Raw genomic sequence first — 115343 nt, 5'->3', positions numbered from 1 at the left:
GATGTATAAGACTCATATGTTCGATAAGCGCCCTTCAGGATCTTATGCTACTAAAGAACATTCCGATGTAGCCCGTAAGATAGCAGAAGAGGGGATTATTTTGCTAAAGAACAAGGGTAACATTTTGCCGCTGGATAAAATGACTGTTAAAACAATAGCAGTTATAGGTGCTAATGGAAATCGTGATAATGCAATGGGTGGTGGAAGTTCTCAAGTTAGAACCAAGTATGAAATTACTCCTTTAAAAGGACTTCAGAACCTGTGTGGCAATAGTATTGGGATAACTTTTGAACAGGGCTACACGATTGCCAGGAATGCGCAGGCGGATCCCAAGCTTATTCAACAGGCAGTTGAAGCAGCTAAGAAGGCTGATGTTGCTATTGTTGTTGGTGGCTGGACTCACGGTTACGATTATAGTACCTGGAGTGATAATGCCTACGATACTGAAGGTTTTGATAAACCCAATATGAATATGCCCTTTGGTCAGGATGAATTGATTCGAGCGGTTATAAAAGCAAATCCGAATACGATTGTTGTGCTTTATGGAGGTGGTCCTATTGATATAGATACATGGGTCAATGAGGCAAAAGGAATCCTTCAGGTGGGATATCCTGGAATGGAAGGAGGAACGGCATTAGCAGAAATTCTTTTCGGTGTTGTTAATCCATCGGGCAAACTAACAGTGACTTTTCCAAAACATCTGGATGATTCTCCTGCTCATAAGTTAGGCGAATATCCTGGTGATAGCATAAATGTTCATTATAATGAAGATATATTTGTTGGATACCGCTATTTCGACACCTATAAGTTACAACCTCAGTTCGCTTTCGGTCATGGACTGTCTTATACCACATTTAAATACAGCAAACCTGTTGTGGTGACTTCAACTGGTTCTGCCCTTGTAAAACTATCGGTTCAGAATACAGGAACCAGGCAAGGGGCGGAAGTCGTTCAATTGTATGTCCGGGATCTAAAGTCTTCTTTGAAACGACCAATAAAAGAGTTGAAGGCATTTAAAAAAGTCTTTCTAAACGCAGGAGAGTCTAAAGAAATTGAGTTCAGTTTAGATAAAAGTGCATTTAGTTATTATGATGACAAGCAAAATCAATGGGTTTTAGAACCTGGGAAATTTGACATCCTTATAGGTAGTTCTTCATCAGATTTAAAGACAAAAAATAGGGTAAAGTTGTAAAATGTTTTAATAATGCATAAAAATTTATTTTCCTGCTATTATTTAGAGAAATATTCCTACTTTGAGGCGCAGAATTCATGAGTGTTTACAAGACACTTGCTGTGTAGTAAAATTTGTTTAAATTATTGGGAATTAGCATGAAAGGCAAGGTTAACCTCCCCTTATTTTAAGTAAAGAAGTATTGTAAATTATTAATAACAGACATATAAACCAAATGAATACGCTTGACACGAAGGATTACATTGTTTTTCTTATCTATTTTGTGATAGTAGCAGGTTATGGATTGTGGATCTATTACCGAAAGAAAGCTGCTACCATGGGCTCAAAGGATTACTTTCTTGCGGAAGGATCTTTAACCTGGTGGGCCATCGGGGCCTCTTTAATTGCATCCAACATCTCCGCAGAGCAGTTTGTGGGAATGAGTGGTTCAGGATTTCAAATTGGATTGGCTATTTCGGCCTACGAATGGATGGCCGCACTTACATTGATCATTGTAGCGGTTTTCTTTATTCCGGTGTATTTAAAAAACAAGATTTTTACCATGCCCCAGTTCCTGCACCAGCGATATAATGGCACAGTGGCAATGGTTATGGCTATCTTTTGGTTGTTATTGTATGTAGTGGTTAACTTAACATCTATCCTGTATTTGGGTGCGATCGCAGTTAGTGCTATTTCCGGAATCAGCCTGACGTTTTGTATGTACTTCCTCGCATTCTTTGCCATTATTATCACCCTTGGAGGAATGAAAGTAATTGGTTATACGGATGTTATTCAAGTGTTTTTTCTGATTCTTGGAGGTTTGGCTACTACTTACCTGGCATTAAACCTTGTTGCTGAGCATTATGGTGATTCAGGAGTGATAAGCGGTTTTAGCCATATGATGGAAAAAGCGCCAGAACACTTCCAGATGATTCTTCATAAGGATAATGGTAACTTCTTAGATCTTCCCGGTTTAACTGTTCTATTAGGTGGTTTATGGATTGTGAATTTAAATTACTGGGGATGTAATCAATACATCGTTCAGCGTGCTTTAGGTGCTGATTTAAAGACAGCCCGTAACGGTATTTTATTCGCAGCATTCCTTAAACTGTTAATGCCGGTTATCGTGGTTCTTCCAGGTATTGCAGCTTACATTCTTTATAAAGAAGGTTCAGGGAATTTTTCTAATGACATGTTGATGAATGGAGAATTAAATCAGGACAGGGCCTATCCCGTAATGTTAAATCTTCTTCCGGCAGGCCTAAAAGGTCTATCATTTGCGGCATTAACTGCTGCAGTCGTAGCCTCATTAGCTGGTAAAGCAAATAGTATAGCAACGATCTTTACTTTAGATATTTACAAAAAAGTGTTTAATGTTGAAGCAAGTGAGAGAAGGCTTGTTAATGTAGGGAAGCTAACTGTAGTCATATCAATGATATTAGGTGTAATCATTGCCCCGCATTTGGGTATTGATAAAAAAGGAGGGTTTCAGTATATTCAGGAATATACAGGATTTGTGTCTCCGGGTATATTTGCTATGTTTATTTTAGGTTTCTTCTGGAAAAAGGCTACTTCAAATGCTGCACTATTTGCAACAGTGGGTGGTTTCTTATTCTCATTGGTATTTAAATTCTTACCTGAATGGACAGATTTAAGCTTCCTTATCCCTTACGGATTTGCAGCTAAGAGTGCAGTATCCGGTTTGGTTGAAATACCTTTCCTTGATCGAATGGGTTTTGTATTCGTAATCTGTTTTGTTGGAATGTTTCTTATCAGTACTTATGAAAGTAGAAACGGTACTAAAGCTGTATCACTTGAAGTAGACACTAGTATGTTTAAACCACATCCAGGATTTATTGCAGGGTCAGTGTTAGTGATTGGTATACTTGTAGCGCTTTACACGGTTTTCTGGTAGTAAAAAAGCTCAATATAATAACAAAAAAGGCCTTTCCAAATTTAGTGGGAAAGGCCTTTTTTGTTATTATATTGAAATCATTCATTTATTCTTTATATTTAATGATTTCCAGGCTTAACTATTAAAGTTTAACCATTGCTTTAATTACTCCTTTTTTAGGATCTAACCAAGATTGGAACTGCTCTTTAACCTGATCAAAGGATACCCGATGCGTGATATAGGTAGCAGGATTAACCTGACCACTTTTCATCGATTTAATAACATGCTCAAAGTCCTCACGTGTTGCATTTCTACTGCTCATTAAGGTTCCTTCGCGTTTATGAAATTCAGGGTGACTTACTGCAACTTCTCCTTTTTGCAATCCAACCAATACATAGCGTGCTCCATGGGCCATATAGCTAAATCCGTTGTTAATTGCGCGTTGGCTTCCTGTTGCATCAATTACAACTGTAGGAAAATCGCCATTTGTTATTTCTTTTAACCTTGCTTCAACGTCATCATCAATTGGATTGATAATATATTCAACCTTTAGCTTATTCTGACAGAAGGCAAGCCGTCCATCATTGATATCCATGGCTATTACTTTCCCTCCAGCAATTCTGGCAAATTCCATTATTCCTAATCCAATTGGACCTGCTCCAATAACTAAAACAAATTCACCAGGTGTAACACCTGCCCGTCTTACTCCGTGAGCTCCTATAGAAAGAGGCTCAACTAAAGCTAGCTCATCAAAACTAAGTCCATTGCCATGAATTAATGAATAGGAAGGTACTGAAAGATATTCAGCCATTCCACCATCTATATGTACACCGCAAACTTTAATACTTGCACAGCAGTTTGGCTTACCTGAACGGCAGGCAACGCATTCGCCACAATTAAAATAAGGGATGAATGTAACGCTCTCTCCTTTTGTAAAACCAGTTGCATTGTCGCCTTCAATGAATTCGGCAGCAAGTTCATGTCCTAATATTCTTGGATATTCAAAAAAGGGTTGTGATCCCTCAAAAGCATGAAGGTCTGTTCCACATATTCCTATCCTTTTAATTTTAAGAATGGAATAATCTTTTTGAGGTGTTGGGTATTGGCCCTCCTGGTATTCAAAGTTACCAGGAGTAGTACAAACTAATGTTTTCATGTAATAATAATATGCGACAAAGCTAATTGTAAAAATTAAACTATGGCATAAAATGTAGAGGCATTTAAACCCCAGAACAGCGATTGCTCTTCTTCAGTATATTTGGCAGTGTAGTTTTGAACTAATTTCAAAACAGCATCATATCCTCCAGCAGTATTACATACTGGCCAATCTGAGCCAAACATGAGCCTTTTAATTCCAAAGGCTCCAAATATTAGGTCAAGGTAGGGCAAGAAATCATCTTCTTTCCAATTTTTCCAATCCGCTTCATTAACCATTCCTGACACCTTACAGTAGACATTAGGATTTTTAGCGAGAATATGGATATCTTTTGCCCAATCGCCCAATACATGATTTTTAATTGAAGGCTTTGCTATATGATCCAATACGAATTTTTGTTCAGGGAATGTACTGCAAAGTTCCGAAGCATATATCAGCTGGTCTTGAAAAATCAGAAGGTCGTAGGTATAATTGAATTTATTTAATAGACCGATTCCCCGTTTAAAATCAGGGTTAAGCATGAGTGCTCTATCTTTTTCCCCTTGAAGCACATGTCTGAATCCCTTTACTATAGAATACTGACTATAAAACTGAAGTGTTTCCTCAATGTTATCAGCCTGAAGATCTACCCAGCCTACCACACCTTTAATAAAAGGGTTCATCGTAGCTAATTCGATTAGAAAAGCGTTGTCAGCTTCCGATTGGTCAGACTGCACTGCGATGCAGCCATCAATAGCATGCTTGTCTAACAAAGGTTTTAAATCGTCAGGAAGAAAGTCTCCTTTTATAAGGTTCATTTCCTCAGTAATCCATCCATACCTAATTGGATCAAAACGCCAGAAATGCTGATGAGAATCTAGTTTAAACATGTTATTTTATTTCTGCAGAAATTTTATGCCCTTTTAAACCGTAAAAAAGAATGACTAGAAAGCTGACAAGTGGTACAATATAAGCCAACTGAATGCTTCCTGAAAAGACAGAAATAAATCCCATTACGGTTGGAATAATTGCGCCGCCTATAATAGCCATGACAAGAAATGAGGATGCAATTTTAGTCTCTTCACCTAAGCCCTTAATTCCAAGGGCAAAAATGGTAGGAAACATAATAGACATGAAAAATGGAACAGCCATTAAAGCATAAAGGGCAACGTTACCATCAAATGTAACCGCGATAATAACTAACACGATGCTTATTGATGCATAAATGCTCAATAAACTGGCTGGTTTAATATAGCGCATTAAGAAGGTTCCAATGAAACGACCAAGCATAAACCCAACCATTGCTATGGATCCTAAATAAAATGCAGCATCTTTCTCATTCATGTCAGCAACATAGCGGGCGTATCGAATAAAAAAACTGGTAATACCAACCTGTCCACCTACATAAAATAGTTGAGCTACTACAGCCCAGGACAGATGTGGATGTCTTAATACTTTTGCTGAAAAACTTGATGGAGCACCGTGCAGTTCGCTATCATCGGCCTTTACTTCTGGCAATTTCACGGCAAGAAATAGCAAAATCAATAGAAAAACAGCTACAGCAATAACAATGTAGGGCATTTTAACCGTATCTGCTTCTGATTGCAAGTATTGATTCAATTGTATAGCCGTCATGGATTTAAGCTCTTCAGGACTATGTTCTATACCTGATAAGATAAACTGTCCGCCAATAATTGGTGCTAAAAACGCTCCTACACCATTAAACGATTGTGCTAAGTTAAGGCGTTGTTCTGAGGTGTCTTTATCTCCTAAAACAGCTATATAAGGATTAGCGACTGTTTCAAGGAATGTTGCACCACTAGCAATGATGAAAAAAGCGAGAAGAAAATAAGTATAATCTCTGGAAGCTGCTGCCGGAATGACCAGCAAAGCACCCAAGGCATAAAGTACAAGTCCTAATATGATTCCCTTTTTATAACCGAACTTGTGCATAAACAATCCAGCAGGTATGGCAATTGCAAAATAAGCCACAGCTACTGCTATGTCGATATAAGATGATTGAATGTCATCAAGTTGAAGTGCTTTTCTTAAGTGTGGTATTAGTATTGGATTTATGTTATGAAGTAATGCCCATAAAAAAAATAATGAGGTCACAAGCATTATTGGTAAAAGGTATCGGTTTTTCTTAGACATTTATGATTTATTAAGAGAGATAATAATGGCGTCAAATGTATGCAATAAACTCTCTAATACTCTTCAACTGGCGAATCATTGTGCTGATCGTCTCTTTTCTTGTTCTTTTGCTGATTATCCGTATTACCAAACCGGTAACTGAATGTTAAAGTACTCATCCTCCCTTGCATCCTCCTCCTGAATTCTCTGTTAAATTGGGCTGTTTCTGTTATCATGCCCCATCTTCTTGAGTTAAATACATCTCTCATGTTAAATGAAAGACTCCCTTTTTTCTTCAACACATCAAGTTTTAGCGCAGCATCAGTTCCAAACATTTCCCTTCCTCTTCCTTGTGCTGTTACTCTTCTAGCCATGTATTCCATATTTATCTGCGCAGAAAGGTTAGTTACGATTTGAGCATTCACGATTAGTTTTCCTGTCCAGTTGTATCCGCTGTTTCCATCCAGACCGTATTCTTCACTACCCGAAAAATGGTTATAAAATAAGTTGGCATTGCCGGTAAGATCAAACCCTTTAAATAAAGTGGCTTTCGAAATAAGCTCTAATCCTGATGCCTGGTTACGGGTCAGGTTTGTAAACTGTGTTAAGGTGGTGGTGCTGTCTAGTCTTTGCTGAATTCCTTCTACAACATCATTAACTTGCCTGAAATACAGAGATGAAGTGAAAGTAATAGCTTTCCAGTACTTCATATGACTTAATTCAAAAGAATGGATGTCTTCAGGTTTTAAATTAGGATTACCTACCCTGATATTGTTAGGGTCAGAAATGTCCCTGAACGGATTAACCTGCCAACCCCTTGGACGATTTACGCGGCGGGTATAACTCAATTGAAGTTGATTATCATTCTTTAGTTTCTGTGTAAGGAAAACGCTGGGATACACTCTGAAATAATCTAATTTGCCTTCTGTTTTTAATGGAGCCAGAGTAATCGGATCAAGACTAGAATATATGGTGTTTAAATTCGCTTGTTCTGCCCTTAATCCAAATTGAAAGCCAAACTTATCGGTAATCTGATTTTGATAATTTATATAAACAGCATGAACCTGATCTTCCAGATCAAAGTCATTCGTTAAATAATTATCCCGCACATAAGTTTGACTCACTCTGTTATATAGATCCGATACCTGCGACTCATCACTATTTGCTATACTTCCACGATAACCGGTTTCGAATTTTTGTTTAGCATTAACAGGTATGGTGTAATCCAGTTGGATATTATAATTATCACGGTTTTGGCTGTTCATAGCCTTCCTGCGGTCAAGCGTATCCTTTAAAGCGCCACCAACAGTGTAAAAATCCTGATTGAAGTATTGATTCTCATCTTCCTTGTTACTTCCGTATGAAAAATTTGCAGATAATTCTTCGCCCGTACGTTTAAATTTTCTAATGAGATCGAAATTAAGGTCGTAACCCTTATTATCTTCCTTTTCTGTAGATTTTCTTAAGCTAGTACCATTCAGTTCAGTTGAATAATTCTGGTATAAATAATTTATATCTTCCGTATCGTCACCTGATCTGATATTGATATTGCCAGAAACGCCAATCGTAGTTTTGCTGTTTAAATAATATTCAAGCCCTACTTTCGCATTATTACCTTCATTATGTCTTTTGGAAACAGTAGAATTGTTCAGGATGCTGTTGTTGTCCAGGAAATTTGTATTACTAAACCCGCTACCTTTTCTATTCGAATAGCGATAGCTGTAGTTACCATATAAATTTACCTTTCCATCCCGGTAACTTAAATTTGTATTTGCATTGTAATTATCCAATGTTCCTGCTGATAAAGAAACCCCTCCATTGAATCCTATTCGCTGATTCTTTTTAAGTACAATATTAATAATTCCAGTCTGTCCTTCAGGATCATATTTAGAGGAAGGGTTAGTAATCAGTTCAATGGTTTCAATCGAGCTAGCCGGCAAAGATTGCAAGAGGGATGCCATATCGCCACCCCCAATTGCTGATGGGCGTCCATCAATTAAAATCCGAACATTGCTGCTCCCACGCAAGTTTACGTTGCCATCAATGTCCACAGAAAGCGTAGGTACATTTGCCAGAATATCAGTTGCAGATCCTCCCGCACTTACTAAATTTTGTTCTACATTGAACACTTTTCGGTCTACACCAAGCTGTATAGTGCTTTTTTGTGCCTGAACAACTACTTCCTTAAGCACGTTTGACTTGCCCTGTACAAGTTTTATTGTACCTGCATCCAGAGTTGAGGATTGATTAGAAATAATGAATCCAGTTCTTGAAAAGGGTTGGTATCCGATATAAGAGATTTTTAATGTGTAGGACCCTACGGGAAGATTTTTAAATGAAAATGTACCATTTAATGTACTTTGTGCGGTTTTAGTTGTTTTTCCAGTTACTGTGTCTACAACAGCTATTGAAGCAAATTCAACAGGTTTATTAGTTGATCCATCTGTTATTTTCCCATTAATGATCCCCGGATTTCCAGTTTGAGCAAAAAGGGAGTTGATAAAGGATAATAGAAAAATTAAAATACTAAATGATTTCATAATAATTACCTGGTTCCAATTCTTAACAGAATTGGCAAAGGAAGGTGATTATTTTAGTAATAGTTTATAGTAACTATTTTATTACTCGATGCTCACTGTTAAGCCTTGTTGTTGAAGGATTTTACGGTAAACTTCCACTTCTGTAAAGGAACCTTCAAGAATAGCGCACTTACCCTTAGTATGTACAGTCTGCGCAATCCTTTCAGCCTGATTTTCTGAATAATCCAGATATTTAACCAGGCAATAAATTACATGTTCAAAAGTATTGACTTCGTCATTCCATAAGATGAGCTTATTACTTATTTTCAAACTAGATAAAACTTCTTCAAGAGAAAATGTCTCAGTTTCAGTTTCTGTTCCTGCAAAATGAATTTTCATAGAAGACAAATTTAAATAATTTACCCTGTTTTGGGAAATACAATATGTTTAAATAGATGGGAATACTAAACCCTACTTCACAATGAACCTGTAAATTTGGCGTAGTAGACCACCATTGGTATCCATTCCCTCTACCGTAACTTTATATTCTCCAGGATCATCAGCAGTAAAATAATTGATCGTTGCCTTTCCTAATGAATCAGTAATGATATTTGGAACCCATAAAATAGTGGATCTTAAATCAGGAATTGTAGTATTGATTTTAGGATTTGCATAATTTGGTGAGTAAAATTGGCGCCCAATAGAATATCCTTGCGGATTATAGGTAATGATACCAGGAGCAAAACTACGGTATGAATAATTCGAATCTCCTCGTTTGGTATTAATCACTAATACTCCACCGCCACCACGCGTGCCATAAATAGCGGTATTGCCAATTGTTCTCAGTACCTCAATCGATTCTATATCTTGCGGGTTTAACGAAGTAAGAAAATCCGGCTCTACGTACATTCCATCTAGAATGAGCTGCATAGGTGTTCCCATGCTCCTTGTTGAATAAGCGATTCCTCCTTGAATAATTACACCAGCGACTAATCCCTGGAGACATTGGTCTAGCGAAACGCAATTTTGTAAGTGGTCAGCGAGAATAACTGCATCCGCATTTCCTGCGCCATTTAGATTACTTGAATTCTTTACACGCGCTTTTTTTTCCGATACAATCACCTCGTCAAGTAAAATTTTCCTCCGGAGCAAACCTCTTTTTCGCAATTCATCAGACTCAGCGCGACGAACTTTTAGATAAGAAAGTAGGGTTGCATTTATATTGATTTCCACATCGGGACTATTTTTGCTTTTTGTGACCAATTGACCAGGAACGCGATCTATCTCAATATCTACATTCTTTTTGTTTTTTGAGGTTCTAGCCTGAACAACAAAACGGGTGCTGTCATTAAACTGCAGGTTATCAAAATTAAATCTTCCGTCTGCTCCGGTAACGGTGTCCAATATTATACCACTCCCATTTGAGGCAAGGATCAATACTTTACTACCTTCCACAGGCTTTTTGCCATAATTTGTAACTGTCCCACTAATGGATATGCTTTTCTCCGGTTTAAATGTAATCGGCGGAAAGGTTCCATTCATTGTGTTTTGCCACGTAAATCGGCTCCAGCCCTGAGTCATCATCAGGATATCCAGCTCCTGATCTTTTGTGTCAGTTAAATCTGTAAAATAATAATTGGGTTTTTCAATGTAACCTTTCAAATCAGACGACAACAATAAATTAGATAGGATGGTAGTCTCATCTTCTTCTTTCGATGGAACCTTTGTTTCATTAACTACTGCCACAGAAAATACACCCTGAACAGGTTTGTCCAAAGTGTCTTTCACAGAGATAGACATATTTACTTTTTCCCTTTGCGTATAACTTGTCTTATTATTTACGATATCCATTTTTAGTGCAGGTGCATGTCTTACAAACAGCAGGCGCTCAGCAACAGGTACATAAGCAGCGGAGAATACAGTTAATCGCACAATTCCAGTAGGAAACCTATTTTTAGGAATACTGGCTGCGATAGTCGATTTATTCAAAGTGTTTCTGCCTACAAACAGGACCTCTTCATTCGCCTGAGCAATAAGGGTAACTGATCCGGAACCGATAAGATCAGGACTTGAGGATATCCGGATATTTATTTCTTCTTCGTCAGAATTGTTTACAATTAAGGAATATCCGGATGAAATTGCAGCAGGGAGTACAAAACTTTTTTGTGAACCGTCCTCAAAAGTAACCTTGGCCGTATATGTTTTTCCCGCATTCGGAGTAAAAAGAAATGCTCCCATACCTGCATGCGGCGATTTGAAATTTGTTATAACTTTATTTTCATTATCCGTTATCGTGCCCGAAAGTGGCCGGCTCAATCCATCAGATCCAACGGCCTTAAATGCCACTCGCCCCCGAATGCCATTTATGAGCTGCCCCCCCTCAGGGAAAAACTGAACATCAACCTGTGCATTAGTTGATTTAATGACGAATGTTTTTATCTTAAAGCGGTTATTTGCCAGTTCAAGCGTAGTCGTAATTTTACCCGCTTTCAGAAGGAAGGGTTGCTTGTTGCTGAACTTGACAACTAATTTACCTTCACGGTCTGTTGTCCCCTTGCCTCGCGCCACGTTGCGGTTATCCAGCTCCACCATATATCTTACTTCTTTCCCAGAGATAGCTTGTCCCTGGTTATCCGTATAGACAATATTTGCGCTGACCTCTTCATTGGTTCCCACAGTAGAATAGGTATAGCTAACCGTGCTGAATACCTGATTGGTGTAGGAGCTTCCAACCCGTATTATTTTATCAAAATAATACTCTTCTCCAAAATTACGCATCCAGTTCGTATAGGCTCTTAACCTGTAGTTGCCCTCTGGCAATGAATCTAATAAGGTGAACTCTCCTAAGGCCAATCCGGACACAACCGGTAAACGAAGTGCTTTTTCTAATGAATCTTTTTCATTTATGAGATCAACATAGAGGATTTGACTAAGTGCTGATAATCTGTTCTGTCTGGCATTAACAATATAAGCCTTAAACCAGATGGTATCCCCGGCCACATAATACGGTTTGTCGGTATGAATATGTACCTTCTCCTGGGGATGATCATTTAAGATTTTATCAATTTTTGCAATGATTTTATTCAGCGGATCATCATCAGTTTTAATGCTAAAACTATAAGCAGAGCAAATAAAAACAGCAAGGATAAGGAAGTGAAAACGTCTCATTAGTACAAGTTCATAAGGGAATACTAATTTACTAATAAAAAGCGCCTTATAAGTGAAACATTGAAAATTAAAATGTATTTTTCCACATCATACTCTCAACCGGACGGGTGGTTTTACGACTATATTTAGCGTCTCCTTTCGAGTTATACAGGGTCTCAATTTCTCCCTCCACTACAAAATAAATCAACTGGCCAATAGGCATCCCCGGGTATATTTTTACGGGTTGTGTAACCGATATTTCTAGAGTCCAGGTATTGCAAAAGCCAACGTCTCCCTTTCCTGCGGTAGCATGAATATCTATCCCAAGTCGCCCTGTACTCGATTTCCCTTCTAAAAAAGGAACATGCTGATGCGTCTCCGTATATTCTAATGTAACTCCAAGATATAATGTATCTGTTTGCAGAATAAAGCCATCTCTGGGAATTTCAAAATGAGTGATCTCATTATGCTCACGTGCATCAAGGACCCGATTATTGTAGGTAGCTAAATACTTGCCTAAATGAACATCATATGAATTTGTACCTAAACAATCTCTTTCAAAGGGCTCAATAATGATGGTTCCCTTTTCTATTTCTTCTAAAATTCGCTTATCGGATAGGATCATAATGCTGAATACTTTGGGCCGAAATTAGGTATAATTTAGAATTTACAGTAATTTTAATACTTGTCATATCATTATTGAGGCTGATTATCTTAATATTGTATTGTTTTCAACAAACGCAAATAGAATCAAATAATGGGGTTAGCTTATCAAAAGGAAATTGATGCCAAAACATGTTTTGCAGTATGGAAAATCGAAGAAACAGCAGAAGATTTATTCTCCAGACTACAGCTGAATGATACAGAGCGTACCTATTTGGAAGGTTTGAACAATGGAAAAAGAAATCTCCATTGGTTAAGCACAAGGGTATTATTACGCCAAATGCTGAATACAGACGAATATATTGACTGTCGGGTAGACGAACATGGAAAACCTTACCTGGCTAATTTGCCTCATCATATATCGTTCAGCCATTCTTTTGATTATGCCGCAGTTATGATTAGTAAGGATAAACCGGTAGGCATAGACATTGAACTCGTTAAAAGTAAAATTATACGAGTGGCAAATAAATTCATGTCCCCCACTGAACTTGAATTTATTGATCCAAACCACACCATCCCTCATTTATACATTTGCTGGTGCGCTAAGGAAGCTGTATATAAATTGAATGGGCAGGGAAACGTATCTTTCAAAGATCATATTCACATCAAACCTTTTCAATATGCGACTAAAGGTAGTTTTATAACGACCTTGGAGGTGGAAGAAGAAAAGCAATTAGAGGTCTGCTTTGAGGCATTTGATGACTATATGATCGGTTATGCCGCCGGATATAAGCTCTAGGCAAAACCAATTTAATAAATAAAAAAAATCAGCAGATAGGAGGTCATGCCCGTTCTCGTAAAAAAGAAGACAAGTACCCCCAAATGAATAGTCGCTTCATTTGATCAACAAATAAATTATTCTAATGAAAAATCAGAATGTAAACTTTCAGGACTGGGGGTTAATAGATTATCAGGAAGCATGGGATAGACAGGAAAATCTCTTTTCAGCTATTGTTGCTTCCAAACTAGCAAATCGCGATAATAATACTACATTTCCGACATCAAATTATCTTGTTTTTGTGGAACACCCACATGTCTATACCTTAGGAAAGAGCGGCAAACAAGAAAATCTACTTCTTGATGATCAGGGCCTTATTGACAAACAAGCCTCCTATTATAAGATCAACAGGGGAGGAGACATTACCTATCATGGCCCGGGACAACTTGTAGGGTACCCCATTCTTGACCTGGATAATTTCTTTACGGATATCCATCTTTATCTCCGGACGCTCGAAGAAGCCGTGATTTTAACCCTTGCTGAGTATAATATAAAAGGAGGCCGGTACCCTGGATATACAGGTGTTTGGATTGATCCTGACAATGAAAAAGCCAGAAAGATCTGTGCCATGGGTGTCAGGTGCAGCAGGTGGGTAACCATGCATGGATTTGCATTTAATGTTAATACGGATTTAAATTATTTCAAAAATATAGTTCCCTGTGGTATTGACGACAAAGATGTTACCTCTATTGCCCGCGAATTGGGACATGCCGTACCTGTCGAAGAAGTAAAGCATATCCTGAAAGAGAAAATAGCCGATGTATTCCATATGCACCTTATTTAAAATTAATATTCTTTCTGTTAGATGTTTAAAAGTTAAATTTGAGCCAAACTAAATTAAATCATATTATTAGAAATGAAGATCCAACTAAAAACCCCATGGCTCTATGCAGCCTGTTTATTGAGCCTAGGTGCCTGCACAAATTCAGGAACAAAACAAACAACAACAGGTAAGTCTGATAGCCTGGAGGTAGCAATCCCCGCAAAAGAATCATTCGAAAAAACTATGGATGGAAAAAAAACCGATCTTTTTATTTTAAAGAATAAGAACAATGTACAGGCCGCAATTACAAATTACGGTGGCCGTCTGGTTAGTTTAATAATGCCGGATAAAAACGGAAAGATGTTAGATGTCGTAAACGGCTTTGACAATGTAGACGATTACACCAAAGGAGGAGATACCTATTTTGGAGCAACGATTGGCCGCTATGGAAACCGTATCGCTAAGGGCAAGTTTACCTTAGATGCTAAGGAGTATACACTAGCAACTAATAATAGCCCTAATCATCTTCATGGTGGACCTGGTGGCTTCTCAAGAGTAATCTGGGATGCTAAGCCAATCGGCGAAAACCAACTGGAATTAAATTATGTATCTAAAGACGGCGAAGAAGGTTATCCAGGTAACCTAACTGTAAAAGTAACTTATACACTTACAGATGATAACGAAATCAAAATTGATTATCTAGCTACAACTGACAAAAAAACTGTATTAAATTTAACCAACCATTCGTTCTTTAATTTAAACGGTATAGGTAGCGGATCAATCAACGAGCACCTTTTACAAATCAATGCCGATTCATATACACCGGTTGATTCTACACTAATCCCTACGGGTAAGATAGAAAAGGTGGCAGGAACTCCTTTCGATTTCACAAAACCAACTGCTATCGGATCTAGAATAGATGACGATAATGTTCAGCTGAAGTACGGTAAAGGTTATGATCACAACTTTGTTCATGCCATGAAGAAATCAGCAGGCCTCGATGTAATTGCTACAGCAGTGGGTGATAAATCAGGTATTGTCATGGAAGTGCTTACCAATGAGCCAGGTGTACAATTCTATGGTGGTAATTTCCTTGATGGTTCGCATTCCCTTAAACAAGGCTTCAAGGATAATTTCAGAACCGCATTTTGTCTGGAAACACAACATTTCCCTGATTCTCCAAATCAAACTGCATTTCCTTCTACTGTATTGAGTCCTGGTGATACCTACAAGACCACAACAGTATATAAGTTTTCTGTTAAGTAATTAGTCATATAAAAATAAAGCCCTGTAGCAATTTGCTACAGGGCTTTATTTTTATATATGGAATTGTGGACTACATCATTCCGCCCATACCGCCACCCATAGGAGGCATACCACCGCCACCCTTTTCATCTTCTGGGTCATCAGCAAGTACAACTTCTGTAGTTAACAGCATCGCAGCAATAGAAGCAGCGTTCTCTAATGCAACACGACCTACCTTAGTAGGATCAATTACACCAGCACCAATTAAGTTTTCGTAAACGTCAGTACGTGCGTTATATCCGAAATCTGCAGTTCCTTCTTTTACTCTCTGAACTACGATAGAACCTTCGATACCTGCATTCTCGCAGATTTGACGAAGAGGCTCTTCAATAGCACGGCGAATTATCTGGATACCTGTATTTTCATCTTCATTAGCACCTTTAAGATTAGCTAAAGCTTCAACTGCACGAATGAATGCAACACCACCACCGGCAACGATACCTTCTTCAACAGCTGCACGAGTTGCATGCAATGCATCATCAACACGGTCTTTCTTTTCTTTCATTTCAATTTCAGAAGCAGCACCTACATAAAGAACAGCAACACCGCCAGATAATTTAGCCAGACGTTCCTGTAATTTTTCGCGATCGTAATCTGAAGTAGTGCTTTCAATCTGAGATTTAATCTGACTAACACGCGCTTTAATATCGTCACTGTTTCCAGCTCCGTTAATGATAGTCGTATTGTCTTTGTCGATCAAAATCTTTTCTGCCTGTCCTAAGTAAGTAAGGTCAGCATTTTCAAGCTTGTACCCTCTTTCTTCAGAAATAACGATACCTCCTGTTAAAACAGCGATATCTTCAAGCATTGCTTTACGACGATCTCCAAATCCTGGAGCCTTCACTGCAGCAACCTTTAAAGAACCACGAATCTTATTCACTACCAATGTAGCTAGAGCTTCGCCGTCTAAATCTTCAGCAATGATTAATAAAGGTTTGCCAGTCTGAACTTGTTTTTCAAGAACAGGAAGCAATTCTTTCATGCTGCTGATTTTCTTATCGTAGATCAGGATGTAAGGGTTTTCTAATTCCACTTCCATTTTGTCTGTATTAGTAACAAAATAGGGAGAAAGATAACCACGGTCAAATTGCATACCTTCAACTGTCTTCACTTCAGTTTCAGTACCCTTTGCTTCTTCAACAGTGATAACGCCGTCTTTTCCTACCTTAGCCATAGCTTCAGCAATTAAAGAGCCGATGATCTCATCATTATTTGCAGAGATAGACGCAACTTGTTTGATTTTGTTGTTGTCTTCACCAACAGTCTGTGATTGTTCCTTTAAGTTAGCAACAACAGCAGCAACCGCTTTGTCGATACCACGTTTAAGGTCCATTGGGTTAGCACCTGCAGCTACGTTTTTAATACCCGCACTAACAATAGCCTGAGCTAAAACAGTAGCAGTTGTAGTTCCGTCACCTGCAATGTCTGCAGTTTTAGAAGCCACTTCCTTAACCATTTGAGCACCCATATTTTCAAGAGGATCTTTTAAATCAATCTCTTTGGCTACAGTAACACCATCTTTAGTGATTACTGGTGAGCCGAATTTTTTATCAATAATTACGTTCCGTCCCTTAGGGCCTAATGTAACTTTTACTGCATTCGCTAACGTATCAACACCTCTTTTGAGGGCGTCGCGTGCTTCAACATTGTATTTAACCTGTTTTGCCATTTTTAATTGAAATTTTTAAAATTTAATTAGATGATTATATTATGGCGTAAATGTCTGATTCACGCATGATCAAATACTCTTTACCTTCATGGGTAATTTCTGTACCGGCGTATTTGCCATATAAAACTTCATCTCCAACTTTAACGGTCAAAGGTTCGTCTACTTTACCATCACCAACTGCAACTACAGTACCTCTCTGCGGTTTTTCTTTAGCTGTATCCGGAATATAAATACCAGATGCTGTTTTTTCTTCAGCAGGAGCAGCCTCAACTACTACTCTATCTGCGATTGGTTTAATATTTAGTGCCATTTTTATGAATATTAGTTTTGCTTACAAAGAGACAGTTTCTATGCCAAAGAACTAAACGGTGTCATGCTGTCAGTGATTGTCAGGGCTTCAAATAATAAGGAACAATTTCTTAGAAACAAAAAAGCCGCCTGGATTACAGGCGGCTTTATCTGCGAAAATATTTTTTATTTTGATGTGTCTGATTTTAAACCAGGAAGTGCTGCCGGCGCTAAAGGTGCAGTTACAGGAGCATTAGTTCCTTTATTAATCTGGTTTTGAATCTCCTGAGCCGCCTTGCTTTGATTTGCGCCCTTAGGGATAATCACATTCGTGAATAATACCAACACCATTAAGGTAATAGTAAGTATCCATGTTCCTTTTTCCAAAAAATCACCTGTTTTCTGAACACCCATAATGTTATTGGATCCCGAAAAACCTGATGTTAAGCCTCCGCCTTTTGGTTCCTGAATTAAAATAATCAATCCTAGAAGAAAGCAAATAATGATGGAAATAATAATAATAACGTAAAACATGATATTTGTGATTAGCTAAATTTTCTTTTCCAAATGCTGAATTTGGCTTGCAAAGTAAAGACTTTTATCCGGATATTTCAAACTTAATTTCTTGTAGGTCTCAATTGCTTTATCAAAAAGCATCTGATCAACGTAAATCTGCGCTAATGTCTCCGAAACAAGGTCAAGCTTGTCCTCCGAACTCTTTCTGGCTTTGTTTTCAGTATCCACCTTAGCCATCGAAGGTGGGTTAATCTGAGGCTCTTCTTTAATGAAGTTCTCAATAATCTTCGTTTCCTTTTTACGCAGCTCAAACTCTACAGTTGGAGGCAATGCTACAGCTTGAATGGTGTTCAGTTCAGGCTGAATATGGAAAATGTTTTCAATGATCTGCTGATTTAATTGTGGTGACTTTGCCGGTATCTGATTGGTCTTAACTGCCGGCTTGGGTGCATAAGGCTGAAAATCGCGTTCATATTCTTTCCTGGTCTTATGTAGCCACCATAAAAAAGTATTGGGCATCGTATCGTCGTCATATCGCGATACTTCTTCTGTTTCCTTTTTTTCTTCTGGTTGCAGTGGGTCCAGTCGGGATTGATTAAACCTGAAATAATCGGATGAAGCTACACTTTGAAGAGCTAGCGTATCATCACTCTTCGTTTTGGTTGTTTCTGTTTCTACTGTAAGTGTTTCTGAATCAGGAACAACTGTTTCAATCGATTCCGTTAATTCCAGATCCGTTAAGACTGCTGGTTCTTCCTGGCCGAGCTGTTCTTCTTCCACTGCCAGGGACTCTGATTCCGGAGTGACTGTCTCAATCAGCGATTCTTCGGGCTCAGGTAAAGCAGGTTCGACTTCTTCTGAAACCATTACTTCAGTAACTATGGTTTCTTCAATACCCTCCGAAAGATCAATGTCAGTCTGGAAATATTGAGGCTCATTGATAAAACGATGTAAGATATCCCGCTTGGGCGCATATACAGAAGCCCTTTTCAAATAACTGTCATACGTATCCTTACTCTCCGTCCGCAAGGCAGAAGCATTAGCAAAATGCAGCGGCTGACAGTACGGAAACTTTAAAACAAGGTATTTCAATGCCGCTTTATCCGCATCTGTCCAATTATCGGAGGGAGATAGAAATTTAATAAATTCCCTGTTGCCTGATGCCTGAAGTTTTCTCACATTAATATTTTAAAAATTTATACCCTTCTTACCAGTTCGCAAAAGCCCTGTTGAAAATATCCTCTGTCAACATTGCATTAATTAATAAGATCTGCGCTTGTTCCTGTGACTGCACATTACTTCCTTTTACTTCGGTAAAGCGCGTAAAGGATTGTTCAAAGCTGAGCTCTGTATCAAGTGCATTCGTAAATTTAACACTTATCGTGATGGATATCCGGGTGGCCTCCGCGATCTCACTACCGGTCACGGCAACCGGTTTTATACTATAATCCGTAATCCTGCCTTCAAAGTTGCCGTCTGCGTTGTCGCGTTCTATACTTAAGCTCGATTGATTACGTATCCGTGCTTTTAAAGCTTCTGTAAACTGCTGACTCAGGTTTGGAATAACCAGAGGCGCATTGTTTTCAAAAAACTGCACCGATACTGTTTTCATGGCCGCAGGTATAGATGCCCCGGTAAAGCTGTAAATTCCGCAAGATTGGGTCAGCAATACGAAAGGAATAAGAATCCAGAAAACTTTTTTTGAAATGACGTTCATTGCGTTACTTAACTCAGGTTTAACTCTTTTATTTTGCGGTAAAGGGTCCTTTCAGAAATCCCTAGCTCATGCGCTGCAAGTTTACGTTTTCCTTTGTGTTTCTTCAAGGCTTTTTTAATCAGATCAGATTCTTTGTCGATCAGTGAAAGGGATTCTTCCACCTCTTCCGAATGAGGGACATAGTTGTACTCTGATTTTTTATCGTTTTCTATATTATGCAGCATAAGCGGGACAGCAGGCGCCATGGTTGGAAACTCTGTATCCTGATATAACTGCTTAACAATCTGATGGTTTTCTGCCATAGAACCTGAGTTGCCACCATTCTGAATAATTTCAGCTACCAGTTTCTTCAACTCCACCATATCCCGCTTCATATCAAAGAGCACTTTGTATAAAATATCCCTTTCGGAAAAATCATCCTTTGTGTCTCTTTTGATGCGCATAGGTAAATTATTTCCCGATTCCTGAGGAATATACTGCAAGATACTCTGTCCGTTCAGATTGCGATCCTTCTCGAGGACAGCAATTTGTTCAGCCACATTCTTAAGCTGGCGTACATTTCCAGGCCAGCTGTAGTTGGTCAGAATATGCTGAGCATCTCCGTCAAGTTGTACAGAGGGACTTCTATACTTATGCGTAAAGTCAGCAATGAATTTACGAAATAACAAATAAATATCTTCCTTACGTTCTCTTAGAGGAGGTATTTTCAAAGGAACAGTGCTTAATCTGTAATAAAGATCTTCCCTGAACTTTCCGTTTCTAACGGCATCGTAAACATCCATATTCGTAGCCGCGACCACACGGACGTCTGTTTTTTGCACTTTAGATGATCCCACGCGCAAATATTCGCCCGATTCCAGAATTCGTAGTAGTCTGGCCTGTGTTCCTAAAGGAAGTTCAGCAACCTCATCAAGGAAAATGGTGCCGCCGTTTACTACTTCAAAATAACCCTTACGCGCTTCATGCGCTCCGGTAAAAGATCCTTTTTCATGGCCGAAGAGTTCCGAATCAATCGTCCCTTCCGGTATCGCCCCACAATTTACGGCAATAAAGGGACCGTGTTTACGCGCACTCATTTGATGAATAATATGCGAGAAAACCTCCTTTCCACTTCCACTTTCACCAGTAATCAACACAGAAATATCTGTAGGGGCTACCTGTGAGGCAATGTCAATAGCCCGGTTGAGCAGCGGGGAACTCCCTATAATACCATACCGGTTTTTTATGTCCTGAGTATCCATTTAGTCTAAAGTAATTAAATAATTCTGCCGATTAAAGTAGCCGGAGTACATCGTTCAATCAACACATCCACATATTCACCGGGTTGATAACGCGCATCAACAGGGAATACAACGGTGGCGTTTTTGTCATTTCTTCCAGAGTAATCGAGCTTCGATTTTTTAGAGAAGTTCTCTATCAAAATGCGTTGGGTTTGTCCAAGTTGTTCCAGTAAACGCTCATGCGAGTGTTTTTGCTGCAAACTAATCACCTCATTAAACCTACGCTTTTTAACCTCTTCCGTTATATCATCTGTAAACCGTTTTGCCGCTAAAGTTCCGGGACGCTCAGAGTACATAAACATATAGGCAAAATCATATTTTACATACTCCATCATACTCAGTGTTTCCGCATGTTCTTCTTCCGTTTCCGTACAGAATCCAATGATGACGTCTGTTGATATGGCGCAATCCGGCATAATCCTCCGAATACTTTGTACCCGTTCCATGTACCATTCCCGATCATACGTACGGTTCATAATATCAAGTACCCTTGAACTGCCCGATTGAACAGGCAGATGGATGTACTTGCAAATATTATCATACTTCGCCATGGTGTATAAAACCTCATCCGTTATATCCTTTGGATGAGAAGTAGAAAAGCGAACCCTTAAATCCGGTCCTATATTAGCTACCAGCTCCAAAAGACTGGCAAAATTTACTCGTTCCAGTTTATCTTCTGATTCCCATTTATACGAATCCACATTCTGGCCCAGTAACGTAACCTCTTTATAGCCATGAGCATATAAATCTATCGCTTCATTTACAATAGAATGTGCATCACGACTCCGCTCCCTGCCTCTGGTAAAGGGAACCACACAGAAGGAACACATATTGTCGCAGCCTCTCATGATCGAGATGAAGGCTGTAATTCCATTGGAATTTAAGCGCACCGGACTAATATCCGCATACGTTTCTTCCCTGGAAAGCAACACATTTACTGCTCTGTTGCCATCATCAACCTGATCGATCAGACCCGGCAGATCACGATAGGCATCAGGACCAATCACCAAATCAACCAGTTTCTCCTCTTCCAGGAATTTAGATTTTAGTCGTTCAGCCATACAGCCTAAAACCCCTACCATCATTCCCGGCTTTTTGTTTTTTACAGCACCGAACTCTTTCAGCCTGTTTCTTACTCTTACCTCTGCATTCTCCCTAATGGAGCATGTATTTATGAAAATTACATCTGCTTCTTTATAGTCAGAGGTTGTTTCAAATCCCATATTAGTCATAATGGAAGCAACGATCTCACTATCTGAAAAATTCATTGCACAACCGTAACTTTCAATATACAGTTTCCTGCCATTGTTTTTCTCCGTGTTAGCCTCCAGAATCAGCGCTTCACCTTGTCTAGACTCATCATGATCTTTAACGCTTGTCTCCAGATTATACATATTTTATTAAATAAGACTGCAAATGTAGTAACTATTTATTCTAATTATGACATTGTGACAGGCCTTAATTGATAGTTTCGAATAATTTTAGCGGCAAATGAAACAAGCTGACATACCTATGGTTTATCTATAACTTATGGCCTCTTTTATTAGATTCTTTCTTAATTTTTGGAAGTGGATACTGATCATCATTTTGGTGCTATTCCTCATTTTAGGAGGCATTGCCTGGTATTTAAGCAACAAATGGAAGCCTCTTTTAGATGCCCAGATTAAACAACTTGTCCTTGATTCATCCGACAGTCTGTACAGGGTGGAATACTCCGGATTGAAAATCAATCTTTTAACCGGAAACGCTTCTTTGAAAAACTTAAAGTTAATCCCAGACACTGCCAGGTATAAAGAACTGGAACGTCTAAAGAGAGCACCCGATAATCTATATAACCTTCAAGTGGAGAGTTTTGATTTGGTCAGGTTTCATCCCAGCAGGTTATATGATAGCAAAAAGCTGAATATCAATAGCATTATTATTGATCAGCCTAAGATGATTATCACCAATAAGAGACAGCCTTATAATAAAGTGGCGGATACAGTCAAGAAGAAGACCCTTTATCAAATGATCTCAAAAGCACTTAAAGAAGTGCGCGTTGACGAAATACAATTAAAGGAAATTGATTTTACATTTATCAATAACAGTAATAAAAAAAGTAAAACAACAGCTATAAAGAACCTTAATCTGAATGTGAACGATCTGTTGATCGATTCCCTATCCGAAAATGATAAAAATAGATTCTACCACACTAAAAACGTGGATATCGAATTGAAAGATTACAAAATAGCAACACCTGATAGTTTATACTTTTTAAAGTTTAAGACCTTAAAGTTTTCAACTTTGCAAAGAAAGTTGGTCTTAAATGGTGCACAAATGCAGCCCAGATATACGATACCTGTTTTCTATAGAAGAGTAGGTAAGTCTAAAGACAGGTTCGATATTAGCTTTAATCAAATCGTCGTGACTAATATAGATCTGGATCAACTCAATAGGGAACAGCGGTTTTATGCAGGAAGACTGATTCTTGCTGATGGAAAGGTTTCCATCTATAATACGAATGCTTTTCCGAAACGGCCATCTAACAAGACTGGTAAGTTCCCACATCAGCAGTTGCAAAAACTGGCGCTTGACTTAAAGATCGACACCCTGCAATTAAGGCGGATTAATATATCATATAATGAATACAACCGGGTTACCAGAAGAACAGGAGTCGTTAACTTTGCAAATACACGCGGTAGCATCTACAATGTAACCAACGATGCAAAAGCACTGGCCAAAAATAAATTTATGAGGGCCAGGCTTTCCACCTTGTTCATGAGTAAAGCGAATCTATATGTCACTTTTGATTTTAACCTAACCGACAAAGCAGGAGCATTTAGTTCAACCGGAACTCTAGGGGCAATGAACGGCACAAGCCTGAATCGAATTACAGATCCACTAGCTATGGTTCATATCAGATCGCTAAACATTCGTAAAATGCAGTTTAATATGACGGCAAATCAAAATGCGGCCCGAGGCAGTGTAAGGTTCTACTACACTAATCTGAATATTGAACTTATGAAAAAAGATGCCGAAACAGGTGAGGTTAAAAAACAAGGTCTCGTGTCGGGCATAGCCAATAGATTTGTCCTGAATGAATCTAATCCAGTTAAGAAAGACAATAAGTTTACTGTCGGAAGTATATACTTTAAAAGACCCGCAAGTTTTGCTTTTTTTAAATTCTATGTAAAAAGTTTATTGGAAGGAGTGAAAGGCAGTGTAGGAATCAGTAAAGAAAGAGAGCAGAATATTAAAAAGATCAGTAGAAGGGTATCCGGAATTATCAATGATGTTAAATTCAGTATTGAGGCACTCAAGGAAAGACGTAAAGAAAATAAAATAGAACGCCAGGAGAAGCGCAAATTAAAAAGGGCTGAGAAAGAATTAGAAAAAGCAAAAGATCAGGAGAAAAAAGAGCCAGATGTAGCCCCAAAAGATAGTTTGCAGTCAGGCACTCAATAATGCCTGTCCGCAAACCAAATTCATTTATACTGTATAGTTCCAATCAAACTCATCAGCCTTATGGCCATATCTGATCTCATTAAGTGTCTTTAATGCTTTATTAGAAAAATCAGCAGGACTCTGTTCCGGCAAGGTATATTTTTCTCCGTTTAGTGAAATGGATGCAATAGGCGTAATCGTAGCAGCAGTACCCACACCAAACGCTTCAGTCATTTTACCTTCTTTCAAAGTTTCAATCACTTCCTTTACGGATACGCGGCGTTCTTCAACCGGCATACCCCAATGACGGGCCAGTGTCAGGATCGTATCTCTGGTGATTCCTTCCAGTATGGTATCTCTGGTTGAAGGCGTAACCACTACACCATCTATCACAAAAATAACATTAGCTGCACCCAATTCTTCAATGTACGCATGATCCTTTCCATCGGTCCAGATCAACTGATCGTAACCTTCTTTCAATGCTTCCTGTGCAGGCAACAAAGATCCTGCATAATTACCCGCAGCTTTTGCAAATCCGAAACCGCCTTCACTTGAACGTGAATATTTAGTTTCTATTTTAACATTCAAAGGCTTAGAAAAGTAAGACCCTACAGGACCTGTCAGCACAATAAATTTATATGTTTTAGATGGAGAAACACCCAGATAAGGATCTGTAGAAAACATAAAAGGACGTATGTATAACGAGTCCCCGGGAGTTTCAGGAATCCATGCCTTATCCAGATCAACTAATGCAGCAATACTTTGAACAAAAATATCTCTTGGCAATTCCGGTGAACAAAGTCGTGCAGCCGATTTGTTAAAACGATCTGCGTTTTTATAAGGGCGGAATAAAGCGACAGTTCCATCATCATATTTATAAGCCTTCAGGCCTTCAAAGAAAGCTTGGCCATAATGTAGAACAGACATGGCAGGACTGAAAGACATTTCACCATAAGGAACGATTTGAAAATTCTTCCATTCACCACCCTCATAGTCGGCAACAAACATGTGATCAGAAAATGTTTTTCCAAAAGACAGGTTTGAGAAATCTACTTCATCTATTCTGGAAGTAGCTGTTTTGGTAATTTTTATATCTAGCGTATCAATCACGACAAGTATTAATTTAATGTTACTATATACAAACTTACTGGTTTTTAAATAGTATTCATAGTTAAAATAAGGCAAAAAAGGGTCTTTTTGACCCTAATATAGGTAATTTCCTATAAAATCAGCATATTTTAGTACAGGATCCTGAACTTGATGGTATGTTCAATTTCCTTTAATTCCGTCAGCACATGTTTATCATACCGAATGCTTACGTCCGTAATCGCATAGCCAATCTGTGCATTGGTCATCAAAAACTGACTCGAGATATTGATATTATGATTGGCGTATACCTGGTTAATCTGAGCCATAATTCCAGGTAAATTCTTATGAATATGAATTAACCGGTGTGCGTTGCCCACTTTAGGAAGTTGCAGACTAGGGAAATTAGAGCTTAAATAAGTATCCCCTTTATTAATAAAATCAGACATTCTTTTAGGAATAAACTTCGCATTCCTTGGATTCATTTTATGATCATCAAAAATAACGATGCCCATTTCTGTAGCAATGTCATGCGACAATTTATGCCTGCTGTTACCCAGATAACCAATAGTTTTCAACTTTACAGCCTCCAATAAATTCGCATCACTTACTTTCTCCCCATCGGCAAGCAGCAACATGCCTACATCCCCGATATATTTTTCTTCAAAAGTTTCTTTATGACGAATAGAAAATCCATCCTTCTTCAACGCCAGAATAGCTTCTTCAGGAACCGCGCCTACAATAAGACACAAGATCCGGTTTTTAGGGTAAGATATCGCCTGGGGAAGTTTGTTCACATATAAAAACTCATCAAAGCTAGGCGTAATATGATCTGCTTTTTCAAGGATACTCTGCCTGGAGATGTTCTCCGTAAAAGCATAAAACTTTTGAATCAAACCTGATTCTTTAAGCTGCAGGTCTGAATGTCCATCCCCGATCCCGAAAATATTACCTTCCAATTGTAATTGCTTCAGGAGAATCACTTTGCCACCTTCCTGTGAGAGTGGATTATCCTGATCATATCCCGTGATGTTGCCCTTTTCGTCATAAGTGAACGTATTAGCATAAATATTCTCTTTCTTGATATGAAAAGGGAGTACAACAGGGGTGATAAATTCTTTAAAGCCTCCGGAAACAATTAGTATTTCATCAGCATGTTTTCTAAAGAATGCCCGGTTACGGGAGAAAGAAGCCGACACTTTTTTCTTTAAAACACTAACCAGCTTCTTCAAGTGCTCTTCATTTGCATGGAGCAACTGAACACGGGCAGTCAGACTTTCTCTAAATGATAATCGTCCTTCCATCGCAGCATTAGTCAAATCTGCTATCTTTTTATAGATTTCTTCCCGGTCGGGGTGATGACTTAAAGAGATCCGGACCAGTTCATCTAATGCCTCTACCTGAGTAAAGGTGCTGTCAAAGTCAATAATGTAAAAAGTTTTCATCTGTATATGATCAAGCATGGAGAGCTGAGTCAAGGGGTACTGATATGATCAGTAATCTCATCAATGGACACAGCAATGGGTTTTAAATATAAATCAGGAAAGAACTGATGGAGTTTGTTAGCCGAATACAAAGCGTTCTGAAAAGCACTCTTAACAGTATCCCTTGTTAAATCCTGTTTCTTCCCTGTAAAGAGTGCCGCTAATGTAGCAAGCCATAAACCGGCAGAGAGTTGAAATTTACTAATTTCTTTTTTAGGAACAGGTATATTTAAACGTCTAGCGGTTTCCGCAAATAAGTTCTTATAGCTCCAGTTCGCTGAATTAATAATAAATCGTTCCGAAGTAACGGTGCTTTCCATGAGGGTAATCATCACTTTAGCCACATCTTCCACATCAACCAAACCGAGCGTTCCCGGCGTATAATAGCTAATTCCTTTGCTGACTAAGTCGAATAACTTGCCACTCCCTTCTTTTTCTGCGTTTTTACCAATAATCACGGATGGATTAACAATAACGGCGTTTAGTCCTTCTGCAATTCCCCTCCACACTTCCATTTCGCCTTCATATTTTGAAATAGAATAACCGTGCTGCGTACCGTTGAACTCCCATATATCTTTTTCAGTAACCGCGCTATTAGTTTTCGAATCGCCTAATGCCGCTACCGAACTGACATGAACCAGCTTAGTAACCTGATGCAATAAACACAAGTCAACAATATATGCTGTTCCTTCCATGTTTACCCGCAGCATATTTTTTTTATCACGACTGTGAAAAGAAATAAGGCCACAACAATGGTACACATGAGTGATCCCTTCAAAAGCCTTTTCTAAAGCAAAGTAATCCAGAATGTCGGCGTTGAACCATTCAATATCAGGAAGATTTTGTAGGATAGGAGGGATGGAAGAATGACTGCGCTTCAATGCTCTTACACGAAGACCTTGCCCATGCAACTGTTTAATTAATTCTGAACCTAGAAAACCTGTTGCGCCAGTAACTAATATCATCCTGCAAAAAATTAAATTTGCTCTCAAAAGTAACTGAATTAAATGGATATTTGGAGCGAATATGTCTTTAGTTGATTTTTTCGTTCCTGTAGACGACCGTAAATTCGGAACCGAAGCAGGATTTTTTACTAGTCAGATTGGTGGACAGGTACATGTTTTCACCAAAAACTTTCCTGATATTGAGGAAGGCCAGGTAGATATCGCCTTTTTTGGGGTAATGGACGACCGCCATTCAATTAACAATCAAGGCTGTGCTATTGGGCCTGATTATGTTCGCCAAAAGCTATACGAACTATATGCCGGTAGTTTTAAAACCCGCATTGTTGACCTTGGGAATATCAAGGCCGGGCATACTGTGACTGATACCTACGTCGCTGTAAAAACTGTTGTCACTAGTCTGATTAAAAAAAATGTAGTGCCGGTTATCATTGGTGGAGGACAAGACATCACCTATGCACAATATATGGCCTATGAAGAGTTAGAGCAAAAAGTCGACCTCGTTGTGATCGATAATAAATTTGATCTCGATGAACTCAGTGACGATCCATCTTTAGAAGCAAATTCAAATTCTTACCTTAACAAGATCTTTTTACATCAGCCCAACTACCTGTTTAATTACAGCAATATAGGCTATCAGACCTATTTTGTCAATCAGGATAGTCTCCGTGTCATGGAAAAACTGCTTTTTGACGTAAACAGATTGGGTGATTTTCGCAATAAGATGTCAGTTGCAGAACCCATTATCCGTAATGCAAGTCTCCTGAGTTTTGATATTTCAGCCATACGCGCATCCGATGCACACGCCAATGGTAACGCCAGTCCAAACGGATTTTACGGTGAAGAAGCCTGTCAGTTATGCCGCTATGCCGGAATGAGTGACAAGCTGAGCTCCATTGGTTTTTACGAATTCAATCCCGCTTATGATACCCATGGTCAAAGCGCCATGCTCCTTGCTCAAATGATCTGGTATTTTATTGAAGGTTTTTACCAGCGCAAACGCGATTTCCCATTACAACCGAAATCGCAATACCTCATCTATCGCTCCACTTTAAAAGATAATTCACATGAGCTCGTCTTTGTGAAAAGTAAAAAGTCAGACCGCTGGTGGATGCAGGTCCCTTATCCTAACGGACACGCAGGGAATGAACGCTATCATTTAGTGCCTTGCCAATATGAAGATTACCAGGAGGCTGTGTCAGGACAAATGCCAGACCTTTGGTGGAGAACGTACCAGAAGTTGATATAGGAATATGGGTGCTAATAGGTAAATACAATAAATAGTGAAGCCTATTAATGTTAAATAATAAATAGATAATCGGTTTAATTTCGATTATCTATTTAAATAATTACATTTGATTATGGATATTAATCAAATGGTTAGGCAATATTCTTCACAACCAATACCCCATCAATTATTGATGTCCTTTCTCAAAGACTATAAACGTCCGAATGATAAAATCCGAGCATTAAAATCTGAAGGCGTTATAGAGTCAATAAAAAAGGGATTGTATGTTGCAGGGTCAAAAGTTAGTTCTTCAAAGCCTGAAAATGGACTTCTTGCAAATCATATATATGGGCCGAGCTACGTTTCAATGGACACAGCTTTGGCGTATTACGGGTTAATTCCCGAACGTGTTTATGAAACGACATCGATGACCACAAAATCTTCGAAAGAATTTAAGACACCTATAGGCATCTTTACCTATACCCATCTTCCATTACCTTATTACGCGTTTGGATTAAAAAGAATAGAACTTTCTAGTGATCAGTATGCCATTTTCGCTTCACCTGAAAAGGCATTGTGTGATAAAATAGTAAGCACATCAGGGATATTATTACGAAGTGTAGCCCAGGCTTCAGCATATTTATTAGAAAACCTGCGGATGGATGAATCATCTCTGAAAGATATGAATATCGAAATGATCAATACTTGGCTAGTGGATGCTCCTAAAAAGGAAAGCCTGATTATGGTTGTAAAAATGATTAAAAACTTATGATTAAAGAATGGCTGGATGAATATAAACCTACCAACCAGCAAGATGCTAAGGATGGGTTAAGAGAGATTATGCAGGCAATTGCGCTAGCCGGGTTATCTCGTACAAGCTTTTTTGAAAAGGCTTCTTTTTATGGCGGGACAGCATTACGGATGTTTTATGGCCTTGATCGCATGTCTGAAGACCTTGACTTTACCTTGGTATCCACAGATTCAGATTTTTCATTAAATCAATATCAGGATTCGATCATTAATGAATTTAACTCATTGGGCATGCAGGTGAGTATAAGGGAGAAGCACAAAACAAATAAAACCAACCTAGATTCGGCATTCCTTAAATCTGAAACCATTTGGAAAGAATTAATATTGGAAAATATCATTCTACAAGGTGGCTTTAACCAGGTTGCCAACATCACTATAAAGATTGAAGTAGACCGAGAGCCTCCACTAGGGTTTGATACAGAGGAAATGCTGTTATTAAAACCTTTTTCATTTTATGTTAAATGCCTCACGCTACCCAATCTTTTCGCTGGTAAAATGCACGCGTTGTTGTTTAGAAAGTGGGGAACGAATGTTAAAGGCCGCGACTGGTATGACATGGAATGGTATATCCGAAAAGGTATTTCGCTAAACCTAAAGCATTTTGTAATTAGAGCAAAAGATAGCGGTGACTGGGATAAAAATGATATTTCAGAAGCGGAATTTAGGCAACTACTTAAAGAAAAAATTGACAGTGTAAAATTTGAATATGTGATAAACGATATAAGACGTTTTATCAAAGATCAGGAGGTCCTGGATATTTGGTCTCCACAATATTTTCATGACCTGGTAGGTAAACTTAAAGTATATGTATAAGCCCAGTAAATCAATACAAGCTGAAGTGGCAACCTTGCAACGGTTACCCAAAGATTAGGATTGTGTTGAGCTTTATAATCAAGCATCATTTGCAAGTTAGCCGGAAATACAGCTATAAGCAAAAGGATGATACACCATGCTGCATAAGGTCTTGACTTTACCGGAATCAGTAATAGTGCAAACAAAATCTCGAAGATCCCGCTGATGAGCCGGCATAATATCCATATAACCTTGCGGATGGACTATGAAACCCTGTTCAAAAATCATAGCTTTCTCTGGTGTACAACTTTCTCAATTTTCTCGGGAAATTTGCCATCTGCCCATGTGAAATAATTCCTGCGTAAACGGCTCACTTCAGAAAGTCTTTCAGCAGCACTTTTACTCAACCAAAATAAAACATCAAGGCTATCTTCGTCCTCCATTTTTACCTGGTTAACAACCATTGCCATCTTTCTTTCGTGTTTCATTTCCATATTTAAAGATGTAAAATTGAATACATAACAAAAATAGTTAAAAACGCAGCATATTTTCATGATCGAAAATTCCAGTATTGCAAATACTAGTAGCACTTAGCAGTAGCAAAAATTAGTCCTACTTACATTCTTAACTGTTCTCATATATTAACATTACCAAAGTGTAATGATTAGTACCAATATTAATTATGATACGGCTTCAGCTACCGCATAAATAGGGAAAACCTGAATCTTTGCATATGAGGAATAATTCTCAAGCGAAAAACGAACTCCTTTTAGGGATTTCTTTTCTTTCATAAATACGAACAAACTTTGCATCGAACCTTTCTTTCCTGACTTTACTTCGATGGGTACAATATTGTCTTTTTGCTGGATAACATAGTCAACTTCCGCATTGCTGCTCTTGGCCTCTCTATGCCAGAAGTACAAGTTTTCTTGCCGGTAACAGGAAGAAGACTTTAATAGCTCTAATCCCACATATTGTTCTGCAATGGCGCCTTTATTAATTGTATCAAAATCATCCTCGAATAATATATCAGTTATCTGTAAACCCCGTAACCGCTGGAAGATGCCGGTATCCAGCAACAGCATTTTGCGTTTCTTGGGATTAGCTTCTGCACCTAACGGTAGACCGTTGGCAGCCGTGTGAGTTACTGGGATGATCAATCCTGACATCACTAACAAATCTACAGCTTCCTTAATCTGCTTATGATTAGCCTCTGTAGCTGCCTTTGTGTATATAAATTTGCCCCCAGACTGCCCAACTACTGAATCGAATACTTCAGAAATGCGTAAAAAGGGAACTTGCTTTTTATATTTGGCAAAATCTGCTTTTAACGATGTAATAAGGTCGTCTAAAACCTGCCCGCACCGGTTAATGTCTTGATGCTCAACATAGGAGGCCACTACTTCAGGCATACCACCTAGTATTAAAAAACGCTTGACATGATTAAGTAATTTCTGATGTATAGGTTCTGTCAGCGGTTTTTCGAACGTCGCCTTTTTTTTAGCAGCTAATAGTTGCAGTTCACCGGTTCCGGTAAGATATTCGTCAAATGATAGTGGATATACAAAAAGAGACCTGATTCTGCCTACTCCAAAAGATGGAATTTCTGCAAGAGCAAACTCAAGTAATGAACCTGCTGCTATTACATGAAGCTCCTGGTATTTTTCGTAAAAGAACCGTAAAGAAGAGATAGCTGGGATACAAGCCTGTATTTCATCAAAGAACAACAATGTTTTTCCTGGTATGATAGGGATATTATATAATATGGACAGGTTTTCGCATAGCTCTTTGGGATTTAAATCGCCCTCAAATAAACGATGAACCCGCCGTTGCTCTTCAAAGTTAACTTCAAGATAGAAGTCAAACTGTTTTGCTAATTCCCTGATGGCGGTTGATTTACCTACCTGTCTGGCTCCACGAATTAACAAGGGCTTACCCTCTTTTTCATTTCGCCATAAGACGAGTTCCTGATCAATTTTCCGAGGTAAATACATTTTTACAAGGCAATAAGTGTGTTTTATTTATATTTTTACAAGGCAATAATAGTGTATATTTTACATTTTTACAAGGTAATAATATAATTGTACCCTGTAAATATCCTTCATCCTTTCAAAAAGGTCCATATACTAACAGCAGCAAATTTTTTAATATCATTCTAAAAGGCATACCTTTTAAGCGACGGCAACTCCAACAGGCGTTTTAGTATATGTATAAGCCCAGTAGATCAATACAAGTTGAAGCGGCAACCTTGCGACAGCCACCCATAAATACGGATTATTCTGAGCTTTATAATTCAGCATCATTTGCACATTGGCCGGAAATACAGCCAAAAGCAACAGAATGATACACCATGCTGCATAAGGTCTTGACTTTATAGGAATTAGCAGTAATGCAAACAAAATCTCGCAGATTCCACTGATGATCACGAATTGAAAATGCCAACCCAGCCAAGCCGGCATAATATCCATGTATCCCTCCGGAAGAATAAGGTGGATTACACCTGCGAATACGTATAGGACTACCATTAGGTAAAGAAAAAATGTCTTCATATGTTATTAATAATACTAGTTCGAAGGTCGGCAATATGTCTCGTTACTCGTAGCTTTTCTTTTGCTCAGCCTCCATTTTTATTCTTTTATTGATGTCAACTTTTGCGCCTTTTAGCACATAAATCGAAATAGTATCTTCTCTTGCATACTTGTTGATCCTTTTTGCAGACAAATACACTTCTTGAAACAAAGGAATTTCAGTCTTTCTTTCGCTGTCTTCATCATCAGACTCTTTAACCAGAATTACATCACTGATTTTTTGATCATATTTTAACCAACTAACATAGTCTGCCTCAAAAGAATGCGCCTGTATTTCCTTATTTTTCTTGTAATAATTAATTGCACCTGCCTGCCCGTAGTTGTCGCATAGTATCAGGGTATGATCTAATTTGGGCAAGCCCTCACAAATTGAATCAACTTTTTCCGCTAATTCTTTCCAACCCAGCATATCAGCGTAATCCTGAGGTATTAAATGTTGCTTCCCATCCTCCCAGCGAAGCATTCCTAAATCCGAATACGTCTTTGCATGTTGGACAATATATTTAGGACTTTTACTGGGAAATGCGAAATTGTACATTGGGATAAATAATAAAATAGGAATGGCAATTAGAATAGGTTGTAGATATCTTGCCCAGCCGAACTTCAATTTATCTGCAACGTATACAGAACCAAAAGCTATATAAATAGGATATACGCCGATAGAATAGTAGTCTTTGGCTTTAAAATACATGAAAACCAGAATAGTAAAAATAATAGACCAGAAGAATGACCGATACGGTTTGAATGGCTTGTGAAATAGCAAAGCAACCACTCCGGAAATGATGACCACAAAAGCACCGACAAAGAAAAGAAATTGAGATTTCAAGAATTCCAACCGGTCTACATTTACCAATTGAGTTTGTGCCAACACTTTCATGTGATCTATGACAGGAACATTGTTATTGTACTGCCATATCAGGTTGGGGGCGATTAAAACTAACACCAATAAAATTGACAAATAGAATCTTTTTACAAGGAAGACTTTCTTCTGTTGTATCCGTCCTATGAACTACATATTTGATTCCAGTGATAATTTCACGAAGTTTTGCGGGTAAATGCATTTGTTGCAGGCTGGTGTTAATCTTGTTTATATCCGGGATATTCTAGGCCATGTGTCCGTCCAGACAACAGAGATCTATGCCAGGGCTGATTCGCGTGCAAAAAGAGAAGCTCTTGAAAAGGCTTACATTGCCGTTGTGCCTAAAAAAGCACCTATTTGGATGTCAAATGACAACCTACTGGATTGGCTTAAGCGCTTTTGAACCTGTTTATTATGTAAAGTTATGTGATGAAAAATCATTGCTGTCTTGAAATACAAGCAAGAACTCGTCACATACTTTACATAACCCTCAGCTATGCATAACCCAATTTATGTAAAGCTTTACATAAATTGGGTTATGCATAGCTGAGGGTTATGTAAAGTATGTGACGAGTTCTTGCTTGTATTTCAAGACAGCAATGATTTTTCATCACATAACTTTACATAATAAACAGGTTCAAAAGCGCTTAAGCCAATCCAGTAGGTTGTCATTTGACATCCAAATAGGTGCTTTTTTAGGCACAACGGCAATGTAAGCCTTTTCAAGAGCTTCTCTTTTTGCACGCGAATCAGCCCTGGCATAGATCTCTGTTGTCTGGACGGACACATGGCCTAGAATATCCCGGATATAAACAAGATTAACACCAGCCTGCAACAAATGCATCGCTTTTGAATGTCTCAGTACATGGCAGCTGATCTTGTCTGGCAAATGGATATTGCTGTTTCTCTTGGCCATATCTGCATATTTCAGCAAGATATAATTCACTCCAGCACGGGTAAGTTTATCACCACGGCTGTTAAAGAACAATGCATGCTCTCTGTTGTAAGTCTGTACAAGTTCGTGTTCCCTGAGATAGGGCGTTAACAACTTCACTTGTTCCTCAAGCATTGGGACGATTCGGGTCTTATTACCTTTACCAGTGATTCGAATGGTACTCAGCTTATCGATCCTCAGACTAGAAGGCCTCAGGTCTATGACCTCCTGTACCCGTGCACCTGTGTCATACATCAGGGAAAGCAAAGCCAGGTCGCGTCTGCCTTTGACGGTGCGTATATCTGGCTGTTTTAAAAGTACCTTTATTGCATCGACCGATAGATAGTTCATAGGAACATTGGCCTTTCTTTTCATCGGTATGTTCAGTATCTTCTGACATTCATACAAGTGCTCCGGATGTTGATATTGAATGTAGTTAAAAAAGGCATGTATAGCAGCTAGTCTTGCATTCCGTGTCGCGTTGCTGTTCTTGCGTTCTGCTTGCAGCCAATCCAGGAAGCCAACAACAGTTGCCTGAGATATGGTTTGCAATGTAAGCCGTGATACTTTAACGTGTTGCGTTCTTTGCTTTTAAACTATGCATAAACTTTCCCCTGAATGCTTTGCTTAGGGACTTTACCGGAAACAGGTATTTGCCATCACTCTTAGCCATTTTCCATTTCCCCCGTTCTGTTAACCCTCCCCCGGGAACGATGCAGTGCAGGTGCGGGTGCAGGGAAAGGGTTTGCCCCCAGGTATGCAGGATGGCAATCATCCCGGTGGCTGCGCCCAGGTGCTTAGGATCCATACCGAACTTTTTCAGGGTTTGCCAGGCTGCCTCAAAGAGGGTGTCATAGAGTTCTTTCGGTTGATGGATAGCAAGGGGGTTCAGCAGATCGGGCAGGGTAAATACTACATGGAAATACGGTACCGGCAGAAGTTCATTTTCTCTGGCGGCAATCCATTCTTCCCGTTTAATACCCTGACATTTGGGGCAATGGCGGTTGCGGCAGGAGTTGTAGCTGATGCGGGTAATTCCGCAGGATGTGCAGGCATCGATATGCTCGCCCAGGTCTGCTGTCCGGCATTTTTTTATGGCCGATAAGGTGCGCAGTTGCCAGGAGTTGATACCTGGATATTTTTCCACCGCAGGCCACTGCGCTTTAAGCACATCAGCCACTTCAAACGCAGGCTGCATTTACAGTTTACCGTATAAGGTATCCAGCGGAGAAAAAGGTTTCCTTCTGCCGGACCTGGGCTACATGCAGATACACCATCGTGGTATCGATGCATCCATGCCCAGCAAATCTTTAATGGACATAATATCCAGACCCTCTTCCAGCAAATGCGTGGCGAAGGTATGACGAAGGGTATGTACCGTCATTTCTTTGGTAATGCCCGCTGCTTTCTTTGCTTCTTTTACCGCCCATTGCACTCCGCGCTGAGAATACCGGTTGTCAAAATCACCTCCGGCACGGCCATCGGGCTGACCGTTAAAGAGCCATTCTTCCGGGTTTTCTGCGCCGATGTAAGATTGTAGTCCCCGGATCAGGATGGGGCTTAGCGGAACGTACCTGTCTTTTTTGCCTTTTCCTTTCTGCACATGAAGCATCCGGCGGTCAAAGTCCAGATCGGCCAGCCTGACATTACGGGCCTCGAAACAGCGCAGGCCGCAACCATAGAGCAGACAGGGTCAGGATACGGTGCTTGAGGAGTTTAGGTGCTTTAAGCAGCCGCTTCATTTCCTCCCGGGAGAGTACAACGGGGAGCTTTTTCTCGTGTTTGATGCTGGGCAGTTCGATGTGTTTATCCTTAAGGCCCAGCATCCGGAAAGCAAAGCGGAGGCCGTAAACGGTGAACTTAAAATACGAATCAGACAGCGTTGGGTGCTGCTGCTGCACCATGTACAGGTAGTCATTAATCTGATCGGTATCCAGATCGGTGGGCAAACAGCCGAAATGAAGGGCCATTTTAGCCAGATGGGTGCTGTAGCCAGTTAACGTACTCCGGCTTTTGCCGGTGATGGAAACTTTTTGCTGCATCCGGGCATACAAGTCGGAAAATCCTGCTACATTCGTACAAGCAGAGCTGATTAAGGTTGGAGTATCTTTTTTTTCATAACTATAAACTTAATCTAGTTCTGTTAATTTTAGGCTAAGGCGGTAGAAAAACTACCGAAGGTTTAGTGCAACATCGGTTTGGCGTTATGGCGGCTGGCGGAACTCATTCAACAGTTGTGCTACTATTAAACTTTTGTGCTAAATTTGGGCTGACGGTTTTCAAATGCCACCACAAACGCCAAGCCGTGAACCCGTACTCGGTCATTGTAACGAATGAAAGTGTAAACTTTAAACAGTCGAGCAATAATTTAGGACCATAATATTAATTTTTACAACTTTGAAAAAGAGAAACACTGAAATACGTAGTATGCTCAACTAAAAATATTAATGGAATGATAAGAAACTATTATTACTTGATTGTAGGCATTCTTTCAATTCTTTTCTCCTTTACACATGCGTGGAATGGACAAACTAATTTTCTGCCTATTACTAATGTATCTGACTTTGACCTGACTACTCAAACGACCATATTCTATATTTGGCATATTCTGACGGCTGAAAATTTAATTTTTGGTATCGCATTTCTTGTGATGTCAATTTATAAAGATTTATCAAAAGTAAGATTTACTGCTTGGATGATTGCTTTTATAATGATTGCCCGTTGGGTAGTAATCTTTGGTAGTACATTATATAAAAATAAAAATGGCGTTGCAGATACTTTAAATGACTCACTAGCAATAATTATTTTCGTTGGCTTAATACTTTTAGGAACAAGAAAAAACTTTAAAAATTAAGGTGGAGAATGGCGAATCAAAAAGAATTAAATTATGATACATTAACACGACTAGTAAAAAACAACATTGCTAATCGAGTAGACGGCCTCACTGCTTGTAAGCAATGAGGTGCGCCTCTCACACCACCGTACGTACGGGGCTCGTATACGACGATTCGATATTGCCATAAATCTATAAATTCTTAATGATATCGCTTTGTGTACGATCTATCAACGTACTGTATAGATGGGGTACAAAGAAAGGGAACAAATCTGTCACGACTTCGCTGTAGAAAATTACAACCTTTTTGCATTAATTATTGCAATGTAATGCTTTAGGATTGACAGTAAGCTGCTCCGTGAATCAAATACTTCTGTACTAAAACAGTGTTAGCATCAGAATACAAGTATTCTTTTTATTCCGGGATGCCAATTACTATTCATAATGGTCTTGGCAATGTCTCCCTGACTTCGACTGTACCAAATTGCTCCATGTGTGGACATTGCTTTGCCAATTGAACAGCACTTTCATAGTTTTCAGCTTTTATTATAATTACACTTACAAGTTTAAGATTGTTAAATAATACATTCCCTTTGCTAACAATCCTTTCACTTTCGGAGATCAAATATCCTTCATTTGGAAACACATAACTTGAAACGAAGATTTGATTTTCCTTCCATCTTCGGGTTACGAGGTTCCAAGCATCATTGATTTTTAGGGCATCTGTCCTGCCATAATTTGCGGGCACTCTATTTATTAAAATGTATTCGTTCATTCCAAAATATTTAATAGGCTACTTCAATAATAGATTTATATGATTTAGGGTCGTTCACGGTTTTCAGCATATACGCTGCAAGGTCTGCACGTGATATTGTCGGGATTTTGCGCAACGGTTGTTTGGTAACTTCTCTATACTTCCCTGTTTTTTTGCCATTTGTAAGCTTAGGCGCTCTTACAACCGTGTAATTTAGTTTAGAACTTTTCAATTTACTTTCCATCAGCTTCATATCTTTATAAACAGGTTTGTAGATACGTTGTAAAACATTTTTCAAAAGAAAGGTCATTATAAAGGAACTTTTGGGTGGAATATCTATTGCTCCGGATGAGATACAAATAATTCGCTTCGCTTTTGTTTTTTCCATTGCGGTTATAATATTCTCCATACTTTCCGAGTATAATGTGGTTGGCTGCACTTTGGGAATTCCCAGACAGGATATTACTGCATCGGCATCAATAAATTGATCTTCAAATGTGTCTGGCTGAAGCACATCGCCCTTAATAATTTTCAAGTTTGGGTTTGAAATATTGAAAGTTTCCGGTTGCCTAACAACCACTTTAACTTGATGCCCAGCTCGTAGGGCTTGTTCTACGACTTGTCTGCCGGTACCACCAGTTGCCCCAAATACAATTATCTTATCCATATTATTTTGTTTTATATCTGTACAAAGGTATTTTTGTACTTACCAATATACAAGTACACACCCCAAAGTAGGTATCCAAATGACCGAGATAAAAAAAACTTCAACGATTCAGTTTAACAAACAAACCGTTTTTAAATTATGTCCGATTACATATGTAATGGAAAAGATCGGCAGTTACTGGAAACCAATTATCTTGTTTCACTTATTATCAGGCAGTAGGCGGTATGGTGAGTTGAAAAAAGCAATGCCGCATATCACCGAAAAAATGTTAATTCAGCATTTGAAACAATTAGAAGCTGATGGATTAGTCTTACGAAAAGCTTTGCCCATAATTCCACCGAACGTTACTTATAGCTTGACGAAGTCAGGTGAGGGTTTACGGACGGTTCTTTACGAAATGGCGAATTGGGCAATTCAGAATGATCAAAAAGAAGATGAACCACTTTTTAAAAATTTGAAAGATTTTCCAAAGTTGAAGTAACCTTTATCGAACTATGGTCTAATTAGAGGCGGCAGAAGAAGTCCAGGCTTCACTGTCGAAATTACTAGCTCTTTACATGAAGATTGAAGTGCCTATAAATATTGATTTTACCCCTTAAAATTTAGGAGAACCTTACCGAAATGTTTTCCTGCTTCAAATAGCTTAGCGCTTCAAAAAGTTGATCGATATCAAAAGTCTTTTCAACTATGGGTTTTATATTATTGACTTCAATAACCTTGTTCATAGTTTTAAATGACGATGTTTAGGTATTTGCGTAGTAGATGCAATGAAGTTCCGTCAGCCGAATTTAATAAAGTTTCATCGTCACAAAAGTAGGCCTTAATGTGAAGCCGCTATTGCGCCAATACCTTGTGCGTAGTGCAACTTTTTTCAGCGTTCCTTGTTTTTCTGTGGTTTTTTCCCCATTCTCCAAGTTGTTTCAGAATAGGACTAAGTTCTTGTCCGCTTTTTGTCAATTCATACTCAACTCTCGGCGGAACTTCCGCATAAACGGTTCGCTTCACTAAATCGCCTTCTTCCATTTTTCTTAGTTGAAGTGTCAGCATTCTTTCCGTGATGGTAGGAATACGTTTTTTCAGTTCACCAAACCTTAGTTTACCTGTTGTTAAATGGCAACAAATTACAAGTGTCCATTGTCCCGCAATAAGACTAGCCGCAAAAATTTGGTCGCATTCATTGAGAAAAATCTTGTTCTCAAAATTAGTTGATGTTTCTTTTATTTTACTCATTACTTACATCTATGATAGTACCATACATTTGGTTGTAAAGCTACAAAATAATAAGTTACCCTCTACATTTGCTGCATCATTTAAAAAAGAATAACAGATGAAGGCATTAGTATTTGTAATCCACCCAAATTTAGGGGACAGGTCAATAGTCAATAAGCATTGGTTTGACGAATTGAAAAAGTATCCTGAAAAATTTACCGTCCATAACCTCTATGAACTCTACCCTGATGGAAACATTGATGTAGAAGCAGAACAGAAACTCGTTGAGGCACACGAAAAAATTGTATTCCAATTTCCTGTGTATTGGCTAAGTAGTCCGCCTTTATTTAAAAAATGGCTTGATGAAGTTTTGTCTTATGGTTGGGCTTATGGCGCAGGTAGCTATAAATTGGAAGGCAAAAAGATTGCTTTGGCATTAACAACTTCGGCAGATGAAAAAACATACTCTGAAGAAGGAGCATTTAAATACACTCTAAAGGAATTTACCCGCACTTTTGAAATTACTTTTGAATGGATAAAAGCGGATTACCGGCCTTATTTTGCATTTTTTGGTGCTCCGCATACAGCTGACGAAGCCAATTTGAAAAAAATTGAGCAAAGTGCTAAAGACTATGTTTCGTATGTCGAAACTTTGTAGAACCTATTGATAAACGTACAGAATATGAAAATTATTAAAGATTTACCTTGTTATTTTCTTTCCATAATATTTTTAGTTTTTGGGTTAAACGGCTTTTTAAATTTTATTCCATTACCACCACCTGTTGGAGATAGTGCTACTTTTCTTGGTGTTTTGTTTTCTACAGGTTACTTAAAAGTTGTTAAAACGATAGAAATTATTTGTGCCATATTCCTTCTCATTCCCAAAACCAGGGCATTGGGTCTTGTATTACTTATGCCGATAGTGGTCAATATATTATTGTTTGAATTAATCGTGGCGAAGGCTCCGGGCTTAAGTGTTTTCTTATTTATTTTGACAGGGATAGGTTTATATCTTAACCGTGATAAGTATACTTCAATGTTGCCAAAATTCAATTAGGAAGTATTTTTAAGAATTTATCGAAGAGCCAAAATGTTAATTCATTTGGCTCTTTCTTTTTAAAATTGCGACAATTACTAAAAATATGGATGTTTTCATACTTTTGAGGGTCGCTCTATAATGACCGTTACAGAGTGAATATATTCCGTACCAAGTATATTTCTCTTATTAAGGAACTTTTTATTAAGTGTAGCATATAGATATTGTTATCTTTTTTTGAGACAAAAGGCGATAGATTCTTCCAAAACTTCGAGCAGAAGGACGGCTACGGGCATTTACATCTTATTATTGCTTAGTAAGATATCAGAATTGAAGTAAATTAAAGAAAGGGAGAAAAAGTACCACGACTTCGCTGTAGAAAAATTGCCTGCCCTTAATAAACGACCGTTCAAATAAACATAACATGGCTCTAGTTTGCGAAAGATAAAGTTTGGCATATCTGCGTTGGCGCGTTTCAGAACTAATTCGTTTGAGTCATTAACAACAACGGTAATGCGAAAAGGATTGTTCCAATTATAAAGATTAATGTCAAAATATGTACGAACTTATTTTTCCTTTTTAAAAATATAAATTGCTCAATTGTCCTTCCTAGCCAAAATAGAGAAATACCTGCCAAAAATGCTTTTCCAAGATTACAGGTCAATAATTCTTGAGGATAGATAAAACCAATAACAGCAACAAATAAGAAAAGATAAATTATCCTGGTATTTAGTATTTGCACAATTGCTTTGTTTGCAAAGCTTAACTTTTATAACTCTGTTCTCCAATGGAATAACCTCCAAAATAAAATATGGAAGATTGCAAAACCAGTCGAATACAGGCCACATAGAAATATTATTGTCTTCATTTAGTATTGGGGTAAATTAAAGAAAAGTACAAAAATTACCACGACTTCGCTGTAGGATTTTTTCTTGGGAGTCTCCTTGAATATTCAATTGTCTGTCATAATTATTTTCCTACCGTATTTAAATATCACTCACCATATCAGAATAACGGTTGTTAAAAAGTAATTATGCTGTTTTTATAACAGTATTTAATCGTGAAACGATTGAATATTTACAAATAAAAAGCTATAGTTGTAAATGAAACAATATTTCTTAATGTCACTTTTGCCTATTGTTTTTATGTTCCATGATTTTGAAGAAATAATCTTTTTTAAGCCATGGCTCAGAGAGAATAGCGTTTTGCTCAAAACTAGATTCCCAAAGCTATCTGAACGTATTTTGCCTCATTTAGAAAAGCTTTCAACTGCGGCATTTAGCCTAGCTGTAGCTGAGGAGTTTATTCTTCTTTCTTTTATAACCTATGTTTCGATTTGGGCGCAAAGTTATTTTTTATGGTTTGCTGCATTTATGGCATTTTCAATTCATTTAATAGTGCACCTTATACAATGGATTATTCTAAGGAAATATATACCTTCTATTGTTACTTCTATATTTAGTCTGCCGTATTGCGTTTATACTTTTGATGCTTTTATTTCTATGAACGTAATGAATTCCTTTGACCTTGTTATATGGACATTGATCGGATTAGTGATAATGGTATTAAATTTAGTTCTTGCCCATAAATTAGCCTTGCGTTTTGAGAAGTGGAAGACTACAACGACTTAAAGAGAATGCCAGACTAAAAAACGAACGTACCACAGCAGTTTTAAAAAATAAGGGCTCAAAAGTTTAACGTTTTGGTTTGAGTCAGAAAAGGGATCAAGGGCTTAAATTAATATCAGAAACAGGTATTAGATAAAAAATAGTACTATTTGGAATTGTAATCCCAAAAACGATGGAATCTTTTATCTTAAATGAATAAAACCGATACATCATAGCCATTGTAACCGGTGATTATATCAAATTCATAGGTATTTGCAACTTTTAAAGTACACCTGATGATGGAATTCTTAAAAGAAGAAAATAGCCAGGTTTTCCCATTTGTTATACAATGACTTTATTGCCTCATGATATGTTTTGTCTCATTTGTTTTCTATGGCTATGCTTATATGCGTATCGTGTCTTTCTTTAGCCAAGAAACCCTCAGCTAATTGCTAGGTTTGTCTTGGTTATCATATAAAAATTTTACAATTTCAAATCACTGAGTGTCTCCTTAATGTAGCCAGAAGGAAGCCTGATGCTTCGTATTGGTGAAGGAAGTTGATGGTATTCTGCTTACTTCGTGCGCGCAGGATACGGGGGAGCTCAGGTTACTATTTATATAGCTTTTTATTGATTTGGTCTCCCAATGTGTTACTAACTTATTTGCAATGCCTTTATTAAAAGGCAGAAAAAAAATAATCTACGATCAAGTATAGTCAAATCCAACAAATTTTTAGAGTTTTAAATAATTCATACGTTATTGTGTTTAGATTAAGCACAATATTAGGGATATATAAAAGCACAATTGTGGAACTTAAAATGTATTGAGGCACTTCTAGTTAATTGTGCGATTATAATTTAAAAGGTAGCTCAATGTGGATAAATTCCTTAATAACCAACCTTTATTAACCATTCGTGTAGAGATAAAATTAAACACAGCAGATACTTGTATTATATAAGGAAATGGGTTTTCTTATGCTTATAGTGAAATGATGAAGTAGCCATTATGAAAATGAGTATTAGATTTATTATCAAGAGACTTTAAATAACTTATCATGATGGATAAGTTATCTAAAGTCAAATCACTAAAATTAATCCGGTTTGTGTTCGTTCGGATTATTACCAGCCTCATTAACATGCTCACCTGGTTCATGTACCGGGCCATTAGGATCATGATTAGGAGAATGCGGATCGTGTGTTTCGTGTCCAGGCTCATGCTCTGAGATATGGGGTTCATGTTCAGGTGTGTGACCGCCACCATTGCCGTCAGGTGAAAGTAATTTCAAAGAGTTGAATAAATAGTTCATAAATTTTGATTTATTTACCAAGTTAAATACATAAAATATCTATTTCAATAGCTAGACCTAGTCATAATGTTTTATAAATCGAACATAAGTCTAATGAGTACAATAAATTATAATTTAAACCTTCCTATAAACCGTAATAATAATTAGTTGAAACCGACACTTTATAGCTAATAAAAATTATAATAAATCAGTTATCATTGGGTATTCTTCTAATTGGACAGCTCAAAGAAAAAAAAGTGACATTAGCGACCCTTAATAAGTAATCATCTTCTCTTTATTGGATAATTGAAAAATAGCTCGTTTCTTAAAGATGAACGGATAAACTGAGATAACAGATGTTTCACAGAATGGAAATTGGAAGTGTAAAAGTTAACCGTAGAACTTTAGTTCTTCTTGAATGATACCCGCTTTCCTGGCAAAGTGTCCGGGATCACCTGCTTTGATTTTATTGTGTTAATGCTCACAGGTGCCTGTTTACCGAACCGGGAATCCAATCCCAGCATCAAGAGATTGCCTTTATAAAATATTTCAGAGATCTTTTCTTCCCTGCCCGGATAAGCGGATGGTTGCATATCAACTTCTTTTGTAGGATATTCAGATGGTCTCTCTGATTGGAAAGTGCCAATAATTGCACAGGGACTGAACTCTTTATTGTTCAGCAGGATGCTTTCATTCGTATGACTGATCTTTGCGTACAACATCAGCGACATGCTCAACATTACCAGGCAGTCTTTGGGAACTGCTTCTGTAAAGGTGATTACCTGTCCATCAATGGTTTGATACCCTTCCAGGTCGATATCCTTAAAGCCCAGGTTTTCATAGTACTCTTCCCTGAAGTTAAAAGCAACCAACATTAGCCTTATGCGGTGTTTCATATAGGCTCCGCTTGCGTTTTTAGGCCGTTTGATCCCCGTTTGGGTGTTTAAGGAACCTAGATTTACACTCACCAAACCTTCCGCGTTTTTACTCACCGAGTGGCTCATTTGCAGAACTTCATCCAGTTTACTATTTGCATTAAAGTCCATGCCGTTCATTAAAGAAAGGTTCCCATCATGCAGATCCCTTTTCCCTTTCTCACCACTCACATTATTTAATATCGACCGGTACACCATTTGCGTACTCATGTAAGCTGCTGTCCCATCTTTAAAAAAATAAGCCGATTCAAATGCAGTCCTGATAACTGCTGCCGCAGAACTCGAAAGTCCAAACTCGGTAGCACTCCTGATCGTTTTATCGGTTTGCTTAAAGGCTTTTGCTTTGCCCTGGATGATGTTCTTTCCACGATACTCACGGTAAATTACCGAACCTGCGGTTCCGTGTACCATTCCTTTATTATCTATTGAAGCCATGTTTTATAATACGTTTAAACAAAGCAAGCAATTAGGTTTCTTAGTAGCGAAAGTAACAGCAAATCTTCCTAACTCTTCTCTTATACGTCATATTTAAGTCCAACTAGCTCAATATTTGAACGTGATACTGATTCAAAATCTACATCAAACAGGATAACAATTGAAATGAGTATAATTGAAAACACAAAAACATACATAAGTATCAAGTTTAAGTCCGACTTGAACTAGCCAAAACTGGACTCATTCTGGAAGCATATTGCAATCATATTAGAATGAATAACTGCCATATTGCTTTCTGTTTTTACAAATATCATTTGGTAGGATGGTAAGTAAAAGCATAAAATTTAAACTTATAAGAGGATGGCTTTTTGTAAATTGAACCATCGCTTTTTATACCGGTGCTACGGTAAAATGGAGTAGTGCAGATGAATTTACTAACATGCAATTCTTTAATACCTAGTGAAAAAGGTATTTAAAAGGTGCATTTTTATTGGATGGTGAGGTTTATTTTTCTTCCAAGTCCAAACTCAATAAGTTTATATAATGTCGAAAGTTGAATGTCACTATGTCCGTTTTCAATTCTTGATATAAAACTTTTTTTTGCGCCAATTTTGTTTGCAAGTTGTTCTTGTGTTAGATTGGCCAATTTACGCTCTTCTCTAATTAATTCACCTATTGCAAAGGATTTGGCTCTTATTTCAAAATCAATCCTCATTTCTGAACCTGTCTTTCCGTATCTTTTATCCAGATGTTGAGAAAATGTTTTGATATTTTCATTTTTTGTTTCCATTGTCCTTCTTTTTTTGTTCGTTAAGATACTCCTCCATTATTTTCTCTGCTTTCAGTAATTCTTTCGGTGGTGTCTTTTGAGTTTTCTTTTGAAATCCATTAAATAGTATCACTAAGCGTCCTTTATCTAAACAACAGAATATTCTGTAAATGTTACTTTCGTACTCTACTCGAACTTCAAAAAGCCCTTTTATTCCTCGATGCTCTTAAAGAATTTAGACGGAACTCGTTCAAGAATTGTAATCATAAAAAGCACTTCGTCAATTTTGTCCTTTACTTTATCATTTAAGGTTTTAAAAAAGGAATCAAAATGGTCTTTATAAAAAACGATTTCTCTAATTGGGTCCACTAATCAAAGTTAACGAATAATGGAACATTGTTTGTATATTGATAGAAATATTTTTGTAAATCTGATAGGCAAATGGGTTTCGGGATAAGGGATCATAGTTTTACCGTTGATAAAACTTAGGCAAAGAAGAATGTGAATCTTTGTTTAGTCTTTGATGCAGATCCTATTTAATTACTATCGGGTTTAATGTAGGAGCAAAATTTGAAAGCTAAGGATTTAGCGGAAATATTAGGAGTAAGTAAGGGGCTTGTTTCTGATATATTAAATTATAAAAAAGGCTTGTCGAAAGATATCATACGCTTACCTTCTAGTTACTTTAAGGTATCGCAGGAAGCTTTTAATCGGTCTCATCAGCTAAATTTAGAGGCAAAATAGTTATTTGAGCAAAGTGTAATACCCGAAACTTTAGTAATTCTACACCACTTCCTTAACCACATAACTATCCACAGCGCGCTTCTCAGAAGAGAAGTTAACACCAATAGCTATTTTCTTTCTTTTATCGGCAAGGTGCATATTTAAATATCCTCTTTCAAAGATCTGATCCAATGCGACTTGTGCATTGTCATCCAATTTCAGTTCCAGTACATAGATGTACTGGTCTGTATATACAGTAATATCACTTCTTCCTTTAGCACTATGCACTTCACTGTGCACATTCAAACTAACAATTTTAAAAGTTAAATGCGCTATAATATGGAATATGGATTCATGATCAGCTTTCCAATGATCGTAAGGGATAGAAGCAATCATTGCATCTAGCTGTGTGAAAATTAAACTGATGTCGTTATTTCTAAAAGCCATTACAAACTCAGTGGTAAGTTCAGCGGAATCTCCAGGATATACTTCCCGGTAAGCACTTAACAGATTGTCGAGCAAACTTAGTTCTACCTCTTTATTGGGGTAGCCCAGTGTGTATAAATCAAACTCAGCGTTGTGTGCTTTAACTGTTAAATAGCCGGTTTGAAAAAGCAGCGGAATAGACAGCATATTTTTTACATCGAACTTGCCTAATGTGCTTTTGCCAACTTTTATGTTTTCAAAATTATAATCGCCCTGATCTTTGATCTGTTTGACAAGGAAGGACGGTGTGCCGGTTTCAAACCAGTAATTGCTGAAAGTTTTATCCGTCATGAAATTCAACAGAGAGAACGGATTATACACTTTATCCACTCCATTCCAGGAATAGCCATTATACCATTGTTTAATTTTATCCAGTATGTTAGGCTCAGCTTTCTGCATTTCTGCAATTTCATGTGCAAAATTCTTTTCTACTTCTGCTTGTGTAATTCCTGCAATTGTACCAAAATCGGGTGCAAGGGTGATGTCACGCAAATTATTAAGGTCTGAAAATATGCTGATCTTCGTAAATCTGGTCACTCCAGTAATTAGCAGGAACCTGATATATTCATCCGCATCTTTTAATACGGAATAAAAGCTCTTAAATATCAAACGGTTTTCTTCAGCGGTCGGAATATCATCCAGGTAATCTATAACTGGTTTGTCGTATTCATCAATCAATATAACAACTTTGCCATTTTGAGAGGTTTTTTCAATCAGCTCCTTAAATTTATCTTTTAAATCGATCTCAACCAATGACACGCCAAGTATTGCTGCCTGGACATCCATTTCCTTGTTTAGTGCCTTATATAAACCTAATTTCTGGTAATTGATACTGCTTAATCTTAAGTGTATTACGGGATGCTTTTGCGTCCAGTTCCATTGGTCATGAATCCAAAAGCCTTCAAATAAAATCTGATTACCTGTAAAAATCTGTTTTATAGTAGACAGGAGTAATGATTTTCCAAAACGTCGCGGGCGACTTAGAAAATAATAGCTTCCAGAATCTATAAGTTTATGAATCAGCCTGGTTTTATCTATGTACACAAAACCTTCGGTTCTTATTTTCTCAAAATCCTGTATTCCTATTGGATACTTGTTCATGTATTCAAAGATAATTATTTTTTGCCATCTCATTCAAGTGCTTTGTTGTGACAAAATACCGCATTCCCAAATGAGACAAATAGACCAACTATTGAGATTTTTTTTAATTGGATTTTAGCTTACTTTGATGTGTAAGATTAAGAGAGGGATTATAAACCGTAATACCTATTCTTCAGAAGGATAAATTAACTAACGTATATAATAGGTCATCTTTAAATTTCAGATACGATCTATATAAAGACTAAACACACATTTTTTTAACACTAGAGTATGAACTTATTAAAAATAATACTTATTGGTATCGTTTCAGTGCCCCTTGCTTTACATGCGCAGGAATGGCAACCGAAAAAAGCGGCATTAATGAGCAAGTTTTCAAAGGATGTTAATCCGGAGCAAGTTTTGGCGGAATATCCGCGTCCTCAATTAGTTCGAAGCAATTGGCTAAATCTGAATGGTTTATGGCAATTTCAACCGGCTTCAGGTAAATCGGAAGCGTTGCCTAAAGGGAATTTATCCCGTACCATCCTGGTACCTTTTCCGGTAGAATCAGCCCTTTCGGGCGTAATGGAACACCATGAAAGTATTTGGTACAGACGTAAATTTAAAGTTCCTGCCACTTGGAAAGGAGAGCAGGTTTTGTTGCACTTTGGAGCGGTAGATTATGAAGCTGAGGTGTTCATTAACGGCAAAAGTTTTGGAATTCATACAGGTGGTTATGATCCTTTCAGTTATGATATTACTAAAGCGCTAAAGGGTGCTGGTGATCAGGATATTGCTGTACGGGTTTTTGACCCTACTGATAATGGTGGCTTCCCGCGCGGAAAGCAAACTCTTAAGCCTCAGGGAATCATGTATACCTCAGTTACCGGTATTTGGCAAACGGTTTGGTTAGAACCAGTGCCTAAAACAAATATCAGTAACATCAAAATTGTTCCGGATATAGATAAATCTGTAGTTAAGCTTTTCGTTAGCAGCAGTGCGAATGCTCAAAATCTGAATGTGAACATACAGGTGAAGGATAATGGAAAAGTGGTTCAGACGATTACTGGAAAAGCAAACGCCGAGATTAGTGTGCCTGTCGTAAACGCCAAACTATGGTCGCCGGATAGTCCTTTTTTATATGATTTGGTGATATCCTTATCGCAAGGAGCAAAAAAAGTAGATGCTATTGAAAGCTACTTTGGTATGAGGAAGATCTCCATAGGTACGGAAGATGGCTTCAAGAAGATGTTTCTTAACAATAAGTTTCTTTTCCAAATTGGTCCTTTGGATCAGGGCTTTTGGCCGGATGGTGGGTATACTGCACCAACTGATGCTGCATTGAAATACGATTTGCAGATGATTAAGAATTTCGGCTTCAACATGGTGCGAAAGCATATTAAAGTGGAGCCATATAGGTGGTACTATTGGGCAGATAAGCTAGGGTTGCTGGTTTGGCAGGATATGCCTTCGCCGAATTCGTATACTGAAAAAGTGCCTCCTGTTGATACCGCTGCATTTGCATCGGAACTGGAACGCCTGGTTGAAACGCATTGGAATTCGCCATCCATCGTAAGTTGGGTAATATTCAATGAGGGACAAGCACAGCATAACACGCCTGGACTGGTAAAAAAGGTTTATGCGCTTGATTCTACCCGTCTGATTAACCAGGCTAGTGGTGGTGGTCATTTTGATGTGGGAGATGTATTGGATATCCATAGTTATCCGCCTCCGGCTGTTCCGTTTAGTAAGGTTCAAGCTTTGGCCTGTGGTGAGTATGGCGGTATCGGATTTATTAAACCGGGTCATATATGGAAATCGGGGCCTACTTATATCATGATTGATAATGAGCAGGATTATACCAATTTATATGATCAATTTGCAACTGATTTAGCTATTTATAAAACGAATAATGGTTTAAGTGCTGCGGTGTATACGGAAATAACCGATGTTGAAGTGGAGTTAAACGGGTTGCTGACTTATGATCGGGAGATCATTAAAGGGGCTGTAGAAAAAATAAAGGCATCGAATGAAAAAGTGATTCATGACAAGATCTTCGTGGATGAAATCGTTTCAAGCTCTTTTAAAGAAGCTAAAACATGGAAGTTTACGCTTACAGAACCAGAAGCAGCATGGTATGGATTGAAATTTGATGATAAAGGCTGGCAATCTGGCAAAGGTGGCTTTGGTACCGAGGGTACTCCTGGAGCAATTAATGGAACGATCTGGAATACGCATGATATCTGGTTGAGACGGGATATTAACTTAGGTGATCTGTCTAAGATTAATATTGACAACCTGATGCTTTCTATTCATCATGATGATGCTTGTGAGGTTTATATTAACGGGGTAAAAGCGGCTGATATAAAAGGGGCAAGTTCGGGATATACCATGGTTGCAATAGAGGAAGCTGCTAAAAAAGCCCTGGTTTCGGGTGCTAAAAATAGTATTGCTATTCATTGTCATCAGGATGGCGGCGGACAGTACATTGATGCCGGGATTTCAGTTCTAATTAACAAATAAGATTGAATTTAAGGCATAATAACGTAGGATTTAAACGCATAGCTTCATGAGAAAGATATTAAAAATAGCCATTTTGTTGCCATTAATATGTAATTCGGCGGGTAAGTTATGCGCTCAAACTTCCCCTATCTATGATTATGTTTTTTCCCGGCAGCCTTTGGTCAGTAGTACCTATGCTGAACTTCCTTTAGGAAGTATCAAAGCAAAGGGATGGTTGCTAAAACAGCTTGAGTTGCAAGCGGCCGGATTTACAGGTCATGCTGAGGAATTATATCAGGAAGCGGATAACTTAGGAGCGAATTCGGATTGGCTTGGCGGTACAGGGAATAGTTGGGAAAGGGTTCCTTATTACGTTAAAGGCCTTGTCGCACTGGCTTATACATTGGATGATGCCAGTTTAAAATTAAAGGCTGAGAAGTGGATAACATGGACACTGGAAAATCAGCAGGCTAATGGTTTGATTGGTCCTTCGAAGATGAAGGACTGGTGGCCAAGGATGCCGATGTTGTATGCGGTAAAAAACTATTATGAGGCTACAGGTGACAAGCGGGTGATTCCCTTTTTTAGTAAATATTTTAAGTATCAGCTTGAAAATCTTCCATTGGATCCTTTGAAAGAATGGAGTAAATCAAGAACTGGCGATAACATTGAAATTGTGCTATGGCTCTATAATAAAACGGGTGATGCATATTTGTTGAAACTGGCAGACTTGCTGAAGGATCAGGCTTATCCCTGGAAAGATATTTATACGAATAATTTATTTTACCATTTTGGTGATGATTTTCATACTAAGCATGCGGTAAGTGTGGGTCAGGCATTGAAGTTTCCTGCGATATACTATCAGCGCAGCGGTGATAAATCTTACAAAGAGGCCTTTCAAAAAGGAATAGATCATTTAATTAAGGAGCATGGTCAGTCTTCAGGTATCGCATCGGGTACAGAATTCCTGGCGGGTAAAAGTGAGATTCAAGGGGTGGAAACGTGTACGGTTGTAGAATGGATGCAAAGTTTGGAAACTGCCGCCCGAATAATTGAAGATCCTTCCATAGGGGATCGGCTGGAAAAGATTGCTTTTAATACTTTGCCTGCTCAGTTTAGCAGAGATCTGAAGGAGCATTTGTATTATACGCTGCCTAACCAGATTCAATGCAAGTATGGGCACAATGGGTTTGATGAAGATTATCCCGAAGGATTATTATTGAGTCCTTATTCGGGTATGGGCTGCTGCAGGTACAACATGCACATGGGCTGGCCTTATTTTGTAAAAAATAGCTGGGCGGCAACTCCCGATAAGGGTTTGGCTATTATTGCGTATGCCCCTGTTGAAGTAAATGCAGTAGTTGCAGATCAGGTTCCTATAAAAATCGTGGAAGAAACGGACTATCCGTTTAATGAACAGATTAAATTAAAGATTTCATTAGAGAAGTCTGCAGAGTTTCCGTTGCGTCTACGGATTCCTGCATGGTGCAAAACACCATCTATCCGCATTAATGGGAAAGCACAAAAAGGGTTGGCATCTAACCGGATTGTTTTGATTAACCGGCGTTGGAATGATAAAGATGAGTTGATCTTAAACTTTCCCATGGAAATAAAAGTATCGCCACAGGTGCATAATTCAGTGAGTATTGAGCGTGGTCCTCTTGTATATGCTCTGCAAATGGATGCAAAATATGTGTCCATAAAAGATCATCCGGTAAAGGGTTTTCATGATTATGAAGTTTTCCCTGTGAACGATTGGAACTATGGTTTGATTTTCGATAAGAAGAACGTACAAAAATCTTTTATAGTAGAGAAGGGCGTAATGCCTGAAAATCCTTTTGTGCAAAAAAGTACTCCTGTTAAGATAAAGGTAAAAGCGCAAAAGCTTAAGGACTGGACCATGTCTTATAATGGCATTTCTGCTTTTGATGTGCCTTATGGACCGTTGACTTCAACTGAACCAATAGAAGAAGTTACGCTGACTCCATTTGGATCTGAAAATATAAGGATTTCTAATTTTCCTCAAATTAATGGACCTGTTGTAGTTCAGAAATCCTTTACTGAAAACTTTGATGCCAATAATATGGAAGGTTGGGTTTGGTATGGCGGGGGATGGTTTACTCAAGATGGTGCCTTGCATGCAGCCTCTAACAAGGGTTCATGGGGGGCAGGGATTCATGGCTCTAAGGTGATCAATAGTGCTGTAAGCCTGGCTGACTTTGTTTTTGAAATTGATATGACTCCTGGAAAGCAGGGGAATGCTGGGATTGTGTTTCGTGTATCAAAGCCGGCAATAGGTCCTGATTTATACAATGGTTACTACGTTGGCATTAATCCTGCTCTAAACAGGATTGAAATTGGTAAGTCATCGGAACAAAAGTATGTCTTGCTTGCTTCGTCATCACTTAAAGTGGAACCTGAAAAGAAGTACAAGCTAAAGGTGGAAGCGAAGGGACCTGATATCTGTGTTTTTCTGGATGATGAACAGGAGCCGGTATTGAAAATAAACGATAACGAGTTTAGTAAAGGGACTATAGGTTTGAGGTCATACGACGCATTGGCTTCTTATGATAATATGGAGATAATGAATTTGGCTAAAAAAGAATAGGCTGCTTTTAATAGAAACTTAAATGTCTTGTTAGCCAATTAATTAATATGTTTAAACAGGCAATTAAGTAAATGTAGTTTAAGGCGGTTTTTGAAATAATTGAATTTTCTTTATTCCAAATAAAGTACTACTTTCACCGCGTATTGAAGGAAAGGCAACAGCAAAAAACTGGTCTGTTGTGCCTTTACTACTTCAATTATCAATTATGAAAAAAACTTTATCAAATTTGCTGGTAGCTGTATTGCTAATCAGCTCAATGAGTTCATGTGCCACTATTTTTGGTGGACCTGTTAATCAATATCAAAAAACTAAACCTGCGGCTGGAGAACCTTCAAGGCCTATTAGGGCAGGAGCATTGATCGCTGATATTATTATTTTCTTACCGGCTACGATAGTTGATTTCGCTACTGGTGCAATTTACAAACCTCAAGCAGTTAATGCACCTGCTACTCCTTTAACACCTGCGAAATAAGGAGCTAAGGCTTATTTGTGTAAGAGTGCCTTCAGGATAATAAAGGCTCTTATAACGCATAAATCCTCAAAGTAATGACTTTTTGTAAAGTTCTACTTTGAGGATTATTTATTTTAAAGCTTATTTGGTATAGATGAGCGCAGCGTTTCTATAATCAGTGGATAGGTTGCTATACCAGTCTAAATATACGGTGCCTTTTGATTCCTTTAGTGGATTTAATAATGGCTCATCAGCTGAGATACATGGGGCTGGATGTTAGGATGCTATCAATGCGATACCTTTTGTTAATTTAAATAAGAGCGATTTCAATCAAATTTCTTGCTGGCAAGGACAACTTGGAATCAGGTATCTGTTTAATTAATTAAGGTTTTATTGCTTTTCGGTAACTCGTCTCCGTATTTTTAATTGAGGCGGGTTATTTTGTTTATGCTTTTGGTAATCATGAGTAGCTAACATTCGCTTAAGCTTATTGGAATGTTTAAAGCTAATCCCCCTTCAGAGGTTTCTTTGTATTTGGAGTTCATATCAATTGCAGTCTCCCACATTGTTTTGACTACATGATCTAAAGAAACTATAGCGAGTTGAGGGTCGCTCCTTAATGCAAGTTGAGAAGCGGTTATTGCTTTTATGGCACCCATTGCGTTTCTTTCGATACACGGGATTTGAACCAGGCCAGCTATAGGGTCACAAGTTAAACCTAAATGGTGTTCCATGGCAATCTCTGCTGCCATTAAACATTGTTTAGGGGTGCCGCCAAGTACTTCAGTTAAGCCGGCGGCAGCCATTGCGGAGGAGACGCCAATTTCTGCCTGACATCCTCCCATAGCTGCTGAAATAGTGGCGCCCTTTTTGAAAATACTGCCAATCTCTGCTGCGGTAAGAAGAAAGTTTATGATTTTATCTTCAGTATGACCCTCGCAAAATGTAATATAATACTGAAGGACAGCGGGTATTACTCCAGCTGCACCATTTGTAGGTGCTGTAACTACGCGCCCGAATGAGGCATTTACTTCATTCACTGCCAACGCAAAACAACTTACCCAATCGAGCGTATAATTAAAGCCTTGTCCGGACTTTTGAATCGCGTTAAGCCATTCCGGGTAATCTGAGAAGGGTTCACCTTTTAGCAGTTCATTATTCATCCGGGCAGCTCTCCGCTGAACATGTAACCCCCCTGGTAATACACCATTGGTATGGCAGCCTCTGAATATACATTCCTGCATGACCTTATAAATATGTAGAAGATCCTTTCGGATAGCATAATCATTTTTCCATAATCTTTCATTTTCAAAAACCAGTGCAGAAATAGACATTGAGGTATGTTCACAATGTGTCAAAAGATCTGATGCGTAGTTTATAGGATAGGGTAACTTTAGAGATTTCTTTAAAGTTTGATCGCTATTTCTTTGGGTTTCATTGATTATAAAACCTCCTCCAATAGAATAGTATGTTTCTATAAATTCTCCTTCATCTCCAAGATCGGCAATAAACGTTAAAGCGTTAGGATGAAATGGTAAGGACTCCCGATATAGAAAAACAATATTTTCTGCAGAAAATGCAATTACATGTTTGCCATTTATAAGCAGCAACTGTTTTTTTCTGATTTCTTCGATCAGTATAGGAATCTGATCGGTGTTAATCGTCTCTGCGTCATAACCGCAAAGGCCTAGCATTACTGCAATATCAGTTCCATGTCCAAGGCCGGTTTTAGCAAGTGATCCATATAAATGAACCCTAAATGACTTTACTTTATCCAATACAAATGCCGATTCCAGCTTTGTTATAAACATATGTCCGGCTTTCCATGGACCCAGTGTATGCGAGCTAGAGGGACCAACGCCTATTTTAAACATATCAAAGACTGATATATTCTCTTCTTTCATATATTTATCATTTTTATATTTTTGTTTTCCATGAGATAAATCAAACTTTGACTCGTTTATTTAAGGCATTGATTTGCGCCATAAAAATCTAATATAAGTTTTCCTCTGCTTGTACCATATTCCTTTTTGTGTTTCTTAATAATTAATTGATATTTCTTTTTTCAAGACCTTTTTTAAACTTAATTGGAATGCCATATTTTCTCATTAATTTAGAAGGATTATTATACGGTATGAGTGTGATTAAAGATATAAAAGGCTTTGTCTTTTATTTGATCCTATTAATAAACCTTTTTCCTAAACCAGCCTTAAGCCAAACTGAAAAGTTAGAATTCAAAAGAATTACGACTAAAAATGGGTTATCTCAAAGTACAGTTCAATGTATTTTGAGAGATAGCGAAGGTTTTATGTGGTTTGGCACAAGAGACGGTCTTAATCGTTACGACGGGTATAAGATGGTTGTTTTTAAAAACGACCCAACAGATGAGTATACGATCAATGACAATTACGTCAATACTCTTTTTGAAGATAATGCAGGTGATTTGTGGATTGGTACGAATAAAGGACTGGATCGATATAATCGTAAAACAGCATCATTTAGCCATTTTGATAAGTTTGGGAATTCGGTGACTGTAAGGGATTTGTTTCAGGACAGTAAAAGAAACCTATGGATAGGAACAACAGAAGGGCTTTTTTTATTCAACAAAAGTGGGAAATTTAAAAATTTTACCACTAACCAGATTTCACAAATTATTGAAGGAAATAGCGGAGATATTTGGCTTGCAATGGCGGGTAGTGGTTTAGGGAATTTCAATCTGAAGACAAATAAATTTATCTCTTACAAGAATGATAAGACAAATAAAAATTCACTGAGTGGTGATTTTTTAAGACATATTATCAAGGACAAAAAAGGTAATATATGGGCTGCAACTCGCGAAGAAGGATTGTCCATGTTTAATCCTTCGACTAAAACCTTTAAAAACTTTCGTAATGTACCAGGTAATTCGCACTCACTTGTTCACGATGATGTAATTGCATTAAATGTAGGTCCGGATGGTAAAATATGGATTGGTACGGACAGCAAAGGGCTTTGTAAGTTTGATCCGAAAACTAACCTTTTTACTTCTTACGCATATAACAATAAGGACAAAACAATAAGAATCATTTACAAAGATAATCATGATAATATATGGCTTGGAACTCATTCAGGTGGTGTCCTCTTCATTTCAAGAAATGCCAAAAAGTTTAAGTATTATCAACAGGATCTTCTTTCTCCGAACTCTTTAAGCAGCAATTCCATCAGAAGTATTTATGGAGATACGGATGGTGATTTGTGGATGGGCACTGAGTCTGACAATCTTAATTTTCTAAATACTAAAACCGGTATCTATACTATTTTAAAAAGTGACAGAAAAAATAAGAATAGTCCGGCAAGCAATAAAATTTATGCTATAACCCAGCTTAATGAAGATACGTTGGTATTTGGATATTTTAGAGGAGGTATTGATTTTTATAATAAGCGGAGCGGGAAATTTACTCATTATCCCTTTATGGAACTGGAGGCAGGTGGTAAATATCCTGCAACTGTAAATACCATTTTTAAAGACAAAAAGAATGATTTATGGATTGGTACGACCAGGGGGCTGCTCCATTACAATAATACATCAGGGGAGTTTATTTATTCAAGCAATAAAGACGCAGAATTAAATAAAATATTTGCTTATAGAATTGATTCAAAAGGCAATAGCTGGATGGGTACGCAAAAAGGATTGATTTTTATAAATGGTAAAACAGGGAAAAGGAGAACCTTCTTGAATAATAAAAAAGATCCTAAAAGCATTAGTTATGATATTATAAATTGTATTTATGAAGATAAAAGAGGACATATCTGGGTAGCAACAGGTGGGGGAGGGTTGAATCTTTTCAATGCTAAAGATCAATCATTTACCAGTTTTAAAGAAAAAGAAGGGTTGCCAAATGATGTGTTATATGGGATTCTTGAAGATAACAGAGAGAATTTATGGATCAGTACGAACAATGGAATGGCAAAGTTTAATACCTTAACAAAAAGCTGCATTAGCTATAAACCTGCGAAGGAGGACGAAGAGAATGAGTTTAGGAGAGGTGCCTTTTTTAAGAATAACAAAGGATCACTGTTTTTTGGAAGTTTAGAGGGGATGATTAGTTTCCAACCGGACAGTATTAAAGGAAACCCTTTTATTCCACCTGTTTATATTACGGGATTTCAGATTTTCAATAAGCAAGTTATTCCAAATCAACTGAATTCGCCTCTCATTAATGATATTACCGAGACCAAGGAAATTACTTTAGATCATAATCAATCCGTGTTTTCTTTTGAGTTTGCCGCACTGAATTATACCTCTGCTGAAATGAATCAGTATGCCTATAAAATGGAAGGGTTTGATAAGGACTGGATGCGTGTTGGGCACGTAAATACGGCTACCTATACTAATCTTGATCCAGGTACCTATATATTTAGAGTTCGGGCTAGCAACAATGATGGGTTATGGAATGAAATAGGAACTTCCATTAAAGTAATCATCAGACCGCCTTTTTGGCTTACCTGGTGGTTTCGAATAATAGTTCTGGCTGTGATTGCCTTGTTCATTTACCTTGCTATAAAACTTAGATTTAAGAGTATAGAAAATCAAAAAAGAGTGCTGGAGGAACAAGTACTTATACGAACTGCCGAAGTTGTGGAGCAATCTAAAATTGTAAATGATCAAGCGGATAATTTGCAGTTTATTAATGAAGAATTACAAAGTCAGGCTGAAGAGCTTCAATCTCAATCAGAACACTTACAGATACTGAATGAAGAGCTTCATGAAAAGAGTAATGAGGCGGAACTGGCAAAGGAAGAGGCTATAAAAGCAAATCAGGCTAAGAGTGTTTTTCTGGCTACCATGAGTCACGAAATACGCACTCCGATGAATGGTGTTATTGGTATGGCTTCCTTACTTGCCCAGACTAATTTAGATCAGGAGCAGGAAGATTATGTGAAAATTATCAATACCAGCGGAGATGCCTTACTGAGCGTTATTAATGATATTCTTGATTTCTCTAAGATAGAGTCCGGGAATTTAGAGCTTGAACTCCATCCTTTTGATTTACGGCAGTGCATAGAAAATGTAATGGATGTTTTTGGTGGAAAGGCTGAGAAAATTGGAATTGATCTGGTTTATCAGATTGATCATAGGCTGCCTGTCATGATCGTTGGTGATAGTTTAAGACTTCGCCAGATATTAGTTAATCTGATAAGCAATTCACTGAAGTTCACTAAATCTGGAGAAGTATTTGTGAAAGTGGATTTAGAAAGTACAAATATTGATGGAATATCTATTCGGTTTGATGTACATGATACGGGGATAGGCATTGCAGAGGATAAAGTATCCCGATTATTTAAAGCTTTTTCACAAGTAGATTCTTCTACGACCCGAAAATATGGGGGTACTGGATTGGGATTGGTAATTAGTGAGCGGCTTGTAAAGCTAATGGGTGGCGAAATAGGGTTAAACAGTCAGGAAGGCGTAGGGACCACCTTTTTCTTTAACATCAAAACTAAGGCGGCAGAAAGTTCGGAAAAGAAGTATGTCAGTTTTGGTAAAGAGACGGAAGGAAAACGCGTATTAATTGTTGACGATAATCTTACTAACCTGACTATCCTAAAGAGCCAGTTAGAGCTATGGAAATTAGAGGTAACAACGGCCGCTTCAGGAAAATCTGCATTGGAAATTTTAGCAAAAGATAAAAATTTCCATCTAATTATATCGGACATGCAAATGCCTGATATAGATGGTATTGAGTTGGCGGGAGCGATAAAGGAAAAAATTACTACCATCCCAATTATGCTTTTAAGTTCAGTTGGAGACGAAAGCAAGTCTAAATATCCACACCTATTTAGCTCTGTACTCACTAAGCCAGTTAAACTACAACAGCTTTTCAAGCTTGTACAAATGGAGCTGAAGCAGAGTAAGGAGATAATTTCGGAAGTAATTGCAAAAGTAAAACCAATTAATGATGATTTTGCGCTGAGTTATCCATTATGTATTTTGATTGCTGAGGATAATTTGATTAATCAGAAGCTCACGATGCGGATACTGCTTAAATTAGGATATCAAGCTGATATTGCCAATAACGGGAAAGAAGTATTAGAAATGTTGCAGGAAAAAGCGTATAATCTGATTCTAATGGATATGTTGATGCCGGAAATGGATGGGCTGGAAGCAACTAAGGCCATTCGGGCGAGTGCTTTACCTCAACCCAACATTATAGCGATGACCGCTAATGCCTTGCCTGAAGATCGTGAAGCTTGTATAAATGCTGGAATGGATGAATACATCAGCAAACCAATTAGCTTGCAAATTTTAATAGATTTTCTAAAAGAAACAGCGTCGAAGGTTGCATGTGTATAAATAAATTGGTGCCGCTGTTAAGAATTTAGCTTTTTACAGGACTTCTTTTTCCTTCCAAGCCAAATTAAGAACCCGGTTACAGGCATACTGGCGGCTATGGCGCTCGCCAGGAATGCAATGATCTTACCTGCGATTCCGCCGATTGCCCCCACGTGAATATCATAATTCATGCGCATGATTTTATCAGCAACAGACGCATTCTGCAGCTTTCCATACCTGTGTTTAACTTCTTTCTCCTTTAAAGTGTACTGATCGTAAAATAAGTAATCATATTGCCAAAAGGTATCTGTGTTCGGATTGATAGCTACCTCAATTACTGATTTTGTATTTTCGGGTGGATGTATTTCTATGCTTCCTTTGTAGCCAGGATTCTCTTGCATGGTCTTGTGCCACAGCTTATCAATCGCTGGAATGTTACCGGCTTTGTTCCATATGAGGATGGAATCAGAGAAAATTTCCTGATATGCCACTTCTTGTTTGCCTCCCGAAGCGATCCAGTATACCGAGTTAGAGAACCATTGAAAGCCCATTACTAAGCCGGTTAAAGCCAGGAAAATAGCGACCCATGTAATATAAAACCCGAGTACATTGTGTAAATCATAATTCCTTCTACGCCATCGGGCATTCCATTTAATCGTAAAACGTTGTTTAAAGGCTGTCTTATGTCTGGGCCACCATAGGATAACCCCCGTTATCATGAGTAATACAAAAACAAGTGTGGCAGAAGCAAGAATTGGCTGCCCGATATGAGGAGGTAACCATAAGTAGAAATGACCCATGATTACAATGCGAAAGAAGTCGTCGGACATATTTTTTACCTCAAGGACCTTTCCCGTATAAGGGTTCAGAAACACGATATAGTAATAGGCTTCCGGCTTCTCACCATAATATACGGCTGTGGCTGATTTGCCGGGTTCGTATCCGATACTGTGTGCTGCTTTGCCGGGCAATTCCTGATCGGCTATCTGTTTGAGTACTGAGGGCTGGAGTAAGGTACTCTGCTGCGTCTTTGTAAATCGATACGGTTGAGTGGCATTTTCAATTTCGCGTTCGAATGCAAGTATACATCCTGTAATGCCTAAAAATAACACCAATAAACCGGATATTAATCCGAGCCATAAGTGTAGTTTACCAATTAATTTTTTAATCGTCATATATAAATTGTTCCAAACAGCTACAAAGAAAGCATTCTTTCCTTGTCATTCAAAATTGTTTAGAACTAATCTATATAAGAATAGTTCTAGGAGGCGTTTTTATTCTCTTAGCTTTTAATATATTCATCCACATCAAATCCTTTATCTGTGTGATAATAAGGTCTGTCTTTTTCAGAAATTAACCGTAAAATTCTACATGGATTTCCAACTGCTACTACATTGTCAGGTAGATCTTTCATCACTAAGCTTTCTTATCCGATTACTGCGTTATTTCCTATAAGTGCACCTGGGTTTGCGACTGTATTTCCTTCAATCCACACATTATTCCCAATTGTGATTTCATACTTCCAGACAAACATCTCTTACTGCGTTATTGATGCCTATTATTTAGTTTTCTTTGCGTTTAGAGAGAAAGCTTTTCTACATAAATTTTTCCAAAACGATCTGTTGCTTTTATTTCTATAAGTTTGGCTGATGATGATGGTTTAGCAAAAAATAAGTGGTCTGTTAATGTGGGATCAATCCATTTATGCTTTTTAGGAAGCTGAGGCCCATTGTACAATTTTTCGGCCAGAGGATCCAGGGCTGTACGTCTTTCCATCTCTCCCTTTAATACACCATCTTCCAACCATTCAATTTTCCAATTAGCGTCCCAGTTCCATACGTTCGCTATAATTTCATCTGGTGAATCTTTAACAAAGCCCTTTGGATAAACTTTTACCTGATGGTCCCTTGGCTTTCCAATGGATTTATAAAACCATTGAATCTGACTTCCTTGAACTTCATATACGGCATAACCTTCAGGACTTCCATCACTGCAAACAGGACCTGTCCACCATGCCCCGCAAACTGTTCCATGTACATGTTCGGTAATGTTTCCTTTAGTCCACTTTTCGTTCATGTGAGTATGTCCTGACATGATATGAACCGTATATCCTTCCATTATTTTATACAGACGCTCTCTATTGGAAACCACCCCGCCTAGCTCATCTTCTTTCAGATTATTGCGTCTTACCGATCCTGTGTTAGTAGGGATATGCAGTGATAATACTAAGGTTGTTCCTTTTTTAACGAAGGCAAGGTCCTGTTCTAGCCATTGCAATTGCTGTTCAGTGAGATAGCCGATATATTTTTTAGCTGTTCCAATAAAAAAAACATCATCCAATACCACGTAATGAATCTCCCCTCTGTTAAAGGAGTAATAGGTGGGGCCAAACTGCTTTTTAAAAGTTTGTGCTGATAATTCATCTGTACGTGCATCGAGATCCATATCATGGTTACCTATGACGTTGTAAAAGGGGATTCCAGTGGTTTCAACAGCAGTTCTATAGTCTTCGAAAAGTTCGAAATGATCCCAAACCAGGTCACCACAACCAATACCATGGAAAAGTGTATCCTGGGGATATGATTTAACGAGTTGTAGCAAATCGGGTGCTGTCCTTGTCTTCAACTGCTCAGCATCTGATTTAGAGATAATTTGAGGGTCAGCCCATACTACAAAGTTATGGTTCAGGTCACTTTTACCTAATGGGTTTAGCGAAAAATCAGCATTAAATTTAGTGCTACTTTTATCGAGTGGCTGATAAAAATCAGCTATTCCCTTTTTATGATTAATAGCAAAACCCGCAGGGATACTGATATAGATAAATTCGGCAGTTTTGTTGCTCAATAACTCATAATTGCCTTTATTGTCAGTCTGTGTTATATTAAAACCATCTGTTACAGACACTCCTGAAATGCCTTTTCCTTTGGTGTGTACATGTCCGCGGATAGTTAAGGTAGAGAGGTCCAGTGGTTCCTTTTTTACTAGTGGTTCTGCCTGTAGTATAGCAGAGGGAAGTGCCAGTAACGTACCTGCGGCACCAAGGTTTTTTAAAAATGATCTTCTGTTATGCATATCAATTATTTATTATTCTGACGAACCAGGTAATTTTTTCAGGGCATCATACCAAATGGTATATGCGTTATAAAGTACCGTGTTATTTTTAAATAGAAGCAAGGTTTCATTGTTATTTCTAAGCGCATTTTGAGTATAGTTATGACTACCTGTAGCCAGAACTGTACATTGCTTTCCTTTCCATTCTCCTTTTATCATTAAGAACTTAGCATGAATGTTAACCTTTTGCTGGTTGCTATTCACTATATTGTAAATTTTAATGTAAGCCCCTTTTTTCCTTAATCCTTCTAAACCGTTTAAGATTTCTATATCAGCCTTGTTTTTAGCAATTACTTCTATATGTGCTCCCGCATTGAGCAGGTCACCCAGCTTGTTGACTATATTCAAGCGCGATGATGTCCAATCAGACATCCCTACTTTGATTATTGCACCCGAAGGCTTCGATATTCCATTTAAGATTTCAATGATGGTATCATCCCCATAGGAGACCCCGTTTCGCCTTTTTGGGAAATAATAGGCGCTAATTCCAGTCAGTTCATTCTGGTATTCACGGTAATAAAAATTGGTCATTCCACTAACCGCTTTTTTGCTTATGTCTTGCCAGTAATTGAAATAGGCCTCATATATACCGCTATCAGATACGACTACAGCATCCTGAATCTTTTTACTGTCATCTATTGTGAAATTGTGCGAAGTTTGAAAAATGACCTGATGCTTCAGTCCCTCAAGTGTATTTAAAGATGAAAAGAGCACAAACTTGTTATGATTAATTGCGGATGCAGTGCAATCATTATCTACAATTACCAACTCAGATCCATCCGTAAGAAATCCTTTAATTGTACTAATAGTCTTTGCATTCTGTAAACGAGTTTCGTCTATACTATTATCTACCAGCAGGTGCAAATCAACTCCTCGCTTGGATGCCTTTTTCAAAGATGCAATAACACCTGAATGATCAAATCCAAAAATAGAAAGGTAAATAGAGGAATGTGCAGGACTGGCATTAATCATAGCGATCAGCTTATCCATGATGACAGGGGAAGCCGACTGACTAGCAATTTTATCTGGGTCAGTAAAGTATGCCGATGGGAATGAGATGTCAAGAGGCAGGCCTTCAAGAGAGTCCTGCTTGCTTTTACTGCATGACACAAGAGTCAATAGAAGAATCAGGCCTAGGAGATTTTTAATTAGAATCATTTTAATGTGTCGATCAGCAATTTAGTAAAGCAGATAGCCCTTAAGAGCTATCTGCTGGTTTAAGTTTTAATTGCCGGACAGTTGAGTGACCTGATCTGTCTCTATTTCAGATAATGCAGCCGTTGTTGTCATGACATAAAATGTATATGCTCTTGCCGTTTCCCAAGTATCGGTTTTAGTATTAAAAGTACCCCCAAGTTTTATAAATATACCCTGAACGGTTGGTGATAAATAGGGGATCCTGTATAGATTGTTGCCTTGATAGAAGAACGGTTGTTCTACTGCGGTTTCTGGATCTACAGCATGATAGTGGTCATTGTCTGGAATCCTGTAGCCTATTCCATTAACTACATCCACAATAGTTGTGGTACCTGTTCCTCCGTAAAATACAGCATCCATAGGAATGGATTTCACGGTTATGTTGGTCCCGCCAAAAATAGCAATCCCTCCGGCATTTCCACTATTAGGAAGTAATCCTGAACTCTTGCTGCCATAACCATCGCCGTCTGTAGTGACATAAGCGATAGATCTGATCCATTTAGCTGTACTTAGATCAGTAGAGTTAGCACCATTGATTTTCTTGTTGCTTCCCCCTGCATAAAAGAACTCTCCCTTTAAGACAGTGCCTTCAGTAAGATCAAACTTATAAGTTCTACCGCCACCTGTAGCCCATCCGCCACCAGGCGCAGCTCCAGGATATGGGCTAGCAGAACCAGCATTGGTACAGGTAACAACAGACATTGGTGTTTTTGAAAAATCAATGTTTTCTGTCGCCTTAAACTGAAAATACTCATAGTTTCCATCAGCTCCCAGTACATCTGTGGTATAACCGGTTATGACTACTGCATTTTTTCCTAAAACTGGTGCGTTCGGATCAATCGCTTCTCTTATATCAGTGATGTCGGAGAGGTAACGTGGCCATACGGATGCTTTAGTGTTATCTGCTGCATCTTGATTTACAAAAAGAATCCCGGCAACTGTAGCTCCTCCAGGAAGAAAGGACTGCGCAAAATGGGCAGAGCTTTCTGTATGCATGGCCACACTATCGTTACCGTTCACCAAATACCGGTCACCTGCATAAGGTTCTCCAGGAAGTGGGGATGGACTGACACTTGCCGATTTAATGCTCACCATCGTTCCCTCATACTCTCTTGGATTAAGGTTGATGGTATAACTTGAAACGTTTCGAATAGTGAAAGGGTTCTTGGTAGAAATTTTAGTAATAGCCGTATCCGCAATCTCGGTTAACTGCATAGAACCATCTACCTTTTTTAACACTGCCCCTCTGATACTGATTACCAGGGAGTCTCCCGGATGATACGAAGACGCTGATGCACCTAAATTAAGCGATATTCCACGGATTCTTTGCCTGTTGTTGTTTTGAAGAATCACTATGCCAGCTGGAACATTACCCGAATCAACATCTGAAGTAACTACCCCTACAACCTGTCTTGCACCAATCAAATTCTGTTCGTTTAGGGTTATATCGGTCCCTTTATAGATGTTCCTGACGTCCTCAAGTGAAATAAAAGGACTTAATATTCCTTCGGCATAATTATGCTTTTCACAAGCCGACCATATAAATGTTGTTATACTAAATAGTATGTACAAAAATCTTGTTTTCATAAAAAAATACTTTTAAACCAATTAATGATTAAGGTTTTTGCCACCAAACGTTTGTAGTGAAGGTATCGGGTCCTTGAGCCGCAACTACTGCATTATAATTATCGCCGTTTATCGTTTGTACATATAAAGGATAATTAAGTCTGGCAGGCATTACTCCCCCATTCCGTAAACCAGCACCTTTAGGTAGTATGGGATGACCCGTACGACGATACTCAAACCATGACTGTAGATCTGTGAAGAATAGCGCATAATATTTTTGTAATAGTATTAGCTCCATTTTCTTATCAGTGCTGTAGGTATCGTCCCATTTAGCTTTTTTATTGGTTAAATAACCAGCAGGCAATGTATATCCCCATAATGTGATTGCACTGTTTACTCCTGTTTCATAGTAGCGTTGAGCCGAATTGCTACTGATCCAGCCTTTTGCACCAGCCTCTGCAAGAATAAACTGCAGCTCGGCATAGTTCATGATATTACCCAATAAAGGTTCTACTTGCAAAGTAGTAGGAAATGATGATTTTCCATCAGGTGCCTGTCCGGAAGCATATCCACTGGGAATACCGGCATATTCGCCTTGATACAAAGTACCCCATTTTTGAATTCTTGGGTCACTCCATTCATTCAGATTGTCAACAAAAAAGCTTGCTAATTTAGGGATGTACCAGTCTGCGGGGCGCCATGTCGAGAAGGGTGATACATAAGGAGCTGAACCTGTCCATCTTAATATGGCAGAATCATCATTGCTTCCCATTACAGGATATCCTGCAGGATTAGTATCCACTATTTCTTTAATCTTTGCAATGGTATTGAGTTCCGACTTAGCAGAAACCCGCATTAATAAACGCAGATAAAGTGAGTTTCCGAATTTACGCCATTTAACCTGATCACCTCCAAACACAGGATCACTGGCAGCTGGAATACTGGAAGCAGTTTTTAGTAAGGTATTCGCCTCTTCGAGTTTGGCAAACAAATCTGCATAAATAAGTTGCTGCTGATCGAATTCTGGAGTCATAACACCCTCCCTTGCTTTACCCGCATTAAAATAGGGGACATCTCCGTAGGTATCCGTAAGAAGAGAGTAGATCCAAACCTGGCATATGCGGGCTACTCCCATAAATGCCGGATTATTTAAGTTTTGTCCTGAAGCGTAGATGTCGTTGAAATTTGTCAACTGTAAATACCAGAGGTTGTACAAATAATCTGCCTCAGATTTCAGTAGGTCATATCTGAATATTTTACCATCCGAATCACCCATGTTAACTGTAACCTGCATCAGTTCATTTGTAATACGCTGGCTGCGGTTCATATTGCCACTTACTACATCAGTAATGGCGGGGGCAAGTAAAGTTTGAGGTAATGCATGGTCTACTGCATTTGGATTCGTATTGAGTTCAATAAATCCATCCTTGCATGACGTTACGCTTAACAGCATCACAAGGGTAAATACATAAATTGAATATTTTTTTCTTTTCATCTTTCCTTTTGATTAAAGAGCTATAGTTAAGTTAAGTCCAAAGGTCCGGGTAACTGGAAATTGTCCTAGTTCAAAGCCCTGAGTGATATCGCCATTATTAAGTGTTCCGAATTCGGGATCAAATCCTGGCCATTGTGTAATCATCAATAAATTACGACCATAAACGCCGATGTTTACACGTTGTAAGCCAAGTCTGTTGCTCAACTGAGGAGTCAAAGTATAGTCTAACCTGGCTTCTCTCAGTTTGACGAAATCTGTGGAGTAGCTGCTGCCCTCTACGTTATCTCTTCCGTAGTGTGCATTGTAATAGGTCCAGATCTCTTTTGCGATCACATCATTCTTCCGATATGTTCCATCTGTATTTTGAATTACCCCATTACCGATAATTCCGTTGTAACGCCCTGGAAGCGTGTTTTTAGTTTTTCCTTGTTCGGCGTGTACTGCGGCTGTAAGGGAATAAGCCACGGCACCATATTGTGCATCAATCAGAAAATTAAAGCTAAACTGTCTGTACTTGAATGTATTGCCCATGCTTGCTCTCCACTTGGGAGTAGTGTTTCCTAAATAAAGCATCTCATCTGTAAGCCTTGGATAACCATTTTCATACACAATTTCTCCCTCTGGGGAGCGTTGATATCCCCGGCCATATAAATCACCCATACTGCCTCCAACGGCAGCAACAATAGCACCCCTGTTTCCTGGTCCGGTTTGTAAAGTAAGTTGTTGAACGGAATCGGATAAAGAGATCACTTTATTTCTATTAGCCGCGAACGTAGCGGTCATGTTCCAGTTTAAACCATGCTGCGATTTCAAAGGACTGCCATTGGCGGCAAGTTCAATCCCTTTATTTCGAACTAGTCCACCATTAACTAACGCTGAACCATAACCCGAGCTGGCATCCGCTTTTGCCATCAGGATCTGATCTCTGGTATCACTAGTATAAAGTGCAAGATCAAACCCCAGACGATTATTAAGAAAGCGAACATCTACTCCTGTTTCGTATGCTGTAGTAAAAAGCGATTTCAAATTAAGATTCGCCAGCATAGACGGGTTTTGCAGACCTCCAGGAAAGTTTGGAGCTGTATCATATGTTAAAGCGGTTTGATAGCTTGTCTGGCCACCGCTTCCTACTCCTGATGCTGAAGCTCTAATCTTGGCAAACGATATAAATTTAGGGAGCTTGAAGGCCTCCGAAAGAATAAAACTAGCGTTAGCAGATGGATAGAAGAAGGAAACATTATTTGTAGAGTTCGCAGTAGCCAATACACTGTTCCAGTCATTACGCCCTGTTATATCAAGAAACAAATAATTTTTATAACTCATCGTTGCCAGTCCATAAAAACTGTTGATATTATATTCACTGATTCCTGGCCTTGAATCGAGTATTCCAGCTTTATTGGCAAGTGTGAATACACCTGGATAAAGCAATGAATCGGCCCTATTATTATCCGTAGTGTATCTGTTGGTGAGCATACTTCCACCGGCAGAAACGGAAAGATCCACATCCTTGCTTATTTTCTTTTTATACTGTAAAAGGAAATCGCTGCTGGCTTCCTTTGAGAAGATGTTTTGAGTTCGGAACATGCCCTTCCTGAATTTTTCAGTATCATACGGACGTTGTTGTGAACGCCTTTCACTTGCAAAATCCATTGAGGTACGAACTAATAAACTCAGTTCCTTTGTGAAGCTGTAAGTGGCCTGAATATTTCCTGTTAAACCATCGCGATCCGATTTGTTTAACATCTCATTTGCGATGAGATAAGGGTTATCGGGATAACTACTGAAAGGATAACTTTGAGCAATGTTTTCCTGACCTGGCAACCAGTATTCTTTCAACCAGTCTACACTTGCATTAGGCTCCCAAAACATATTCCAATACATGATCGATTGGTTGTTATACCCGCTGTTAGGCAAGTTATCACTCCATTTGTTCGTGTAATTTATTTTGGTGCTGATCTGCAATTTGTCATTCACTTTCTGACTTGCAGATAGTGCTACAGAATTCCTGTTATATCCGGTGTTGGGAATGATCCAGGTATTATCCACATTCGTAAAGGAGAAACGAACTGCTGTATTCTCTGTCCCGCCATCCAGCGTTAAATTATTAGTAAATGTTTTGCCTGTTTCAAAGAAGTTTTGCCGGTCATCCGGATAAGCAACCCATGGAGTTCGGGTAGTGCCTCCTGTATGTGTAATAGGATCATATTGAAAGTACTCTTGCCCATCGAATTTGGGTCCCCAAGCTGAACTGGTACTTCGGGTAGAGGCTCCATCCGCTGTAGCTCCAAATGAATAATAATTTGCACCTTCTACTCCCTGTCCATATTTATTTTGGTATTCAGGCCATCTTGAAATAGATTCAAGTGAATAATTTGAATTAAAACTAACTCCTAAACCTTTGCGTGCTACGCCAGATTTAGTAGTAATAATAATGGCACCATTAGCACCTCGTTGTCCATATAAGGCAGCTGCTCCAGGTCCCTTCAATACAGTTACACTTTCAATGTCTTCCGAATTGATGTCATTCAAACCTGTACCAAAATCAACTGGCGAATCTCCATCCAGGTAAGCATTGCTTCCACTGCCGGTAGCTCTTCCACTACCATTGTTAATAACTACTCCATCAACAACGATAAGCGCATTATTGTCACCAGTAAGATTACTTTCTCCTCTTAAGATAATTTTATTCGAACCTGCTGGTCCTGCATTAGAACGCACCAGGTTTAATCCGGCTACTTTTCCCGAAAGAGCATCTGTCCAGTTATTGGATAATGACTCATTAAGTTGCTTTCCTGTTACCACAGTGGCTGAATAGCCAAGTGCTTTTTCTTCCCGCTTAATTCCTAATGCGGTTGTCACCATTACCTCCTGCAGTTGATTTGCCGCAGTGACCATTGAGAAATTAAGTGGTGTGCTTTTATCGGCAGTTACCTTAATCCCCGAAGCTCTTTTCGTTTCAAATGAGATAAATTTAACCTCTACGGTATAGGTGCCGGGTGCTACACTTATCGAATAAGATCCATTCTTATCGGTTGTGAAACTTTTATTCAGCTCGATGATTCTAACAGATGCGCCAGGAAGCGCTTCGCCGTTATCATCTAAAACCTTTCCGGATAGAGTTCCATTTGCCTGTGCCCGGATAATTAGTACGTTTTTCTCTCCGGCTAATTGGTAGGACAAAGAAGTACCTTTAATCAGCAGCTGGATTGTTTCCGCTACTGTGCGCTCAGCACGACTTATATTAATCTGTTTCTGGTCATTTACTATCGCATTATTATAGTTAAAAGTGATTCCACTTAATTTTTCGACTTCAGTAAACGCGCGGTTAAGTGTGATTTGATTTCCACCCCAAACTATTTTATTCTCTAAAACTAGCTGTGATTTGGCGGTGAATGAGGCTAATACTAACTGAAACAATGCAGCCCCGGTTAATAATAGCATTTTTATGAACTTCGTCGAAACAATGTTTTTCGGGCGAATAATTATATTCATGGGATTTAATAGCTTAATAATTAATACTTGTTGATTTAAAACTTACTTTTCAACGGTTACCCGTAATCCTGGTTCTTAAAAGATATTTAATGATACATAGGATCCTCCTGCTTGCATTTTTTATTATTTATGATGAGATGATTGTTTTGTATTGAGTAGGTGCAATCTGTTAGTTGAGCCATTATATCCATTAACTGATGCAAAGGGATGAAGTCGAACTTAGCCGTATACTGACATGCGGTGTTCTTCGGATCACTGAATACGACCTTGATATTGTACCAACGCTCAAGAGATCGTCCAATTTCTTGTAAAGATGCATTGTTAAAAGTGATCTTGTTTTCTTTCCAGGAGCTTTCAGACGCTGCATCCAAATGGCTGAAAGAATAATTACCACTTTCTGGATTCACAGAAAGCTGTTGATCAGGAACTAGATATTGTAGGAATTTTTCTTTGCCTTTCTCCGTTATAGATACCCCTACTTTTCCGGATCGAACGGTAACCTTTACGTTATTATCAGCTTTAAATGCTTTAACGTTAAATGACGTTCCTAAAACTAGTGTATTTACTGCTCCGCTATGTACAATAAAGGGTCGGTTTTCATCATGTATTACCTCAAAGAAGGCCTCTCCCTGAAGAGATATTATTCTTTCCTTCGGATCATTAAATGCTTTATTATAACGAATACTGCTTCCTGCCTGAAGATAAACTATAGAACTATCAGGTAGCATAATTCTAGATTGCTTCCCATTTGAATTGCTTATTATGGTGTATTTAACTTTCTTTTGATCCCGGTTAAGTAATGACTCTCCCAAAAGCATGCTTAATGTTAGCAGTATAAGTATTGCCGCAGCATAAGCAAGCCATTTGGTTTGATTGTTACGGCTTACCTGGCTACTGATGGATCCCCATACTTTATCCCGATCTGCAGACGATGCAGGGTATTTAGCTGAAGCCTCCAGTACGTGCATGGTTTCTCTAAAAGCTGTAAGATTCTCCTGATCAGCCTCTACCCAATCGCTAAGGTCTTTAAGACCCTCTTCACTGATTTTCTTCTCGTAGTATTCCTGTATTAAACGGTAGTTGTATTCGTCCATTAAAACTGCTTGTTATAAATAAAGACAGTAAACAGGGCAAGGAATACGTAACCATGTGGGTTAATATTATATTAAGAAATTGTCAACAGGAAAATAAAGTACTAAAGGATCGGGTTACGGTTTGTGAGTGTAGCGCGAAGTTGTTTAACAGCCGAATACAGGGTCGTTTCTACTGTTCTCACTGAAAGGGTAAGGATTTCGGCAATTTTGTTTTTATCTAAATTCTCCACACGGCTCATTAATAATACTTCTCTTTGACGTTCAGGTAAAAGATCAATAACGGAAATGAGTGAATCATAAGACTCCCGGTTAGATATGATTTGAAAAGGATTGTCGTCCATACTAGACGTATTCTCATAAGCATCGAGCGTCTCCATAAATGCTATTGGAACTATCTTTTTGTTCTTTTGGTTTAAAGCCAGATTTCTAGCAGCGATAAATAAGTAGCTTTTTAAGTTATTGATCTCAGTTGAAGCTCTGTTATTCCAAATTTTAATAAAGAGATCCGCAATTATTTCTTCACAAACAGTCTTATCTTTTGCATAAATCACAATAAATGAACAAAGAGATTTGTAGTATCGTTCAAAAATAACTTCCAGTGCCACTTGCTTATTGTTTTGAATTAAAGCATATAGATCGGCATCCTGATACTGGCGAAACTTCTTTATTGACATGGCACAAAGATAAAATGCCAATGTTAGGTTAATATTAAGTTCATCACTGAATCGTTACTCCTACTTTTTTTTATTTCAATTTAAGATTGTTAATATGCTTAAAAACAATGTGTTGTAATTTAATTGTGGATTTAGTAACTAATTTGAATAGGAAGTAACATGCATGATAGAATGACTGGTTATTAAGGATTCTTATAAGTAGGATTATATCGGTTTCTAATTATAAATTGAATGAGTGATAGTATTAATTGCACTATTTAATCGAAAAATACGTTTTCTTTTAACAAATTTGGAAAATGAAAAAAACGTTGTTAATTACTTTTGCATTGTCACCTGTGATGCTTTTTGCACAGCAGGCTCCATATAAAGTTAAAGGATCAATAGGTAAATATAATTCGCCTGCCAAAATGTTCATGATCTATCGTGTTGCAGATCAGTCTATAACCGACTCTGCCGTCATGAAGAATGGTCAATTTGTTTTCAGTGGTGCCATTGCAGAACCGAGCGCAGGACTTTTGATTCTTGATTCCAAAGGAGTTGGTCTTGATTCATTGAAAACAGCAGGAAGACCTGACGTTACCTCATTTTATGTTGAAAAAGGGGAATATTCTATAGAAAGTAAGGACTCTTTATCTACAGCTGTAATAAAGGGCAGTAAGCTGAACACGGATAACCAACTTTTATCAGGTCGTCTTAAATCAATAAACGAAAGTTTTAAAACACTGAATGCCGAGTATCAAAGTGCTTCAGCAGAGCAAAAAGGAAATGCTGAATTTATGGGGGCTTTACAAGGCAAATTTGAGAAATTTACAGAGCAACAAAACGAAGTTATTAAACAGTTTATCAAGGAGCATCCAGCTAGTTTTGTCAGTGTAAATTCCATTCTTTCCCTGGCAGGAGAGGATCCTCAATATGGGGAATTGGATCCGTTAATTAAATCACTAAGTCCCGAACTGCAAAAAAGCGCATCGCTTCAGCCTTTGATTCAAAGTTTAGCATCACTTAAAAATACTTCAGTAGGTGCCACTGCAATCGACTTTGTACAAAATGATGTCAATGGTAAACCGGTTAAATTATCCGATTTCAAAGGTAAATATGTGCTGCTTGACTTTTGGGCATCATGGTGTGGTCCATGCCGGGAAGAAAATCCCAATATAGTACTTGCTTATAACAAGTATAAAGGCAAAAACTTTACTGTTTTAGGAGTTTCACTTGATCGTGAGAATCAGAAAGCGAATTGGTTAAAGGCCATTGAAACTGACGGTCTATTGTGGACACAGGTTTCTGATCTTAAATTCTGGAATAATGAAGTTGCCCGTTTGTATGGTATTCGGTCAATTCCTCAGAATTATTTGATTGACCCTACAGGAAAGATCGTTGCTGTAAACCTAAGAGGAGCTGCTCTGGATAAGAAGCTTTCAGAGATCCTTTAGAAACAAATAAATAAACAAAAAAGGCTGTTTCCTACATTGGGAAACAGCCTTTTTTGTTTATTAAGAATTTTAATGAAAATCCTTTTTCGTTTATTTATCTCTCTGAGAAATTCAAACAAGGAATCTACTTGAATATAATCGGCAGGTTCTTCGAACTTCCTAAATTGATACTCTATTTCAGATTGTGATTAACTGAATAAATGTCAATCATAACTCCGTTGTATCGATTTACCTGGCTCTTCCAGGTGATTACCTAAAGTAAATCGAACCCAATATCCGTACGGAAATATCGACCATCAAAGTAGATTCTTCCCGCATCGGCTACTGCCTGTTGCACAGCATCAAAAAGTGTATCCTGTAAAGAGGTGATGGCAAGAACACGGCCTCCTGAAGTTTTTACAATATTATCCTCTAAAATAGTTCCTGCATGAAAGGCAAGCGAGCCTCTTAAGTTTTCTATTCCCGAGATGGTTTTACCCTTTATATACTCCCCGGGATACCCTCCCGAAACTAACATCACTGTAGCTGCTGTTTTTTTGGAGATGACTAATTCTTTTTCAGCCAGGTTCTCATTGGCAACCCCTAGAAGCAGATCCAGAAAATCACTTTCAATCCGTGGAATAACACTTTCTGTTTCCGGATCACCCATGCGTACATTATATTCAATCACAAAAGGTTCGCCGTCAATATTCATCAAACCAATAAAGAGAAAGCCCTTATAATGAATCTGATCAATCTTTAATCCATATATAGTCGGTTTGATGATGTCATTCTCTACTTTAAGCATAAATGCTTCATCAGCAAAGGATACAGGAGAGATCGAACCCATTCCTCCGGTGTTTAAGCCGGTATCTGCTTCACCTATTTTTTTGTAGTCTTTTGCTTCAGGTAATATTTTATAAGAATGCCCATCTGTCAGTACAAACACAGACAATTCAATGCCGTCAAGAAATTCTTCGATCACCACTTTACTGCTCGCTTCACCAAATTTGGCATCCTGAAGCATGGCAATTAATTCTGTTTGTGCTTCTTCGAGCGTTTGACAGATCAACACACCTTTACCAGCAGCAAGTCCGTCAGCCTTAAGCACGATAGGAAGTTTATGCGTTTCCAGGTACGCCAGACCTTCGTTCAGCGAATTAACGGTAAACGTAGCAGATGCAGCAGTGGGTATAAAATGCCTGCGCATGAATGCTTTGGAATATTCTTTACTCCCCTCTAACTTGGCGCCTTCTTGCTGTGGCCCTATGACAGGAATTGCTTTTAATTCCGCATCAGCAAGAAAGAAGTCATGAATCCCTTTTACCAAAGGTTCTTCCGGCCCAACAATCACCATGTTTATATTATTATTTAATACAAACTCACGGATGCCATCAAAGTCCGTTGGTTGCAAGTTGACATTTTGGCCATACGCACCTGTCCCAGCATTACCTGGAGCAATAAATAATTCACTGCAGAGCGGACTTTGAGTAATCTTCCAGGCAAAAGCACTTTCCCTTCCACCTGAACCTAATAAAAGAATGTTCATGGAAGCAAATATATATATCTTTTATCTGCTGAATGCCTGATAACGTGGTTTTAAAATGGAAGGTTAATGTAAAGATGTTAAAAACATATAAAATAACACAAAGTAAGCACAGATAAGCATCTATATCAATACAAATTCACTAATTTTGCGTTATTATGTCAAATTGACTGATGAGGCCTTAATGGCGCAGTTGTTGGTCAACTAGAATTTATTCAAGATACACATGTTAGGATTTTTAAATAAACTATTCGGAAGTAAGTCTGATCGCGATATAAAACAAATTCAACCTCTTGTTGAACAGATTAAGGCTGTATATCCCAAATTAGCAACTTTGTCTGATGACGAGCTCCGGGAAAAGACCTCTTTTTTTAAGAACAAAATAAAAGAAGGATTAGCAGATATCGATCAGGAGGTTATAGACCTTAAAGAACAAGCCGAATCACCAACTCTTTCTGTAGATGCAAAAACTGATCTTTATGAGGCGGTAGACAAACTGTTAAAGGATCGTGATAAAGAACTTGAAAAGATTTTACTTGAAATACTTCCTGAAGGTTTTGCGGTTGTAAAAGAAACGGCAAGAAGATTTTCAGAGAACAAGAAGATTGTAGTTACGGCTACAGATTTCGATAGGGAACTGGCTTCCCGCAAGCCCAACGTGGTCATTGAAGGCGATAAGGCTATCCATAGTAATACCTGGCTAGCTGCTGGAACAGAAGTAGTATGGAACATGGTCCATTACGATGTTCAGCTAATCGGTGGTATTGTTCTTCATCAGGGCAAAATTGCTGAAATGGCTACTGGTGAAGGTAAAACGTTGGTTGGAACCTTGCCTGCTTACTTAAATGCGCTTGCCGGAAATGGCGTTCATATCGTTACGGTCAATGATTACCTTGCACGTCGTGACTCGGAGTGGAATGGTCCTTTATTCGAATTTCATGGTCTATCGGTAGATTGTATCGACAGACATCAGCCTAATTCTGAAGAACGCCGTAAAGCTTATCTTGCCGATATTACTTTTGGTACAAACAATGAATTTGGATTTGATTATCTGCGTGATAATATGACTCAAAATCCGGAAAGTCAGGTTCAGCGGAAATTGCATTTTGCAATGGTAGATGAGGTTGACTCAGTATTGATTGATGATGCACGTACTCCTTTAATTATATCCGGACCTATTCCTAGAGGTGATGAGCATGAGTTCTACGAACTTAAGCCAAGAATTGAACGTCTGGTTAGTGTGCAGCGTAATTATATAACCGGTGTTCTAAATGAAGCCAAAAAGTTAGTTGCCGAAGGTAAAACAGGTGCTACAGAAGGTGGATTAGCTTTATTGCGTGCACATCGTGGTTTGCCTAAAAACAAGGCATTAATCAAGTTTATGAGCGAGCCAGGTGTGAAACAGATCATGATGAAGAGTGAGAATTATCACATGCAGGATCAGAATAAGGAAATGCCAAACGCAGATTCTGAGCTGTACTTCGTTATTGATGAAAAAAACAACCAGGTTGAACTTACTGAAAAGGGAATTGAACTAATCACTACTTCTGGTGAGGATGCCGGCTTCTTTATTATGCCTGATGTCGGTACAGAGATTGCTGACATTGAGAAATCTAAACTAAGTATTGAAGATAAGATTGCCCAAAAAGAAGAGTTAATGCGAGATTTCTCCATTAAATCGGAACGGATCCACTCGGTAAATCAACTATTAAAGGCTTATACTTTATTTGAACGTGATGTTGAATACATCATCGACGAGGGTAAGATCAAAATCGTGGATGAGCAGACAGGCCGTATTATGGATGGTCGTCGTTATTCCGATGGTTTACATCAGGCAATTGAAGCAAAAGAAAATGTTAAGGTTGAAGATGCCAGTCAGACCTATGCCACTATAACCCTCCAGAATTACTTTAGAATGTACCACAAGCTTTGTGGTATGACAGGTACTGCTGTAACTGAGGCAGGTGAGCTTTGGCAGATCTATAAACTCGATGTTGTTGAAATTCCTACCAACGTACAGAACTCCCGCCAGGATATGGAGGATAAAGTGTTCCGTACGGTAAGAGAAAAATATAATGCGGTAGTTGATGAGATTACTGCTTTAACTCTGGCAGGCCGACCAGTACTTGTTGGTACTACATCTGTTGAAATATCCGAACTTTTAAGTCGTATGTTGAAACTCCGTGGTGTAAAACATAATGTACTGAATGCGAAAATGCATCAAAAAGAGGCTGATATTATTGCTGAAGCTGGTCAGGCCGGAACCGTTACTATCGCAACGAATATGGCTGGTCGTGGTACGGATATCAAGCTGGGTGTAGGCGTAAAGGATTCAGGTGGTTTAGCGATTGTCGGTACAGAACGACATGAATCAAGACGGGTTGACCGTCAGTTACGTGGACGTGCCGGTCGTCAGGGTGATCCCGGATCGTCTCAGTTCTTTGTTTCTCTGGAAGATAACCTGATGCGTTTATTCGGATCAGAACGCATTGCCAGTATTATGCAGCGTATGGGTATTGAGGAAGGTGAAGTGATTCAGCATTCCATGATTACCAAGTCTATCGAAAGAGCGCAAAGAAAAGTAGAAGAGAACAATTATGGTATTCGTAAGCGGTTGCTGGAATATGATGACGTAATGAACTCTCAGCGTAGTGTGGTCTATACTAAACGCCGGAATGCTTTATACGGTCAGCGTCTTGAAGTTGACTTAAGCAATACATTTTATGATACAGTAGAAGATATTGTTTCAGAATATAAAGAAACTGCGAATTACGAAGGTTTCCAGCTGGAAATTATCCGTGTCTTTTCTTTAGATGCTGAAATTGATGTGAAAGAGTTTACTGAAAACTCGATCGGCAAACTGACAGACCGTTTATTCTTAAAAGTATCTGATTTTTATACCCGTAAAAAAGATAGCATAGCTGCTCAGGCATTCCCGATCTTAGATCAGGTCTATCACGAGCGAGGCGATGTGATTGAAAATATCATCGTTCCTTTTTCCGACGGAATACGAAATATACAGGTTGCTTCAAATCTGAAGAAGGCAGTCGAAACTAAAGGACACGAAGTATTCAGAGTGTTTGAAAAGACAGTGGTACTTGCCCTGATTGATGATGCCTGGAAAGAGCATTTGCGTGAAATGGATGAGTTGAAACAGTCTGTTCAAAATGCCGTTTACGAACAAAAAGATCCATTGGTCATTTACAAAATGGAAGCCTTTAATCTGTTCAAACAAATGCTGATCTCGGTGAATAAAGATGTGGTCAGTTTCTTGTTTAAAGGTGGAATACCTATGCAGGAGTCAGAGGATGTGAAAGAGGCTCGTCCTCAGCCTAAGCAGGACATGTCGAAACTTAAAGTTTCTAAACCCCAGCTTGCAACGGTATCCGATGATCCTAATACAATAGGTATGGAAGATACACGTGAACCTCAGAAACAAATGCCTATTCGCGTAGAACAAAAGATCGGTAGAAATGATCCTTGTCCTTGTGGAAGTGGCAAAAAATATAAGAACTGCCATGGTGCAGGTCTGGAATAACAAACTATGTTAAAAGAAAAAATCCGGCAATTGGCGGAGAATATATACGGCGATGTGGTCTCACATCGCCGTTTTCTGCATGCCCATCCCGAATTATCTTTTCAGGAGTATACTACTTCTGCCTTTGTAAAGTCTTGCCTGGATGATTTAGGGATCAGCTGGCATCCATTAGCAGATACTGGTGTAGTTGGCCTCATCAAAGGTGATCTTCCTTCTGATGTGGTCATTGCCCTTCGTGCAGATATGGATGCGCTTCCCATTACAGAGAAAAATGAGGTCGAATACAAGTCGCAAAACGAAGGAGTCATGCATGCATGCGGACATGATGTCCATACTTCCTCTCTTTTGGGTACAGCCCGAATTCTTCAAACATTAAAAGCAGAGTTTGGCGGTACCATCAAGTTGATCTTTCAACCTGCTGAAGAAAAACTCCCCGGTGGTGCAAGCCTCATGATCAAAGAGGGTGTGTTAGAAAATCCAAGACCCGTTGCGGTTTTAGGTCAGCACGTGATGCCTTTAATCGACGCGGGAAAAATAGGGATCCGCTCCGGAAAGTATATGGCATCCACAGATGAGATTTACGTAACCGTGAAAGGAAAGGGTGGTCACGGTGCTCAACCGCACCAGAATATTGATCCTGTTTTGATTACCGCACACATTATTGTTGCCCTGCAACAGATCGTAAGCCGTGTTGCTGATCCTCGTCTCCCTACTGTACTATCATTTGGAAAAGTAATCGCAAATGGTGCCACGAACATCATTCCGAATGAGGTTTATCTGGAAGGTACATTCCGTACGCTTGATGAAGAATGGCGCTATGAAGCACATCAGCACATGAAAAAAATGGCTGAAGGCATTGCTGAGGCTATGGGTGGAACATGTGAATTCGAAATTGCCAATGGCTATCCATTCCTGGTGAATGAAGAGAAATTAACGGCCAGCGTACGCCTTTATGCAGAGGACTATTTAGGTAAGGAAAACGTAGAAGATCTTGATATATGGATGGCTGCGGAAGACTTTGCTTATTATTCGCAGGCTGCGGATGCGTGTTTTTATCGCTTAGGCATTCGTAACGAAGAAAAGAACATAATTTCTTCAGTGCATACCCCAACTTTTGATATTGACGAATCTGCATTGATCTGCAGTACCGGCTTAATGGCCTATCTCGCTGTGAAGCGCTTAGGTAATTAAAAATCATTATTCTAATAACCTAGCTATGAAAAGACTGATCTTGTTTTTTATTCTTGCCTCCTCTATTTGTCAGGCTCAGGAATTACAAAGATTCAACCCGGATACAGTTCTTACAATCAGACTTGATTCGGCAGTAAGTATTAAAGGGGAACGGATTAATGTGCAGATGTTCATTAATAAAGTAACCAGCGATACCAGCTTCTACGAGGCCTTCCGTAAAATGAAACAATATAGTTTCACTGCCGAAAACCGCATTTTTACTTTTGATAAGAAAAATCGGGTGGAAGGAAAAATCTACCGAAAGATCTTCCACAACAACCAGGGGAAGTATAAAATGCAGTACCTCGCTAAACAGGACAGTGGCAAGCTCTTTAAAAAGAACGGCAAGTATCAGCTTTATACCGTGGAAATGTTCGACTATATCTTCATGAACGCCTACAACTCTGATTTTGTGAAATCTGCACCTACAACGAGTGGCGACAAAAAAGGCAACGAGTCTTATAAAGACAAACTCAAAACTTTGCTGTTCACTCCCGGGCGACCGGTAAAAGGCGTTCCTCTTATAGGGAGCAAGACAGAGATTTTTAGTCCAAATATGAGACAATATTACGATTATACCTTTTTTAGTGGATCTTACCTCGATACAATTCCTATCTATACGTTTAAAGTCAAAGTGAAGGATGATCTATCCGGCTGGACAAAGAGCGGGTTAATGATCAAGGAGCTCAATACCATCTTTGATAAAAGGAACATGCAAATTCTGGGGCGCTCTGTCACCATGAATTATGGAAATATGGTGTTCGATTTTGACGTGAAGATGAATATAGAGATGGGCTATTTTGATCAGGGCGAAACCATCCTGCCTACTAAGATAACCTATGAGGGAAACTGGGACGTTCCATTTAAGAAAGAAGAACGGGCCAGTTTTCTGATTCTGCATAAAGGATATAAAAAAGAACATTAATACGTTCCTATATATCAGTTTATTTATAATTTAAAGCCGTATTAATTTCTTTTCATGATTCCTAAAGAGACTGTAGACAAGATCTTAGAAACAGCACGCATCGAAGAGGTGGTGGGCGATTTTGTGGCCCTTAAAAAACGAGGAACCAGTCTCATTGGTCTTTGCCCTTTTCATAACGAGTCCACACCTTCCTTTCACGTTTCAGTTGCCAAAGGGATCTTTAAATGTTTTGGCTGTGGGAAGGGTGGCGATTCTACGCGTTTCATCATGGACCATGAGAAATCTTCTTACCCCGAAGCGTTAAAGTACATTGCTAATAAATACAACATTGAGATTGCAGAGGAGGTTCAATCTCCTGAACGACAGGAGTCTGACCTTCGTAGGGAAGGCTTATTTGTAGTCACCACACGCGCAGCCCGCTTTTTTCAGGACAGTATGTGGACTTCTCAGGAAGGACAAACTATTGGCCTGGGTTATTTTAAAGAGCGTGGTTTCCGGGATGAAATCCTTAAAAAGTTTGAGCTGGGTTATTCTCCCGATTCCTGGGATGCCTTTATTACGAAGGCACTGCAGGAAGGATTTAATGAAAAAATTCTGGAAGATGCAGGTCTGGCTATCCGAAATGACAAAGGAAAGTTATACGACCGGTTCAGAGGCAGGGTCCTATTCCCGATCCACAGTTTTACCGGAAAGATTATTGGCTTCGGCGGACGTACTCTAAAAACCGACAAAAAGGTTCCTAAATACGTCAACTCTCCGGAAAGTGAAATTTACCATAAATCAGATGTGCTTTATGGTCTTTACTTTGCGAAGAAGGCCATCCGCGATGCGGATAACTGTTATCTGGTGGAAGGTTATGCGGATGTTTTATCCGTACATCAGGCTGGAATTGAAAACGTGGTGGCATCATCCGGAACGTCACTCACAACCGCACAGATTCGCTTAATTGGCCGGTTTACCAAGAATATTACTATTCTCTATGACGGTGATCCAGCAGGTATTAAAGCCTCTCTCCGGGGGCTTGATATGATTCTGGAAGAAGGATTGAATGTACGGGTTGTATTATTTCCCGACGGACATGACCCTGACTCCTACGTCCGCAAACTAGGAAGCTCCGAATTCAAAACTTACATAGAGAAAAACCAGAAAGACTTTATCCTTTACAAAACCTCCATCTTACTTAAAGATGCAGGCACTGACCCGATAAAAAGGGCAGGCGTCATCCGGGAAGTAGTTGAAAGCATTGCCAAGATTCCCGATAGTATCAAGGCTTCCGTTTTTATAAGGGAATGTAGCACGCTGATGCAGATCGACGAACGTGCATTAATTACCGAGCTCAATAAACTTAAACAGGGAAAGTATAAAGCTCCCCGACCCGATGAGCCGGATCAATTACCTCCGCCGGATGGAATGGAGTATGCAGATATTCCCAGTGTTTTAGCTCAGGTTCAGGAGCAGGAGGTAGTGCGGCTTCTATTGAATTACGGACATGAACTGGTAAATTGGGATGGCGTAACAGATACCTATATCGCTCCCTATGTGATCTCTAATATGAATGACGTGGTCTTTGAAGATCCCGTCTGTAAATCGATCATTGAAGAGTATGCAAAACGAATTGATGAAGGAGAGTTGCCTACGGTGCAGGATTTTATACAAAGCAGGGATCAGCACATAGCAGATATGGCCATCTCTTTGGTTACTTCTCCCTACGTTTTAAGTGATAACTGGTATGATAAACGGAAAATATTTGTCCGCAGTGAAACGGAAAATATGCGTGCAACCATACTCGGCGGAATCTTCCATCTCAAGAAGAGAAAAGTAGATGAAATATTGAAAAACATCAGGGATGAAATAGCCAAAGAACCCGATGAAGATAACCTGACTATTTTACTGCAGCGTTATATGCGTGTAAAGGATGTGGAGAAAGGAATTTCTGCGTTTTTAGGATCTGTAGTTGTAAAATAATGGCAAGCCACAATGAGCTTGGAAAACGGGGAGAGGAACTAGCAACGGAATATCTGAAGGATCTCGGATTCCGGATCATTAGTAAAAACTGGACTTATGGCAAGGCAGAAGTAGATATTATAGCTTCTTTTGACCGATACCTGGTCTTTGTAGAAGTAAAAACAAGATCAGGAACTGATTTTGGACAGCCTGAAGACTTTGTATCACCTTCGAAACAAAAGCGGTTACAATGGGCTGCTGAAGGGTACATTTACCAATTCAAGTACCAGGGGGAGGTTCGCTTCGATATTGTTTCCATCCTGTTTGATGAAACCGGAAAATTTAAAATTAATCATATAGAGGATGCCTTTTGGGGTTAAACATCCTTAAATAAGAATTGAAATGAGAAAAAGTGCTTTTTTGTTTGTTTTGTTTGCCCTTGGTTTCGCGTCCTGTAAGCGAGAAAACGCCACCTCTACCTACTTTGTATCACCCGAAGAAGGAAGTGCTGTAAAACAAGGTCAGGATCTTGTTTTGAAGTTATCCGGAGAACTCGGATCATTTGACTCGGTAAGGTACTTGTTGGATACAAACTACCTGGGCACTAAAACGGACACCAGTTCTTTTCGCAGTAGAACAGACAGCCTTTCACTAGGTATCAAGGTTATCGTTGCCCGTGTATTCAAGAACGGAGAATTTAAAGAAACGACCACTAATATTGTATTGCTTCCTTCAAAAGATCCGATAAAGTATTCGTTTGAAGTACTTCATGCTTTTCCACATGACACTTCTTCATATACCCAGGGACTTGAGTTCCATGAAGGAATTTTTTATGAGAGTGCCGGCGGTTATCCTACTGATGGAATCGGGTTCTCAAGCCTGCGTAAAGTAGAACCGGCTACGGGTAAAGTATTAAAAAATCTGGATATGCCTGCTACCATCTTTGCCGAAGGGTTAACATTGGTAGGAGACAAGTTGATTCAGCTTACCTGGGAGAACCATATCGGAATCGTGTATGAAAAAGATAGCTTTAAAAAAGTGGGGGAATTTCCTTATCAGGCCAGTTCGGAAGGCTGGGGACTCTGTTTCGATGGGCAAAGACTCTACAAATCAGATGGCACAAACCGGATTTATTTTTTAAATAAGGATACCTATCAGGAAGATGGATTCATTGAAGTTTACGGTCAAAGTGGTGCTGTAAGTGAGCTCAATGAACTGGAATGGATCGATGGTCAGATTTATGCTAATGTATATCAAAAAGACCGGATTGTGATTATCGATCCACAGAGCGGTGCAGTAGTGGGTGACGTTAATTTAAGCGGACTGCTCCCTGCTAAGGATCGTTTTGAAAACACTGATGTACTAAATGGAATAGCTTGGGACGCAAAGGGAAAGCGTTTATTTGTAACGGGTAAAAAATGGAATACGTTGTTCCAGATTAAGCTGGTTGAAAAGAAGTAAAAGTAAGTTATTTAGACAGCAAAGTCATTGTACCCTGATTAAACAACAGTAGTACCATCATTTAGGAAATCATACTATTCAGCGTACGTTTCCCAAAATAAAGGTGTGGGTTTGCAGATCCTTAAGCACATTAATATACATAACAAATCCTCAAAATAAAGCCTGAATGAGCTTTTGATTTTGAGGATTTGTTATGTGTTAAATTAATTTATTGTTTAAGGAGATTATTTCCTTATCTCCAGTTTTTATACAAATTGATCAATCCATTTGTAGACGAATCATGCGATTGAACCTCATCCTCACTTCTCAACTCAGGTAAAATCTTGCTGGCAAGTTGTTTTCCCAGTTCCACTCCCCATTGATCAAAGCTAAAGATGTTCCAAATGATACCCTGCACAAAAATCTTGTGTTCATACATGGCAATCAGCGATCCAAGTGTTTCAGGCGTGATTTTCTTCACCAAAATAGAATTCGTTGGCCTGTTACCAAGGAATACTTTGAAAGGAGCCAATTTCTCGATCTCTTCATCCGATTTACCCGATTCCTTTAATTCAGCAACCACTTCTTCCAAAGACTTACCGTTCATCAAAGCCTCTGTTTGAGCAAAGAAATTGGACAGCAACAAGGTATGGTGCTCTCCAAGAGGATTATGTGATTGCGCAGGAGCAATAAAGTCGCAAGGAATCAACTTCGTTCCCTGATGAATCAACTGATAAAAAGCATGCTGACCATTTGTACCTGGCTCGCCCCAAATAATCGGACCCGTTTCATAACTGATGTCATCACCATTACGGTCCACATGTTTACCATTACTTTCCATATCACCCTGTTGGAAATAGGCAGCAAAACGATGCATATACTGATCGTACGGTAAAATAGCGTTAGTTTCTGATTCAAAGAAATTATTGTACCATACACCCAGAAGACCCAATATTACCGGAATATTTTGTTCAAACTCCGTGTTCTTAAAGTGATTATCCATCGCATGAGCTCCTGCAAGCAAAGCTTTGAAATTCTGGAAGCCCACACCAAGGGCAATTGAAGTACCTATAGCACTCCAGATGGAGTAACGGCCACCTACCCAATCCCAGAATCCAAACATATTAGCAGTATCAATACCAAAAGCAGAAACTGCTTTCGCATTGGTAGATAAGGCCGCAAAATGTTTGGCAACGTCTGCTTCAGCAGCTCCGGCAGCCAGGAACCAATCACGCGCACTATGTGCATTCGCCATAGTTTCCTGCGTAGTGAAGGTCTTGGAAGCAATTAAGAAAAGGGTGGTTTCCGCATTAACCGTCTTTAATGTTTCTGCAATATGTGTACCATCTACATTGGATACAAAGTGTAAGTTCAGGTGATTTTTATAAGCCTTTAAAGCCTCTGTAACCATAACCGGACCAAGATCCGAGCCTCCAATACCAATATTTACGATATCAGTAATCGCTTTGCCGGTATAACCTTTCCATGAACCAGAAATTACAGCATCCGTAAATTGTTCAATTTTACCCAGCACTTCATTGATATCCGGCATCACATCTTTGCCATCAACCAACACTTCCGAATTACTTTGATTCCGTAAAGCAGTATGCAAAACCGCACGTCCTTCTGTTTCATTGATCGCTTCTCCGCTAAACATCGCGTCGATTGCTTCTTTCAGTCCGCATTCCGTAGTCAGCTGAATCAATAAAGCCATTGTTTTATCTGTTATTCTATTTTTAGAATAATCCAGCATGATATCATTAAACTGAACTGAAAATTTTTCAAACCTCGACGGATCTTCAGTAAACAAATCTTTCAGCTGCTTGCCGCTGACGTCAATGAAGTGATCTGTAAGGTATTGGAATGATTTTGTATCTGTAAAGTTTATTCTAGGTAGCATAAGTGTTATAATTTTAAGCGAATATAGGACTCCTTTTTTGATTTTCTTTTCCTTTATATTTTATCTTTGTGTTATGACTAAAGAGCAATTGCTGGATTTAAGGGATAGAGCAACTTCCCTGAGGAGGTACCTTTGACATTGACCGGAAGCTCGATGAATTACACCAGGAACAGGAGTTAACTTTAACGCCCGATTTCTGGGACAGACCAAAAGATGCGGAGAAAGTATTACACTCGATCCAGCTAAAGAAGGTTTGGACAGATGGTATCGTTAAAATCGATACCGCTATAGAAGATACCGCTGTGATGCTTGAATTTTTTCAGGCTGGTGAAGCAGATGAAGCGGAGCTTAAAACGCAATACACCGCGACATTGAATCAACTGGAAGAACTTGAGTTTAAAAATATGCTCAGTTCCGAAGAAGATCAGCTATATGCCGTATTGCAGATTACGCCGGGAGCCGGTGGAACCGAAAGTTGCGACTGGGCCTATATGCTGATGCGTATGTACATCATGTGGGCAGAGAAAAATGGGTATAAAGTAACTGAGCAGGATATGCAGGAAGGGGAGGTGACCGGAGTAAAATCTGTAACACTTCAAATAGAGGGTGAATTCGCTTATGGCTACCTGAAAGGGGAGTCGGGAGTACACCGGCTAGTCCGCATTTCTCCCTTTGATGCCAATGCAAAGCGGCATACCTCATTTGCTTCGGTTTACGTTTACCCTTTGGTGGATGATACGATAGAGATTGAGGTAAATCCTGCTGATATTGAGTTTGAAACTTTCCGTTCCGGTGGAGCAGGAGGTCAGAATGTAAATAAGGTGGAGACAGCCGTACGGTTATACCATAAACCCTCAGGTATCGTGATTAAAAATCAGGAGTCCCGTTCGCAGTTACAAAATAAAGAGAATGCCATTCGCTTACTGAAATCTCAGCTTTATGAAGCGGAGTTACGGAAGCGAAGTGAAAGTTCTGCCTTGATAGAAGGAGCGAAGAAGAAGATTGAGTGGGGATCGCAGATCCGTAATTACGTGCTCCATCCCTATAAGATGGTGAAGGATGTACGTACTAACCATGAAACTTCCAATGCGCAGGCCGTTCTTGATGGCGACCTGAATGATTTCTTAAAGGCTTATTTAATGGAATTTTAATTTTGGTATTAAGTGTCCGGCTTCTTAGATTAAAGAGCCGGACCTTGATCTTCTACAATTTTAAGCAGCTCGCTTACTTCCGCCACCTTATCTTCATTCCCTGATTTTTGGTATGAAGAAGTTAAATTTCGTAGCACTCTGCGGATAATGTCAGTATTGGAGCAAGCCTGATAATATTGATCTTCCAATGGCAGGTTTAACTGCTTCAGAAACGAATCCACATCCTTCTTACCGAATATAAAACCCTTGTTAAACGCATTGATGTAAAACAGCACTTCCTCAGTAGGGCTTTCATTAAGCGATTCGTCCACGTAAGCAAGAATAAAATGCTGTGGCAGATTGACACCATACACCGGAATATCAAGTTTCTGCGCAATGATCGAATAAATAACCGCTAAAGAAATTTGATTCCCTTTTTTACTTTCCAGCACCTGGCTGATATAGGAGTTATTCGGATCCTGGTGATTTCCCGTGTTTCCTGCAAAACCATACACGTTGTAGAATACATGATTAAACAGTTTGATTTTTTCTACCGGGCTCATGCTGTATAAAATTTGCAGCCACACCTCCCGTTTGATTTCTTCAATCTGGTAAACTATTTTCTGGGGGTCCATATCCGGATACTGATACCGGTTAATGATGATCATCCCATCCAGAATGTCAAATGCTCCACCTGTATACCAAAGGGTCAGGTCATTCTTGACATCATTAAACTGAATTTTATGAACCAGGTTTTCTATCCGTTGCTGCACCAGCGCATCAAAAGACTGCTCCCATGCCGATTCCAGGTACTCAATAATTCCATTTCCATAAGAAAGTAACCGCTCCTCCACGTTTTTGGACACCTGCTCATCAGGATCATCCAGCAACTTAACTAATGACTCTAACTCCTTATTCATTGATTTATGCTATTTTTGAGGCCATTTATGTTCTTATTCGATACGAATAAACCGTTTACCTGATTTTGTGCCTTCATGATTAATTTTCAACTACTCAAGTCCTACATCAAACACCGTTTAACAGCTAAAACCCGTCATGGTGTCCATTCTCCCTTTGTTTATCATTTGATTGATAAGGTGATATATGACTTCAAACCGCGTTCAGACTATAGCGAAATTGAGTTACTCCGGCATCAATTGCTGAAAGATAAACGCTTTATCACCATAACCGATCTGGGTGCAGGATCACATGTCAATAATAACAAACAAAAGCAAATTAAGCAACTTGCGAAAAATGCACTAAAAACACCAAAACTAGCACAACTAATATACAGATTAGTAAACGAATTTCAACCCGCTAATAGTATAGAGCTTGGAACATGTTTGGGTCTAACCACCTCATATCTTGCCAAAGCAGTGCCAAAAGGGAAGATTGTTAGCATTGAAGGGTGTCCGGAGACTGCTGGTGTGGCACGTGAAAACCTGCAATCGCTGCACATTGAGAATGCATCTATTTTGACCGGGAATTTTGATTTGGTATTTCCGGAAGTTATTGGAGGGTTGTCTTCAGTGGATTTGGTGTTTATTGATGGGAACCATAGGAAGCAGGCTACGCTGGATTATTTTAAGATTTGTTTGGATAAGGTTAATGAGGATTCGGTGCTGATTTTCGACGATATCTATTGGAGTAAAGGTATGGAGGAAGCGTGGGAGGAGATAAAAGCACATCCGGAGGTGACGGTTACGGTTGATCTGTTTTGGATTGGGCTTGTGTTTTTCAGGAAGGGACAGGTGAAGGAAGATTTCAAGGTGAAATTTTAGAGTTTGATACATTTCGTGTAAACCTGATAGTAAAATAGTCTAGTAAAAATGCAGTATGGATCCAAGTTGAGTCCAGTATTGCATAGCTCAAGTCGGACTTTCACGGGATTTTTATTAGTTTGTTTTTGCGATAAGTTGCAATCGTGTATTTCTGTTATGTTAAGGATTTTGACCTTCATCGAAATTTATAGCGTAACTTGGAAGAATTCGACGTATACGAGAAGAGTTCGGAAAAATTGGTCTCACTTTCGCTTTTGATATTCCTGAATCGTTCCTTTACCAGCATATATTTTAACGATATGGCTACAATAGATAAAAAAGGAATGGTACATGGAACTGCAGGTTCAGTGATTTACCGTGAGTACCGGGGAAAGAACATTATCCAGGGCAAAGCAAAGGCATTTAAGCAAACAGAAAAGACAATCAGGAGCGCTACTGAGTTTGGACTTTCAAGTTCTGTAGCGGCAGTGATTAGGAAGGCGTTTGAACCTGCTTATTTCTTTAAAGATGGGACGGCAGCATATAGGAGTACACAAATGGTATACCGGTCGATATTAAATAATGTAAGCGGAGAGAAAGGAAAGAGGGATTTGCATGACGGGGATCTATCCCTGTTACAGGGAATGGACTTCAATGCGAACAGCAAACTTCAAGAATTCCTGCAGATGAGCCACTCGGTAAGTAAGAATGCAGACGGTTTGGTCAGTGTTACATTGGGCTCTCTAAACACTCAAACCGACATCAAAAGGCCGCGAAACCTTAGTGGAGCTTATATGAAACACCGCATCAGGTTAATGCTGGTTGCATTTAACTTCAGGGAAGAGTATTATGAAAACCTGGGCTTTCAGGATATTGATCTGGAAGGCTATCAAACCATCGATGAACAGTTGATCACCTTTAACGAAATCGTTCCAGACGATTGCCTTGCAATGGTAAGCATGTCACTGATGATGTATTCTACTGTTAGTCAAACCAGTGAAAGTATCCTGCTGAACAGTGGAGAGTTTAGTCCATGTGCTATTATCGGTGCTTTTCAATCCGTAAAGCCATCTGATTACCCATTAAAAGAGGTTGAAAGGCAACCATCCAACTATCTCGGCAGGGAAGAAAAGATCTGTGAAATGTTTTACAAAGGGAATCTCCTGATGCTGGGACTGGTTTCCCGGTTTGGAAAACCGGATAAGTTGAACCCTAAAATGGTAAAATCAAAGCAGGTGATTCCAGATATTATGCCAGGAAAGCGAGTTTCATTCAAAAAGGTTGAGAGGTTTGGTTTGTTGTAGGCTGTTTTAATTTTGCAATGTACTGAGATTGTGAAGTCAACTTGATACAGGTTTGCTTTGCTTCACTTATTCCTCTCAGGAAAAGGTCTGTAATCTCAGTTCATGTTTAAGAAAGGAGCTATGATCCAATTATCTAACTAAGCGAAGCTGATTACTTGTCTAGGGTCGCCAATGTTGCTGCTTTTTTGTTCCAATTGTCCAATTCGAAGAATACCCTATGATAGCACTTTTATTATAATTTTTATAATCAATAAAGTGCTTGTTTCATCTAATTATAATTATAGTTTATAGGAAGGTTTATTTTATAATTATGTGGTCTTAACACATCTTATTCGTGAGGGTAAGCTTTATTGTATTTTGTTTTAAATAGTTCAATACACTGTTCATATCTATCATTTACTCATTATCAAAAAATATAATTACCGTTTGATTAATGAAATGAGTTCTTGATAATTGATAAAATCATGCTCCTATTCTCAATCTCATGACTCTAGAAATGAATTAACTAGTGTTTATTTGATCACAAAAGGAGGGAATAATGATAGAGGTAAAAAAAGAAATGTCAGTTTATAATCACATATAAAACCGTGAGTTTTATTTCCTTTAAAACATTATTAAGTGAAAACCAAAAGGAAAATTTAATTATTTCATGCTTATTGTTCTTTGCTAACGGCTGCCTCGAGTACAGACCTATTATTTTTCCCCCATCTTTCCATGCAGATGATCAGAGGCCGTAGACTAATTATGAGCGCTGTTGACCTTGTTTTGCTTTTTTAAAATTGAGCATTGATATATAACATTAGAATCGTTTATAACGAGAATAGTAAACAAAACTAAATAAAAAGAAGTCATACTATTTTATCAATGATACGACCGTTATTCGGTATAAATTGAGACGGGAATTTGATAAGGATTTCAAGTTTTTATCAACTAAGATGCATATCAGTCAATGAATCTAAGATGAAGAGCTGAACCCTTACATTCTCACTTTTTCACACTAATTTCCAATATAGCCAGTTTGATGTTACAACAATTTACATCTGGCAATAGTACAATGATAAAATTTTATTTTCGTAGAACAGAAACTAATATAAACATGAAAAAACACTTTATCCACTCTCTTGTCGCGGTAGGCTTATTGGCGACCTTGAACTCTTGTTCTAAAGAAGAACAAGTAGACCTTAAACCAGTAACGACATCGGCACATCCCTTAGACCCTGGGAATTTTGGTTATTATCAGGTGGAAACGGGTGAGAATTATCATTACATTGACTCCATTAGTGCTTTTTACCAAGCTACTAAAAACTATCTTAAGATGAAGCCACTGAGTTTAGAAAAGTACAAGAACAATGCTTTACTTGATTCCGTATGCAACAAAGATCTGGCTTTGTATTTCGAAAGTAAAGGAAAAAAAACTCATGACAAATCCGCTTTATGGGCTGTAGTACCACGCGTAACAGCTGAACATCCATCTATCGTTACTGTTAACAGTGCCGATCACATCTTTACTATTAAAATGTCAAAAATGGTGACTGCAATTGGACTTGAGATTAATTCACCTTACAAAGGAATAGGGCTTGGGGTAACTGTTAGTTTTTGGAACTCCAAGCTTAATCAAAGAGTACCTGAGGGTGGAGGCACCAGGTTCCTGAATGGCGGAGGTGGCGGCTTTAAAATAAACTTTGGCAAACCGGGTGGTGCCCACATATGGGGGATTGAAGCCACAAAACCCTTTGATGAAGTTAGGATAACGTTTGAATCGCCTATAGGCAGCGATCCGTCCCCTACTGGACCATTCGACATTTCCTTTTCTGGGTTTAGATATAAATTAGCAAAGTAAAAATCAATTTTTTACTAAAGAGGTCGTTTTCTTAGACAATGTAAGATAGACTCCTCATGAATTCATTTTGGCTGAATTTACGAATGTTTTAACCATTACAAATGTAAATTCGAAGGATTTGAATTACTGAACGAACTTATAAATGTCTGGATTTAGATAGTTTTCCATTCGTGTTCTTTTTTGGCGGATTGTTCTTACATATAAGTTTATTTTGAAGAATATTGGGGAACCAGTAAAAAGACCTTTGAATTAATGACTGAATGGACATAAAATAAACGTCGGTAAAATGGAGTTCAAATTATGCCCGGGCGATATATCTCGTTCTTTTTCTACTTCTTTAATTACTTTAGTACTCGGGCGACAATGACGTGCTCTTAATCGGGTACAAATCAAACTCTTAACCGTTAGTTTCAATAAACGATGAAAATTAATCAGATCGATGACAATCGAACTCGGCGTATGATCCTATTTTTTTATAGTGTCGGGTTTTTGATTGGAACCTCTACCCATCTATATAATATTATCGTTAGTGGCTTTTTATCAGTATCCCACCTTGCGCCTTGGTACGTAAATCTATACTGGGACATCCTAACCCTCCTTGATCTCTTTGCTTCGATATTAATTTGGTTTAAACTGAAGCAAGGTCTTCTTCTCGCAATTGCAATTATGGCCACTAATATAATAATTAATACCTACTCTTATTTATCCGGTTGGTTTGGTGACATTGTATCGGCTATGGTTCCTGTAGGACTACTAATGCAATCAGTATTTGGCACCTTCGTTTTTGTTACCGCCACTTTGTTTTTATTAAAACGTTCCTTTAGTAAATAAATTCTTCAAAAAAGGTGGTTTTTTCAGACACCTTGTTTCCTTTGTCATCTAACTAAAAACAACTCTATTTAACACAAAACCAGTTATGGAGCAACGTTTTGTAGTCAATAATTTATAATGCAGATTTTAGAACTCGTGCATGATATCCTCCCTGAGAAAGTGTGATAATCATGATTAAAGAGAGTTTTACGTTGCTGAAGCAGTGAAAAATAATTGGACAACTCGCCAATTAGAATGCCAGATAAATAGCAACCTTTGGGAACGCTTACTTATGAGCAATGATAAAGTGAGCGTAGTGGCTGTAGCAAGAAATGAAAAACAGCCATCAGAGGCTAACGAAATCATTAAAGACCCGATGTACCTTGAATTTTTAGGATTACACCGAGAGGCATCATATTACGAAAAAGATTTAGAACAGGCCATTATCACTCATTTACATGACTTTTTGTTATAACTCGGCAATGGTTTTGCTTTTGTAGAAAGGCAAAAACGACTGCATATAGATGGTGATGATTTTTTTATTGACCTGGTTTTTTATAACAGGCTCTTACAATGCTTTGTGATTGTGGAAATAAAGACAACTAAATTTACCCATCAAGATATAGGGCAATTGCAGATGTATGTTAATTATTATGACCGTTATAAGAAAAAAGATTTTGAAAACCCAACCATTGGAATTTTGCTATGCGCTGAAAAAAACAATGCAGTAGTTAAGATCTCTCTTCCGGAAAATAATAAAACGATCATTGCCAGCGAATACAAATTATATTTGCCTAAAGTACTCCCCATTGTTAGGACAATAATTTGTACAAAGTTAATTATTCAATATTATTGTTGTTGCTTGAGGTGTGGGAATGTTGTAAACTCTTTTTAGAGTTTTCCACATTTCCACACCTGTTTTCTTTTTTGATTCTCTCTTTTCATTCTAAGCCGCTAATGATATGTAACTTTCTTGCGGTGTGTGCCTTTTTAAAGACTTATGCCTCCTTTCTTTATTATAGAAGTTGATATTGGAATTGCAACACTTTACTGGAGATTTTTTTCTAGGCAGTAATTTCAGTATTCACCAAAAGTAGCTCAAATTCAGTCGGGGTCAAATATCCTAAAGCAGAGTGCCTCCTTTTTTTATTATACCATATCTCAATGTATTCGAATATGGCCAGTTTAGCCTGTGCACGGGTTTTAAAGCACATCTGGTATACCATCTCTGTTTTTATTGACTTGAAGAAACTCTCGGCCACAGCATTGTCCCAGCAATTGCCTTTACGGCTCATGCTTTGAGAAACAGGAAAACCTTTCAATTGATTCCTGAATTCTTCACAGGCGTATTGTATCCCTCTATCCGAATGAAAAATCAGTTTATTGGTAACAGTCCTGTTTTTTATGGCCATCTGCCATGCAGCCACGCTGGTTTGTCCTGCATTCATCGTTTCGCTTGTAGCCCATCCAATTACCTTCCTGTCGGCCAGGTCAATAACAGTGGTCAGGTAGAGCCAGCCCTCATCCGTTTGGATATAAGTCAGGTCCGATACCCATTTTTGCCCTATCCTGTCCGCAGAAAAATCTCTATTGAGGAGATTTTCTGCTACTGCATAGGTATGCGCAGAATCCGTAGTTTGCACCCGATAGCTTTTTCGTATCACGCTCCTGATATTGGCTTTACGCATCAGTCTTGCCACTCTTGGTCTGGAAGAAAATATCCCGATAGACTTCAGTTCAGCAGTGATCCGGGGACTGCCATAGCAACGTTTACTATCATCATATATCTTTTTAATTTCCACTAAAAGATCTTTTTGTTTTTTTGCACGTAAGCTTACCGGATATTTTAGCCAGTAATAGTACCCACTGGTGCTTACCTTTAGTACTTTACACATCTTTTCAACAGGAAATATAGTTCGGTGTATTTTTATAAATCCGAATATCTCCCGTCTCTCCTGGAAAAGATGCCGACCGCCTTTTTTAGGATTTCACATTCAAGTTGCGCTTCTTTAAGTTCCTTTTGAAGCCTTTTAATGGATCGCTGGTCTTCATTTAATTCAGCACTTGCGCTTTCCTTTGGGGCAGACTGCAGCCGTCTCTATTTGCTTAGCCGGCTGGGATCTATCCCAAGTTCATCGGCTACCTCTTTAACTGATCCTTTGGCATGCGTTAATTCTACAGCCATCGTTTTAAAGGAGTCATCAAACACACGTTTATTCATAATATCAAATTTAATTTATTTAAATCTGTCTTTCAAATTCCCTCCAGTCAAATGTAGTAACTCCACACCCAACCGTGATATATATTCCGGGATACAATAATCAGAAGTGATTAGGATCAGCTGTCTATCTATGTAATTATGTGATAAAATACTCATATATCAAAGTGTATAGCCTTAAAAATTGTATAAAATAATATTTGCTTTAATCGTTTAAAGTGATTATTATTGTTTTACAATTCATTGCTGAATTTAGCCGAAATGAAGAAAGTGAATCTTAAAGATGTTGCACAGCACGTAGGTGTTTCCACTGCTCTGGTATCTTATGTGCTAAACGGACAGGCTGTTGAGAAGCAGGTTAATAAAGAAACAGCAGAAAGAATAGTAATTGCCGCAAAAGAACTTAATTATTTGCCCAATCAAATTGCAAAAAGCCTGAAAATGCGAAAAACGCATACTATCGGTTTGGTGGTTGCAGATATAAATTACCGTTTTAGTACAGGGATTACCAGGGCCATTGAAAGTGAGGCTAAGAAGAAGAATTATACCGTTATTTATGGAAGCTCAAACGAAAATGAAGAAAAATTTGCTGAACTAATCGATGTATTTGTTAACCGCAGAGTAGATGGCCTCATTCTGGTACCTGTAGAGAACTCGCAGGACCAAATTCGTAAATTACAAAAAACAGATGTTCCATTCGTTTTAGTAGACAGGATCTTTCCTGAAATGGAGACTAACTGTATTGCATTAGATAATCATAAGGCTAGCTATACATCTACATCGTATCTTATAGCTAGGGGCCATAAAAAAATAGCTATGGTGAATTACAAAACTACCCTCTTTCACCTACTTGAACGCAATCGGGGATACCGAGATGCACTTAATGAGCAGGGTATTAAAGAGGAGTGGCTTTATGAAATTAACACTGAAAGTAGATCCGGTGATATGGAGAAAGCCCTATCCGACATTATTAGTCAACAGGATTCGTTTGATGCCATTTTTTTTGCTACAGATACGCTTGCACTTGATGGGTTAAAATTGCTGAATAATAAAGAAATTAAGGTTCCGGAAGGCATTTCTGTGTTTAGTTTCGATGAATCGGAAGCTTTTGAATTATTTTACACTCCAATCACTCATTCAAAACAACCATTGGAAGAAATGGGAAAGTTAGCGTTCAATACCTTAATTGAACTCATTAACCAAAATAAAGTAAATAAACTCATCTGCTTACAGGCTGATCTGATAGTTGGCCAATCCTGTAGAGAAATACTAGTCTAAATTTTTTTTATTGAATCATACTTACGATAAGTACAACCAATTACTTTAAACGATTAAAGTATATTTAATATCTATGAAAGAGCATTTTATCATAACTATTTTTTCTACTAAGGGTAAGTTGTTTTCAGCAATTTATGGATCAAGGCTGTCATTCAAGCCGCCATAACCACTGGTATAATCAATTATACATCCATTTAAAATAAAACTAATCAATTATGAAATCTATATTTTTCGTTGTTTTTATGATTCTCTGCGTTGTCGCGGATGCTCAGCAGAGAACTGTGGCAGGTACCGTCATAGATAAGGATTTAATGGTACCACTTGCAGGGGTGACAGTAAAGTCGTCTGAACAAACTGTACTTACAGATGTAAATGGAAAATTTTCTATACCTGTTCAGGTGAATCAACAATTGACCTTTACATATATAGGTATGCAAACGGCTGTAGTGTCCATTACTTCTTCAACACAGCCGATTTCTGTTGTGATGCAACAAGAAGCCGGCAATTTAAATGAGGTTGTAGTTACGGGCTACCAATCACAGAAAAAAGCAGACCTGACGGGTGCAGTATCTGTGGTAAAAATGGCTGATATTAAAGATGTAAGGCAAGGCAATGCGATTAAATCATTACAAGGGAGAATTCCAGGTGTTAATATTACAACAGACGGAAGTCCTGGAGGTGGGGCAACAGTAAGGATAAGGGGGATTGGAACTCTCGGGAATAATGACCCACTGTATGTAATAGACGGAATCCCTACAAAAAGAGGACTTCAGGAACTTAATCAGGACGATATTGAATCGATCCAGGTTTTGAAGGACGCATCATCTGCAACTATATACGGATCAAGGGCTGCCAATGGTGTTATAATCGTTACTACTAAAAAAGCTAAAAACGGAATCCACCGGATTGACGTGAATGCCTCTACATCTTCACAATACTACACTACTAAACAAAGTATGTTGAATACCAACCAAAGAGGTGAAGCTTACTGGAGGGCGGCTATTAACAATAATTTCAATCCGAACGACAACCAAATCTATCAGTATAACTGGAATAATAACTTTAGCGATCCGGTGTTAAATGAAGTGATCCTTCCTGAATTTATAGATGCAGCCAAGACCATGACGCCTGCTGATACAAAATGGTATGATGAAATCTCGCAAGCTTCTGTCATACAGAATTATAATATAGCTTTGACAAATGGTGGAGAGAGAGGCAATTCCTATTTTTCTTTGGGCTATTATGACAACAAGGGTATAGTAAGAGAGTCAAGAGCGAAAAAAATCAATTTAAGATTAAATTCTGACTATAGTTTATTAAACGGTCGCTTAAAAGTAGGTGAAAATTTTAATACCACCTACGCAAACAATGTATTAATACCAACCGGTGATGTTTTATTTACAGCTTTGGTGCAACAGCCCATAGTGCCTGTGCATTCTATTAATGGGGGATGGGGAGGGCCGGCATCAGGTATGACTGACAGAAATAACCCGGTCAGGTTAATTGAAGACAATCAACAAAATAAGAATTTCTTTCAGAGAATAATAGGCAGTGCTTATGTAGATTTTACCATTATTCCTAACCTACATTTGAGATCAAATTATGGAGTAGATTACTCTGGAATTTATTCAAGAACATTAAGAAAATCATATGTCTCAGGTTTCTTAACTGATCCTTCCAATTTAGTCCAGAACACACAAAGCTATGATGGTAATCTTATCTTACAAAATACCATCAATTACGTTCTCGATAAAAAAAATCATCACTTTGATTTTCTTTTAGGTCAGGAATCTATCAAATTCATTAATCAGAACTTTTTTGGCTCCAGACAGGGCTACGCTCTCGAAAACCTCGATTACTCCTATCTGGACGTAGGTACTTCAAACATAAATAATGGTGGCAATGGTTCTGCTAACTCTTTATTATCATTTTTTGGAAAAGTCAACTATAGCCTAAATAATAAATATCTGGCATCCGCTACCTTACGTAGGGATGGTTCTTCAAGATTTGGCTCCAATAACCAGTATGGTTATTTTCCTGCGGCCTCTGTTGGATGGAGGATGAGCCAGGAAGAGTTTATGAAAAAAATACCCTTTGTCTCTGACCTGAAACTAAGATATAGCTACGGACAAGCTGGTAATCAGGAAACAGGAAATTATGCTACTTACAGTCTTTATTCAGCTATATATGGGACTGATCATGTTTTTGATGCAGATGGAGGAACGGCATACGACATCTCCGGTGCAGGTACAGGCACTTTGCCCTCAGGCTTTGTTAAAATTCAACAAGCTAATCCGGATTTGAAGTGGGAGACAACTAGAGAGTCAAATTTTGGGTTAGACTTCGGCCTCTTTAACCAAAGAATTAACGGTAACGTGGAATACTTCATTAAGAAAACATCGGGTATATTGATAACACCCGGTTATCTTGCTGTAATAGGTCAAGGTGGTAATAAGACATTTAATGGTGCCTCCATGCAAAATAAAGGTATAGATGCGGCGATAAATTACGAAGGCACAATTGGTAAGGACATTTTATTTACCGTCGGCGCTAACCTGAGCAGTTATCGTAATAAAGTAACGTATTTACCCTCAGAAATATTAACCGCTTATCCTGGTAACGGAACAGATCAAAATATAGTTGGCCAGTCTATCAATTCTGTATTTGGCTATGTGGCTGATGGGTTATTTACATCCGCAGATCAAGTTACCAATTCTCCGGATCAGCCTGGTAAAGGATTGGGAAGGATAAGGTTTAAGGATCTGAATAATGATAACATAATTAACGACCAGGACAGAAAGTATATCAGTACGGGCAATCCTGATTTGTTGTATGGGCTAAACTTCACATTTGAATGGAAAAATTTTAATTTAAGTGCCTTTTTTCAAGGTGTGCAGGGATCAAATGTTTATAATTCATATAAGACATATACAGATTTTGCATCGATTTGGCCCGGGGGTAACTGGGGAACCCGTGTTTTAAACGCGTGGTCGCCTCAAAATACTAACTCTACGATACCTGCATTAACGCTTGTTAATTCAAATGATGAAGCACGTACTTCAACCTATTTTATCGAAAATGGATCATATTTAAAGCTAAGAAACCTACAGATTGGATACAATTTGAAAAGTGCACTAAAGGGCATTCATTTTCAAAATGCAAGAATATTTGTGCAGGGGGCTAACTTGTTTACTATTAAAAGTAAAGGGTATACGGCTGCAGATCCTGAAAATCCGGGTAATGGCTATCCAGTACCAGCAATTGCTACTTTCGGCCTTGATTTATCTTTTTAATCTTAGATACAATGAAAATGAGAAATAAATATTTTATAGGGATATGCCTGATCATGATGTGTATATCCTGCAAGGATTCACTAGAAGAGAAACCACAGGTGGTGGTATCCAGTGAGGATTTAAATACACCGGAAAATGTTGAAAAGATGGTAATTTCAGCTTATTCTACATTAGGAAATGAGAATATCCATACTTCCAATAGTTTGTGGCCATGGGGAAGCCTCCGAAGTGGTGATGCTTATAAAGGTGGTGATGGTGTTGGTGATAATAGTGAATGGAATGATTACGAAACATTTGTGACCAATCGGGCTACCAATTCTTTAACCGATCAAATGTGGGCTCAGATGTATAATGGTATAGGAAGGGCTAATGATGCTTTACAACGAATCAATGCCATTGATGTATCTGTATATCCTAATAAGATCGCCAGGCAAGCGGAAATGAGATTTTTAAGAGGTAATTATTATTTCATGCTTAAGATTTTATTTAATCAGATTCCCTACTTTGATGAGACGATAGCGAAAGATGATTATATTAATATATCCAATGTTGAGCTGACAAGTGATCAGCTTTGGGATAAAATTGCGGAAGAATTTCAATTTGGAGTAGAAAATCTTCCGGATACTCAAGCTGATGCTGGACGGCCAAATAAATTCACAGCAAGTGCTTTTCTTGCGAAGGTACGATTATACCAGGCTTACAAACAGGATGACAAGTATGCGGTGATTTCAATTGACCAATCAAAATTACAAGAGGTGATTTCGCTTTGTGATAATGTTATAAACGCTGGGAAGTATAGTTTAGCAACTGATTTTGGACAGAATTTCCTTGCTGAATATGACAATGGTCCTGAATCTGTTTTTGCCATTCAGTATTCTAAAAATGACGGAACAAAGTATGGAAGAATTGATATGGGCCATTCGCTGTCTTATCCCATGAATCCTGAATATGGCTGCTGTTGGCAGCATATTCCTAGCCAGGATCTCGTAAATAATTATAAAACAGACAATAATGGCCTTCCACTATTTTCGGGGTATAATAATACGGATGCAACCACTGTAAATGATTTTTTAAATAATACGTTTGACCCTAGATTGGATCATACCGTGGGGATTCCAGGGCATCCTTTTAAATACGTAACAACTTTTATATATCAAACTTCATGGGCGAGAGCTCCGGCAATTTATGGAAATTATACAAGCATGAAGGATGTTGCAGCATACAATGACCCATCTTTTCAACGAATTCCACCATTTATGTCCAGCTCAAAGAACTGGGAGCTTATTAGATATGCAGATGTATTATTATGGAAAGCTGAAGCATTGATCGAACTTGGTCGGCCATTGGAAGCTCTTCCATTAATCAATCAGGTGAGGCAAAGGGCTTCCAACAGTACATCCATGCTTAAGCAGAGCAATGGGTCTTTCATAAGCAATTACAAAGTAGTTACTTACCAGCCTGGTATCAACTGTACCTGGACACCATCTTATGCAAAAGAAGCGCTGCGAAGAGAACGCCGGTTAGAATTTGCAATGGAAGGAAACAGATTTTTCGATTTAGTTAGATGGGGGATTGCTGAAACCTATTTAAATAGCTATTTTGCTTCAGAAGGAACTAAAAAGTCATACTTAAAATTGGCTCGTTTTACAAAAGGGAAAGATGAATATATGCCAATTCCGACAAATCAAATCAATTTTAGTAAAGGACTTTACAAGCAAAATCCTGGATATTAATTATATACACGCTGAACATGAAATTAAAATTTAATGTCTTTTTAATAGCTTTAATAGCTGCAACCGGAGGGCTTTTGTTTGGGTTCGATACTGGTGTGATTTCAGGAGCCCTTCCCTTTTTAAAACAATACTGGCATCTTAGTGATGCCAGTATTGAATGGATTACTACTACTGTTTTGATAGGAGCCATAATAGGCGCATTAGGTAGCGGAAAATTGTCTGATATAATTGGTCGTAAGCGAATGATTATTATAAATGCGATCATATTTGCCATTGGGGCAATAGGATGTGCATATGCGCCGACGTTATTGGTTTTGATCATCATGCGAATAATTATAGGAATAGCAATTGGTATCACTTCTTACGTCGTTCCAATGTATATATCTGAAATATCACCAACCAGGGTCAGGGGAGCTTTAGTCACCTTGAACCAATTAATGATAACATTAGGAATCCTTTTATCTTACACTGCTGATTATTGGTTGTCGGATGATGCTAACTTAGAATCGTGGAGAAATATGTTCCTTGTAGGGTTTTTTCCTGCCGCAGTATTACTAATTGGAATGTTTTTTCTTCCAGAAACCCCTCGCTGGCTGATCAGTAAAGATCGCTGGGATGAGGGTGTCAAAATTCTAAATACCCTTGAAGATGAAGATCTTATCGAACAAACTTTAGCTGATTTAAAAAAAGAAGTTGAACACTCGAAAAAAAATAAAACGACATCGAAAGAGATCTTAAAACCCTGGCTGAGGGCTCCTTTAATTATTACTATTGGGATATTCTTTTTTCAGCAGTTTTCAGGCGTTAATACGATCATTTATTATTCGCCAATGATTTTTAAAATAGCCGGGGTAGTAAGCAATACCGCATCAATTATTCCTGCTATTATAATCGGTACGGTGAATGTTCTTGCCTGTTTGGCTTCCGTGTTTTTATTAGACAAAGTAGGAAGAAGAAAGCTTTATTTTATTGGGATGATTGGGATGATTCCATCTCTTGCTTTGTTGGGTGCCTGCTTTCATTTTAAAGAAGAATTGGGTTCTAGTCTGCCTGTTTTTGCCGTTTTAAGCATAGTATGTTACATTATTTTTATTGCTATAAGTCTGGCACCACTAGGATGGTTATTGATTTCTGAAGTTTTTCCACTAAATGTTCGTGGGGTAGGAATGAGTATTGGTTCCCTTGCGCATTGGGGATTTAATGCAATCATCACCTTTACGTTCTTAAAACTGGTAAATTCACTAGGAATCGATTATACGTTTTGGAGTTATGGTATTATCTGCCTGTTCGGGCTTGTCTGGGGCTATTTTTACATACCTGAAACAAAGGGAAAATCTCTCGAAGAGATTGAAAAGTTTTGGCATGAAGGAGGAAATCCTAGAAAATTATAATTAATAAAATCATGAAGAAAATAACTGTATTAGTACTATTAATGTGCTCCATCTCGTTTGCTTTTGGCCAGCTGGGTGTAAAGTACGATCCAACAATTCAAACCACTAAAACGCTTCAGTATTTTCGCCCGAAGGGTGATTTATTTGTCGGCGATTGTATGCCATTTTCTTATAAAGGGACGTATTATTTCTATTGGTTACTGGATTCAGCACATCATGCTAGCTTGAAAGGGCTAGGAGGGCATCAGTGGGCATTGAGTACTACTAAAGACTTAAAGACCTGGAAACAACATCCTATAGTACTGGGTATCGATGAAGCATGGGAGAAATCTATTTGTACCGGGTCAATTGTCAATTATAAGAATAAATTTTATGCCTTCTATGCAACACGATTGGTTGATGCGGAAGGTAATGTGAATGAGCAGTTGAGCTATGCGATCAGTAATGACGGTATAAATTTCGATAAACAGAAACCAAATCCATTTTATACATCAGCTCCCGGTTACAGCAAAAGGGATTTTAGGGATCCAAAGGTTTTCGTTGATGAAAAGACGGGAGAGTTTCATTTGTTTGTTTCTAGCTGGAAGGAAAATCCAGTATTAAAACATGCAGGTGGGGCTCTTGTACACCTGACCTCCAAAGATTTGAAAAACTGGACTGTTCTTGATCCTGTTTTAACGGGACAGTCATCTGTGCCTGAATGTCCGGATTATTTCCTTTGGAATGGATGGTATTACTTGGTATACGGAGACAATGGTGACACGTTTTATGTAAAATCAAAGAATGCATACGGTCCTTGGGAGCAACCGCAAAGCCAGGTCTTAAATGAATCGTGGTCAAATGTGGTGAAAACTGCCGGGTTTAAAAATAACAGGCGTATTGCTGCTTCATGGATTCCTTCCAGAAGAGATAATAAGGACAGCAATGGAGAAACCTTTGGCGGTAACGCCTTGTTTAGGGAAATAATGCAATTGCCGGATGGTACGTTGGAAAGTAAATTTCCCGAAGAAATGATACCTGAAACTGGTCCAGAGCTACCTTTAAAATTGAAGAATGACTTATATGCAACAACTGTAAATAATAACATGCTGAATATAAATGCCCCGAATGGTGTGGGTGCGGCACACCTTACTGGAATTCCAATGAGATGTAGGGTAACTATGGAGATTGAGCCTTTATCGAATTCTGAAGAATATGGGTTTTATTTAAGGTCAAATGAAAATGCAGCGGATGGATATAAAGTAAGTTTTTCAGCAGACAACAAAATAGTTTCCCTGGGGAGTACAGATATTAAGGCGGTCTCCGGATTGGATAAGTTGATTAAAATTGACCTGATTATGGATGGTGATATTATTGATATGAGTATTGATAATAGAAGATGCATAGTAAACCGGGCTATTGATCAAAAAGGTGATTTTCTATGGTTTTATGCGAAGCATGGCAATATCAGATTCAAATCCATAAAAGTTAGTCCTCTGTTATAGAATCATTAAATATATAATATATGTTAGTGGGGTTAGATATTGGCGGTACAAAATGTGCGGTTATAATAGGTAGAATTACCGATAAAGAGGAAATAGAAATAATTGATAAGGAAGTAGTTCCTACAAACAAACCAGTTTATGAAATAATAGATCTTTTATTTCTGAAGGCTGAAATGTTGCTTTCGAAACATAATATACCAATTGATCAGATCACGGGCTTCGGTATAAGTTGTGGCGGCCCACTTAGCAGTAAAAAAGGGCTGATATTATCTCCTCCTAATCTAATAGGTTGGGATAATATTCCTATCGTAGAAATGGCAGAAAAGAGATTCAATCGCAAGGTGTTATTGCAAAACGATGCGAATGCCTGTGCTGTTGCAGAATGGAAATATGGTGCAGGAAAGGGAGTGAATAACCTGATGTTTTTAACCTTTGGCACTGGAATGGGAGCGGGATTGATTTTAAATGGCATGCTTTATTCCGGTATTTCAGATTTGGCGGGGGAAGTTGGCCATATTCGGCTGACAGATATGGGGCCGGTGGGATTTGGTAAAGCCGGATCATTTGAGGGATACTGTAGTGGGGGAGGAATAGCACAGCTTGCTCAAATAAAGGCAAGAGAAGTTTTGCAAATGGGCCGTAAAGTTGCTTTTTGTAAAGATTTTAGTGAATTAAGCAATATCACTGCTAAATCTGTTGCTGAATCTGCTGATCAGGGAGACGAACTTGCTATAGAAGTCTATGCCATCTGCGGAGAATTTTTAGGGAAGACACTTGCCTTATTCATAGATATTTTGAATCCTGAAATGATAATCATTGGAAGTATATATGGAAGGGCTAAGCATCTTTTGGAGCCAACTATGATGAAGTATATTGAAAAAGAGGCATTTCATGACTCAAGGATAGTTTGTCAAATAGTACCTGCTGGCTTGTTAGAGAATATCGGCGACATGGCAGCCTTGTCATTGGCGATACTAAGTAATGAATAAGTCACTTCTATGTTTTTTATCGATGAAAAATTGGTTTAAATATGTTCTTTCTTTGTTGGTGTGCTTGCTGTTGGGACATGCTAATGGACAGAATTTAAGCGATCTGTCTCCGTTTCGAATTGTAACTCCAAGTGCATCTTTTTATGAGCTGTCTAAAATAGGCACAGGGACTCCTGTGCTGATTATATATTTTTCACCTGAATGTGATGATTGCAGAAGTCTTACCAAGGCTTTAATCCTCCATAGGAATAAGTGGAATAAAACGAAAATTATTATGGTTACAAATTCTTCACTAGATCAGTTGAAAAGATTTGAAAGAGACTTTAAGTTAAAAGGTATTAGTAATTTAGTCTGCGGGACAGAAGGAAAGCAAATGGCATTGCAGCGTCATTATTTAATTAAACAATTTCCCTTTGCTGGGATTTTTGACTGGAAAGGAAGATTAATTAAGATATATAGAGAAATTAAAACCCCGGGCGATTGGTTACAAGAAGTTTCTTTATTGCAAACAATGAAATAAATTTCACGGAGCCTGTTTGATATATTGCCGGTATTTCATTTCTTATAGATAGAGATCTATCGCTTTTCTAATTAGCCTGTTTTAAGTAGTTAATATCATTGATGGAAGGACATAAAACCAGTTATCATTCAATCAGGAATAATTTGTTAAAACTTTAATATACGACAATAATTGTTATATTTGATTAAAATGTCGTACATGGATTTGCTTCAGACAAACACCCACCCCCCCGAACTTAGTGATCTCCTTGGTGGCAAACTATTGCTTAATACTTCTATTAAAAGCTATTATGATCTTATATTACTCTCCAGAGCCGGTATTAGTAAAGCTTCAGCGGAATCAGTGATAAGTTTTACTGGCATGTCTAAAAAGAATTTCGTTGAAGATATTTTGAATATTTCAATAAAAACCCTTGAGAGAAAACAAGATGATGATAAACTCGATAAAAGAACATCTTCATTAGTCATTGAAGTTGCAAGAGTCCTTGAGCATACTTACCGAGTATTCAATGACAAAGAAAAAGTCCAAAGATGGCTTTCCAAACCTAATAATGCCTTGCATGGAGATAGTCCCCTATCTTTTTTTTCTACCCCTACAGGAATAGGTATGGTAGAAGATGTTCTAACGCGGATTGAAGAAGGAGTTTATTCATAGATGTATGTTTACAGAATCGTAAAATCGGAAAAGAGAACTGAAGACTTATCCGGTATGGGCGCATTTAGAGCAGGTGGAAGATGGAATGACAAAGGAACCTACGTCTTATATACATCAGAAAATTCATCATTGGCCTTTTTGGAAAACCTTGTGCATTTTGATGCCGGAGAGACGCCGGAAGACTTGTATGTTATGGAAATTAGCGTTCAAAATGAAAATCTAATCTTTCAAATTCCAGATTCAGATTACCCTAGAGATTGGCTTAATACGGATAACCTGGCGTGTAAAAGATTAGGGGATCAACTATTATCTGATCACAAAATACTAGGGATTAAAGTTAGGTCTGCTGTCAATCAATCTGAATATAATATCTTACTGGATCCCTTATTTCCTGGTTATCATGATCTGATAAAAGTTGTTAATGTTGTTAATGTTCCGGTTGACATGCGTTTGACATAAAACCCAACATTGAAAAATCACAACAAAAAGAGAAATATAATTTTATATCAAAATAAGATATTTTAAATCCGCTGTAATTTTGAAATACAATCCACTAAAGTTCTCCATTAGCTCAATTATTTGTGTCGCACTTAGGGTAACTGATTCGTATTAATTCTAAAGCTTGATTTCTCAACTAACTAATTATATGAAAAGGATAATTTATTGTTTATTTGTTTTTCTTGTAGTTGCTACCGTCTTTTCTTGTAAAAAAGATAGAAATACAAGGGAATGTGTTGAAGTTAAATATGTCATGGACTATTGTCCAACTACAGGTGCAGCATTACTCAGATTAGTAAACCCAAATTCAGATTCATTTACTGATGAACGAGGAAACGTTGTTTCCGAAGTAGCTTTCCTGAACGTTCCTGATTCATTTAAAGTAAAGGATAAAGTATTCTTTGTTAGTTATCATTATGATGCCGCCTTGGACAAACCTGACGTAAAGCCATGTCCTGCAATTTTTGGTCCTGCCAAAATATTTGTAATTGATTCTGTAAGTGAAATTGAGTGTAAAGATTGAGTTTTTTATTTAATTTATACGATTTTAACGCCCTTCCAAAAAGCAACATAATCTTTAATCTCACTAGCAGCGTCCTTTGGGTTTGGATAATACCACGCAGCATCCTCGTTTTTTTGACCATCGACTACCAGAGTATAGTAAGATGCTTCACCTTTCCAAGGGCAAACGGTGTGTTTGTTTGAGGCCTGAAAAAAATCATTTTTTATAGATGATGCTGGAAAATAATGATTGTTTTCAATTACTATGGTATCGTTACTTTCTGCTAAGGTTTGATTATTCCAGGTCGCTTTCATGATTGTGGTTGTTGAATATTAACCGACCAACTTAGCATTTGTTTCAATGGCATTGATTTATATAACCTTCAGATAAAATGCTTTCATAGAGACGATATTAATACTTTTCAATTTGCCCAAATGCCTGCTCATCTACATCTTCGATTCTAGATTTGTATTCCACACGCTTACGCCCTATGCTAAGAATAATCAAACCAAGCAATGCACAACTTGCCATAACGCCTGTCATTGGCAGTGTAGTTCCATTATTTATAAATCCCACTAATGTAGAAGCTAAGGCACCTAAGCCCATTTGTAAAGCTCCCATCAGAGCCGATGCGGTTCCTGCTTCCCTTGTAAATGGGGCTAAAGAAAGGGCAGATGAATTCGGGAAACTAAACCCCTGACAACTCAAAAACAGGAATATCAAGCCAATTATACTGTAGATGTTTAGCCATTCCAAATAGCTGCCCGAAAATAGAACCAGCCCGATAAAGCTTTGAAAAAGCAACACGACTTTGATTATCTGGGCACTGTCGTACTTTCTTAGCACTAAATTATTTAGTTGGCTACATGCGATAAGTCCTGCTGCAACCAAGCCGAAGATCCAACCATATTGTTGTTCAGTAACTTTATAAATATTCATGAAAACGAAAGGAGATCCAGCAAGATAGGCAAACAATCCAGCAGCTGCAATTGCCCCGGAAAATGCATACGTAAAAAACTGAGGTTGTTTTAATACAAACATGAAACTAGTAAGAATAGGCCGGGGACGGAGAGATATGGAATGATCGGGCTGTTTACTCTCGGGCAAAAGGAAAATAACCATAACCAATAACAAGGCTGCAATAACGGCAAGCAGAATAAACACAGCATGCCACCCTAAACCAGCAATCACGAAACTGCCGACAGTTGGGGCAATAATAGGTGAGACCCCTAATATGAGGATGAGCAAAGAGAAAACTTTTGCATTCTCTTTGACCGGAAATGAATCACGCACAATGGCTCCGGGCGCTACCATGCTGACGCAGCCACCCAATGCCTGAAGAAATCGTAACCAGACTAAAACCTCCACTGATGTGGCGACAGCGCAACCTAAAGATGCAAACACATAGATAATCAAACCAATATATAGGGGCTTTTTCCTGCCAAAGCGATCCAGTAATGGGCCACAAATTAGCTGACCGATACAAACTCCGATAAAAAAACTGGATAGAGAATAGGAAACATGGTCAACAGATGTATTTAAATCAGCGGCTATAGTAGGGAAGCCAGGCAAATACATATCAATTGAAAAAGGCCCTAACGCTGAAAGTAGCCCTAGAATTAATATGAGTAGAGAGCGGGGTGTTTTCTTCATTGTCCGGTCTTAATTTTCATATCGTAGTTGTCGCTAAGTTAAGAACTATAAGATACATCTATTGTTTAACAATACGCGGTAGTAATCTAACTAATTCAGCATTGGGGTTTAAGTTAATACTTCCTGCCATTTCTCATTGGCTAAAGGAACATCCTCTTCGGTGATGCTGGTACATAGGAAAAAAATCAATGAGACGATCTTTATCTTCCTCTTTCATAAATATGGCGTTTCTTATAGACAGCAACATAATCATCTATTCCTATTCAAAAGATTGATGGAATCCGTATTTACTAACTGTAATTCAATTTATAATATACAACAATGTAGACATATCAATTGAATGAATGTCTAAACGTCAATGGCGATTGATCTGTTTGTTTTTTAAACAATTTGCTAAAGGATTGTGGATGCTCAAATCCTAATGCATAAGCAATTTCATTTATAGACAAATCAGTCGTTGACAGTTTTTCTTTTGCAAAGGAAATTAATTTATCATGTATGAATTGTTGAGTGCTTTGACCCGTCAGTAACTTAAGCCAACGACTTAGATAATTGGGCGAAATAATTAGGTGTGATGCGACGTGTTGAACAGTTGGAACGCCTTTTATAACCAGATTGTCCTCTTGAAAAGGTTCTGTAAGGAAATTATCTATCTGGTTTAGTATTTTGTGGTTGACAATTTTTCTGGTAATAAACTGTCTTTGGTAAAATCGGTCGGAATAGGTCAATAATAAGTCTATTTGAGCTATGATTACATCTTGACTAAAATTGTCAATATTAGTGTAATATTCTTCTGTGATTTGTTTATAGATGCCTATAACTAAAATTTCTTCTTTTTCCGAAAGGTGCAATGCTTCATTTACATTGTAGCTGAAATATCTGTACTGTCTTATCTTTTTAGAAAGCGGATTATTCCACAGAAAATCTGGATGGATTAGTAAAAGCCAACCGGAATGTTCAAATTGTTCTTTAGCTGTTGCTTGGATAGTTAAAACTTGTTTCGGCGACATAAAGTGCATCACCCCTTCGTCAAAATCAAATTCATTCTGACCGTATTTCATTTTTTGTGTAAAGTTTTTCTTTAAGGCAATTGAATAAAAATTGTGAATGATACTTGTTGTGCAATTGTCTGGCTTTCGCTTGATGTCTTCAAACCTTACAACACTTACCAAGGGATGTTTTGATTTTGGCAGCCTCATAAACCGGTGGTATTCAGCAATAGTATTAATATAAAGGGGGATGGATGAATTCATAGCATATACGTGAAATTATAAGCCAAATAATAGTTGCAAACCGTCTTTTAAACCCATTGGCTTTCTGCCTAATTCATTTTCAAGGTCATAATGAATATCTGCCTCCTGGTTGTTTTTAATGTCAATAATGAAGTTAACAATTTTTTTTATCATCGCATCGGGCAAGTCTCTTTGTTTCATTAGTCTTTCAAAGGCAGCGGGTTCAACATTGGTATATAAGACTTCCTTCCCGGTCAAAAGCTTTTCGTTTTTCTAGATTACGTGTGATGGTTTAAATTTTTTCTACATTAGATTTTTTCAACAATGTTTCGATTACTGAGCTGCCAAGATGTCCCGTTGCTCCTGTTATTAATATCTTGTTCATTTTCTTATTTTGCTCAGAACAAAGGTCTTTATTAAAGTAAAATTGTTTGTATCCAAATCTAACTTCGTACTATTCAAATCTGATGTTGCCAATATTTTTCATTTTGATGTTCGAGCTGCTTTATTATTTAATTGCCATATACTCAACGTTTATTCCATGAACAGACATGTTTGATTCAGTAATCAAAGCTTTCGTGAAATCATTGATTATCATAAACGGTCGTAGCTGAGAAACGGGTTTATGAATCCTAAAAAAATCAAATACCGCCATTAATGTTTAGTTTCTCAAATATTGCTCCCAATAGCTATATTAACAAAAAGGACTTAATTTAAATAAGACCTTTTAACTACAATATTGCGACTTTGGGCTACATCTGAGGTTTGACTAATGACGAACTTTGTTCCATCAAATCATAAGAACAATGAAATTACAAAATAGTACTATCCTCATTACAGGCGGCACAAGCGGGATCGGCCTGGAATTTGTAAAACAGCTTATCCAGCAAGGTGCCGCTAAGATTATTATAACAGGACGCGACGCAGTAAAACTAGAAGAAACAAAACGGCTGTATCCCAACGTATACGCGGTTCAGAGTAATGTATGCGAGATCAAGGCAATCGAAAGTTTGTATAATCAAGTTATTAAAGAGTTTCCGGAATTGAATATTATTATTAATAATGCGGGCATTATGAGGGATATTAACGTACAAGATATCAGCTTAGACCTGGAGAACATCACCAGGGAAGTTGACACTAATTTATCGGGGACCATCCGGATGGTTCATCAATTCTTACCCCATTTGAAAACTAAAAGTTCTGCAGCAATCGTCAATATCTCATCTGGCCTGGCCTTTATTCCATTTCCGCTATCACCGGTTTACAGTGCAACGAAAGCTGGTGTACATGCTTATACGCGCATACTGCGCTTACAATTAAAAAAGACCAATGTTAAAGTATTTGAAGTGGCACCGCCTTCTACCGATACTCCATTGCAAAACGGTTTCCCTGATATAGATCTCGAAAAAACGGCACCAAGTATGAAGGTGGACAAGATGGTAGCTCAGGCCATCAAAGGTATTCTTAAAGACCAACAGGAGATCTTGCCGGGCATGTCAAAAGCATTAAAGTTTATGGGGCGGATCGCGCCCGACTTTTTCCTTAACTTTATGAGCAAGGCGATTGAGAAAGCAAAAAAGAAATAAGTAGTGAATATTTAAGCTATGGCAAATACCACACCTGTCAGGATCAATACAATAACGGAGCTGCACAGGATGCTGAACCTTCCCGCACCTTTACATCCATTGATTAGTATTGTAGAGTATGCAAAGATCGAACCGCCGACAGGGGTCAGCGCTGTCTTTGATTTTTACTCCATATCCTTGAAAAGAGGTGCCAATAAATTAACTTACGGACAACAGGTATATGATTTTGACGAGGGTGTTTTATATTTTATGGCGCCTAACCAAGTCTTGGCGGCGGAGGAAAATACGGTTCATGAACGGAGTGGGTGGATCTTGTTTCTGCATCCCGACTTTTTGTGGGGCACTTCTCTTGCAAAAACAATCCGGCAATACGAGTTTTTTAATTATTCGGTAAAAGAAGCCCTATTCCTTTCTGAAAGAGAAGAAAGTTTGGTCAACGGTATTATCAAAAATGTGGAACATGAGTTTGAATCTCACTTAGATAAATTTAGCCAGGATGTTGTTGTCGCTCAGTTAGAAGTACTGCTTACCTATTCGAGAAGATTTTACGAACGGCAATTCATTACTCGAAAAATAACGAACCATCAAATTTTAAACCGCCTGGAAGAACTGCTTGAAAATTATTTCAGCCATGAAGACGTCCTGTTAAAAGGACTGCCAACCGTCCAGTATATTGCAGAAACGCTTAACATCTCCAACAAGTATTTAGGTAGTTTATTGAAACAGCTGACCGGGCAGACAACCCAGCAGCATATACAAAACAAACTGCTTGAGAAAGCCAAACAAAAGTTGTCGACCACCAATTTATCAGTTAGTGAGATCGCCTACCAGTTAGGCTTCGAACATTCGCAGTCGTTTAATAAGCTATTTAAGATCAAAACCAATCTTTCACCATTAGAATTCAGAAAGTTGTTTAACTAAGGCATAAATCTAAAATTAGAGGTAGTTCCTATTAAACCTTCTAGCTGAAATCGTATCTTAAAATTTTCATATACCTCGCGATATTGCTCTCGGTTTTTATCAAACCACTCCTTGGTATTGTTCTTCTTCAATCCTTTAAGAAAGTCGAAGGTTGTTTTTTTTAGCATATTTTGTCAAGCCAATATATCCAGCTTAATTGTTACTGCTGAGTCTTTTTATTTGTAGGACTATCTTTTTTTCCTGACCGTTCTCATCAGCCTGTGAAAGGATCTCTTTTATGATCATAGTTCTTTCTTCTTCATCCAATGCACGAAATTTTGTAAGCACTTCTGCATCCTTAAAACACTCGATAATGTCCTCTTCATCAGTAAGCTTATTGTCGGAGTCTTTTTGCATCGTCACCAACACTGTATCACCGCCTTTCTTATTGATTGCTTTCCTAATATCCGCATTCACTGACATGTACATATCCAACCCTTTACGGGGGGCTAAATTCATATTCTTAAATTCATAATCGTCAATTGTGCCTGATACTTTTATGCTTCCCCATTTCCCTCTAATATCCTTTGAGTATGGGATCACAATATTATAGGTCCATGCCCCATGGTCAGGAATGTAGTTGAGCGTTAGTTTCTTATTTTTTAATAATTGTTTCATACACAATTGGTTGTGAGCGGTAGTTGATGGGCAAATGTACAACAATATGACATCTATTATTTCTTGCCATAGCGTCATTGTGATGTGATTTGCCACACCTTTTGGCTTTATATGTGATTGAATAAATTTTAAGCATGCCAAGATTAGAGAGATTATGCTGTCTTGGATGATATTGATTAACTTGTTTGTTATTTATTTTAATAGTACCTCAAATTGTTACGAATTCTCGCCTTTTTAGCATTCTGATTTTTGGGAAGGCTTACAGATTCTTCCCTTTTATAGTGTATTCTGATATCCATTTGTCTAATACTTCATGTGTCTTTTTTAAACGAACAATCGCATCCTTACCGCAACTTAAATTATCGCAGCAGACGAAGAGTCTATAATTTATTACTTTAATTTACTAAATAATCCTCGATTCGCGAATCCATCTAACGGGAGGTTACGGAGGAGTAGAGTATGCATACGCCCAGAGCCATCTATGATCT

96 protein-coding genes and 3 pseudogenes (1 of these 99 running past the window's edge) are annotated in these 115343 nt (G+C 38.4%); 45 read left to right on the top strand and 54 right to left on the bottom strand.

Annotated features, from left to right (window positions below; translation table 11 throughout):
* On the top strand, positions 1-1192 hold the 3' portion of the coding sequence (locus BFL47_RS05120; protein WP_170827271.1) for a glycoside hydrolase family 3 C-terminal domain-containing protein. Its footprint begins 983 nt before the window's first position; 1192 of the gene's 2175 nt are visible here — the last part of the coding sequence; the start codon falls outside the window, past its left edge; its stop codon occupies positions 1190-1192.
* Positions 1193-1406: 214 nt separating this feature from the next.
* Positions 1407-3086: a sodium/sugar symporter gene (locus BFL47_RS05115; RefSeq protein ID WP_069658727.1), complete on the top strand. Its 1680-nt coding sequence runs from the start codon at positions 1407-1409 to the stop codon at positions 3084-3086.
* Positions 3087-3207: 121 nt separating this feature from the next.
* Here the strand turns inward: BFL47_RS05115 and BFL47_RS05110 are convergent, their stop codons facing one another.
* From BFL47_RS05110 to dcd, 7 genes are all read right to left on the bottom strand, one after another.
* Positions 3208-4221 carry a zinc-binding alcohol dehydrogenase family protein gene (locus tag BFL47_RS05110; RefSeq protein ID WP_069658726.1) on the bottom strand — a complete coding sequence of 338 codons (1014 nt, stop codon included), beginning with the start codon at positions 4219-4221 and terminating at the stop codon, positions 3208-3210.
* Positions 4222-4256: 35 nt separating this feature from the next.
* The gene (locus BFL47_RS05105; RefSeq protein WP_069658725.1) at positions 4257-5090 is read right to left on the bottom strand and encodes an amidohydrolase family protein; all 834 of its coding nucleotides are present in this window, start codon (positions 5088-5090) and stop codon (positions 4257-4259) included.
* A 1-nt stretch (position 5091) separates the two neighbouring features.
* On the bottom strand, positions 5092-6354 hold the full coding sequence (gene fucP / locus BFL47_RS05100) for an L-fucose:H+ symporter permease (protein WP_069658724.1): 1263 nt from the start codon (positions 6352-6354) through the stop codon (positions 5092-5094).
* Positions 6355-6407: 53 nt separating this feature from the next.
* A complete protein-coding gene (locus BFL47_RS05095; protein ID WP_069658723.1) occupies positions 6408-8873 on the bottom strand; it encodes a TonB-dependent receptor in 2466 nt (821 codons plus the stop codon).
* An 81-nt stretch (positions 8874-8954) separates the two neighbouring features.
* The gene (locus BFL47_RS05090; protein WP_069658722.1) at positions 8955-9251 is read right to left on the bottom strand and encodes an ATP-dependent Clp protease adaptor ClpS; all 297 of its coding nucleotides are present in this window, start codon (positions 9249-9251) and stop codon (positions 8955-8957) included.
* A gap of 72 nt (positions 9252-9323) precedes the next feature.
* Positions 9324-12020, bottom strand: coding sequence for a TonB-dependent receptor plug domain-containing protein (locus BFL47_RS05085; protein WP_069658721.1), 2697 nt, complete (start codon positions 12018-12020; stop codon positions 9324-9326).
* Between the two features lie 67 nt (positions 12021-12087).
* The gene (dcd, locus tag BFL47_RS05080) at positions 12088-12624 is read right to left on the bottom strand and encodes a dCTP deaminase (RefSeq protein WP_069658720.1); all 537 of its coding nucleotides are present in this window, start codon (positions 12622-12624) and stop codon (positions 12088-12090) included.
* A gap of 132 nt (positions 12625-12756) precedes the next feature.
* On the opposite strand from dcd, the gene BFL47_RS05075 reads away from it, so the two are divergent.
* From BFL47_RS05075 to BFL47_RS05065, 3 genes are all read left to right on the top strand, one after another.
* Complete coding sequence (locus BFL47_RS05075) at positions 12757-13401, top strand: 4'-phosphopantetheinyl transferase family protein (protein ID WP_069658719.1); 645 nt, start codon at positions 12757-12759, stop codon at positions 13399-13401.
* A gap of 124 nt (positions 13402-13525) precedes the next feature.
* A complete protein-coding gene (gene lipB, locus BFL47_RS05070; protein ID WP_069658718.1) occupies positions 13526-14224 on the top strand; it encodes a lipoyl(octanoyl) transferase LipB in 699 nt (232 codons plus the stop codon).
* Between the two features lie 72 nt (positions 14225-14296).
* Positions 14297-15469 (top strand): aldose epimerase family protein, encoded by a 1173-nt coding sequence (locus BFL47_RS05065; protein WP_069658717.1) that lies wholly within the window; start codon positions 14297-14299, stop codon positions 15467-15469.
* Positions 15470-15539: 70 nt separating this feature from the next.
* On the opposite strand, the gene groL is transcribed toward BFL47_RS05065, so the two are convergent.
* From groL to miaB, 7 genes are all read right to left on the bottom strand, one after another.
* Positions 15540-17177, bottom strand: a complete 1638-nt coding sequence (groL, locus tag BFL47_RS05060) for a chaperonin GroEL (RefSeq protein ID WP_069658716.1) — start codon at positions 17175-17177, stop codon at positions 15540-15542.
* Between the two features lie 34 nt (positions 17178-17211).
* The gene (locus BFL47_RS05055) at positions 17212-17487 is read right to left on the bottom strand and encodes a co-chaperone GroES (RefSeq protein WP_069658715.1); all 276 of its coding nucleotides are present in this window, start codon (positions 17485-17487) and stop codon (positions 17212-17214) included.
* A 164-nt stretch (positions 17488-17651) separates the two neighbouring features.
* Positions 17652-17999: a preprotein translocase subunit SecG gene (gene secG / locus BFL47_RS05050; RefSeq protein ID WP_069658714.1), complete on the bottom strand. Its 348-nt coding sequence runs from the start codon at positions 17997-17999 to the stop codon at positions 17652-17654.
* 15 nt (positions 18000-18014) lie between these two features.
* Positions 18015-19160: a hypothetical protein gene (locus BFL47_RS05045; RefSeq protein ID WP_069658713.1), complete on the bottom strand. Its 1146-nt coding sequence runs from the start codon at positions 19158-19160 to the stop codon at positions 18015-18017.
* A 28-nt stretch (positions 19161-19188) separates the two neighbouring features.
* Positions 19189-19698, bottom strand: a complete 510-nt coding sequence (locus BFL47_RS05040; RefSeq protein WP_069658712.1) for an LptE family protein — start codon at positions 19696-19698, stop codon at positions 19189-19191.
* An 8-nt stretch (positions 19699-19706) separates the two neighbouring features.
* On the bottom strand, positions 19707-20939 hold the full coding sequence (locus tag BFL47_RS05035) for a sigma-54 interaction domain-containing protein (RefSeq protein WP_069658711.1): 1233 nt from the start codon (positions 20937-20939) through the stop codon (positions 19707-19709).
* Positions 20940-20953: 14 nt separating this feature from the next.
* Positions 20954-22372 carry a tRNA (N6-isopentenyl adenosine(37)-C2)-methylthiotransferase MiaB gene (miaB, locus tag BFL47_RS05030; RefSeq protein WP_069658710.1) on the bottom strand — a complete coding sequence of 473 codons (1419 nt, stop codon included), beginning with the start codon at positions 22370-22372 and terminating at the stop codon, positions 20954-20956.
* Between the two features lie 136 nt (positions 22373-22508).
* Between miaB and BFL47_RS05025 the strand changes: the two genes are divergently transcribed.
* Positions 22509-24422, top strand: coding sequence for a hypothetical protein (locus BFL47_RS05025; RefSeq protein ID WP_069658709.1), 1914 nt, complete (start codon positions 22509-22511; stop codon positions 24420-24422).
* 24 nt (positions 24423-24446) lie between these two features.
* Here the strand turns inward: BFL47_RS05025 and BFL47_RS05020 are convergent, their stop codons facing one another.
* The 3 genes from BFL47_RS05020 to BFL47_RS05010 form a co-directional block, all read right to left on the bottom strand.
* On the bottom strand, positions 24447-25511 hold the full coding sequence (locus tag BFL47_RS05020; RefSeq protein WP_069658752.1) for a branched-chain amino acid aminotransferase: 1065 nt from the start codon (positions 25509-25511) through the stop codon (positions 24447-24449).
* A gap of 128 nt (positions 25512-25639) precedes the next feature.
* The gene (locus BFL47_RS05015; protein WP_069658751.1) at positions 25640-26932 is read right to left on the bottom strand and encodes an HAD-IB family phosphatase; all 1293 of its coding nucleotides are present in this window, start codon (positions 26930-26932) and stop codon (positions 25640-25642) included.
* 29 nt (positions 26933-26961) lie between these two features.
* Positions 26962-27936 (bottom strand): NAD-dependent epimerase/dehydratase family protein, encoded by a 975-nt coding sequence (locus BFL47_RS05010; RefSeq protein ID WP_069658708.1) that lies wholly within the window; start codon positions 27934-27936, stop codon positions 26962-26964.
* A 61-nt stretch (positions 27937-27997) separates the two neighbouring features.
* Between BFL47_RS05010 and BFL47_RS05005 the strand changes: the two genes are divergently transcribed.
* The 3 genes from BFL47_RS05005 to BFL47_RS04995 all read left to right on the top strand — a co-directional run bounded on the left by BFL47_RS05005 (position 27998) and on the right by BFL47_RS04995 (position 30784).
* Positions 27998-29182: a formimidoylglutamase gene (locus tag BFL47_RS05005; RefSeq protein WP_069658707.1), complete on the top strand. Its 1185-nt coding sequence runs from the start codon at positions 27998-28000 to the stop codon at positions 29180-29182.
* Between the two features lie 112 nt (positions 29183-29294).
* Positions 29295-29933: a type IV toxin-antitoxin system AbiEi family antitoxin domain-containing protein gene (locus tag BFL47_RS05000; protein ID WP_069658706.1), complete on the top strand. Its 639-nt coding sequence runs from the start codon at positions 29295-29297 to the stop codon at positions 29931-29933.
* The gene (locus tag BFL47_RS04995; protein WP_069658705.1) at positions 29930-30784 is read left to right on the top strand and encodes a nucleotidyl transferase AbiEii/AbiGii toxin family protein; all 855 of its coding nucleotides are present in this window, start codon (positions 29930-29932) and stop codon (positions 30782-30784) included. Before BFL47_RS05000 ends, BFL47_RS04995 begins: the two co-directional genes overlap by 4 nt.
* Positions 30785-31047: 263 nt before the next feature.
* Here the strand turns inward: BFL47_RS04995 and BFL47_RS04990 are convergent, their stop codons facing one another.
* From BFL47_RS04990 to BFL47_RS04975, 4 genes are all read right to left on the bottom strand, one after another.
* Complete coding sequence (locus BFL47_RS04990; RefSeq protein ID WP_211480932.1) at positions 31048-31251, bottom strand: hypothetical protein; 204 nt, start codon at positions 31249-31251, stop codon at positions 31048-31050.
* Between the two features lie 192 nt (positions 31252-31443).
* Entirely contained in the window at positions 31444-32757 is a 1314-nt protein-coding gene (locus BFL47_RS04985) for an ATP-binding protein (protein WP_069658704.1), read from the bottom strand.
* Positions 32758-32934: 177 nt separating this feature from the next.
* Entirely contained in the window at positions 32935-33312 is a 378-nt protein-coding gene (locus tag BFL47_RS04980; protein WP_069658703.1) for a DoxX family protein, read from the bottom strand.
* Positions 33313-33355: 43 nt separating this feature from the next.
* A complete protein-coding gene (locus tag BFL47_RS04975; protein ID WP_139125764.1) occupies positions 33356-34309 on the bottom strand; it encodes a hypothetical protein in 954 nt (317 codons plus the stop codon).
* Positions 34310-34406: 97 nt separating this feature from the next.
* Between BFL47_RS04975 and BFL47_RS04970 the strand changes: the two genes are divergently transcribed.
* A complete protein-coding gene (locus tag BFL47_RS04970) occupies positions 34407-34613 on the top strand; it encodes a site-specific integrase (RefSeq protein WP_069658701.1) in 207 nt (68 codons plus the stop codon).
* Positions 34614-34847: 234 nt separating this feature from the next.
* On the opposite strand, the gene BFL47_RS04965 is transcribed toward BFL47_RS04970, so the two are convergent.
* The 4 genes and pseudogenes from BFL47_RS04965 to BFL47_RS20015 all read right to left on the bottom strand — a co-directional run bounded on the left by BFL47_RS04965 (position 34848) and on the right by BFL47_RS20015 (position 37186).
* A complete protein-coding gene (locus BFL47_RS04965; RefSeq protein ID WP_069658700.1) occupies positions 34848-35696 on the bottom strand; it encodes a tyrosine-type recombinase/integrase in 849 nt (282 codons plus the stop codon).
* A gap of 28 nt (positions 35697-35724) precedes the next feature.
* Positions 35725-36342: pseudogene (locus BFL47_RS04960) on the bottom strand (IS91 family transposase); the annotation flags it as partial.
* Between the two features lie 60 nt (positions 36343-36402).
* Positions 36403-36774 (bottom strand): tyrosine-type recombinase/integrase, encoded by a 372-nt coding sequence (locus BFL47_RS20020; protein ID WP_245681309.1) that lies wholly within the window; start codon positions 36772-36774, stop codon positions 36403-36405.
* Positions 36775-36790: 16 nt separating this feature from the next.
* On the bottom strand, positions 36791-37186 hold the full coding sequence (locus BFL47_RS20015) for a hypothetical protein (protein ID WP_211480931.1): 396 nt from the start codon (positions 37184-37186) through the stop codon (positions 36791-36793).
* A gap of 410 nt (positions 37187-37596) precedes the next feature.
* Here BFL47_RS20015 and BFL47_RS04950 point away from each other — a divergent pair, with 410 nt between their 5' ends.
* On the top strand, positions 37597-37998 hold the full coding sequence (locus BFL47_RS04950; protein WP_069658698.1) for a hypothetical protein: 402 nt from the start codon (positions 37597-37599) through the stop codon (positions 37996-37998).
* 418 nt (positions 37999-38416) lie between these two features.
* Here the strand turns inward: BFL47_RS04950 and BFL47_RS04945 are convergent, their stop codons facing one another.
* Positions 38417-38752, bottom strand: a complete 336-nt coding sequence (locus BFL47_RS04945) for a YciI family protein (protein ID WP_069658697.1) — start codon at positions 38750-38752, stop codon at positions 38417-38419.
* Positions 38753-38762: 10 nt separating this feature from the next.
* Positions 38763-39398, bottom strand: a complete 636-nt coding sequence (locus tag BFL47_RS04940) for an NAD(P)-dependent oxidoreductase (RefSeq protein WP_069658696.1) — start codon at positions 39396-39398, stop codon at positions 38763-38765.
* Positions 39399-39555: 157 nt separating this feature from the next.
* Here BFL47_RS04940 and BFL47_RS04935 point away from each other — a divergent pair, with 157 nt between their 5' ends.
* Positions 39556-39879, top strand: a complete 324-nt coding sequence (locus BFL47_RS04935) for a winged helix-turn-helix transcriptional regulator (RefSeq protein ID WP_245681306.1) — start codon at positions 39556-39558, stop codon at positions 39877-39879.
* A 121-nt stretch (positions 39880-40000) separates the two neighbouring features.
* Here the strand turns inward: BFL47_RS04935 and BFL47_RS20350 are convergent, their stop codons facing one another.
* Positions 40001-40123, bottom strand: coding sequence for a hypothetical protein (locus BFL47_RS20350; protein ID WP_262482882.1), 123 nt, complete (start codon positions 40121-40123; stop codon positions 40001-40003).
* A gap of 109 nt (positions 40124-40232) precedes the next feature.
* Positions 40233-40628, bottom strand: a complete 396-nt coding sequence (locus BFL47_RS04930) for a winged helix-turn-helix transcriptional regulator (protein ID WP_069658694.1) — start codon at positions 40626-40628, stop codon at positions 40233-40235.
* A gap of 97 nt (positions 40629-40725) precedes the next feature.
* Here BFL47_RS04930 and BFL47_RS04925 point away from each other — a divergent pair, with 97 nt between their 5' ends.
* The 3 genes from BFL47_RS04925 to BFL47_RS04910 all read left to right on the top strand — a co-directional run bounded on the left by BFL47_RS04925 (position 40726) and on the right by BFL47_RS04910 (position 43274).
* The gene (locus BFL47_RS04925) at positions 40726-41265 is read left to right on the top strand and encodes an NAD(P)H-dependent oxidoreductase (protein ID WP_069658693.1); all 540 of its coding nucleotides are present in this window, start codon (positions 40726-40728) and stop codon (positions 41263-41265) included.
* 24 nt (positions 41266-41289) lie between these two features.
* Positions 41290-41664 carry a hypothetical protein gene (locus BFL47_RS04920; RefSeq protein ID WP_069658692.1) on the top strand — a complete coding sequence of 125 codons (375 nt, stop codon included), beginning with the start codon at positions 41290-41292 and terminating at the stop codon, positions 41662-41664.
* A 1082-nt stretch (positions 41665-42746) separates the two neighbouring features.
* Positions 42747-43274 (top strand): HXXEE domain-containing protein, encoded by a 528-nt coding sequence (locus tag BFL47_RS04910; RefSeq protein WP_069658691.1) that lies wholly within the window; start codon positions 42747-42749, stop codon positions 43272-43274.
* Between the two features lie 1067 nt (positions 43275-44341).
* On the opposite strand, the gene BFL47_RS04905 is transcribed toward BFL47_RS04910, so the two are convergent.
* From BFL47_RS04905 to BFL47_RS04885, 5 genes are all read right to left on the bottom strand, one after another.
* Complete coding sequence (locus tag BFL47_RS04905) at positions 44342-44536, bottom strand: hypothetical protein (RefSeq protein WP_139125763.1); 195 nt, start codon at positions 44534-44536, stop codon at positions 44342-44344.
* 404 nt (positions 44537-44940) lie between these two features.
* The gene (locus tag BFL47_RS04900; RefSeq protein WP_069658689.1) at positions 44941-45906 is read right to left on the bottom strand and encodes a hypothetical protein; all 966 of its coding nucleotides are present in this window, start codon (positions 45904-45906) and stop codon (positions 44941-44943) included.
* A 487-nt stretch (positions 45907-46393) separates the two neighbouring features.
* The gene (locus BFL47_RS04895; RefSeq protein WP_069658688.1) at positions 46394-46696 is read right to left on the bottom strand and encodes a helix-turn-helix domain-containing protein; all 303 of its coding nucleotides are present in this window, start codon (positions 46694-46696) and stop codon (positions 46394-46396) included.
* Positions 46680-46838 carry a type II toxin-antitoxin system RelE/ParE family toxin gene (locus tag BFL47_RS20185; protein WP_245681308.1) on the bottom strand — a complete coding sequence of 53 codons (159 nt, stop codon included), beginning with the start codon at positions 46836-46838 and terminating at the stop codon, positions 46680-46682. Before BFL47_RS20185 ends, BFL47_RS04895 begins: the two co-directional genes overlap by 17 nt.
* Positions 46839-47458: 620 nt before the next feature.
* A complete protein-coding gene (locus BFL47_RS04885; protein ID WP_069658749.1) occupies positions 47459-48985 on the bottom strand; it encodes an ATP-binding protein in 1527 nt (508 codons plus the stop codon).
* Between the two features lie 270 nt (positions 48986-49255).
* Between BFL47_RS04885 and BFL47_RS04880 the strand changes: the two genes are divergently transcribed.
* The 3 genes from BFL47_RS04880 to BFL47_RS04870 all read left to right on the top strand — a co-directional run bounded on the left by BFL47_RS04880 (position 49256) and on the right by BFL47_RS04870 (position 54546).
* A complete protein-coding gene (locus BFL47_RS04880; RefSeq protein ID WP_069658687.1) occupies positions 49256-51487 on the top strand; it encodes a glycoside hydrolase family 2 protein in 2232 nt (743 codons plus the stop codon).
* A 46-nt stretch (positions 51488-51533) separates the two neighbouring features.
* A complete protein-coding gene (locus BFL47_RS04875) occupies positions 51534-54074 on the top strand; it encodes a beta-L-arabinofuranosidase domain-containing protein (RefSeq protein WP_069658686.1) in 2541 nt (846 codons plus the stop codon).
* Between the two features lie 205 nt (positions 54075-54279).
* Complete coding sequence (locus tag BFL47_RS04870; RefSeq protein ID WP_245681305.1) at positions 54280-54546, top strand: hypothetical protein; 267 nt, start codon at positions 54280-54282, stop codon at positions 54544-54546.
* 449 nt (positions 54547-54995) lie between these two features.
* Here BFL47_RS04870 and BFL47_RS04865 read toward each other — a convergent pair whose 3' ends face one another.
* The gene (locus tag BFL47_RS04865; protein WP_069658685.1) at positions 54996-56429 is read right to left on the bottom strand and encodes an L-serine ammonia-lyase; all 1434 of its coding nucleotides are present in this window, start codon (positions 56427-56429) and stop codon (positions 54996-54998) included.
* 230 nt (positions 56430-56659) lie between these two features.
* Here BFL47_RS04865 and BFL47_RS04860 point away from each other — a divergent pair, with 230 nt between their 5' ends.
* Positions 56660-60859, top strand: coding sequence for a hybrid sensor histidine kinase/response regulator (locus tag BFL47_RS04860; protein ID WP_069658747.1), 4200 nt, complete (start codon positions 56660-56662; stop codon positions 60857-60859).
* A gap of 17 nt (positions 60860-60876) precedes the next feature.
* Here the strand turns inward: BFL47_RS04860 and BFL47_RS04855 are convergent, their stop codons facing one another.
* The 9 genes from BFL47_RS04855 to BFL47_RS04820 form a co-directional block, all read right to left on the bottom strand.
* On the bottom strand, positions 60877-62013 hold the full coding sequence (locus BFL47_RS04855; RefSeq protein ID WP_069658684.1) for a PepSY-associated TM helix domain-containing protein: 1137 nt from the start codon (positions 62011-62013) through the stop codon (positions 60877-60879).
* Between the two features lie 251 nt (positions 62014-62264).
* Positions 62265-62372: a hypothetical protein gene (locus BFL47_RS20455; RefSeq protein WP_211480930.1), complete on the bottom strand. Its 108-nt coding sequence runs from the start codon at positions 62370-62372 to the stop codon at positions 62265-62267.
* A gap of 44 nt (positions 62373-62416) precedes the next feature.
* Entirely contained in the window at positions 62417-63910 is a 1494-nt protein-coding gene (locus BFL47_RS04850) for a calcineurin-like phosphoesterase C-terminal domain-containing protein (protein ID WP_069658683.1), read from the bottom strand.
* A 12-nt stretch (positions 63911-63922) separates the two neighbouring features.
* Positions 63923-65107: a phospholipase D-like domain-containing protein gene (locus BFL47_RS04845; RefSeq protein WP_069658682.1), complete on the bottom strand. Its 1185-nt coding sequence runs from the start codon at positions 65105-65107 to the stop codon at positions 63923-63925.
* Between the two features lie 66 nt (positions 65108-65173).
* Positions 65174-66733, bottom strand: a complete 1560-nt coding sequence (locus BFL47_RS04840; RefSeq protein WP_083257015.1) for a DUF5689 domain-containing protein — start codon at positions 66731-66733, stop codon at positions 65174-65176.
* 28 nt (positions 66734-66761) lie between these two features.
* The gene (locus tag BFL47_RS04835) at positions 66762-68207 is read right to left on the bottom strand and encodes a SusD/RagB family nutrient-binding outer membrane lipoprotein (RefSeq protein ID WP_069658681.1); all 1446 of its coding nucleotides are present in this window, start codon (positions 68205-68207) and stop codon (positions 66762-66764) included.
* 12 nt (positions 68208-68219) lie between these two features.
* Entirely contained in the window at positions 68220-71699 is a 3480-nt protein-coding gene (locus BFL47_RS04830) for a SusC/RagA family TonB-linked outer membrane protein (RefSeq protein WP_245681304.1), read from the bottom strand.
* A gap of 86 nt (positions 71700-71785) precedes the next feature.
* Positions 71786-72793: a FecR family protein gene (locus tag BFL47_RS04825; RefSeq protein WP_069658680.1), complete on the bottom strand. Its 1008-nt coding sequence runs from the start codon at positions 72791-72793 to the stop codon at positions 71786-71788.
* Positions 72794-72894: 101 nt separating this feature from the next.
* Entirely contained in the window at positions 72895-73467 is a 573-nt protein-coding gene (locus BFL47_RS04820; RefSeq protein ID WP_069658679.1) for an RNA polymerase sigma factor, read from the bottom strand.
* A 296-nt stretch (positions 73468-73763) separates the two neighbouring features.
* Here BFL47_RS04820 and BFL47_RS04815 point away from each other — a divergent pair, with 296 nt between their 5' ends.
* A complete protein-coding gene (locus BFL47_RS04815; protein ID WP_069658678.1) occupies positions 73764-74900 on the top strand; it encodes a TlpA disulfide reductase family protein in 1137 nt (378 codons plus the stop codon).
* 253 nt (positions 74901-75153) lie between these two features.
* On the opposite strand, the gene purD is transcribed toward BFL47_RS04815, so the two are convergent.
* The gene (purD, locus tag BFL47_RS04810) at positions 75154-76428 is read right to left on the bottom strand and encodes a phosphoribosylamine--glycine ligase (protein ID WP_069658677.1); all 1275 of its coding nucleotides are present in this window, start codon (positions 76426-76428) and stop codon (positions 75154-75156) included.
* 223 nt (positions 76429-76651) lie between these two features.
* Between purD and secA the strand changes: the two genes are divergently transcribed.
* Genes secA through BFL47_RS04780 form a run of 6 tightly spaced genes read left to right on the top strand, consistent with a single transcriptional unit; the run spans position 76652 to position 85523 of the window.
* A complete protein-coding gene (gene secA / locus BFL47_RS04805) occupies positions 76652-79963 on the top strand; it encodes a preprotein translocase subunit SecA (RefSeq protein ID WP_069658676.1) in 3312 nt (1103 codons plus the stop codon).
* A gap of 6 nt (positions 79964-79969) precedes the next feature.
* The gene (locus tag BFL47_RS04800) at positions 79970-81154 is read left to right on the top strand and encodes a M20 metallopeptidase family protein (protein WP_069658675.1); all 1185 of its coding nucleotides are present in this window, start codon (positions 79970-79972) and stop codon (positions 81152-81154) included.
* Between the two features lie 25 nt (positions 81155-81179).
* Positions 81180-82118: a hypothetical protein gene (locus BFL47_RS04795; RefSeq protein ID WP_069658674.1), complete on the top strand. Its 939-nt coding sequence runs from the start codon at positions 81180-81182 to the stop codon at positions 82116-82118.
* Positions 82119-82172: 54 nt separating this feature from the next.
* The gene (gene dnaG, locus BFL47_RS04790; RefSeq protein WP_069658673.1) at positions 82173-84083 is read left to right on the top strand and encodes a DNA primase; all 1911 of its coding nucleotides are present in this window, start codon (positions 82173-82175) and stop codon (positions 84081-84083) included.
* Entirely contained in the window at positions 84083-84442 is a 360-nt protein-coding gene (locus tag BFL47_RS04785; RefSeq protein ID WP_069658672.1) for a YraN family protein, read from the top strand. Before dnaG ends, BFL47_RS04785 begins: the two co-directional genes overlap by 1 nt.
* Before the next feature lie 22 nt (positions 84443-84464).
* On the top strand, positions 84465-85523 hold the full coding sequence (locus BFL47_RS04780) for a glutaminyl-peptide cyclotransferase (protein WP_069658671.1): 1059 nt from the start codon (positions 84465-84467) through the stop codon (positions 85521-85523).
* 232 nt (positions 85524-85755) lie between these two features.
* On the opposite strand, the gene pgi is transcribed toward BFL47_RS04780, so the two are convergent.
* Entirely contained in the window at positions 85756-87402 is a 1647-nt protein-coding gene (gene pgi, locus BFL47_RS04775) for a glucose-6-phosphate isomerase (RefSeq protein ID WP_069658670.1), read from the bottom strand.
* 73 nt (positions 87403-87475) lie between these two features.
* On the opposite strand from pgi, the gene prfB reads away from it, so the two are divergent.
* Positions 87476-88553 (top strand): peptide chain release factor 2 gene (prfB, locus tag BFL47_RS04770; RefSeq protein ID WP_131679041.1). Its coding sequence is split into 2 segments (ribosomal slippage): positions 87476-87535 and positions 87537-88553, totalling 1077 coding nucleotides; the frame shifts between segments, so codons are not numbered across the junction.
* Between the two features lie 29 nt (positions 88554-88582).
* On the opposite strand, the gene BFL47_RS04765 is transcribed toward prfB, so the two are convergent.
* A complete protein-coding gene (locus tag BFL47_RS04765) occupies positions 88583-89452 on the bottom strand; it encodes a transglutaminase-like domain-containing protein (protein ID WP_069658668.1) in 870 nt (289 codons plus the stop codon).
* A gap of 75 nt (positions 89453-89527) precedes the next feature.
* Here BFL47_RS04765 and BFL47_RS04760 point away from each other — a divergent pair, with 75 nt between their 5' ends.
* From BFL47_RS04760 to BFL47_RS20175, 6 genes and pseudogenes are all read left to right on the top strand, one after another.
* The gene (locus BFL47_RS04760; protein WP_069658667.1) at positions 89528-90313 is read left to right on the top strand and encodes an O-methyltransferase; all 786 of its coding nucleotides are present in this window, start codon (positions 89528-89530) and stop codon (positions 90311-90313) included.
* 299 nt (positions 90314-90612) lie between these two features.
* Entirely contained in the window at positions 90613-91596 is a 984-nt protein-coding gene (locus BFL47_RS04755; protein WP_069658666.1) for a hypothetical protein, read from the top strand.
* 1096 nt (positions 91597-92692) lie between these two features.
* Positions 92693-93436, top strand: a complete 744-nt coding sequence (locus BFL47_RS04750) for a hypothetical protein (RefSeq protein WP_139125762.1) — start codon at positions 92693-92695, stop codon at positions 93434-93436.
* Positions 93437-93856: 420 nt separating this feature from the next.
* The gene (locus BFL47_RS04745) at positions 93857-94267 is read left to right on the top strand and encodes a hypothetical protein (RefSeq protein ID WP_069658664.1); all 411 of its coding nucleotides are present in this window, start codon (positions 93857-93859) and stop codon (positions 94265-94267) included.
* Between the two features lie 271 nt (positions 94268-94538).
* Positions 94539-94721 carry a DUF1016 domain-containing protein gene (locus BFL47_RS20180; RefSeq protein WP_245681303.1) on the top strand — a complete coding sequence of 61 codons (183 nt, stop codon included), beginning with the start codon at positions 94539-94541 and terminating at the stop codon, positions 94719-94721.
* A 12-nt stretch (positions 94722-94733) separates the two neighbouring features.
* Positions 94734-95141: pseudogene (locus BFL47_RS20175) on the top strand (PDDEXK nuclease domain-containing protein); the annotation flags it as partial.
* Between the two features lie 169 nt (positions 95142-95310).
* Here the strand turns inward: BFL47_RS20175 and BFL47_RS04735 are convergent.
* Positions 95311-96467 (bottom strand): annotated as a pseudogene (locus BFL47_RS04735) (IS3 family transposase).
* A gap of 258 nt (positions 96468-96725) precedes the next feature.
* Between BFL47_RS04735 and BFL47_RS04725 the strand changes: the two are divergent.
* The 10 genes from BFL47_RS04725 to BFL47_RS04680 all read left to right on the top strand — a co-directional run bounded on the left by BFL47_RS04725 (position 96726) and on the right by BFL47_RS04680 (position 108827).
* On the top strand, positions 96726-97742 hold the full coding sequence (locus BFL47_RS04725) for a LacI family DNA-binding transcriptional regulator (protein ID WP_069658662.1): 1017 nt from the start codon (positions 96726-96728) through the stop codon (positions 97740-97742).
* Between the two features lie 215 nt (positions 97743-97957).
* Complete coding sequence (locus tag BFL47_RS04720; RefSeq protein ID WP_069658661.1) at positions 97958-101035, top strand: SusC/RagA family TonB-linked outer membrane protein; 3078 nt, start codon at positions 97958-97960, stop codon at positions 101033-101035.
* 11 nt (positions 101036-101046) lie between these two features.
* The gene (locus BFL47_RS04715) at positions 101047-102768 is read left to right on the top strand and encodes a RagB/SusD family nutrient uptake outer membrane protein (RefSeq protein ID WP_069658660.1); all 1722 of its coding nucleotides are present in this window, start codon (positions 101047-101049) and stop codon (positions 102766-102768) included.
* A gap of 17 nt (positions 102769-102785) precedes the next feature.
* Positions 102786-104159, top strand: coding sequence for a sugar porter family MFS transporter (locus tag BFL47_RS04710; protein WP_069658659.1), 1374 nt, complete (start codon positions 102786-102788; stop codon positions 104157-104159).
* Positions 104160-104170: 11 nt separating this feature from the next.
* Positions 104171-105643 carry a family 43 glycosylhydrolase gene (locus tag BFL47_RS04705; RefSeq protein WP_069658658.1) on the top strand — a complete coding sequence of 491 codons (1473 nt, stop codon included), beginning with the start codon at positions 104171-104173 and terminating at the stop codon, positions 105641-105643.
* A 20-nt stretch (positions 105644-105663) separates the two neighbouring features.
* Positions 105664-106632 carry an ROK family protein gene (locus tag BFL47_RS04700; RefSeq protein ID WP_069658657.1) on the top strand — a complete coding sequence of 323 codons (969 nt, stop codon included), beginning with the start codon at positions 105664-105666 and terminating at the stop codon, positions 106630-106632.
* Complete coding sequence (locus tag BFL47_RS04695; RefSeq protein WP_170827270.1) at positions 106625-107152, top strand: thioredoxin domain-containing protein; 528 nt, start codon at positions 106625-106627, stop codon at positions 107150-107152. Before BFL47_RS04700 ends, BFL47_RS04695 begins: the two co-directional genes overlap by 8 nt.
* A 198-nt stretch (positions 107153-107350) precedes the next feature.
* Positions 107351-107806, top strand: coding sequence for a type II RES/Xre toxin-antitoxin system antitoxin (gene parS / locus BFL47_RS04690; protein WP_069658655.1), 456 nt, complete (start codon positions 107351-107353; stop codon positions 107804-107806).
* Positions 107807-108265, top strand: coding sequence for an RES family NAD+ phosphorylase (locus BFL47_RS04685; protein ID WP_069658654.1), 459 nt, complete (start codon positions 107807-107809; stop codon positions 108263-108265).
* A 187-nt stretch (positions 108266-108452) separates the two neighbouring features.
* Positions 108453-108827, top strand: a complete 375-nt coding sequence (locus tag BFL47_RS04680; protein ID WP_069658653.1) for a hypothetical protein — start codon at positions 108453-108455, stop codon at positions 108825-108827.
* A gap of 14 nt (positions 108828-108841) precedes the next feature.
* Here the strand turns inward: BFL47_RS04680 and BFL47_RS04675 are convergent, their stop codons facing one another.
* The 4 genes from BFL47_RS04675 to BFL47_RS04660 all read right to left on the bottom strand — a co-directional run bounded on the left by BFL47_RS04675 (position 108842) and on the right by BFL47_RS04660 (position 111949).
* On the bottom strand, positions 108842-109120 hold the full coding sequence (locus BFL47_RS04675; RefSeq protein ID WP_170827269.1) for a DUF427 domain-containing protein: 279 nt from the start codon (positions 109118-109120) through the stop codon (positions 108842-108844).
* 97 nt (positions 109121-109217) lie between these two features.
* Positions 109218-110459, bottom strand: coding sequence for a multidrug effflux MFS transporter (locus BFL47_RS04670; RefSeq protein ID WP_069658651.1), 1242 nt, complete (start codon positions 110457-110459; stop codon positions 109218-109220).
* A 332-nt stretch (positions 110460-110791) separates the two neighbouring features.
* On the bottom strand, positions 110792-111712 hold the full coding sequence (locus tag BFL47_RS04665; protein ID WP_069658650.1) for a helix-turn-helix domain-containing protein: 921 nt from the start codon (positions 111710-111712) through the stop codon (positions 110792-110794).
* Positions 111713-111727: 15 nt separating this feature from the next.
* Positions 111728-111949: a Rossmann-fold NAD(P)-binding domain-containing protein gene (locus BFL47_RS04660; RefSeq protein WP_069658649.1), complete on the bottom strand. Its 222-nt coding sequence runs from the start codon at positions 111947-111949 to the stop codon at positions 111728-111730.
* Between the two features lie 548 nt (positions 111950-112497).
* Between BFL47_RS04660 and BFL47_RS04655 the strand changes: the two genes are divergently transcribed.
* Positions 112498-113277: an SDR family oxidoreductase gene (locus BFL47_RS04655; protein ID WP_069658648.1), complete on the top strand. Its 780-nt coding sequence runs from the start codon at positions 112498-112500 to the stop codon at positions 113275-113277.
* Positions 113278-113295: 18 nt separating this feature from the next.
* Positions 113296-114198: a helix-turn-helix domain-containing protein gene (locus BFL47_RS04650; protein WP_069658647.1), complete on the top strand. Its 903-nt coding sequence runs from the start codon at positions 113296-113298 to the stop codon at positions 114196-114198.
* On the opposite strand, the gene BFL47_RS20450 is transcribed toward BFL47_RS04650, so the two are convergent.
* Together BFL47_RS20450 and BFL47_RS04645 are read right to left on the bottom strand one after the other, a co-directional pair.
* Entirely contained in the window at positions 114195-114365 is a 171-nt protein-coding gene (locus BFL47_RS20450) for a DUF2461 family protein (protein WP_139125761.1), read from the bottom strand. The genes BFL47_RS04650 and BFL47_RS20450 overlap by 4 nt on opposite strands.
* A gap of 25 nt (positions 114366-114390) precedes the next feature.
* Positions 114391-114855: a DUF1905 domain-containing protein gene (locus BFL47_RS04645; RefSeq protein ID WP_069658646.1), complete on the bottom strand. Its 465-nt coding sequence runs from the start codon at positions 114853-114855 to the stop codon at positions 114391-114393.
* Between the last annotated feature and the right edge of the window lie 488 nt (positions 114856-115343).

Origin of the sequence: Arcticibacter eurypsychrophilus, from assembly GCF_001730525.1 — a bacterium.
In the GTDB taxonomy this organism is placed as follows: Bacteria; Bacteroidota; Bacteroidia; order Sphingobacteriales; family Sphingobacteriaceae; genus Arcticibacter; species Arcticibacter eurypsychrophilus.
The sequence above is the reverse complement of the archived record's forward strand: the minus strand, read 5'-3'. Positions and strand labels throughout refer to the sequence as shown.

Bases quoted from the DNA above. Each gene is read 5' to 3' on its own strand.
- BFL47_RS05115 (WP_069658727.1), top strand. From the start codon at position 1,407: ATGAATACGCTTGACACGAAGGATTACATTGTTTTTCTTATCTATTTT.
- BFL47_RS05110 (WP_069658726.1), bottom strand. From the start codon at position 4,221: ATGAAAACATTAGTTTGTACTACTCCTGGTAACTTTGAATACCAGGAG.
- BFL47_RS05105 (WP_069658725.1), bottom strand. From the start codon at position 5,090: ATGTTTAAACTAGATTCTCATCAGCATTTCTGGCGTTTTGATCCAATT.
- fucP (WP_069658724.1), bottom strand. From the start codon at position 6,354: ATGTCTAAGAAAAACCGATACCTTTTACCAATAATGCTTGTGACCTCA.
- BFL47_RS05095 (WP_069658723.1), bottom strand. From the start codon at position 8,873: ATGAAATCATTTAGTATTTTAATTTTTCTATTATCCTTTATCAACTCC.
- BFL47_RS05090 (WP_069658722.1), bottom strand. From the start codon at position 9,251: ATGAAAATTCATTTTGCAGGAACAGAAACTGAAACTGAGACATTTTCT.
- BFL47_RS05085 (WP_069658721.1), bottom strand. From the start codon at position 12,020: ATGAGACGTTTTCACTTCCTTATCCTTGCTGTTTTTATTTGCTCTGCT.
- dcd (WP_069658720.1), bottom strand. From the start codon at position 12,624: ATGATCCTATCCGATAAGCGAATTTTAGAAGAAATAGAAAAGGGAACC.
- BFL47_RS05075 (WP_069658719.1), top strand. From the start codon at position 12,757: ATGGGGTTAGCTTATCAAAAGGAAATTGATGCCAAAACATGTTTTGCA.
- lipB (WP_069658718.1), top strand. From the start codon at position 13,526: ATGAAAAATCAGAATGTAAACTTTCAGGACTGGGGGTTAATAGATTAT.
- BFL47_RS05065 (WP_069658717.1), top strand. From the start codon at position 14,297: ATGAAGATCCAACTAAAAACCCCATGGCTCTATGCAGCCTGTTTATTG.
- groL (WP_069658716.1), bottom strand. From the start codon at position 17,177: ATGGCAAAACAGGTTAAATACAATGTTGAAGCACGCGACGCCCTCAAA.
- BFL47_RS05055 (WP_069658715.1), bottom strand. From the start codon at position 17,487: ATGGCACTAAATATTAAACCAATCGCAGATAGAGTAGTAGTTGAGGCT.
- secG (WP_069658714.1), bottom strand. From the start codon at position 17,999: ATGTTTTACGTTATTATTATTATTTCCATCATTATTTGCTTTCTTCTA.
- BFL47_RS05040 (WP_069658712.1), bottom strand. From the start codon at position 19,698: ATGAACGTCATTTCAAAAAAAGTTTTCTGGATTCTTATTCCTTTCGTA.
- BFL47_RS05035 (WP_069658711.1), bottom strand. From the start codon at position 20,939: ATGGATACTCAGGACATAAAAAACCGGTATGGTATTATAGGGAGTTCC.
- miaB (WP_069658710.1), bottom strand. From the start codon at position 22,372: ATGTATAATCTGGAGACAAGCGTTAAAGATCATGATGAGTCTAGACAA.
- BFL47_RS05025 (WP_069658709.1), top strand. From the start codon at position 22,509: ATGGCCTCTTTTATTAGATTCTTTCTTAATTTTTGGAAGTGGATACTG.
- BFL47_RS05015 (WP_069658751.1), bottom strand. From the start codon at position 26,932: ATGAAAACTTTTTACATTATTGACTTTGACAGCACCTTTACTCAGGTA.
- BFL47_RS05010 (WP_069658708.1), bottom strand. From the start codon at position 27,936: ATGATATTAGTTACTGGCGCAACAGGTTTTCTAGGTTCAGAATTAATT.
- BFL47_RS05005 (WP_069658707.1), top strand. From the start codon at position 27,998: ATGTCTTTAGTTGATTTTTTCGTTCCTGTAGACGACCGTAAATTCGGA.
- BFL47_RS05000 (WP_069658706.1), top strand. From the start codon at position 29,295: ATGGATATTAATCAAATGGTTAGGCAATATTCTTCACAACCAATACCC.
- BFL47_RS04995 (WP_069658705.1), top strand. From the start codon at position 29,930: ATGATTAAAGAATGGCTGGATGAATATAAACCTACCAACCAGCAAGAT.
- BFL47_RS04990 (WP_211480932.1), bottom strand. From the start codon at position 31,251: ATGAAACACGAAAGAAAGATGGCAATGGTTGTTAACCAGGTAAAAATG.
- BFL47_RS04985 (WP_069658704.1), bottom strand. From the start codon at position 32,757: ATGTATTTACCTCGGAAAATTGATCAGGAACTCGTCTTATGGCGAAAT.
- BFL47_RS04980 (WP_069658703.1), bottom strand. From the start codon at position 33,312: ATGAAGACATTTTTTCTTTACCTAATGGTAGTCCTATACGTATTCGCA.
- BFL47_RS04970 (WP_069658701.1), top strand. From the start codon at position 34,407: ATGCATTTGTTGCAGGCTGGTGTTAATCTTGTTTATATCCGGGATATT.
- BFL47_RS20015 (WP_211480931.1), bottom strand. From the start codon at position 37,186: ATGCAGCAAAAAGTTTCCATCACCGGCAAAAGCCGGAGTACGTTAACT.
- BFL47_RS04950 (WP_069658698.1), top strand. From the start codon at position 37,597: ATGATAAGAAACTATTATTACTTGATTGTAGGCATTCTTTCAATTCTT.
- BFL47_RS04945 (WP_069658697.1), bottom strand. From the start codon at position 38,752: ATGAACGAATACATTTTAATAAATAGAGTGCCCGCAAATTATGGCAGG.
- BFL47_RS04940 (WP_069658696.1), bottom strand. From the start codon at position 39,398: ATGGATAAGATAATTGTATTTGGGGCAACTGGTGGTACCGGCAGACAA.
- BFL47_RS04935 (WP_245681306.1), top strand. From the start codon at position 39,556: ATGGAAAAGATCGGCAGTTACTGGAAACCAATTATCTTGTTTCACTTA.
- BFL47_RS20350 (WP_262482882.1), bottom strand. From the start codon at position 40,123: ATGAACAAGGTTATTGAAGTCAATAATATAAAACCCATAGTTGAAAAG.
- BFL47_RS04930 (WP_069658694.1), bottom strand. From the start codon at position 40,628: ATGAGTAAAATAAAAGAAACATCAACTAATTTTGAGAACAAGATTTTT.
- BFL47_RS04925 (WP_069658693.1), top strand. From the start codon at position 40,726: ATGAAGGCATTAGTATTTGTAATCCACCCAAATTTAGGGGACAGGTCA.
- BFL47_RS04920 (WP_069658692.1), top strand. From the start codon at position 41,290: ATGAAAATTATTAAAGATTTACCTTGTTATTTTCTTTCCATAATATTT.
- BFL47_RS04910 (WP_069658691.1), top strand. From the start codon at position 42,747: ATGAAACAATATTTCTTAATGTCACTTTTGCCTATTGTTTTTATGTTC.
- BFL47_RS04900 (WP_069658689.1), bottom strand. From the start codon at position 45,906: ATGGCTTCAATAGATAATAAAGGAATGGTACACGGAACCGCAGGTTCG.
- BFL47_RS04895 (WP_069658688.1), bottom strand. From the start codon at position 46,696: ATGGAAACAAAAAATGAAAATATCAAAACATTTTCTCAACATCTGGAT.
- BFL47_RS04885 (WP_069658749.1), bottom strand. From the start codon at position 48,985: ATGAACAAGTATCCAATAGGAATACAGGATTTTGAGAAAATAAGAACC.
- BFL47_RS04880 (WP_069658687.1), top strand. From the start codon at position 49,256: ATGAACTTATTAAAAATAATACTTATTGGTATCGTTTCAGTGCCCCTT.
- BFL47_RS04875 (WP_069658686.1), top strand. From the start codon at position 51,534: ATGAGAAAGATATTAAAAATAGCCATTTTGTTGCCATTAATATGTAAT.
- BFL47_RS04870 (WP_245681305.1), top strand. From the start codon at position 54,280: ATGAAAAAAACTTTATCAAATTTGCTGGTAGCTGTATTGCTAATCAGC.
- BFL47_RS04865 (WP_069658685.1), bottom strand. From the start codon at position 56,429: ATGAAAGAAGAGAATATATCAGTCTTTGATATGTTTAAAATAGGCGTT.
- BFL47_RS04860 (WP_069658747.1), top strand. From the start codon at position 56,660: ATGAGTGTGATTAAAGATATAAAAGGCTTTGTCTTTTATTTGATCCTA.
- BFL47_RS04855 (WP_069658684.1), bottom strand. From the start codon at position 62,013: ATGACGATTAAAAAATTAATTGGTAAACTACACTTATGGCTCGGATTA.
- BFL47_RS20455 (WP_211480930.1), bottom strand. From the start codon at position 62,372: ATGTTTGTCTGGAAGTATGAAATCACAATTGGGAATAATGTGTGGATT.
- BFL47_RS04850 (WP_069658683.1), bottom strand. From the start codon at position 63,910: ATGCATAACAGAAGATCATTTTTAAAAAACCTTGGTGCCGCAGGTACG.
- BFL47_RS04845 (WP_069658682.1), bottom strand. From the start codon at position 65,107: ATGATTCTAATTAAAAATCTCCTAGGCCTGATTCTTCTATTGACTCTT.
- BFL47_RS04840 (WP_083257015.1), bottom strand. From the start codon at position 66,733: ATGAAAACAAGATTTTTGTACATACTATTTAGTATAACAACATTTATA.
- BFL47_RS04835 (WP_069658681.1), bottom strand. From the start codon at position 68,207: ATGAAAAGAAAAAAATATTCAATTTATGTATTTACCCTTGTGATGCTG.
- BFL47_RS04830 (WP_245681304.1), bottom strand. From the start codon at position 71,699: ATGAATATAATTATTCGCCCGAAAAACATTGTTTCGACGAAGTTCATA.
- BFL47_RS04825 (WP_069658680.1), bottom strand. From the start codon at position 72,793: ATGGACGAATACAACTACCGTTTAATACAGGAATACTACGAGAAGAAA.
- BFL47_RS04820 (WP_069658679.1), bottom strand. From the start codon at position 73,467: ATGTCAATAAAGAAGTTTCGCCAGTATCAGGATGCCGATCTATATGCT.
- BFL47_RS04815 (WP_069658678.1), top strand. From the start codon at position 73,764: ATGAAAAAAACGTTGTTAATTACTTTTGCATTGTCACCTGTGATGCTT.
- purD (WP_069658677.1), bottom strand. From the start codon at position 76,428: ATGAACATTCTTTTATTAGGTTCAGGTGGAAGGGAAAGTGCTTTTGCC.
- secA (WP_069658676.1), top strand. From the start codon at position 76,652: ATGTTAGGATTTTTAAATAAACTATTCGGAAGTAAGTCTGATCGCGAT.
- BFL47_RS04800 (WP_069658675.1), top strand. From the start codon at position 79,970: ATGTTAAAAGAAAAAATCCGGCAATTGGCGGAGAATATATACGGCGAT.
- BFL47_RS04795 (WP_069658674.1), top strand. From the start codon at position 81,180: ATGAAAAGACTGATCTTGTTTTTTATTCTTGCCTCCTCTATTTGTCAG.
- dnaG (WP_069658673.1), top strand. From the start codon at position 82,173: ATGATTCCTAAAGAGACTGTAGACAAGATCTTAGAAACAGCACGCATC.
- BFL47_RS04785 (WP_069658672.1), top strand. From the start codon at position 84,083: ATGGCAAGCCACAATGAGCTTGGAAAACGGGGAGAGGAACTAGCAACG.
- BFL47_RS04780 (WP_069658671.1), top strand. From the start codon at position 84,465: ATGAGAAAAAGTGCTTTTTTGTTTGTTTTGTTTGCCCTTGGTTTCGCG.
- pgi (WP_069658670.1), bottom strand. From the start codon at position 87,402: ATGCTACCTAGAATAAACTTTACAGATACAAAATCATTCCAATACCTT.
- BFL47_RS04765 (WP_069658668.1), bottom strand. From the start codon at position 89,452: ATGAATAAGGAGTTAGAGTCATTAGTTAAGTTGCTGGATGATCCTGAT.
- BFL47_RS04760 (WP_069658667.1), top strand. From the start codon at position 89,528: ATGATTAATTTTCAACTACTCAAGTCCTACATCAAACACCGTTTAACA.
- BFL47_RS04755 (WP_069658666.1), top strand. From the start codon at position 90,613: ATGGCTACAATAGATAAAAAAGGAATGGTACATGGAACTGCAGGTTCA.
- BFL47_RS04750 (WP_139125762.1), top strand. From the start codon at position 92,693: ATGAAAAAACACTTTATCCACTCTCTTGTCGCGGTAGGCTTATTGGCG.
- BFL47_RS04745 (WP_069658664.1), top strand. From the start codon at position 93,857: ATGAAAATTAATCAGATCGATGACAATCGAACTCGGCGTATGATCCTA.
- BFL47_RS20180 (WP_245681303.1), top strand. From the start codon at position 94,539: ATGAGCAATGATAAAGTGAGCGTAGTGGCTGTAGCAAGAAATGAAAAA.
- BFL47_RS04725 (WP_069658662.1), top strand. From the start codon at position 96,726: ATGAAGAAAGTGAATCTTAAAGATGTTGCACAGCACGTAGGTGTTTCC.
- BFL47_RS04720 (WP_069658661.1), top strand. From the start codon at position 97,958: ATGAAATCTATATTTTTCGTTGTTTTTATGATTCTCTGCGTTGTCGCG.
- BFL47_RS04715 (WP_069658660.1), top strand. From the start codon at position 101,047: ATGAAAATGAGAAATAAATATTTTATAGGGATATGCCTGATCATGATG.
- BFL47_RS04710 (WP_069658659.1), top strand. From the start codon at position 102,786: ATGAAATTAAAATTTAATGTCTTTTTAATAGCTTTAATAGCTGCAACC.
- BFL47_RS04705 (WP_069658658.1), top strand. From the start codon at position 104,171: ATGAAGAAAATAACTGTATTAGTACTATTAATGTGCTCCATCTCGTTT.
- BFL47_RS04700 (WP_069658657.1), top strand. From the start codon at position 105,664: ATGTTAGTGGGGTTAGATATTGGCGGTACAAAATGTGCGGTTATAATA.
- BFL47_RS04695 (WP_170827270.1), top strand. From the start codon at position 106,625: ATGAATAAGTCACTTCTATGTTTTTTATCGATGAAAAATTGGTTTAAA.
- parS (WP_069658655.1), top strand. From the start codon at position 107,351: ATGGATTTGCTTCAGACAAACACCCACCCCCCCGAACTTAGTGATCTC.
- BFL47_RS04685 (WP_069658654.1), top strand. From the start codon at position 107,807: ATGTATGTTTACAGAATCGTAAAATCGGAAAAGAGAACTGAAGACTTA.
- BFL47_RS04680 (WP_069658653.1), top strand. From the start codon at position 108,453: ATGAAAAGGATAATTTATTGTTTATTTGTTTTTCTTGTAGTTGCTACC.
- BFL47_RS04675 (WP_170827269.1), bottom strand. From the start codon at position 109,120: ATGAAAGCGACCTGGAATAATCAAACCTTAGCAGAAAGTAACGATACC.
- BFL47_RS04670 (WP_069658651.1), bottom strand. From the start codon at position 110,459: ATGAAGAAAACACCCCGCTCTCTACTCATATTAATTCTAGGGCTACTT.
- BFL47_RS04665 (WP_069658650.1), bottom strand. From the start codon at position 111,712: ATGAATTCATCCATCCCCCTTTATATTAATACTATTGCTGAATACCAC.
- BFL47_RS04655 (WP_069658648.1), top strand. From the start codon at position 112,498: ATGAAATTACAAAATAGTACTATCCTCATTACAGGCGGCACAAGCGGG.
- BFL47_RS04650 (WP_069658647.1), top strand. From the start codon at position 113,296: ATGGCAAATACCACACCTGTCAGGATCAATACAATAACGGAGCTGCAC.
- BFL47_RS20450 (WP_139125761.1), bottom strand. From the start codon at position 114,365: ATGCTAAAAAAAACAACCTTCGACTTTCTTAAAGGATTGAAGAAGAAC.
- BFL47_RS04645 (WP_069658646.1), bottom strand. From the start codon at position 114,855: ATGAAACAATTATTAAAAAATAAGAAACTAACGCTCAACTACATTCCT.